Consider the following 112,791-nt stretch of genomic DNA (forward strand, 5'->3'; position numbering starts at 1 on the left):
GTTCCGGATGGATCGGCCTGGTTTCATGCCCCCTCATTCAGGACGGCTCTGCTGACTGGTCTGCTAACGCTATCCGCTCCCTTTATCGTGCTTCAGCCCGCGCTGGGTTTTGGCTTCGCGGCGTCGCGAACGCCCCGTCCCTGGCGAGCCCGACTGCTTAGCCTTCTTACGCATATAGCGTATGGATGCGGACTCTCAATCACAACCTTACTGACTTATTAGCGTCGGATGGAGGCTCTGCCTGAAACGCGCTGCATTTGATGCCACTGCATTCTCCTGACCGAAAACGGCGAGTGGCTCTTTAAGATTGCAGAAGAACAGAGCGCCCATTCATTCAACGATTCTCAGGGGAGCAGGTTCCGGATATATAACCGGAAGTTAAAGATTCTTTATTACCATTCCAGACGCAGCCAGTATCATAATGGATGCGGCCAGACGAAAAAGGCGTCGTTGCGCTTTTTCACTGGTGAGCAGATGGCGTATTCTGAGCGCGGCAAGAATAAAAACTGCGCCAACGCTTAAAAGGACCAATACGGTCACGGGCACCAGCATTCCTCCCCACATTTTTAATGACACATTATCCAGAGAAATGACAAGAGGCAGTATCGCCAGATAGAAAGCGATAGTTTTGGGATTCCCAAGCGTTATGGTCAGCCCTGAAAACCAGGCTGTTGCCAGTTCTTTGTTTGTCGTTTTCTGTGCAATATTTATCGCCTCCGGCTGACTGCACCAGAACTGCCATGACAGCAGACATAAATAGAGTGAAGCAGCATAGTTAATCAGGGTGAAGATAGTGTCATTAGTCTGCCCAATAACCCCCAGACCAAATATCGCCAGTGTTAAATAGATCAAATCCCCCAGAATAAGTCCTGCCAGCATAGCAAAAGCGGAAACAGCACCCCCACAGACACTACGTGCAACCAACGCCGTCATTCCGGGGCCGGGGATGGCAGCAGCCAGACCGAGAGCTGCAACATAAGAAATTACCTGAGCGATTCCAGACATCGTCATTCCTGTTTTTAATAGAAGAGAGAGGGACGGCGGATTAAAAGCGCCGCTAATTCATGTAGCAATAATCTTTAATGTTTTGGACACCACCAGAACGCTTCAGAGAAAATTAACGGAGCCAGGGAAATTAAAACTCTGACACCCGCTTTTAAATTGCATAGCGTAAAGCAGACTCTTATGCAGGTCATAATGAGAAGAGTCAGGTTTAAAACCCTCTTTTTTTGCCTTGAGCCAGAAAATAAATTCAGGTGATTGAGAAAGAGAAGAGTATGCATGACCTCTGAACAGGATCTTATCCTGCCTTATCTCTCCTGAACGGTGAATCAATTATGCCGTAAACAAAGAGGAAAGAGTCACCTATCTCATTTACCCGGCGCAGGTTTTCAGGTAGAAATAACCACTTATTGATTACATTAAGAAAGGAATTTCCCTAAATGGCACTCAGCCCGACAGATGTGAAGATTCTGGAAGTTCTGCAGAACGATGCGCGCGTCACCAATCAGGAACTGGCGGAGAAGATCAACGTTTCAGCTTCTCCCTGCTGGCGCAAAGTGCGCAGGCTTGAAGAAGATGAAGTGATCAAGGGTTACCGCGCTGTTCTGGATCGCAAAAAGATTGGTCTGGGCGTGATGGTTTTCATTCGGGTAGTCATTGACAGCCACAGTGAAGCGCAGGCCAGAAAGTTTGAAGAGGAAGTCACGGCGCTTGAGGACGTTGTGGCCTGTTATAGCATCGGTGGGGATGCCGACTTCCTTCTGCAGGTTGTCGCATCGGATCTGGATTCCTATGCCGATTTTGCCATGTCAGTGGTGCGCAGATTGCCGGGAATCAAAGAGATGCAGAGTATGTTTGTCCTTAAAGAGATCAAACCACTCGTTACTTATCCTGTAAATAAAGCGTCTGTGCAAGGATGACTACGATAGCACCTTAGCAAAGCATACCGCGTCTTCCCGGTTTATGTAGGGCCCATAATTTGCGATGCGGTTATATCCGCTGTTCTGATAAAAACGGACAGCCTTATGGTTCACAGCACGGGTTTCGAGCCAGATTTCCATATATCCCCTTCCCAGCGCCGACTCTTCGAGGAAAGTCAGTAATGCCCTGCCGATCCCGGCGTCACTGCGGTCTGAATACATTCTCTTCAGTTCGGCAACCGTCTCTGTAAGCGGTCGGATAGCGCCGCAGCCGACAGCCAGACCCTGATGATTTCTGGCCACCACCCAGAGCGCCCTCTCCTCATCCATAGCAGCCATTGCAAAGTGTCGCCTGCCATCATCGCCGGTTATCGCCGCGAGCTCGGCTGAAAGAGCATTTATCAGCCGTTGCGACTCCGGGGCGCAGGGATCGGCTTTTTCTACCCTAATCATGCCAGCCTCCGTTTTTCTTTTAACCGTCAGAATAAAACGAAACCCGGTCAGCGACATCCCCCTGGCACTCATGCACCGGATAAATAAGACTGGACCCGTCTCACAATGCCCGGATGAGGGCTCGTCGCGCATTCACGGCTAAGCCTCTACTTCGCATCTATAATTCAGTGATTCATCACCCTGCGCCCTTTTTAATCGTGGCAGCGAGAGGTCGCGGTTCCGCCTCACGCAGAGACTGGCGGCAAAAAACAGCTGAGTGCCCCAGCCTCTTACGGCGCAGCTCCCGCTGAGTGACGCACAGAACAGAACGGCCGGTCACAACATAAATTGACTCTTTACTGAATAAGGAAGCCTCATGAATCTATCTCTCAAAAATCAGGTTGCGCTGGTGACCGGTGCCAGTTCAGGCCTCGGCTATGCCTGTGCAGAAGCCCTCGCAAGGGAAGAGGCCGCTGTGGTCATTAACTATCACAGTCAGGCCGAGCCTGCCGAAGAGCTGGCAGAAAAAATCCGGGCCGGTGGCGGTCGTGCCATCGCGGTGAAAGGCGACGTGTCGAAAGAGGCAGATGTCGACAATCTCTTTGCGCAGACCCTTGCTGAGTTTGGCAGACTGGACATTCTGGTGGCTAACTCAGGCCTGCAGAAAGATGCCCCCTCAATCGATATGACACTGGAGGAGTGGAATACCGTTCTGGATGTAAACCTGACCGGGCAGTTTTTATGTGCGCGGGCTGCGCTGCGCCAGTTCCGCGATCAGGGACACAGTCCGGAGATCAGCAGAGCGGCAGGGAAGATTATTCATATGAGTTCGGTTCATCAGCTCATTCCCTGGGCCGGACACGTTAACTATGCCGCCTCCAAAGGCGGCGTAGACCTGCTGATGAAGACGCTGGCGCAGGAGGTGGGTGAGGCGCGTATCCGCGTTAACTCGGTTGCGCCTGGCGCTATCGCGACCGCCATTAATGAGGAGACCACTCAGGGTGAGGCGGGCAAAGCATTGTTAAAACTGATCCCCTATGGCCGCATCGGTGCGGCTGAAGATGTGGCGAGTGCGGTGGTCTGGCTTGCCAGCGATCTTTCCGATTACGTTCATGGCACGACGCTCTTTATAGATGGTGGCATGAGTCTTTATCCCGGATTCCGCGACAACGGCTGATTCCTCTGCCTCGCGCAGAGGATCAGGGCGGCAGGTCTTATCCGCCCCCCTGGCAGTGACCGGCGCCCGAAGCAGTGCATTCTCCGGGCGTTTGTCTCTGCGGTGACTGCCGCACAGCAGGTGATCCGCCCGCTGCGCCATGCGACAATCACGCCTTACACGGTTTTGTTCTGAGGTTTCCGACATGACGTCCTTTTATCAATTCACGGCCCCGCTTCTGAACGGTCAGATGGCCTCCATGGCAGACTACGCAGGCAGGACGGTGCTGGTGGTCAACACCGCCAGCCGTTGTGGGTTCACACCGCAGTATGCTGGCCTGGAAACCCTTTATCGCAGATATGCCTATCAGGGACTGGTGATACTGGGTTTCCCCTGCAATCAGTTCGGCAGGCAGGAGTCCGGCAGTGCTGACGATATCGCACAGACCTGCCACATCAATTACGGCGTAAGTTTCCCGATGTTCGGCAAAGTGGAGGTCAACGGAGCCGCGGCACACCCGCTGTTTCGTTATCTGAAAGAGGCGTTACCCGGCATTCCGGGTGGCCGAATCAAGTGGAACTTCACGAAATTCCTGATTGGATCCGACGGCACACCGCTAAAACGATTCGCCCCCATCACCGCCCCGGAGAAGATGGAGTCGGCCATTGTCGCTGCGCTGCCAGGGCGATGAGCGCGCCTTCTGAAGATCGAAGCCCGCCGACAGGTTTCTGCCCTGTTCTGAAGCGCCGCGATATCAGGCGCTAATGTCTGATAATGGTCTGAATAATCCACTCACGGAATATTTGCATCGACGGCGTCATTTTCCGGGCTCTTTGCCAGGTCAGCCAGTATCCGTCATTGCCGGAATAAATATCAAAAGGCCTGACGAGCAGTCCGCCTTTTATTTCCGGTTCAAACATGATTTCCGGTGCCAGCGCAACGCCCCCGGTAATCAATACGGCATCAATAATCAGACGCGATGAATCCAGAACAGGCCCGTTAATTCTGAAGGGGGGAATACCCGCCGCAGCAAACCAGTTCTCCCACTCTTCATGACGATAAGAGCGCAATAAATTTTCGCCCGTAATATCCTCAGGCCGGTTAAGTCTTTTCGCCGTATCTGGCCGGCATAATAGCGTCAGCGGAGCGTCAAACAACAGTTGATTATGTGATGCCGACCAGTTGCCAGAACCATATCTTATAGCAAAATCGACACCTTCTCCGGCGATGCTCACCACATTGTTATTGGTCTGAATACTCAGTTCGATAGCGGGATGGCGTTGCCGGAAATCGTCAATTTTCGGCAGAAGCCAGCCCAGTGCAAAAGTGCCGACACAGGAGAGCGTGAGCGCCTCCCTGACTTCTCCCCCCTCAAACTGACGATAGGCTTTCTCAATCCGATGAAAGGCATCAGAAATCTCAGAAAACAGCAATCGCGCCTCATCGGTCATTTCAAGACCACGCGAAAGCCTTCTGAATAATGTGATCCCTAACCTCTCTTCAAGCAGCCTGACCTGCTGGCTGACCGCCGCCTGCGAAACGAACAGTTCCATGCCTGCCCGGGTAAAGTTGAGGTGGCGGGCAGAGGATTCAAATGCACGCAGAGCGTTAAGCGGAATATCCCCTTTCACTATAGCCCCCAGAAAAAGTTATGACTGGCATCAATTTATACCGTTTTGACTCACCGGAAAACTGATTTATTTTGGAGCCCGTAATTAAGGGGAACGATATTCAGTCACGGCCTTGTGACAATTCAGATTTAATTAATTTTTGTATAGGGAACGTTTAATAATGAATAAATTTAAAAACCGCCTGGCCGGAATAGTGTTATTCGCCGCAGCAGGATGTTCAGCGTCAGCACATGCGGCTTTCGATCAGCAATCCCTGAACAATCAGTTTGAGAAACTTGAACGTCAATCCGGAGGCCGGCTCGGCCTGGCCGTCATTGATACGTCTGATAGTGCGCAATATTCCTGGCGCGGCAACGAAAGATTTCCACTATGCAGTACCAGTAAGGTGATGGCCGTTGCTGCGATATTAAAAAAGAGCGAAGGGTTAAAAAAAATAAAAATGCTGATACTTTACTTAATAAGAAAATTCATATAAGTCAGCACGATATGGTGAATTACAATCCTGTCACCATGAAGCATATCGGTTCGGCAATGAGCCTCGCGGAGCTGAGCGCGGCGGCCCTGCAATACAGCGATAACGCGGCGATGAACAAGCTGCTGGCGTATCTGGGCGGCCCGCAGCATGCCACGCAGTTTGCGCGAACCCTTGGTGATACGACGTTCCGGCTGGACAGAAATGAGCCAGGCCTCAACACCGCGATTCCGGGTGATCCTCGCGATACCACTACTCCTTCAGCGATGGCAGCGAGTCTTAACAAACTTGTTTTAGGTTCTGCGCTTAAAGACGATCAGAAAGCCACACTGACAGCCTGGATGAAGGGCAATACCACGGGGGCAGCCAGTATTAAAGCGGGCCTTCCGGCAGACTGGATAGTGGCCGATAAAACCGGCAGTGGCGACTACGGCACCACCAATGACATCGCCGTTATCTGGCCGAAAAATCATGCTCCCATCGTCCTGACCACCTACTTTACGCAGCACGATAAAAGCGCCGCCGCGCGTAAAGATGTGCTCGCCAGCGCAGCCAGAGTGATTGCGGACGCTGTCCAGCAATAAAGACGGACAGGTTCAGAGCTGTTCTGTGAGCAAAACCGGCCCTGGCCGGCCGGTTTACCGGTTTCAGCACAGGGCCGTCAGGCCGTCATGCCACCATCAATCACCAGTTCGCTGCCGCAGATGTAACGGCTTTCGTCCGAGACCAGGAACAGGGCCGCTGCAGCCACTTCATCCGGATCGCCCAGCCGCCCTGCCGGTATTCGCGCGCTCAGTGCCTGCCTTACCTCATCGCTGGCCTGGTCGAACATCGGCGTATCCGTCGGGCCCGGACTGAGTGTGTTGACCCTGATACCGCGCGGTGCCAGTTCGCTGTTCCAGGTACGGGCATAAGCGCGCACGGCGGCCTTACTGGCAGAATAGGTTCCATAACCCGGATTGGCGATTCCCCCCGCGATGGAACCGATCAGCAGAATGGCCCCTCCCTCCTCCATGAGCCTGACAGCATGCTGTACCGTCAGCACCATGGCACGAACGTTCAGGCCAAAAATAAGGTCAATATGTTCTGCTGAGGTCTCATCCAGGTTTGCCGGTACAGCCACACCTGAAGCATTAACCAGGATATCGAGGCGACCGGCTCTGGCCTGAATCGTCCCGAACAAACGTGCGAGATCGCTGGCATCCGTCAGGTCACCCGCTATCGCTTCAGCCTGACCGCCGGTAAGCGTAACCGCCTCTGCCAGCTGAGCTTCGCGTCGGGCGGTAATAAAAACCCGTGCGCCTTCCTGCACAAAACGGCGAGCGATGGCAAGACCGATACCGCTGCTGCCACCGGTCACCAGAACCACTTTTCCACTCAGTTTCATCATTGCCACTCCGTAAAGAGGTTGAACGCTGGATGATACATTTCGTATATTTAGTGTCAATTACGCACCTGATGTACACCAGATATCCTTGAGAAAACCGCATGGCCACCGATATCACCGCTCTGCTGGCAGAGATCAACAGTACCCGCCCGATCCTGGAACAGGTTGCCAACAAATGGTCGGTGTTAATCCTGACCGTGTTGTGCTCACAGCCGTCGCGATTTAATGCCATTAAGCGCAGGCTCGATCCCATTACCCACAAATCACTGACTGAGGCATTACGCCGTCTGGAGCGAAACGGACTGATAAGCCGGCACGTGATCGCCTCCTCACCTGTCGCGGTGGAGTATGCGATCACGCCTCTGGGCAGAACCCTGCAGGACCCGTTTGTCGCGCTGGTCAACTGGGCGAAGCAACATGGCGAAACCATGCAGCAGGCTCAGGAGGGGTATGATGAGCGTGAGCCGGGACAGCAGACGTGATCTTCAAGTGCGGGAGACAGGAGTGAGATGGCGCTAAGCGCAGCGGCTGACAGGATTCGTACAGCCAGCGATCAAAGGGCTGCCTGCTCAAAAAACTGATAGGAGCCATCGCGGCGGGCTTTAGCCTGATACATCGCTTTGTCGGCGCGCTCGAACAGCATTTTCGCCGTCGCCGTTCCGAAGCGGGCCAGGCTGATGCCAATCGCTGCACCGATGCGCACGTCCATGTTATCAATGACGAAGGGGGCCTCCAGACTGTCAATAATGCGCAGGGCGATGGCCGATGCCACCCCGCGATGACTGCACTTTGCGGCCACAATAAACTCATCGCCGCCCATCCGGGCCACCGAGTCGCCCGGGCGCATGCAGCGCTGCAGTCGTTCACCGACCTGCTGCAGTAAGGCATCCCCTGTCGCATGGCCCATAAGATCATTCACTGCCTTGAATCCATTGAGATCGATAAACATCACGGTGGTGAAAGCCGGGTCCTCTGTCTCCGCCAGCATTCGGCCAATCTGCTCGTTAATCCAGGCGCGATTAGGCAGCCCGGTTAGCGGGTCGCGGGTCGCCAGCTCTTCGAGATTGCGCATCCTTTCCTTATCACGCGTGATGTCACGCGAAACCAGCACGGCACCGATATTTTTGCCTGAAGAGGGATTGCTGACGCCACAGGCTTTAGTGCCCAGCGTGAGGTAGTGGCCGTCACGATGCCGTTTACGTACTTCAACCACATCCGGCAGCATTCCGCCGCTGAAGATATGTGCCAGCGCTGCCGAGGCAGATTCGCGATCGTCAGGATGCAGGAAATCGACCACCAACTGACCGACCACCTCTTCAGGTCTCCAGCCTATCATTTCGCTGTAGGAGGGCGAGATCGAGACGTATCTGCCATTCGCGTCACAATGGGCAATCAGATCGGTACTGTTCTCGATCAGCAGGCGATATTCCGCCGCCGTGCGGACCGCATCCTCCAGCGCTTTACGCTGCGCAGTCACATCCAGTATGAAGCCGTTGTACTTCTGGTGGGAGGTGCCAGGCAGACTGTCCGGCAGGCCGGAAACCACGACGCGGCGTGTTTCGCCGTCCAGACAGTGGATAGGCACTTCAAAGTAGAAAGGGGTCAGATATTCCAGCGCCGCGGTCAGCTGCAGCGCGATCTTTGCATCATCGTCAGCCTGCGCCAGTTCCAGCCAGGAACTCAGCGTCACCCCCTTCAGGGCAGGCATCAGGCCAGCCGGTGTTTCCTGACTGGCAACGCAGATACCCTGCGCGTCTGTAGACCAGACGGCTGTGAAAGAGGGTTTAATCATTAAGTTCATGGCGGCCGACTCCGATGTTGCTGACGATACTAAACAAGCTCAATACTCGTCGCTACAGACCTGATTATAACCGTAAATGTCCGTCTGACGCGGCAGGAGGCGACAGTCACTGGGTGAGCCTGAGGCGAAACCGGCCATCGCGCATGGCGGGCGCCCGGACCTGGCTGGCCGTTGTTTCTGAGGCCGCGATCCTTACAGGGATGTGCGCAGAACGTTTATGACAGGGTGCAGTCTCTGAGGTATCAGCTCCTGTTTATCGGCTCATCAGGCCGGAATCTTTAGCCCTGTCGCGTTAACTGCCCCACTTTCCGGCGCTTCATCTTTCCTTAAGAATACTCTTATAACATCCCTGCTCTGTTAGCTCATATTGGGCTTTTTCCGGAGCGTGACCCTATGCAAAATAACAACACAGCATCGCTTTCTCTGAGTAAAGTGCCTGCGGTAACCGCGGCATTCTGGTTAACCAAAATCGCGGCGACAACCCTGGGTGAAACCGGCGGCGATGCGGTAACTATGTCAATGAATCTGGGATATCTGACCGGTACGCTGATTTTCGCCATTATCTTTCTGGTCGCGGTGGTGGTGCAGATTAACCGTCCCGGTTTCAATAAATGGATTTACTGGTTCACCGTGGTGGCAACCACCACGGTGGGCACCACGCTGGCAGATTTTGCCGACCGCTCCCTGAATATTGGCTATCCGGGTGGCACTCTGCTGTTGATCACGCTGCTGACCCTCTCTCTGTTTCTCTGGAAAATGACCTGCGGCACGGTGGCGGTCAGTTCGGTGAACAATGGCGTCACTGAGACCTTCTACTGGGTGACCATCATGTTTTCCCAGACGCTGGGCACGGCATTAGGTGACTGGGCGGCAGACAGTGAAGGGCTGGGTTACGATGGCGGTATCCTGCTGTTTGCGGGTGCGCTGGCGGTAATCTGGGCGGCGAGTCGCTTTACCTCGCTTTCTAGCACTGCGCTGTTCTGGGCGGCCTTTATCCTCACGCGGCCTCTGGGTGCAGTGGTGGGCGATTTTCTGGATAAACCGCTTGCCTCGGGCGGGCTCGCGCTGAGTCGCTACGGTGCCTCGCTGACGCTGGGCCTGATCATCATCGCGTTGCTGGTGCTGCTGCCACAGCGCCCGGCTGCGAAAACCGCCACCGCGCATTAACCGCGCGACCGGGAAAACGGGCACACGCCTGCTTCAGTCCCTGGCAGAGCCGCCTGCACCGGCGGCTTCTTTAGCTGGTTGACAGGGATGACGCCCCCACTTAAACCGATCCCTCTTTCTCGATGACCAGCACGCGGGCAACGCCCTGGGGACGCGCGATATGCTCTGTTCCTTCACTGGCATAGAAAATATCGCCTGTATTCAGAACCCTGCTTTTAATCTCACCCTGTTCTTTATATTGCATTTCAACACACCCATCCATCACCGCAAAAACCTCCTGCCCATCGTTGATGTGCCACTTATAGGGCCGATCGGTCCAGTGAAGTTTCACGCTGGTATTGCCGAAGCTCGCGATGTGCTGAGCGTCCCAGGCCTTCAAACCGGTAAATTCTGTGCTGCGGTAAAAATTCATTTTATCTCCGGTAACAGACATACGTTTTCGTCATCGGCCTCATGAATAGCAGAGCAACAACATGGATTCCAGACTCATGCCCGCGCTTGTCCCGATCTGTCCCGATGTTGTCCGGTTAAGGCGGTATCAGGAGATCCGGTAGTCCCGATAAAGCCCGGTAAGTAGTGAGGTTTACCGCTTCCGGAATGATCACTGAATGAATCGCCTGGCCCGAACGCGATGGCAGGGATAATATTGACGTTGCGTCTCTGTTTCCCCCGACTGTCAGAAGGAGTGTCATGAATTCAGCAACCCTGCAAAACCTCTATCACGCTGCCAGTGAGAAAACGCTCGCGATGTGGGCGAAAAACGCGGGGATTGGGGAGATTAAGAAAGAGAGCTATTACGACCCGGTGAAGCTGGCCCTGGCAACCGGCATTCAGCCCGCCGTTCCCCCCGCGGTTTCACGGCTGCTGGATGAACTGAAACAGCTTACCAGGGATGACCCTCTGGCCGATACCTTGCCGGAGCAGGGTCTGCACTTTACCTTTTTACCTCTGACCCTGCCGCTCTATATTGAGCACGCACCTTTGCCGGAAAAAATGGCTGAACTCAGGGCGCTCTGGTCCGGTTTTCACGCGCAAAACATTGTTATCAGAGATCTTCGTTTAGTCGCGTTGCCGGGACAGCTGTTGCTGGCGGGCATCCCCGACGCGCCGGCAACAGACCTGCGTCACGCCTTCTGTGAAGAGGTTCTCAACTCCCGCTGGAAAGAAGAGTTGCTGATGCGTCACACCGGCAGCGCCCTGCCGGCCCCCTTCTGGCACTCGACCCTGCTGCGCTACGGCGCGGCTTATTTACCCGCGCCGCTGCGGCAGTTCTTTCTGGCCCGCCAGACCCTCGATTACGGGAAGGTGGAAGGCGAACTGATGCTGGCAGAGGTCAACTACAACTGGACAACCTGTTATCCTTTGCAGGATTAATCGCGCGATCATAATCAGCTCATTCAATCAGGAAAGAAGATGTCTCTGGCAAAGAAAGATTTCACCCACATCCCCTCTCATCCGTCAGTCAGACCATGAATCGTCAACTGTTTGTTTCTCTGGATGGCCCCAAAGGTGCCGGTAAAACGACCCTGCTGGAAGCGATCACGGCACGGTTAAGGGCAGACAACCGAAAGGTGGTCCGGCTTTGCGAGAAAAAAAGCGATCCTGACAGAGCGCAGACCATGGCGCTGGTTAACCGGCTCGCCAGAGATCCCTCTGTGGATCTGGAACGGGAAGTTTGTGAGCGCTTAGCGGCCAGCCGGGCGTGGATTTCCCGCAACGTGCTGACCCGCCAGCCGCCCGACAGCATTATCCTGATGGATCGCTGGTATCCCTCCGACGCGGCCTTTCGCCGGCGGATCCCGTTTGCAGAGATTTTGCAGATGAACCACGCGCAGGACGTGCGCATACCGGACCTGCATGTCGGCGTGGTCACCGCGCCTGAGATTTCATGGTCACGGGCCGCAGCACGCTCCCGGGGGCTGGGAAGCACGGTCCTTCACAGGCTGGAAGAGCATGCCGAATGCACGCGGGCGTTCGAGCGTGAAATTGCCCGCACCGGCTGGGTTTTATGCCGTAATGAAGGCACGCTGGATGAAGCCGCCATGCAGGTCACGGCTGAGATAATCCGGGTGATTTAATCTGAAATCCTTATCGCCTGCTGGCAAGGCGGTAAAGAGAATAGCGACCTCTGCCCGCGAAATTTGTCTGAAATCAATCTTCGTCAGGTTACCGCTGGCACTGCGATCCTGCTTTCCCTTATAAAATTCCTTTATTTTTCTATAGGGCACAGGGAATTGCGCTACGCATCACTACCTTTTAATCATAATGAACCGGGCTGGCCTGCGGGCGGGCACGCTTATGCGCCGCAGCCGGGTCTGCGAGGCGATATTAAAGCAGACTGGGTTATCGTCGGCGCGGGGTTCGCCGGTGTCGCTTTTGCGCGCCGCCTGGCAGAAATTAAACCCGAGCTGAAAATCGTTATCGTCGATGCCTTTACCACAAGGGAGAGCGCATCGGCGCGCAACTCAGGGTTTGTTATCGGACTGCCCCACAATATTGGCAGCTCCACGGCGGAGTTAAAAAAGGCGCATGCTTACCGGAATCTGCTCCAGGAAGGCATCCGGCAGCTGGAGCAGGTGATTTCGCAGCATAACCTTCAGTGCGACTGGGAGAAGGTGGGGAAATATCACTGTCAGGCGGAACGGGGCAACGATCGTATTTTAAATGAATACAGCCGCCATCTCGATCTCATGGATGAACCCTGGACGCTGGCTTACAGCGATGAGTTGTACCATAAACTCGGTACCCGCTTTTACAGCAAAGGGATCTTCACGCCGGGCTGTGTGCTGGTTAATCCGGCGCAGCTGATCGCCGGCCTGCACCATCATTTACCGGAAAATGTTCAGCGCTTCGAAAATACACCCGTACTGGGGATTCGTACCGGCAGTCTGGCGGAGGTGGTGACCCCTTTTGGCACAATCAGAACAGCTCAGCTCATGCTGGCGACCAACGCGTTATCGCCAGAACTGCGCCCTGGCCTGGTCCGTCAGGCCGCTATGGCCACCTTCGCCAGCATCACCGAACCGCTGACAGACGCGCAACTGGCGACGCTGCCCCCGATGCAGAGCTGGGGCGTCACGCCGGTGAATGCCATTGCCGGTGCCACCTTTCGTTTCACCTCCGACCGCCGTTTTCTGATTCGCCAGCATGTTATTCCCGCGCTTCGGGGACAGGTCACTGCGGCACAAACCCATCAGGCGACGCAACACCATCAGCGCCTGTTCAGCAAACTCTATCCCACCCTGAACAGCGTGAAGATCACTCACACCTGGTCCGGCACCCTGAGCGTGACACGCAACGGCGCGCCGCAATGGGGGGTGCTGAACAGATTTATCTGCACGGCGGGCGGCTGTAACGGCGCGGGCGTATCGAAACAGACCGTGGCGGGCTCGCTGCTGGCTGACTTCATGCTGAAGCAGGATAACCCGCACCTTGCGGATATGCTGTCGCTGGGCCAGGCCAGTTTCATGCCGCCCTCGCCCGTGCTGGATATCGGCATTGCCCTTACGCTGATGAAAGAGCGTTTCCTGGGACGTAAAGAGAACTGATCACAGCCCCGCTGAACGCCAGTGTCGCTGGCAGAGGATGGTGTGACGAGAACTTTCCGTTATCGGGGAATGCGGGCAATGACCTTGATCTCAAAATCGAACCCCGCCAGCCAGGTCACGCCGACAGCGGTCCAGTTGGGATAAGGCGGTTGCGGAAAGATGGACGCTTTGACCTGCATGATCGTCGCAAACTGATTTTCAGGATCGGTGTGAAATGTGGTGACGTCGATCAAATCATCAAAGGTGCATCCTGCCGCCGCCAGCGTCGCCGCCAGATTGTCAAATGCGAGGGCGACCTGGGCCGCGAAATCAGGTTCCGGCGTGCCGTCAGCCCGGCTGCCGACCTGGCCGGAGACAAACAACAGATCGCCTGAGCGGATTGCCGCGGAATAGCCATGCTGCTGATAAAGTGCGTGCCGGTGAGCGGGAAAAATGGGTTCGCGCGTGATCATCGTGTTTCCTCGGGTTACGGAATGAATGCAGGATGCGGCATAAACCGGAATGATTTAATATACGCCGCGTATGTCACATTAATAATACATACGCGCCGTATGTCAAATAATATACGCGGCGTATGTGAGCTGGAGGAGTTTATGGCAGCCAGTCGCGCTGAAACGATGGAAGCAAACCGTGCAAAATTGATCGCAGCAGCACGCAAAGCCTTTGCTGAAAAGGGCTTTGCCGGGGCCTCAATGGATGAACTGACGGCGAGCGTCGGGCTGACGCGCGGCGCGCTTTATCACAATTTTGGCGACAAAACAGGGCTGCTGGCAGCGGTGGTGGCGCAGGTCGATGGGGAAATGGCGCAGCGGGCTCAGGCGGCGGCCGCTTCGGTAACGGATGAGTGGGAAAGGCTGATCGCTGAAGGGATCGCCTACATTCGTCTGGCGATGGATGCCGAAGTCCAGCGCATCGTGTTGCGGGATGGCCCGGCTTTCCTGGGCGATCCTGCGCAGTGGCCCAGCCAGAACAGCTGCCTGGCGGCCACACGGGAACGTCTCGTCAGGCTGATTGAAAGCGGTGCGGTTAAACCGGTCGATGCCGACGCCGCCGCACATCTGCTTAACAGCAGTGCCCTCAATGCTGCACTCTGGGTTGCAGCCAGCAGCAACCCGGAAAAGGCGCTGCCAGAGATGCTTGAAGCCTTCACGCTACTGGCAGGCGGCCTGCGTCATCAGGCGGTTGAGACCTGAGCCGTTATCCATCGTGACGCGAATCCTGTTCAGCGGCTGCCGCCCGCCGCTGAACAACGCGTTCCGGCGGGGATATTCAGGCTTGCGTCGGCTGCGGAATCAGGCCGCTCTCCTCATAGGTCGCCATCAGATGATCGAACAGGGTAATATCCTGCCGCGTGCGGGCAATTAACTGCGCACCGGCAACCGCGGTATAGATGGCCAGCGCACGCTGCGCGTTTTTTTGTGCGTCATCGGGCGTCATTTCATTCAGCACCTGATGCAACCATGCCACGTTCGCGTCGACGAAACACTGCACCTCACGCTTCACTTCTTCAGGCAAATCATCATATTCGGCCGCCATGAAGCTGGATAAACAGAGCCTGTTGGCGTCAGCCAGAGAACGCCGGAAAATTTGCGGATAGTGCTTCAGGGCTTCAGCGGGAGAGGCACTTTGCTCCCGGATGGTCTGTAACGCCTGTGCAGTATCCTGCCAGTAGCGATTTGCCACAGCCGCGCCAAGGTCTGCCTTACTGGCGAAGTGATAATAGATACTGGCATTTTTGATGCCGACTTCGTCAGCAATAGTGCGGAAATTTATCCCGTTGTAACCATGATTCTGGGCAGCACGCTTTGCGGCTGCCAGGATGGCCTCACGCGCATTCAAGCTCATAACGCTGTTTTCCTCTGAAACGTGAGGAGGAAGTATAGGGAAAAAATTTTTACCTGCCAACTGGTAGACAGATGTTGACAGGCTAACTTTCCCTGGCCACAATCTACCTACCATTTGACAGGTAGGTAAATAAATCATGACTTCTTCAGACGCTGTATCACACGTTTCAACTCAACCTTCGATGAAAATCTACGACTGGTATGACGGCCCCTATCCTGCCCGGGTCAGAATAGCCCTGGCGGAAAAAGGTCTGCTTTCTCAGGTCGAATTTATTCCGGTCAATCTCTGGAAAGGGGAACATAAAAAGGCGGATTTTCTAGCCATCAACTACTCAGGCACACTGCCGGTGTTAGAACTGAGTGATGGGACGCTGATCGCGGAATGTACGGCAATCACGCAATATCTGGATCGGCAGGATCAGCATTCCCTTCTGACGGGTGTGACCCCGCTGGAACAGGGGGTGATTCATATGATGACTAAACGGGCCGAGATTGAATTTCTGGATGCGGTAAGCGTCTATTTCCATCATGCCACGGCAGGTCTGGGACCCGAGGTTGAGCTTTATCAGAATCCGGAATGGGGTGCGAAGATGGGCGAAAAAGCGCTCAGGGGCATGCACTACTTTGACCGCGTTTTACGCTCACAGCCCTATGTGGCGGGCAACACCTTCTCAATGGCGGATATCGCCGTCACCGGTGGAATGATATTCGCCGCCCTGGTGAATCTGGCTATTCCGGAGGAGTGTGAGGCGCTGAAAGCGTGGTACCTGAAGATCCAGCAGCGTCCCAGCTATCAGCAGTGGCAGGCCATGGTAGACGCAGGCCGTCCCGGCGCAGAAGCGTAGCCCCGGGTCAGATCGTGGCGGGAGCGGTTTTTCTGAATGAAACCTTCCCGTTCGCTGCTGTAACAATCCCCGGTTTTCGCCCGGGGATTGCTGACATTCTTAATGTGTCGTTCGCGCTGCGCGGCCCTGCCTGATTCAGCCTGCCTGGCCGGTATTACGCTCAAAGTGACTGTTCACAAAGGCGCGGCAGCGTGGCGAAATGGGATCGAGGAACACCTGTTCCGGCGAACCTGACTCCTCGATGATCCCCTGATGCAGAAACACCGCCTTGTTCGACACGTCTCGCGCAAAACCCATCTCATGCGTGACGATAATCATGGTGCGCCCCTCTTCCGCCAGGCCGCGGATCACCCGCAGGACTTCGCCCACCAGCTCCGGATCCAGTGCCGAGGTCGGCTCATCGAACAGAATCGCTTTCGGCTGCTGCGCCAGCGCCCGCGCAATGGCCACACGCTGCTGCTGTCCGCCGGAGAGCTGAGAGGGCCAGGCGTCGCGCTTTGCATACAGCCCAACCTTGTGCAGCAGCGCTTCCGCCTCTTCGACAGCCTCGCTGTGACTGCGCTTCTGCACATGAACCGGGGCTTCAATAATGTTCTGCATCACGGTTTTATGCGGCCACAGATTAAAGCTCTGAAACACAAAGCCGAGCTGCATGCGCATCAGCTTAATGCGCCGACGCTGCTCCCGGTTCAGTTTTTCATCGGCGTTATCCAGCGTGACGCTGACTTCGCCTACCGCTATCTCACCGGCCTGAGGCACTTCAAGAAACGGGATGCAGCGCAACAGCGTACTTTTGCCCGATCCACTGGCTCCAATCAGCGAAATCACGTCGCCATCCTGGGCAGTCAGACTGATGTCGTGCAGCACTTCGTGTCCCGCATAACTCTTTCTGAGATGGCTCAGCATAATCGTGGGGGCCGTCATGAGCGTGCTCCAAAGTAGTAAGGTGACAGGCGTCGTTCCAGCATTGATACGCCTTTGCTGACCAGCATGGTCAGTACCAGGTAGATCACCGCCGCGCTCAGGAATACCTCCAGCGCCCGGAACGTGGAAGAGACGATGGAATCCGCAATGCCGGTCATCTCCATCAGGCTGATGGTGCTGACCAGCGAGGTCGCTTTGATCATAGAGATGATTTCATTGCTGTAAGCCGGAAGCGCCTGACGGATCGCAATCGGCAGGGTGATGCGGGTAAAGATTTTGTACGACGACATGCCCGACACCCTGGCAGCTTCCAGTGACTGCGAGCTGACAGCCCGCAACCCGCCGCGCAGGATCTCCGAGGTATAGGCGGCATCATTGAGGATCAGCGCCAGCAAGCCGCACCAGTAAGGATCGCGCAGCAGCGGCCAGAACAGGCTCTCCCGCACCGCCGGTAAACTGCCGAGTCCGTAGTAGACCATAAAGATCTGGATCAGCAACGGCGTGCCGCGAAACAGCCAGACATAAAAGCGGCAGAACAGGCTGCCGACTCGCGTCATGCGCAGCAGGTTAAGCAGCAGCGCCAGTACGCCCCCTCCCAGCAGCGACAGCAGCGCCAGGTTAATGGTCAGCGGCAATCCCTTCAGCAGCGCCAGCAGCGTCTGCTGTAAAAAGTTGATATCCACGTGGACTCCCTAGCTTTTCACGCGCTGTTGACCGCGCATCGCAAATTTCTCCACGTAGCGGAACACCATATCGGAGCAGGTGGTGATGATCAGATAGATCACGGCACCCACGCTGTAGAAGAAAAAGGACATCTGGGTCGAGTTGGCCGCTGTTGAGACCTGATTCATGGTTTCAACCAGTCCGGTCACCGACACCAGCGCCGACTCTTTGATCACCGATTGCCACTGGTTGCCCATACCGGGTAGCGCCGTGCGCAGCGCCTGCGGGACGATAATGCGACGGAACATCATCAGTCGCCCCATCCCGGTGACGGTCGCTGCTTCCAGCGTTCCACCCGGAATAGCGTAGAAGGCCCCCCGGAATACGCCGCTCTGATAGGCACCCGAGATCAGCCCGATGGCAATCGCTCCCGCCACGAAACCGTTCACATCGAACGGCCCCTGCAGGCCCAGCGCGGTGCCGACGGCGGAAACCACCTGGCGTCCGCCGAAGTAGAACAGATAGATCACCAGCAGTTCCGGCACGCCACGAAACAGCGTGATGTAACCGGCTGCCAGCCGCTGCTGCCAGCGCGCGCCGGCGATCTGCATCCAGCAGAGGACGCTGCCGAGCAGCGCACCCAGCAGCCAGGCGCAGAGTGAAACGCTGACGGTGACGGCGGCAGCGTTAAGCAGCACGCCGCCCCAGCCCTCGTCCCCAAAACCCAGCATCTGCCAGTCAATATTCATCAGCATCCGCGGTTACGCTTTTGGCGCGACGTCTTCGCCAAACCATTTGATCGACAGTTTGCTCAGCGTGCCATCTTTGATCATCGACTCCAGCGCCTGATTCAGCACCTGCTGCAGCTCGCTGTTGCCTTTGCGCAGGCCAATCGCCGAGCCCGCGCCCAGTACGCCACCCGAGAAGCCGTAGCCGCTGCTGCTGATCGCATCCGCATGCTTTTTCACAAAGGCGTTGAGGTTGGTGCGGGACGCCATTACCGCGTCAACGCGCCCGTTCATCAGGTCAGCAAAGGTTTCAGGGCCCGCCTGATAGGTCCGGATGGTGGCCACATCGCCGAGGTATTTCTGCAGGAAATCGGCCTGAATGGTGGCGACCTGTACCGCGATGGTTTTGCCTTTGAAGGTGGTTTTCAGATCGTCGATCGCTTTTTTCATGCCCGCGTCATCATCGGCCGTGACCACCGTGCCACTGCCTGGCAGCGTGGCCAGCGGGCTGTTTTTAGCGGTGACAAAGCTGGAGACGCTGACGGTGTACTGATGGGTGAAGTCAATCGCCTCAGCCCGTTTCGGCGTCACGGTCACCGCATCGACCACCGCATCATATTTGCCGTCGATCAGGCCCGGGATCATGCCTGACCATTTCTGCGCAATGATTTCATATTTGAAACCTGCCCGCTTAGCCAGCTCCGCCACCATATCGGGCTCATAGCCGACGATTTTTCCGCTCGGGGTGGTCTGATTGAACGGCGGATAAGCCGCTTCGGTAGCAAACTTCAGGGTGCCAAAATCTTTTGCCTGGCTGAATGCAGACGTGGCAAGCAGGGCCACGGTCAGAGAAGCCGTGAACAGACGGTTACGCATCATCATAAAACCTCATTTATTATTCGGAGAGTAAATCAATGGCAAGGCGGGTCAGCGCCTGCGTCCCGGCGGCAATACTGCGTTCATCCGGCTGATAGTCGGAGTTATGCAGGTGATCGTCACGGCCCGGGGTTGCCGATCCGATATGGATCTGACATCCCGGTACCCGTTCCGTAAACAGTGAAAAATCTTCGGCGCCAAAGCTGGCGCTCGGCTGAGCGATGATGGCTTTACCGAACTGATGAGACAAAATCTCTTCCAGGGCGTCAATCAGGCGATCGTCATTCATCAGGGGCGGAACACCCCGCTGGAAATTCACCTCAACCCGCACATTCTGCGCCAGCGCCACGCCTTCACACATCCGTTTAAACGAGGCTTCCATCGCAGCACGCACCTCGGGAGATTTGGTCCGGATGGTGCCCTGGAACAGGCAGCTGTCAGGAATGATGTTGTGGGTAGTGCCGCCCTCAATGTGTCCGATGGTTAACACCGCAGAGTGCGCCGGATCGCGTTCACGCGAAATGATGCTCTGTAACTGGCTGATGAGATGCACGGTGGCGATGATCGGATCGGTGCCCATGTGCGGACGCGCCGCGTGGGTCGAAACGCCCTGCACCGTAACATCAAACTCGTCACTGGAGGCGGTGCTGGCGCCGCGGGTCAGCGCAATCTCACCCGCGGTCAGTTCAGGCTTGTTATGCAGGGTTATCGCCCAGTCGACGCCGTCTGCCGCGCCATCGGCGATCATCGCTGCGGCACCGCTCTCAGGCGTCTCTTCTGCGGGCTGGAAGATCAGCCGGACGCGGCCTTTCAGTTGCTGTCGATAGTGCGGCAGGAGTGTGGCCACACCCAGCATCGTCGCGGTGTGAATATCGTGACCACAGGCGTGCATCCTGCCGGGATAGCGGCTGGCAAACGGCAGACCCGTCTGCTCATGGATGGGCAGCGCATCCATGTCGGCGCGCAACAGCAGCGTCTTTCCAGGCTCTGCACCCACAATATCCACAACAACGCCGCTGCGGCCGACGCCGGTTTGCGGGTCCAGACCCTGAGCCCGCAGGTAGTCGGTCACCACCTGGGCAGTGCGCAGCGTATCAAATCCTAATTCCGGATGCGCATGGATATCACGGCGAATCGCAATCAACTGCGATTCAAGTTCATTGACTCTGGCTTTTATTTCCCCGGCCAGTCGTGCTTTTTCCTGATTCATAGCCGCCCCGGCAATAGCAGACCGGCATGCCTATGCCGGTCCTTATTTTTATTTCATCCTGATACAGGATGGTGATGACCGTTTATTTATTCACAGCACGTGACAGAAAGCAACGCGTAATGCGCCTTCAGGAATTAATATAAATCAATAAGATAGAACTATTTATTGGAAAGCCGTATGAGAGAGTCATGGATAAGTAATAATATTAATAATCCACTTCGCAACATTACTTTCCCTGATGTTAATTTATCCGTTCCGGCTTATCCGGATGCCGCATAAAAAAGAGTGAGAGTATTTCCGCTAATTTCTCCGGCTGTTCGTCCGGAATAAAGTGGCCACAGTTGAGAATATTTTCACTGTACACCTGCTGCGCCACCGCGCGTAACGGTGTGGCCATATCCGGTATCGACCCCTGATCGGCACTGACTGCCAGCAGCGGTATCTCCAGTTTCCCTTTTAGCGCGCGCTGGCGATTCTGCTCTGCAGAGCGCTCAAACGAACGGTAGAAAGCGAGTCCGGCGCGCAGCGCGCCGGGCTGCTGAAAGATGCGCAGATATTCACGACGCGCCGCCGCATTAATATGATGCGGATTCGCGGCCTTACGGTTAAAAAACCACTCCAGGTAGATCGCCTCTCTGCCCGCAATCAGCGCTTCCGGCAGATCATTCAGGCCATGAAAGGCGAAGTGCCAGATTTTAGCGGCGTTTTCACCCGTGACAGGGAGTGAATCCGGCAGGGTAACACCGGGTATGCCGCCATCCAGCAGTGCAAGAGAGCTCACCCTTTCCCTGAAGCCCGCGGCCAGCGCCCACGCGACCCAGGCACCAATATCATGCCCGACCAGATGAAAGCGTTGGATACCCAGCTGATCCAGCAGCGCCACGATATGCTGCGCCACGCTGTCGGTGTCATAGCCATCGGGCGGAAAGTCTGAATCCCCCTGGCCAGGCAGGTCAGGTGCAATCACCTGAAAACGGCTCGCCAGACGGGGGATCACCTCCCGCCAGGCGAAGCTGCTCTGCGGAAATCCGGCGAGCAGCACCACGGTTTCTGCCTGCGCATGGCCTGCGCTAAGGTAGTGCAGCCGCTGTGAATCTGTCCGGACAAAATGGTGCTGATAGGGAGCAAAAGCGTGCATAAAACCTCCTGATAATAAGGAAACGATCATTTCCTTAATGAGCAAAAAAATTCAGTCGACGATTTTCAGCGCCAGCGGAATGATGCTGGCATCGGGCCGGGTGGCCGCCACTTTGCCCGCCACCCGCATGCCCAGCACCAGACAGAGCAGCAGTGAGGCGGTGGAGTCACACTCCAGTGACGGGTTGACTGAGCCATCCTGCTGACCCAGACGGATAAGCTGCTGCAGATTTTGCTGATTGCGCAGCAGGGCGGCGCTGACCGCATCAGCCAGCTCCTCATCCAGGGTGTGCAGCTCAACGGCACTGACCGCGACCAGACAGCCGCGTTCACCTTCAACGTCGCGCACGGAATCAACATAAAAACGCAGCAGCGCCGCCAGCTTCTCCCGGCCCGTTTCACATTCGGCCAGCCGCGCGGCCAGACTGCTGTTGCGCAGTGAGAGATAGCGGGCAAAGACGGTTGCAAACAGCGTGCGCTTGTCGGTAAAGGCCTTATAGATGCTGCCGGTGGTCAGCTGCATCGCCTGCCCGAGATCGCCGACTGATGTCGCGTGATACCCCTTCTGCCGGAACAGCAGCATCGCCCTGTCCAGTGCGGCATCCGTATCGAATGCCCGGGGTCGTCCCCGCTCGTGATGGGTGTTGTTATTCATCGTCGATTCCATTAGGAAATGATCATTTCCTTTAAGATAGCCGTTTTAACCTGGCGGGCAAAGCTTTTTTAACACCCTTTCTCATCCGCCTGTGGAGGGCCTCTCACCCCTGACCTGACGCAAAGCAGTCAGGCTGGCGCCTCATCTATACTGCTGCTTCTGTTAGCTGAAGGAGCCCCATCATGGGACTACGCTGGTTCACTCCCGGGTCACCGCTGGCACGCGTGCTGTTTATGCTCGCCTGTCTGACCCTTATTCTGACAGGCCTCTATCTGGCCGCTCCGCTCATCAACCAGGTTCTGCTGGCGATGCTGCTGGCTATCATGCTTGACCCGTTGATTACCCGGCTGGATAAAAAGCGCATCCCCCGCATCGTCTCGTCACTGCTGGTGATCAGCCTGATGCTGTTTATCATGGTCATCACTACCCTGAAACTCTCGGTGCTGACACCGGATTTGATGCAGCTCAGTCGTCAGGCGCCGGTGCTGCTGGCCGCCCGACTGGATCAGCTGACGCTGGCCTTTGCCCGGCTGGATATTGCGGTCACCCCCGACAGATTACTGGCCTTTGTGGATGCGGGAGCGATAGTACGTATCGTCACCGCCTTTCTGACGCAGATCCCGGGGGTGATCTCCTGGTGGATTATGGTGTTCCTGATGCTGCTGTTTATGCTCTATGAGATGCCGCTGCTGAAAAAGGCGCTGCAACGGCGTATGCAGGGAGAACAGCGGGCCTTTTATCTGGCGTTACATGAGGGGATTCAGAGCGTCATTGTTTATGCCCGGGTGAAAACCCTGACCAGCATTCTGGGTGGGGTGATCGTGGGCGCCGGCGCACATCTGATCGGGCTGAAGTTTGCCTTTTTCTGGGGCGTGCTGATGTTCATTTTTAACTACGTGCCGGTGCTGGGTTCGTTTCTGGCGGCCATTCCGCCCGTGATCCAGAGCTATCTCCTGTTCGATCTGCAGGTCGCGCTGGCGGTAGCCCTCTTCTTTGTGGTGCTGAATCTCTGTCTGAGTTCGGTGATTGAACCGCTGCTGATTGGCAAGCGACTGAACCTGGCGCTGACCACGCAGCTGCTGGCCTTTCTGTTCTGGCAGTCGCTGCTGGGGATTACCGGCGGGATACTGGCCATTCCGTTGACCTTTCTGATCAAAAAAGTCCTGCTGGCGAGTTATCCCCGGCAGGACCCGATTTCTGAGTTAACGCAGTGATGGCGTTTTCACCCGCCAGCCGCGGGTGAGACGTTTCTCAATCTCTACCACGGCAAAGATGGCGATGCCGACCAGCAGCGAAATCAGCCAGTAGTTGATCGGTAGCGGGCGGGTACCAAACAGCGTGTTCATCAGGGGCACATAAATGATGATCGCCTGCAGGATAATCAGCACCAGCGTGACGAGCCAGAGGCCCCGGTTTTTCAGCAGACCGCGATCCAGCGAGAAGCCATCGGTGTTACGGCAGTTCAGCATATAGACCCACTGCGCCGTCACCAGCATCTGCAGCAGCACGGTGCGGATAAACTCCGGGGTATAGCCGCGCGGCTGCAGCCAGGCTTCCAGCACAAAGGCACTGACCGCGATCAGCAGGCTGACAAAGACCACGCGCCAGATGGCGTAGACATCCATAACGTGGGCTTTGACATTGCGCGGCGGCCGGCGCATCACGTTAGCTTCGGCAGGTTCAAACGCCAGACCAAACGACAGCGTGGCCGAGGTCGCCATGTTCATCCACAGAATCTGAACCGGCGTTAACGGCAGCAGATTGCCCATCAGAATCGCGATGATAATCAGCAGCCCCTGTGCCATACAGGTTGGCATGACAAACAGAATGGTCTTTTTCAGGTTGTCATAAACCCGACGCCCTTCTTTGATCGCCGCCGCGATGGTCGCGAAGTTATCGTCAGCCAGAATCATATCGGCCGCCTCTTTGGTGACCTCCGTGCCTTTGATGCCCATCGCAATGCCCACGTTAGCCTGTTTCAGGGCGGGGGCATCGTTCACGCCGTCACCGGTCATCCCGACGATCTCCCCACTCGCCTCCAGCGCTTTTACCAAGCGCAGCTTATGTTCCGGGCTGGTGCGGGCAAAAATGTCATAGGTTTTCGCGGCCGTGGCCAGTTCAGCGTCGCTCATATGCTCCAGCTCATAGCCGGTGATGGCGGCCTGGCTGTTACCGATCCCCAGCATCTGACCAATCGCCATCGCCGTTTCCTGATGGTCGCCGGTGATCATTTTGACGCGAATGCCTGCTTTCTGGCACTCATCAATGGCTGCGATTGCTTCCGGACGCGGCGGGTCCATCATGCAGGCCAGCCCCAGCAGAACCATCTCACTTTTCAGATCGGCGTGATCCAGCGACGTCACGGGAGCGGCGGTTTTCTTCCAGGCGGCAGCGACGGTGCGCAGCCCTTCGCTGGCGTAGGTGGTGATGGCCGCATCCCAGTATGCGCGATCAATCGGTTCCGGGCCGTCCGGGGTCTGCTGCTGCTGGCACAGCGTCAGCAGGACATCTGGCGCACCGGTCAGCAGCACCCAGGATTCGCCATTAACCACACAGCTGACGGACATATATTTGTAGAGGGAATCAAACGGCAGTTTGCTGACCACTTCCATCGGCTGCGGGGTCGTCAGGCCTTTGGCCGCCAGCACCTTGAGCGCCCCTTCGGTCGGGCCACCGACGATGGTCCAGTGTCCCTGACTGTCCTGACGCAGCTGGCTCTCGTTACAGATATCGACCGCCTGCAGGAAGTGCTGGAACAGGGGGTCCTGCGCCGCATTCACACTGCCCTGCTCCGCCACGATCTCACCTTTGGGTTCGTAGCTGTTGCCGCTGACGCGCCAGCGGCTCTTCGCCAGCACCACCGCTTTCACGGTCATCTCATTCATGGTCAGCGTGCCGGTTTTATCGGAGCAGATCACGGACATGGCGCCCAGCGTTTCCACGGTCGGCAATTTCCGGATAATCGCATTGGATCGCGCCATCGACTGGACACCCAGCGACAGGATGATTGAGATAATGGCGGGCAGACCTTCCGGCACGGTAGCAACGGCGAGGCTGATCACGGAGAGCAGCAGTTCGCCCAGCGGGATATCCCGCAGCAGATAGCCAAAGATAAACAGCACCACCATCATCGCCAGGATGATGAGAAAAATCGCCTTACCAAGTTTATCGATCTGCACCAGCAGCGGGGTTTTCGCCTCTCTGATGCCGCTGATCATCGCGTTGATATGACCCAGTTCGGTGTCGCCGCCGCTGGCAATGACCACGCCTGATGCGGTACCGGAACTGACGGTGGTGCCGGAGAAGGCCAGATTCAGTCGGTCGCCCAGCGATTTTTCGCCGCTGAGCGTATCGCTGTTTTTTGAGACCACGGTCGATTCGCCGGTAAGAATCGCTTCTTCAACCCGCAGGTTATTCACTTCATACAGTCTCAGGTCGGCCGGAATTTTATCGCCGGGCCGCAGCATGACCACGTCCCCCACCACGATTTCGCGCGTCGACACCGTGACCTGTTTGCCATCCCGAATCAGCATCGCTTCGCTGGCGAGCATATTCTGGATGCTTTTCAGTGATTTCTCGGCATTGTTCTCCTGAACAAAGCCGATGAGGGCGTTAATCACGGCCACGCCAATAATGACAAAGGTATCCACCCAGTGCCCCATCATCGCGGTGATCACCGCCGCCGCCAGCAGGATATAGATCAGCACATCTTTAAAATGGGCGATGAATTTGAGCAGCGCAGACTGGTCAGCCTTTTGCGGCAGCGCGTTCGGTCCCTGCTTCCGCAGACGTTCCTGGGCTTCGGCAGTCGATAATCCGGCGGGCGAGCTTTTCAGATCAGAAAATATCTCTGTCACACTGCGCTGATACCAGGGACGCTCAGATAAAGCTGATGCTTTATCCTGCTTATCATTATTTAGCATATATAAACCTCGTGCCATTTAGCGATGAATTAAAGGCGCAATTAAAGGCACGCATTTTGCGGGAAGTCTTGCACGTCGGTTATGACCGATATCATATTTAGGTAAGAAACGTCCGATGGATAACATAAACGGGCAAAATTAAATCTGACTTATATTATGAGAATGACAAGATGCTTTTCGTTTAACTACGGTTTAAGTCATCTGAGGCAGTGTGCTTCGGCTTATATTCAGCCTTGAAAAAGGAAACGCTGATGAAAAAACAGAGCATTATCATGCTTTGCGGTTTCGTTATTTTCGCGGTCACCGCCACGACGCTGACAGGCCTCCTGACCTGGCTTGTGGTGAGGCAGCTGGCGGCATAAAACGGATTCACAAACCTGTTGCCGTTGCGGCAGACGCAGACGCAGACAACGAATATTAAATTTTATTTTATCCCGGTTGCGAAAAGCATCAGGGCGAATTACGCCTTCATGTTTATCGTGCCGCCGTAAAATATCTGCAGCTAAGGCGAAGACAATGATTAAACGCAAAGTTATCTCTGTTTTTCTCTGCTGTTTTTTTATGACAGCGTGCGATGAAAAAAAAGAACCGGAAGCGCCGCCGCCCCGCGTCGTTAAAGTTTTTACGCTTGAATCGGACATGGCGCAAAATATCCGGGTCTTTCCTGCGCGTATTCAGGCCGGAGATAATACCGATCTCGCCTTTAAACGGCCTGGCCAGTTAATTCAGCTCGATATCCGGGATGGCATCGCGGTGAAAGCGGGACAGATTATTGCCACCCTGAATGATGCCGATGCGAAGCTGCGGGTGCGGGACCGGCAGACGGCGCTGCAACTGGCAGAGCGGCAGTTTCAGCGTTTCCGCACGCTGGAGCAGCGCAGCGCCGTGTCGAAGTCAGAGATGGACGTGCAGCGAGCGAACCGAGACACCGCCGCGACGGCCCTGAAAATCGCGCAGGAAGAGCTGCAGTTTCTTACCCTGCGCGCGCCGTTCGACGGGGTGATAGCAAAAGTGGAGGCGCGAAATCATCAGGTGGTGGCCGCCGGGCAACCCATTGCGCTGCTGACGCGATCCGATCTGCTGGACGTTATCTTTACCGTGCCGGAAACCCTCTTCTCCGCGCTGGACGTTCAGAACCTTCACTATCAGCCCGAAGTGCAGTTTCACGCCCTGCCGGGCCGCATTTTTACCGCGCAGTACAAAGAGCACACCAGCCAGACCAACGCCGCGACGCTGACCTGGCAGGTGGTGCTGACCATGCCGCGTCCGGCCGATCTGCCGGGCGTCAGCGGCTTCAGCGGCTCGGTTCGCGTCAGGCTGCATAATCTGCCGACTGCCGCCGCCCAGCCGCGGCTGGTGGTGCCGGTGGCCGCCGTGTTCAATCCAGACCGCAGCCCGACGAATCAACCGCACGTCTGGCTGGTCGACGAAGCGGACGACAGCTTGCGCGTCACTGACAGGCCGGTCACCACGGGCCGCCTCACCGCTCAGGGCATTGAGATCCTGAGCGGGCTGAAGCCGGGCGACCGTATTGTCGCCGCCGGTGTGGGGGAGCTGCGCCAGGGTGAAGCGGTGCGCATCTGGCAACGTGAGCGGGGGTTATAATGGGGATTCAGGCGCATTTTCTTGATAAGCCCGTCCGCATCTGGCTGGTCATTCTGCTGCTGGGCGTGGGCGGTCTCTATGCTCTGCTGAACATTGGCCGTCTCGAAGATCCACTGTTTACCATTAAGTCGGCGGTGATTGTCACCCACTATCCCGGCGCATCCGCGCAGCAGGTGGAGGAGGAAGTGACGCTGCCGCTGGAAAATGCGCTGCAACGCCTGCCTTATCTGGACAACGTCACCTCCATTTCAGGCAACGGCCTGTCGCAGATTACCGTGAATATTCACCCCCGCTATCTGGCCGATCAGCTGCCGCAAATCTGGGATGAGCTGCGCCGCCGGGTCGGCGATGCGGCCCGGCAGTTTCCCCCTGGCGTGCAGGTACCGCTGGTTAACGACGACTTTGGCGACGTCTATGGCTACTTCTTCGTCATCCACGGCAAAGACTTTACCAACAGTGAACTGCGCAACTATGCCGATCAGCTGCGCCGCGATCTTGTGCTGGTGCCCGGTGTGGCGAAAGTGGCGGTGGCAGGCGTTGAGCAGGAGGAGATCCGCATCGCGCTCTCCACCAGCAAAATGACCGCTTACGGCATAACGCCGCAGCGCGTGGCGGACCTGCTGAGCCGCAACAATGGCGTTGCCAGTGCCGGTGCGCTGCGGGTTGAGAGCGAGTCGATCCGCTTTCATCCCACCGGCGAGCTGGTGACGCCTGACGATCTGGCTGATCTGCCCCTTCTGCCCGCCGGCAGTCCGCAGAATCTCCATCTGCGTGATATCGCGACCCTGACACGCGGCGTGACCGATAATCCGGCCAACCTCTACTTTGCTGACGGGCAAGCGGCGCTGGCGATTGGCGTTTCGTTTGCGCCAGGCGTCAATGTGATCGACGTCGGCAATGCCCTCACCGCGAAGCTGGAGCAGGATCAGCAGGACACCCCCGTGGGGATTAGCCTGAAGGTTTTCTATAACCAGGCGCACGAAGTCAGGCAGTCGGTCGATGGCTTTATCCTCAACTTTCTGATGGCGCTGGCCATCGTGGTAGGCACGCTGCTGCTGTTTATGGGCCTGCGCAGCGGCATGGTGATTGCCGCCTCGCTGGCACTTAACGTGCTCGGTACGCTTCTGATCATGTTTCTTTTTAACCTGGAGCTACAGCGGGTGTCGCTGGGTGCGCTGATTATTTCACTCAGCATGCTGGTGGATAACGCCATCGTGGTGGTGGAAGGGATAAAGATCGATCATCAGCGCGGCCGCCCTCTGCAACAGGCCATTGCCCGCATGGTGCGTCGCAGTGCCCTGCCGCTGCTGGGTGCCACGGTCATCGCGATTCTTGCCTTTGCGCCGATTGGACTGTCGCAGGATTCCACAGGTGAATATTGCAAATCGCTGTTTCAGGTGCTGCTGATCTCCCTGATGCTGAGCTGGATAACCGCCCTCACCCTGACGCCGGCTTTTATCCACTGGAGTGAACGGCGGCGGGGTGCGATTCAGCCTGAGCAGAACGCCGCCTCTGCGCCTTATCAGGGGGTGGTTTTCCGGCTCTATCGCAAAGCGCTGGGTGGTCTGCTGCGTTTTCGACTGACGACGCTGACGGTGATGGTGGCACTGTTAGCCCTGTCGCTGTATGGCTTTACCCTGGTGAAGCAGAACTTCTTTCCTTCCTCCGGCACGCCGATCTTTTTTACCGATCTCTGGCTGCCCTACGGCACCGATATCCACTATACCGCCGATACGGCAGCGGATATTGCGCGTTTTATCAATCAGCAACCGGACGTCGCGGCGACGGTAACGACCGTCGGCCAGGGCGCGCTGCGCTTTACGCTTACCTATGACGCCGCACGTCAGTACAGCAACTTCGCCCAGATTATGGTGCGGGTGAAGGATGGCAGGCAGATGGAGGCGCTGTCGCTGAAAACCGAGAGGTTTATCCAGCAAAACTATCCGCAGGTCAGGCCACGCATTAAGCGCATTCAGTTTGGCAGCGCCAGCGACAGCGCGATTGCACTGCGGGTTATCGGCCCCGATCCTGAAGTCCTGCGTCATATCGGCAGCCAGCTGGATGCGATTTTCCTGGCTGGTGGCTCAGCCTTCCCGGCGCGTAACGACTGGCAGGAGCGCAGCAAGGTGCTCCGCCCGCTCTATTCGGCGCTGCGCGGGCAGGAGCTGGGCATTGATAAGCGGGATATTGACCAGGCGCTGAGGATGAATTTCAGCGGTGACGCGGTAGGCCTTTTCCGTGACGGTTCGCGGTTGATGCCGGTGATGCTCTACCCCGCCGATGAGGAGCGGCAGAACGTCGATCATATTGAGAATATCCAGCTCTGGAGCAGCGCTCTCCAGCACTTTGTGCCGATGAGCAATGTGATCGCTGACTTCCGGCTGGCGTGGGAAAATCCGCTGATTATGCGTCGCGATCGGACGCGCGTGCTGACCGTGCAGACCGATCCCGATCCGGCTTCGGGGCTGACCGCCGCGCAGGTGGTGGCCCGGGTTCAGCCACAGATCGATCAGCTCAGACTGCCCGCAGGCTACCGGCTGGAATGGGGTGGCGAGCTGGAGAGCTCACGTGAAGCGCAGAGCGGCCTGCTCAGTTCGCTGCCGGTGGGCTTCCTGGCGATGTTCATCATTACCGTGCTGATGTTCAACTCGCTGCGCGACGCCGTGGCTATCTGGATTACGGTGCCGCTGGCTTTGATTGGCGTGACCTGTGGCTTTCTTCTCACCGGCATTCCGTTTGGCTTTATGGCGCTGATTGGCCTGCTGAGTCTGTCGGGTATGCTGATCCGCAACGGGATCGTGCTGATTGAAGAGATCCGGCTGTTCCGCCAGGAGAAACCTTTGCAGCAGGCGATTACTGATGCCGCGACGTCACGTCTGCGCCCTATCCTGCTGACCGCCTTCACTACGGTGCTGGGTCTGCTGCCGCTGCTGCGCGACGTTTTTTTCCAGAGTATGGCGGTGGTGATTATCTTCGGCCTGGGGTTCGCCACCGTGCTGACGCTGCTGGTGCTGCCGGTATTGTATCGCTGCTTCCACGGTCGGGAGCAGGAGGCGCAGGGTGAATAAGAGCGGGCTGGCGATGCTGAAGATGCTGGCCTGCATCGCGGCGGTGTCGTTTTTTACGCTTTATCAGAGTTACGATCGTTACTACTACGATGTCAGCCTGACGCTCAACGTGCTGAGCTTCGTCTCCACCATCGCCACGCCGCTCTATTTTCTGCTCAGCGGCTATATGGATGCGGGTGAGCAGCCTACCCCTGCGTGGCAGCTCGGCAGGATTCACCGCATTCTGCTGATCTTTCTCTTCTGGTTCAGCTTTTTCTGGCTTGCCGGGATGCATCACAAGGGGTATCTGATTCAGCCGTGGTTTGTGATCGCGCTGATCGTGATTTATGTGTCGCATCCCCTGATCGACCGGCTGGTCCGGCGGCCGGGCGTCATGGCATCACTTATTTTTCTGCTGCTGATTTTCGCGTTTACCTATGACCTGCTTGCCAGTCTCTCTCCTGAGAGGCGCTTTTTATCGCTGCCGCCGCAGTATCGCATCTGGACATGGGTGCTCTACTACCTGTCGGGCCGGCTGATGGCCGCACCGGCGGTCATGCCCTTTTTCACTTCACCGCGGGTGATAAAAACCAGCCTGCTGCTGCTACCTGCGGTCTACCTGTTTACCTGGCTCTACGAGCGGTACTACTTTATTGCGCGTTTCCTGGCGACCAGCAACGAGGTGCTGCTGACCGGTTCACAGGTTTATCTGCTGGTGGTGCTGATTGTCATCAGCGTCAACGCCATCCGGCTGCCGGCGCGCGCCCGGTGGGTGACGCCGCTGCTGACCACGCTGGGAAAGACCATGACGGGTGTTTACATCCTGCACTATCTGATTTTTGGACTGCTGGCCACAGCAATCCGCATCGAGACGCTGGGCGATAAGCTGCTGGTTATCGCCCTGACCCTGATATTCAGCATGACAGTGTCACTGCTGCTGCTGCGTATCCCCGGCGTGCGCAAACTGATCAGCCTGTAGCCGCGCTGCTGCCGCTTCGGTGGCCGCACGGCGCGTGGCGATAAACGCTGCCATCTTCGCCCGGGCTGCTTCGACTTCCTGAGGGGGAGCACTCTGCGGAGAACCGCTGTTGTAGGGCGGAGCGGGATCGTATTCCATCTGCAGCTGAATCGCTCTGGCTGTCGCGTCATCTGCAATCTCCGCCACCAGCGTCAGGGCAAAATCGATGCCGGAGGTCACGCCTGCTCCGGTGATGCGATTGCGGTCCCGGACCACCCGCTCACTCACCGGCTGCGCACCCAGCAGAGCCAGCTGATCGAGGGAACTCCAGTGTGAGGTGGCCCGGTAGCCCTGTAACAACCCGGCGGCCCCCAGCACCAGCGAACCGGTGCAGACCGAGGTGACCCACTGCGCCTCACCGGCTCGCTGCCGGAGGAAGTCCAGCGTTTCCGTGTCCGACATCAACGCAATCTGGCCCGGCCCACCGGGCACAAAAATCACATCCAGTGGCGGGCAGGCTTCAAAGGTGGTGGTTGGTACAATCGCCAGGCCACGATCGGATCGCACCGGCTGAGTATCCTTCCAGATCAGATGGCACGCCACGCCGGGCGTGCGCGCAAAGACTTCCCAGGGACCGGTCAAATCAAGCTGGGTGAGTTCGGGGAACAGTAGCAGACCTATCTGTAACGGACGAGGCATGGAACACTTCCTGTCAGGAGGTAAAGGATCATCATGCCGCGATCCCAGCCCCGAATACAACGTCCCGCCCCTTTTTCGGTCTGAGGAGGCCCGCGTCGTCAGGGCACACCGAGAAACCGCAGCAGCGCCGTCATCGCCGCCGCTCCGAGAATAATCATAATCAGCGGTGCCCGACGCCAGGCCAGCAGCAGGGCAAAGCCGACTCCGGCTACCCGGGCCACCCCGGCAAAATGGTGACCTTCAAACAGCGTTGTGGTCGCCGCCACCGCCAGCAGCAGAATGGTCGCAGCATCGGAGAGCATCTGCTGTGAGCGCTCACTGATAGGAAGACGGTTGCCCAGCCTGACACCGGCAAACCGCATCAGCCAGGTGCCGGCGGCCAGCAGGGCGATGCCTGCGATGAGGGTTCCCTGATGCATCATTTGCGCGCTCTCCATGTCAGCAGGCCCAGCAGCGAAAACAGCACCGGCATGCCTGCCGGTACCAGCGGCGTCGCCACCAGTGACAGCAGCGCGCCAACGGTGGCGGGGATCCGGGTGCGTCGCTGCCGCAGCGCCGGGAAGATCAGAGCGATAAGAATCGCCGGAAACACCGCATCCAGCCCGATGACCGAGATATCGGGGATGAACTGACCAATCATCGCCCCGGTCATCACGGTGATCGGCCAGATCAGCCCGATACCGATGCCGCACAGCCAGAATGCGCAGCGCCGCTGAGCCAGCTGCGGCTGAGAGATGCCAAAGACCACGCTTTCATCGTTCATGATGTGACAGCCAAACCAGCCCCGTGGTCCCTGACCCACCAGATCCTTGACCGCGATGCCAAACGGCAGATGACGCGCGTTCACCAGCAGGCCCGCCGCGGCGGCGGTAAAGGGACTGCCTCCGCCGGCTACGATGCCGATGAACAGAAATTCTGACGCCCCCGCCAGCACCAGCGTTGAGAGGGCCAGCGGCACCCAGAGCGGGAATCCGTCGGCAGACGCCAGCGAGCCATAGGATAAACCGACAATACCGTCAGCGACGCAGACAAGAAAGATCGCTTTGATCACCCCCTTGTCCAGAACCTGCATGTGCGGAAAAAGCATCACTCTCTCTCATAATGAACATATAATCCGATATAATGAACACGTTATAATCGATTTACAAGTCGAACGTTTCGTTCGATATAAAAAACAGTGCATCTGTCAGGAGTGCAAGTGAATACCCCTATCAGCATTATCGCCAATGCATTAGTGCGGGAACGTCAGCGGGCAGGTCTGTCGCTGGCCGAAGTGGCACGCCGTGCCGGGATTGCCAAATCGACCCTGTCACAGCTGGAGGCCGGTGTGGGCAATCCCGGCATTGAAACGTTGTGGTCACTCTGCGTGACGCTGAACATCCCCTTTTCGCGCCTGATGGAGCCGGACACCCGTCAGCTGCAGGTGATCCGCCGTGGAGAAGGCCTGTCGGTGACCGCTGAGCTGGCCGATTATCAGGCCATTTTACTGGCTTCCTGTCCTCCCGGTGCCCGGCGTGATATCTACCTGCTGGAGGTTCAGCCTGGCAGCGAGCGCGTTTCACATCCGCATAATCCCAATACGGTCGAGCATATTATTATCGCCCGCGGCCGGGCGCTGGTCGGGCCGGTCGATACGGCGGTCGAACTGAACGTCGGGGATTACATTACCTATCCGGGTGACGAACCTCATCTTTTCCGCGCACTGGAAGCGGATACGCTGGCGATGATGATTATTGAGAATCACTGATCACCCTCCGGTCAGGAGAGGCTGACTCTGTTCGGGCGTCAGGTGGGTAATCAGCTGCACCTGACACGCCAGCGTGATGGCCGGATAGTGCTCACGCATCCCCGCCAGCAGCACCGCATCCGGCCACTCTGCCTCCTTTCCCAGTGCGGCGGCGACATCGGATAACCGCAGGGTATCTATCCGCGTCACCCACACCACCACCGAGTCCGCCGCATTCTGCTGATTGACCAGCCTCAGCGGACCGGTGACGATCCCGCCCTCCTGCCAGCGCACCGTCGAGGTTTTTTCGCCACGCCTGACTTCAGGCATCAGACGCGGAACGAGCGTGAGTTGTTGCATGACGTCTCCTTTTTTTGCGTCCCGGTTGAAAACAGCGCCATAAATGTTATGTTATAACATATCAATTGGTCACTCATTACAGGTAATACTATGCCACTTTCCACCCTGACATCAGAAGATCCGCGTCTCCCCGTTGCGGTTCTCTCCGGCTTTCTCGGTGCCGGTAAAACCACCCTGCTTAACCATATTCTCAACAACCGGGAAGGACGCCGCATCGCGGTCATCGTCAATGATATGTCTGAAGTGAATATTGACGCGGCCCTGGTGCGTAACGGCGGTGCGCAGCTGTCGCGCACCGATGAAAAACTGGTTGAAATGAGTAACGGCTGCATCTGCTGCACGCTGCGTGAAGATCTGCTGGTAGAGGTAAAAAGGATGGCTCAGGCGGGACGTTTTGACCATCTGGTGATTGAATCCACCGGTATTTCGGAGCCGCTGCCCGTGGCGGAAACCTTTACGTTTGAGGATGAAGAGGGTGAAAGCCTCTCCGCCTATGCCCGGCTGGACAGTATGATCACCGTAGTGGATGGCTTTAACTTCCTGCGCGACTACCGTTCGGTGGACGATCTGCAGTCGCGCGGCGAGTCGCTGGGCGCGCAGGATGAGCGCGCGGTGGTGGATTTGCTGGTGGATCAGATCGAGTTCTGTGATCTGCTGGTGCTGAACAAAACGGATCTGCTCAGCCCGGCGGAGCTGCATCAGCTGCAGGGCATGCTGCGGGCCCTCAATCCCCATGCCCGCATCGTAAACAGCGAATTCGGGCAGGTTCCGCTGGCGACGCTGCTCAGCACCGGCCGGTTCGATTTCGACCGGGCCGCGCAGGCTCCCGGCTGGCTGCAGACGCTGCGCGGTGAGCATCAGCCGGAATCAGAAGAGTATGGAATTCGCAGTTTTGCCTGGCGCGCCCGTCGTCCGTTTCATCCGGCGCGCTTCTGGCAGGTGGTCAATCACCAGCTGGAGGGCGTGATCCGCTCTAAAGGGTATTTCTGGCTCGCCAGCCGGCCGGGTTATGCGGCGCTCTGGTCACAGGCGGGCGCGGTAGCGCGCCAGGGTTACGCCGGACGCTGGTGGGCCAGCGTGCCACGATCCGACTGGCCACAGGATGCGGACACCCTTAACTTCATCGCTGAACAGTGGCAGGAAGGCGTCGGGGATGCACGTCAGGAGCTGGTCTTTATCGGTATTGAGATGGACGAGGCACATATACGGGACGCGCTGGAACAGGCGCTGCTGACCCCTGAGGAGATGGCGATGGGACCGGAGCAGTGGGTCACCCTGCCCGATCCGGTGCCCGCCTGGTTTGATGAGGTGACGGCCTGACAGGAGAGTTGACGGCACTTCCGGGCTCCGTAATAGTGAACTGACCCGGCGGGCGACCCTCGCCCGCCGATCTTCATTCCGGGGAAGCCAACTATGCCACAACATATTGCCGTTATCGGTGCCGGCGTGCTGGGTTTAGCCGTTGCGCAGTCGCTCTCCCGCCGCGGCGCGCAGGTGACGGTCTTTGATAAAAACCTTCCCGGCTGCGGCACCAGCCAGATCAGCTATGCCTGGGTTAACGCCAACGGCAAAGATCCCGCCCGTTACCATGAGCTTAATGCCGCTGCGATTGACGAACACAAGCGCTGGCAGGCTGCACACCCGTCATCGCCACAGTGGCTGCTGGAAACCGGTACGCTGGAGTGGGCGAGCGATGAAGCCACTCAGCGTCAGCTGGAGCAGCGAGCCGCGAAACTCTCCGCCCTGCACTATCCCGTCGAAACCCGCGATCGTGCCGCGCTGCTGAGCGCACTGCCGGAGCTTCGACTCGATCCCCGCGTTCAGCAGGGATGGTTTTTTCCTTCGGAATGCCTGCTCTATCCGAGCCTGTTTATCGCCTCTCTGATAGCCGACCTGCGGGCCAGTGGTGGCCAGCTGGTCTGCAACAATGAGGTGACCACGCTGACCGAATCAGACCGCGATGTTCAGCTGACCCTGGCCAGCGGTGAAACCTGGCAGGGGGATCAGCTGGTGCTGGCCTCCGGCCGCTGGGCCCCGGAACTGATGAGCCAGTGCGGGCTGCAACTGGCGATGACCGATGCGAACCGGGCCGATCCAGTTGCCTGCAGTTTTCTGGCACAGACGCAGCCGTTACCCGTCTCGCTCAACTGCAATCTGATTACGCCGGAACTGAATGTGCGCCCGGATGGCGCGGGTCGTCTGATGCTGCAGGCACTGGATCTGGATCAGCACGCCGATCCGGCCCGTCCGGCTTCTCCTGATGGGCTGATTGGAAAAGAGATGCTGCGACGCCTGCAGCGGCTTTTCAGGCAGTGCGAGGGCGCGAGGATTGAGCGGATAGCAACGGGACAGCGGTCGCGCCCGTCCGATGGACTGCCTGCGCTGGGGTATATCAGTGATGCTTCACGTGTCTACCTGATGGTCAGCCATAGCGGGATGACGCTTGCCCCGTTGCTGGGCAGGCTGGTGGCAGAGGCGATGCTGAGCGGAACAGCTTCACCGATGCTGAGTGCTTTTGCTCCGCATCGGCTGCTGCGTCCGCTCAGTGCGGGTTCCAGACCCGCACCTGCCTATCTTCCGGCTGCACAGTAACGCTTAGCGGCGATTCTTCCACACGGTCTGGACGTTACAGAACTCATGTACGCCGAAATGTGACAGTTCACGGCCGTAGCCGCTTTTTTTCACGCCGCCGATGGTGACACGCGGATCGGACGCGCCGTTGCCATTCACAAACACGGCCCCTACCTCCAGCTGCAGCGCCAGCTGATCGGCGATCGCTTCGTTGCCGCTCCAGACGGTGGCGCTGAGGCCAAAGTCGCTGTCGTTGGCGATCTCCAGTGCATGTTGTGGATCGCGTGCGACCGCAATGGCGGCGACGGGGCCGAACAGCTCCTCTCTGAAAGCGGTCATGGCAGGCGTAACATCGGCAAGAATAGTCGGAGCATAATAATTCCCCTCCCCTGCTACCTTCTCGCCGCCAAGTACCAGACGGGCGCCTTCACGCAGTGTCGCCTTAACCTGACCATCCAGTTCATCGCGCAGATCGGCGCGTGCCATCGGGCCCAGGAACGTCTTTTCGTCCAGTGGATCGCCCATGGTCAGGGCCTGCACGGCTGCGGTGAAGCGTTTTTCAAAGGCTTCTGCGATTGGCGCTTCCACAATAAAGCGCTTGGCAGCCATACAGACCTGTCCGGTGTTCTGGAAACGTCCGATGACGGCTGATTTCACGGCTTCATCAAGATCGGCGTCTGCCAGTACGATGAAGGGATCGGATCCGCCCAGTTCCAGCACGGTCTTTTTCAGTGCTGCGCCCGCCTGTGCGGCAATGGCGGCACCTGCCCGCACGCTGCCGGTCACCGCAACAGCGGCAATCCGGTCATCCCTGATGGCGACGGAGACTCCATCATTGTCGACGTTAATCAGGTTAAAGCCACCGGCAGGCAGATCGGTTGCCTCAAAGAGTTCAGCCATCAGCGTGGCGCTTCCCATGACGTTTGGCGCGTGTTTCAGCAGGTAGGTGTTCCCGGCCAGCAGCATGCTTACTGCACCGCGCAGAACCTGCCACAGCGGGAAATTCCACGGCATCACCGCCAGGATGACGCCCAGAGGACGAAACCGCTGCCAGGCATCAGCAACCTGCGTTGGCTGATCGGCCAGCATGGCCGGGCCATGTTCAGCATACCAGTCGCATAAGTTCGCGCATTTCAGAACCTCTGCGCGCGCCTGAGCAATCGGTTTGCCCATCTCCAGGGTAATGGTGCGGGAGAGATCGTTTTCCCGCAGTCGGATCTGTTCGCCCAGCTGACGCAGGACACGAACGCGATCGTCCATGCTGCTGCGCTGCCACAGGGCAAAGGCAGAGGCGCTTTTTGTCAGTGCCTGTTCAAGTTCTGCAGGGCTCTGAAGAGGATAACGAGCCAGAATTTCGCCGGTTGCCGGATTGCGTGAGAGTACATGTTCAGTCATGGTGCCCTTTCCTTATTCTTTCAGTGATGAAAAGACGATACGCGCTGAAGTTGATGATGAAAAATGAATAATAGTGAGGAAGTTGTTTATTTTTCGAGAATGCAGGTGGCAGGATTGCTGCGAACCGGCTTCCGGCGCGAAATGTGCAGAGAGACGAGATGCAGCCTGAACACTTCTGAAGCATAAGCGAATGAGGAAGTTATCCACTTATACAGTGACCCGATCCTAAAAAATGATCCTTAATAGATCATATAGAGATCCTAAGAGATCCCCGATCGTCGCAGGCCGCACCCACCAAGGGCTGAAAGGGTGATCGCGTTCACTATAATCAGTAAAGTGTTCACTGTAATCAGTACTTTATTCACTGTACCAGGTAGCATGTTCACTGTAAACAGTGCTAATGTTCACTGTAGTCAGAAAACGATCCCTTTCATCCACAGAATGAAGATCCTACGCCATGGCAGATAAAGACAATGAAAACAAAGCGTTGCTAGAACCTTTTCTGTCAGTGACCAAAAACAGTGGTGAAGTTATTCAGCTTCATCCCAACAAGAATAATACCGTTCAGCCGGTCGCCTTAATGCGTCTGGGACTGTTCGTGCCGACCCTGAAATCGACGGCACGTGGTAAATCCGGTGCGATGGCCTCAACGGATGCGACTAAAGAGCTGAAGAACCTGACGCTGGTGAAAGCCGAAGGTTACGAAAAGATTACCATTACCGGCGCGCGGCTGGATATGGATAACGATTTCAAAACCTGGGCAGGCATCATTCAGTCGTTCTCCCGCTATCCCACCAAAGGCGATACCGTCACACTCCCCTTTATCGACTTTGTGAAGATGTGCGGCATTCCCTCGGCAAACTCTTCAGCCGCACTGCGTAAGCGCCTGGACGCGTCGTTACGCCGTATCGCGACCAACACCCTCTCCTTTGAAGGCAATGGCAAGGCGTATCACACTCACCTTGTTCAGTCTGCTTATTACGATCGTGAAAAAGATATCGTGCGTATTCAGGCTGACCCAAAGCTGTTCGAACTCTATAACTTTGATCATAAAGTCCTGCTTCAGCTGCGTGCGATATCCCGTCTGAAGCGCAAGGAGTCTGCTCAGGCGCTCTATACCTTCCTGGAGAGTCTGCCCACCAATCCTGCCCCTATCTCACTGGCCCGCCTGCGCATGCGCCTGAATCTGGGCTCCAAGACCACGACGCAGAACCACGTGGTACGACGTGCGATGGAGCAGCTGAAAGAGATTGGCTATCTGGACTACTCAGAGGTAAAGCGTGGTCGCTCAGTCTTTTTCATTATCCACAGTCGTACGCCAAAGCTGGATGGCATCAGCAATCTGGAGAGTATCGACTCCCTGGATGACATCGAGTTTGATGACTAACGGCTCGCGTTCACTGTAATCAGCAGACCGCGTGGCAGTGTCACTTTCCCGCTGCCTGTGGGAAGCGAGCCTCTCCAGACCATTCACTGTAATCAGTCACCACCACCCATTCACTGTATTCAGCAACGTTCACTGTAATCAGTAGCCTTTTACCTCTCAGAACGATAACAGCGATAATCCTTTTCCTGCAGATTCCACCGTTTCAGGGCTTTAAACAAAAGTGTGTACTCACATACATTTCTCGTCATCTTCTCTGCGCTGACGTTTACTGATTACAGTGAACGTTCCGGGCCGTCCTCTTATCCCCTGTTGCTGATTACAGTGAATGCAGGAGTCTCTCCCTGCTTTAGAGAAGCGCGATGATGATGCACCGGATCAAGGCGCTGTGATCCTCTGCCGCCAGAGTCAGAACAGCGGGGTTGCGTGACTGATTACAGTGAACAGTTACAGGCTAAGGCTGCCGTTATACAGGGTTGCGGAACGCTGAGTGACCTCTACTGATTACAGTGAATGTTTCTGACGCCTGCCTGAAGCTTGCATGCTGATCAGGAGACGATCGGAAGCGTTGTACTGACTACAGTGAATGTAGTACTGATTACAGTGAATGCCTGGCCGTTAACGAACAATTGCTGCTCCTGTTTGCTGATTACAGTGAACGTTAGCAGGGAATCAGAGATACCCTGCAGAGACGTTGTCAGTTACCGCGTCAGGCAGGGCCCTGATTAATCCTTACAGCAGCCAAACCGGATCTGACATTTCTGCTGATTACAGTGAATGTCAGCCTGGACTTTGTTCAATTACCGACTACAGTGAATAGTAGCCCAAAGTGGGCCGGCTGATTACAGTGAACGTTACCAGCCACACGCAGTTAGCTATCCGCCGGTGAAGTGACAGTTTCACCTTTTATCTGCTGTTCCGCGCCATGTTTGCCCTCCGCGAAGAAGGTCAGCAGACTATTGCTGATTACAGTGAATGTTTACCCTTCCCTCTCTGCCTGAAATGGCCTATAACATCCCCCTGCTGATTACAGTGAACATCAGACAGGCTATCGTCAGCAAACTGAACGCTACTGATTACAGTGAACGTTTTGCTTTGTGCTGGCTGAGCCACGAAAGCGACTTCTTCCCGCTGAATGCAGATATCTGCAGGATGCACAATTCTGATCTGGCGCGCCATCCTGCCGATCGTTACCGGCATTGTGATTATGCTGCTGCTGATTACAGTGAATTTTTTCCGCTTATCTTCCTGTGCCTGCTGCTTTTCCCTCTTATCTGTCATTGCAATGATGCACTGCTTACCCTTAAGCGGCTCACTCATTACAGTGAACGTTGTGCTGATTACAGTGAATGTTTCCGGTTCTGAGCGCGCGATATCGTTCCGCTCTGCAGCAATAGTGTGATGAAGCTCACTATAACCCGTGCTGTTACATAAAAACGCAGATTGTGTTGAGAAGATAATTTATTGCCTCATGTGCAGGATTTCTGTATAAAGTCGTAAATCCTACATATCTGGAGCAACTATGGCTAACGACGACAAGCAGGTGATGAAAGTTGCACAGCGTTCAGAACGCATGCTGCTCAGCCTCACAGAGCAGATTCAGGCGCAGAAGCAGGAACTGCATGAAAATACCTATTATCAGGTCTACGCCAAGGCGGCGTTAGCCAAGTTGCCTAAACTGACCCGAGCCAGCGTCGATTATGCCGTCAATGAGATGGAAGAGAGTGGCTATCAGTTTGATAAACGCGCCGCAGGGACGTCTGTTAAGTACGCCATGTCGATCCAGAATATTATCGATATTTATCATCATCGTGGCGTGCCAAAGTATCGCGACCGTCATGGTGAAGCCTACACCCTCTTTGTTGGCAATCTGAAGGGCGGCGTTTCCAAAACCGTTTCTACCGTCTCCCTGGCGCACGCGCTGCGCGCCCACCCCCATCTGCTGTTTGAAGACTTGCGTATCCTGGTTATTGATCTCGATCCGCAGTCCTCAGCCACGATGTTTCTGAACCACGAGCGCTCAGTGGGGCTGGTGGAGGCGACTGCTGCACAGGCGATGCTGCAGAATGTCTCGCGGGATGAGTTGGTTAACGAATTTATCGTTCCTTCAATCATTCCCGGTGTTGATGTGCTGCCAGCCTCGATTGACGATGCCTTTATCGCTTCGCGCTGGGATGAGCTTTGCGCTGAGCATCTGCCACAGCAGAACGTTCATGCCGTGCTGTATGACAACGTTATCGCTAAGCTGAAAAAAGATTATGACTTCATCTTTGTCGACAGCGGGCCGCATCTGGATGCGTTTCTCAAGAACGCCATCGCGGCTTCTGATCTGCTGATGACGCCGGTTCCTCCGGCCCAGGTTGACTTTCACTCAACGCTTAAGTATCTGACTCGCCTGCCAGAACTGATCGCGATCATTGAAGATTCCGGCGCAACCTGCCGCTTACAGGGCAACATCGGCTTTATGTCCAAGCTCTCAAATAAAGCAGACCATAAACTCTGCCACAGCCTGGCAAAAGAGATTTTTGGTGGCGATATGCTTGATGCAGCCCTTCCCCGCCTGGATGGTTTTGAACGTTGTGGTGAATCCTTTGATACGGTCATTTCCGCGAACCCGTCGACCTACGTTGGCAGCAGCGAAGCCCTGAAAAATGCGCGCTCCGCCGCAGAGGATTTTGCAAAAGCCGTTTTCGACCGTATCGAATTTATTCGCCTGAACTGAGGTTTGTATGAGCGCAAAAAGAATCACGATTGGCAGAACCTTCAGCCAGACGCCACTGGAAAATGATGCACCTGACAACCAGCACAGCCAGACTTTCGTGCTGGCTACCGGCAAGCGTGCGCAGTTTCGTTTTGAACGCATTGCCGCAGGCGATGTTGAAAGCAAAACCTTTGTCACGATGGAAACCAACGGACGCGATCAGGCAGGACTGACACCTGATTCCCTGCGTGACATTATCCGCACCATCAAACTGCAGCAGTTTTTCCCTGCAATTGGTGTGATGCGTGACGGCCGCATTGAGATCCTTGACGGCTCACGTCGCCGTGCCGCTGCGCTTTACTGCAAGACCGGCTTAGATGTCCTGATAACCGAATCGCCTGTTACCGCCGATGAGGCGCGCAGACTGGCGCAGGATATTCAGACGGCCCGGGAGCATAACCTGCGTGAAGTGGGAATGCGGCTGCTGACGCTGAAGGATGGCGGATTATCACAAAAAGAGATTGCCGAAAATCAGGGGCTGTCTCAGGCAAAAGTCACGCGTGCGCTTCAGGCTGCCAGCGTGCCTGCCGATCTGATTTCGCTATTCCCTAATCAGGCTGAACTCACCTATCCGGACTATAAGGCGTTATTACAGGCAGCGGAGAAGCTGAACGAGTCAGGACAAAGCACAGAGGCGCTGATTGAAGCCATCTCGATGGAAATTGATGTGGTATGCGCCCGCGAAGGTCTGGCGGAGGATGAGATTAAAAATCACATTCTGCGACTGATTCGTCAGGGGAGCCAGACGCTGATCAAGGAACCGGAGAAAGATAAAACGCACTCAGTGGCGCTCTGGTCATTTGCAGACAAAGATCGCTTTGCCCGCAAAAAGGTGCGTGGCCGGATGTTCAGCTATGAGTTTAACCGGCAGTCGAAAGAGCTGCAGGAAGAACTGGATAAAGTCATCGCCGAGACGCTAAAAAAATATCTCAATCGCTGAGTTCATGCTTTTCTCATCAGCCAGCCTTCAGGGCTGGCTTTTTTATTACGGTTATCCCTGCATACGCCGTCTGACAGACGACTTAAAGCCGAATTTCAGGCTGAAATCGCCAAGATTTCAGCGTGTGGATAATGATTAACCTGTTGAATAGCATGTATTTATTCATGAATTATCTGCTTTCAACCGTCATGAAATCGCCACGTCATCAGCCCTTTTAACGCACGCTTCGTCGCCGCCCGGTTTACGCTGAGGGCATAACCTCGCCTTTCTCTGCTTTACCTTTTCATTGCTCCGGTTCGGACCGCCTGGTCAGCGTAACGGCATACTGCTGCCGCTAAGGTGCTTCATTAGTGACCAGCCCGGCCTGACTGATTTTAAGTCGTCGTGCCTTAGCTCAGAATTATTCAGCGCCGCCCGGCGGACTTTCAGTTAAAGTGCGCTTGTCTGCGTGGAGATTCTGACTTTAACCCGTTGTATTTAATCTTAATGTACTGAGAATTTCAGCCTGAAATCGCCATTTTCGCCACTACCCCGTCACCAGCGTGGTGTTTACAAATGAACAGAAAGGAGAAGAAACGAAGCCTGTCTGCTTCATAGCCGGGTGAAGCTCAGCCAGTATGAAAAGATACTCAGAAAATATCCCTCAGTTATCCACAGAAAAAGTGGATAACTTTTCTCTCCGGCAATAAGCCTGCTACTGTTTACAGTGAATCGGGAAGTCAACGGTTCCGGGTACTGCACCGACAGACTTTACGCCCTCCTTCCCACGGCTGGCCTTTTTCGCTTACCGCCACACTTCGCCCCTGAACACTGGCGTCGAGAAGGTAGCGCAATCATCCAATCTGTTCATAACCCGAGATATTCCACCTGCACTGTCCACTGCAATCAGTAAAAGGCCGTTCAGGTGTCATTCCGGGTTGTCAGGATAAGATCGGAAAATGCACATTTCTGCCAGCCAGCTGACGCGGTATCCGCCGGACAGCATCACCATGAGCGATGTCATCACACCGGCAGAGGATTAGTCAGTCAGCGCGACTATCACGCTGATTAACCTGTTTAAAAGTCACGCTTTATAAAAAGTGCTTTGCAAGAGCTAACTCCAGAATACCGTCTACACTTCTTTACACAATTGGTGCGAATGTTCCATTTCTGGTCCGTATGAAATTTAATCAGGCGGGCCGCTTAACTTTTATGACAGGGATATGATGAGTATTAATACTTCAGACTCGGGTGATACGGGCGACCACGCGCCAGCCGATACGGTTCGCCAGCGTATTTTTCTGGTGGTGCTGGTGGCGACGATGGGTGCGCTGGCTTTTGGTTACGACACCGGGATTATCTCAGGTGCATTACCTTATATGACGTCCCCGCCTGCTCAGGGCGGGCTGGGGCTCAACTCCTTCACTGAAGGACTGGTCGCCTCTTCGCTGGTGTTCGGGGCCGCGATCGGTTCTTTCCTCAGTGGTTTCTTCTCTGACCGTTTTGGTCGCCGTATTACGTTACGCTCACTGGCGGTCATCTTCGTGCTGGGTTCACTGGGTACGGCGCTGGCGCCTTCAGTCAACGTCATGGTGGCAATGCGCTTCCTGCTGGGTATCGCTGTCGGCGGTGGATCGTCGACTGTGCCGGTGTTTATTGCCGAGATTGCCGGGCCGCGCCTGCGTGCGCCACTGGTCAGCCGTAACGAGCTGATGATTGTTACCGGGCAGCTGGTCGCCTACGTTGCCAGTACGCTGCTGAGCTATCTGCTGCATGATGAGCACCTGTGGCGCTATATGCTGGCAATTGCGATGGTACCGGGGCTTCTGCTGTTTATCGGCACCTTCTTTGTGCCTGCATCACCACACTGGCTGGTGGCGGAAGGTCGACTGAAAGAGGCGAAAAAGATCCTGAAGTACCTGCGTGAGACGCCGCGTGAGGTGCGCCATGAGATGGCGCAGATGAAGAAGCAGGCGAGGGCAGCAGAGCGGGGTCCGGACGCGAAAACCCTGATCCGTGAGAAATGGGTCATCCGGCTGATGATCATCGGCGTCGGTCTGGGCTTCGTCGCGCAGTTTACCGGCGTCAACGGGTTTATGTACTACACGCCTATTATCCTGAAGTCGACCGGTCTGGGCACCAGTGCCTCGATCGCCGCTACCATCGGTAACGGCGTGGTATCGGTACTGGCCACCTTTGTCGGCATCTGGGCTATCAGTCGCTTCCCGCGTCGCACCATGCTGATCACCGGTCTTTGCCTGGTTGTCACCGCGCAGATTCTGCTGGGGAGCGTGCTGACCTTTATGAGCACCAGCCTGATGCAGAGTTATCTGGCGCTGGCCTGTATTCTGCTGTTCCTGTTCTGCATGCAGATGTGCATCTCGCCGGTCTACTGGCTGATGATGTCGGAGCTGTTCCCGATGCAGCTGCGCGGCGTCCTGACGGGCGGTGCAGTGTCACTTCAGTGGATTTTCAATGCGGTAGTCGCGTTTGGCTTCCCGCCGATCATGGAATATGCCGGCAGCACCACCTTCTTTATCTTTGCCGCGATTAACGTCGGATCGCTTATCTTCGTGATGGCGATGGTGCCGGAAACGCGCGGAAAGAGTCTGGAAGAGATCGAATCGCACATGAAAGAGAAGTTTGGCGAAAAGCAGAAAGCAGCTGAAGCCTGATAATCCCATCCCCGGATTCGGCACACGCGCCGAATCCGGTTTTCCTCTCCGCATTCCCCTCAATCTGCCTTTTTCTTCCTCCGGCTGATGCGTCATCAGAACAGACGTTCACTGTAATCAGCATAGAGGTGTGGTCTGTTTTTATACCGCTCTGGCGATTTCAGGCTGAAATCGCCAGAAAACAACGCATTACTCTCCCGGTAGCTATTACAGAACCGGCCAGTCAGATGAAGCATGACCGCAGACAAAGATTGCCTGAGGCGCTGCGCTATACTCCCTTGTCATCTGCTCTGCACACCAATCGTAAGGGGTTCACCGCGCGGAGGGCTCAGAAAACGCTGCTGTTCTGATGCGCTTTTATTCAGAGAGTCTCAGGCGCTGAACGGGCCGTTCACTCACACTCCCGGCCATACAGTAACGGCAATGTGCCGTTCGCAGGGTTCGCTGTACATTCTGATTTTTCTGGAAAGGAACTATGACCCGGAAGCTGAAAACTATTTCCCGCAGGCTATGGCATGTCATCCTGGTGGCTGGGGGGCTGATACTTCTGTTACTGATTTTTCGTATCTATGAAGCAGAACGCGGACCTGAGCTACAGCGCTGGCATACCTGGGTTCCGCATGAGCTGACCGTTGAAACACTCGATAAGGCGAGCTATGCCGACTATCTCAGGGCAGAGAACCGGCTGTTCGATGAGATGAAGCAGCAGGTCACTGACCAGCTCAGCGATGATGAGAAAACCCCGCTCAACCGCTACTCTGCCGACAGCATGATCTATCCGGGCCATTTTGCTCAGGACTGGAACCGCTCCTATATTCTGCACCCGACCGGCAAACCCCGTGGAAGCGTTGTCCTGTTGCATGGGCTGACCGACAGTCCCTATAGCCTGCGGCACGTTGCAGAAGTGTATCGTCAGCAGGGCTATGTGGCGGTCGCAATAAGGTTACCGGGTCACGGTACGGTGCCCGCAGGGCTGACCGATGTTGACTGGCAGGACTGGATGGCTGCGACACGTCTGGCGGTGAGAGAGGCGACGCGGCTGGCAGGCTCGCAGACGCCTCTGCATCTGGTGGGATTCTCAAACGGCGGGGCGCTGGCCGTAAAATATGCCCTCGACAGCCAGAATGATCCCACGCTGCGTCAGCCGCAGCAGCTGATTCTGTTATCGCCGATGATCGGCGTAACCCGTTTTGCCCGCTTCGCGGGCATGGCCGGTCTGCCCTCTGTGTTGCCGGCCTTTTCGAAAACGGCCTGGCTGAACATCGTGCCGGAGTTTAACCCGTTTAAATATAACTCCTTCCCGATACACGCAGCCCGCCAGACCTGGCTGCTGACGCAGGCGCTGCAGAAGGAGATTCAGCAGCATGCCCGTGACCAGCGATTGGCAGATTTCCCGCCGGTGCTGACCTTTCAGTCCGTGATGGACTCGACCGTGAGTACGCCTTCGGTCATCCGATCGCTCTATCACTACCTGCCGGAAAATGGCAGTCAGCTGGTGCTGTTTGATATCAATCAGGCGGTCAGCGTCAGTCCGTTATTCCGCCGCTCCTCCTACACCGCGGTCAGTCAGCTGTTGCCAGAGGCGCGTCGGGATTACGCCACGACTCTCATCACCAACGCATCACCCACCTCGCTCAAAATGGTGACCCGAAGCGTGCCTGCGGGAGAGACTAAGGAGAAGAGGGCGCCGCTGGCGATTGACTATCCTGCCGGCCTCTACTCTCTGTCACATGTCGCTATTCCGTTTCCGGCGGAGGATGGGCTTTATGGCAGTGCGCCTGAAAGGAAAAATGAATTCGGCATCAGTTTTGGCACGCTGTCGCTGCGCGGTGAGAGTGCCGTGCTGATCGTGGGGCTGGACTCGATTATGCGTGCGACCTCTAACCCGTTCTATCCCTACATGATCGCGCGCATCACGCATCACATTGACTGCAGTGACAGGCCCCCACTGGCAGCCTGCCTCAGTGACTTCTGAATGCAGCGTCACAGCCGCCCTGCATCGTGGGGGCCGGAATTTATAGCGTATTCAGTTTTGCCGTCGCCTCGTCTGACAGCACCAGGCTGCGGCTGGCGAGGTTCTCCTGCAGATGCGCGGGGGAGGAGGTGCCCGGTATCAGCAGAATATTGGGCGAACGTCGCAGCAGCCAGGCCAGGGCGACCTGCATAGGGGTGGCGTTCAGGGACGCAGCCACCTCATTAAGTTGCTCCGACTGCAGGGGAGAAAAACCGCCCAGCGGGAAGAAAGGCACCCAGGCGATGCCCTGCTGAGCAAGCTGATCCACCAGCTCATCATCCTGCCGATGCGCGAGGTTATACATGTTCTGTACGCAGACAATCGGCGTCATCGCCCTGGCCTCTGCGATCTGCGTAGCCGTGACATTACTCAGACCGATGTGGCGAATCAGCCCGCGTGCCTGCAACGCCAGCAGTGCCTCCAGTTGAGGGGCCAGAGAGCCCTCTTTGGGTTTAGCCGGATGCAGCATGCTGCGAAGATTCACCACCTCAAGAACGTCCAGGCCCAGGTGGCGGAGATTATCTTCTACGGCCTGAGTGAGCGCCTCCGGCTCCATCGCCGCCTGCCAGCCGCCTCTGGCATCACGACGTGCCCCCACTTTGGTGACAATACAGAGATCCTCCGGATAGGGATGGAGCGCCTTCCTGATTAATTTGTTGGTTTCGTGCGGACCGTAAAAATCGCTGGTGTCGATGTGGTTGACGCCAGCTTCAATGGCGTCACGTAAAACCTGTATCGCGCGCGCTTCATCTTTAACCGGGCCAAACACGCCAGGCCCGGCCAGTTGCATAGCGCCATAGCCAAGACGGTTAACTTCGCGATCGCCTAACTTGAAAGTCATGGTGATATCAGACATGAAAACCTCCTGCGTGGATGTCGATTAAGTGTAATGGTGATTTAGCGATCCGGCAGGTGTTCAGCTATACCAGCTGAGACCCTGCGGCACCCGCGAAAAACCGGCGTGGCGTAAAGCGTTAAGCAGGGGAGACTGGGTTACTGGTTTGCCATCTGCCCGCTCCAGCGTAAACATGGCGGAGTTTTCCCGTTGCAGCGCCGCACCCAGCGCCGCCACCGCCGCCTGTTGCCGTGCGGGATCGTCGGTAAAGGTCAGTAACTCTTTACCGCCGGGGGTCAGGTAGAGGAGCAGTGCGCCACCGGCAATCACCACGCGTCCGCCCGGACGACGGGTGGGGCGTGTAACGCTGCCATGAACCGGCCAGCTCAGCATCGCGCCAAACGGATTAGCCGGATCGGGTGCCGCCAGTACGACGGCGTCAGCCTCAGCGACCGGGTTCTCTGCCAGCTTACGCAGTCGTTCAATCGTCTGCTGATCGGCAAACTGTGCACCGCCCGCACCGTCGACAAAACGTCCGCGTAACAGCCGGCCGGCATCTTCCATACTGCGCAACACCGGCTGCAGAGCCGGAAACCCTCCCGGGACCTGTTCAGCGACCGCGCTGCCGCGGGTGATCACGCCATAGCGGTCAAGCAGGTTCTCCGCCAGCGACAGGGCCAGTCGGGCAGGCGCAACCGGCTGACGCGGGAGCCGCGACCAGCGTCCGGCCAGAGTGTTGACCGCCGGTCTGCGTGCCGTCAGCGCGCCAGGTGTAAAGCGCTGGCCAAAACGCGTGCGCAGGGTACGTGCCGGACGCGCACGGGATGCACCGGGTGTCGTGAGCAGGCCCCGCACCGCAATCCAGCTGTCTGCGGTGACATAACCCTGCCACACCAGTTGCCACAGCGCCTCACAGAGGCTGTCAGACGGCAACTCTGCCTCCCCCTGCTGCGCCATGATCTCATGAACAAACCAGGCGCCACCCCGGCTGAGTGCGTCAATAACCTGCTGCTGCAGCGGCGTGACAGGCTGGGTGGTGTCAATGACCGGCAGCGTCTCCGCGGCACATTCCGTCAGGTGCAGCGAGATCAGCCCATCGTTGTGGCCCAGCGCCTTATGACCACACCAGATCACCTCGCCACGGCTGAGCAGTTCATCAAGCATGGCGGGTTGATAGTCGGCCACTCTGGCGCGCAGGATCTGCGACTCCCAGAGCGAGGCGGGTAACGGCACGCCGGCGAGCTGCTCAATGACCCGCAACACGCCCTCGGCACCCTGCTGCTCCTGACGCCGTTCATTCAGCACGCCGTGGCGCTCCAGCAACAGAGTAACCCAGACAGCGGGCGGAACAGGGCGCGTGGCTTCACGTGCTGATTGCAGTGAACGCAGTCGCAGCCGCGAGAAGATGTCGGTGGAGACCCACGCCGGTTCCGACTCGCCAGCTGCCAATCCCATATTCAGCAGGCTGCCCTGCTGAAGCAGGGTCAGCAGTACCTCATTCACCACGGCGACACCCAGACCATAGCGGGCTGCCAGCGACCGGGCGGTGAACAGCGTATGGGTGCGTGCATACTGGCCGATCAGATCATGCAGCGGGGCGGCGGGTGGTAACAGAAACGTCGCTGGCAGGTCATCAGGTAACGCTACCGCCAGCGCATTGCGCAGCCGGGCAGCATCTTCAATGACGGCCCAGCGATCTTCACCCGCGATAATGACCGGAATAATACGCCGCGCAGCCGCAAACTGCGTTAACGCCCCGGTAACCTGCTGTGCATCCCCGCTGAACCGTGCCCGTACCTCCGTTACAGAGAGCGGACCGAGATCGCGCAGCAGATCGATAATGCCTTCGGCGTGCTGTGCCTGATAGCGGGGATCACGGCGCTGTAACGCCTGTTCAACCCCGGCGACGACAGCGGGTTCCAGCAGGTCACGCTTGCGGGTCTGGCCAAGCAGTTCACCCAGCAGGTTGCTGTCGAGTGACAGCAGAGAGGCACGACGTTCCGCCTGAGGGGCATCGCTGGCATAGATAAATTCAGCGACATAACCGAACAGCAGCGGAGCGGCGAAAGGGGAGGGCTGTCCGGTGGTGACTTCGCTGAACTGCACCTCGCCCTGCGCTATCTGCTCCATTAAATGGTGCAGGGCTGGCAGGTCATAAACATCCTGCAGACATTCGCGTGCGGTCTCGATCAGGATCGGAAAGTCATCATGCGCGCTGGCAACCGCCAGCAACTGACCGGCGCGCAGCCGCTGCTGCCAGAGCGGGGAACGCTTGCCCGGATTGCGCCTGGGCAGCAGCAGCGCGCGCGAGGCACACTCACGAAAGCGGGCGGCGAACAGCGCAGAGTGACCCACACTCTCGGTAACGATCTGCGTGAGCCTGTCACTCCCGAAGACAAAAAGTTCCGCGCCCGGAGGCTTTTGCTCGCTGGCGGGGAAGCGGGCGACGATGCCATCATCGCTGGCCGCCACAGAGGCATCCAGGCCCATCCGGTGCTCAATACGTGCGGCAATGGCCAGTGCCCAGGGAGCATTGACCCGCTTTCCCCACGGGGAATGGAGAATGACCCGCCAGTCACCCAGTTCATCACGGCAGCGTTCAATCAGCAGCGTACGGTCGTCCGGGATGACGCCGGTTGCGGTGCGTTGGTCCGCCAGCAGGGCCAGCAGATTGGTCACTGCATGGGGATTCAGGCCCAGCGACAGCAGCTGTTTCTCCGCCTCAGCCCGGGAGACGTTATTCAGCTGGCGCAGAAACAGCCCGAGGCTGGCTCCGGCATCGGCCGACCGGCCAACCCCTTCTCCCCGCCAGAAGGGCAAACGAGCCTGACGGCCCGGAGCAGGCACCACCACCACCTGGTCGTGTGTGATCTGCTGAATCCGCCAGGAGGAGGCGCCCAGGGTGATGATGTCATTGATGCGCGACTCATACACCATCTCTTCATCCAGCTCCCCGACGCGACGCGAGCCAGCCTGCTCTTCGCCTTCCGGCAGCATCACGCTGAACATGCCGCGATCGGGAATGGTGCCGCCACTGGTCACGGCCAGATGCTGAGCGCCGGGACGCGCGCTCAGCAGACCGCTCTCACGATCCCAGATCAGCTGTGGCCGTAGCTGCGCGAAACCCTCCGAGGGATATTTCCCGGCCAGCATATCCAGCGTGGCGTCAAACAGGCGGCGCGACAGCCCGCGAAACGGGTCGGCCCGACAGACGAGGCTGTACCATGCATCAACCTGAAGGGAGTCCATGGCAACGGCTGCCAGCGTCTGCTGCGCCAGAATATCCAGCGGATTAGAGGGAGGGCTAAGCGCATCGAGCTGGCCGGCACGCATCGACTGTAAGGTGACAGCGGCATCCAGCAGATCGTGTCGCGTCCGGGGAAACAGGATGCCGGTTGACATGCCGCCAACCTGATGTCCGGCTCGCCCCACGCGCTGCAGAGCGCTGGCGACCGACAGCGGAGCGCCTACCTGAATCACCAGATCCACCGGCCCCATATCGATACCAAGTTCAAGGCTGGAGGTGGCGACCACGCAGCGCAGGCTGCCCTGCTTGAGTGCCGATTCGATCCCGGCGCGCTGCTCTTTGGAAACGGAACCATGATGCGAGCGGGCGATAGGGTCAGCACGGCTGTCGCTGCTTGCGGTATCCGGATCTTCCGCCGCCTGCCTTTCAAAAAAACGCGCATTGAGACGGGCAGTGAGTTTTTCAGCCAGCCCTCGCGAATTAACAAACACCAGCGTGGCGCGATGGGCCATCACCTGCTGCAGAATGCGTGCTTCGATATGCGGCCAGATTGATCCGCTGGCTGACGGCGTTTCGCCGCTGAGGTCGCTGTCACTGGCGATGTCCGTCATATCCGGCACCGGCACCTCAATAGTCAGGTGCAGGGTGCGATCGGAGGAGGGGTTAACCACCTGGACGGGCTGGCTGCCTCCCAGGAATGCAGCAATGCGCTCAACCGGTCGCACCGTGGCGGAGAGCCCCACGCGCTGAGCGGGCCGCGGCAGCAGTGCATCCAGCCGCTCCAGACTCAGGGCAAGCTGAGAGCCGCGCTTCGAACCCGCTACAGCATGCACTTCATCAACAATAACCGTGGTGACACCCTGCAGCGTCGTGCGCGCTTTTGAGGTCAGCATCAGAAACAGCGATTCCGGGGTGGTGATCAGAATATCGGGTGGGCGGCGCAGCAGCCGGGCGCGCTCTGCAGTCGACGTATCGCCGGAACGCATTCCGACAGTCAGGGTGATCGCGGGCTCATCCAGCGCCTGCCGCTCAGCACAGACGCCGGCAAGCGGAAGCGTCAGATTGCGCTGCACATCCGCCGCCAGCGCTTTGACCGGCGAAATGTAGAGCACTCGGGTCGTGGTTTCACGTGAGGGGGCGGGCTGCTCTGCCCGGACCTGAAACAGCGCATCAATAGCGGTCAGAAAGGCGGCCAGCGTTTTTCCTGAGCCGGTAGGGGCAATCACCAGCGCATGCGCTCCGCTGGCGATGGCCTGCCATGCCGCCTGCTGTACCGGGGTCGGGGCTTTAAAGGCGGCAGAAAACCAGCGCCGGGTAGCAGGGGAAAAGCGGTCCAGGACCGGAACGGATTGGGATTTCGGCATCATTCTCACGGCATCGCACAGCAACTGCACCAGACATTAATGCGTTGAGTGTAAGTGAAAATCGCCGATTGTGGATGACGCGGCTGCTAACCGGCCGCGTCATCCAGGGATCAGGAACCGGCTGTGCCCGCCAGCGCACGGCCCCTTACTGCCAGCAGCGACACCATCGCCAGCACCAGGATGGTCATCCCGTAGCACCAGGCCGTCCGGGTCAGTCCGAGATGCGGCGCGACAATACCGGCGGCAATCGCGGGCAGGGCAAACGCGAGATAACTTTTGATCAGAAAGGCGGAGAAGAGGCCCGCGCGTTCATGACTTTCCGCTAACTGCATGATGATTTTCAGCACGTTAGCGAAAATAGAACCAAACCCCTGGCCCGCGAGGGCGGTGCCGATATAAAGCCAGGCCACACTATGCAGCGAAAGGCCGGTCAGCGTCACGCTCACGCCGGTCATCAGCATCAGCGTCCCGATGACCAGTGCGCGGGCGGGTGGGAGCGGACGAAAGAGAAAGACCGCTGCCGTTGCGCTCAGCATCAGCGTCGCAACAACCGATCCGCCGATGAAGGGCGAAGTAAGACCGGTGGCGTTTGCCACCATCGTGGGCATCAGAGAGAGGTAGAAACCGCCGAGCATCCAGGTGGCGATATTCACCGGTGCCACTTTTAACAACGGGCCGAGCGCACGGCGCGGTATGCTGACCTGAGGGCGCAGAGCGGCCAGCACGCCAGGCTGAGGCGAAATGGTTTCAGGGATAAGCGGCAGCAGTGTCATGGCAAACAGCATCAGTAACAACAGGAGTGCGTACAGCGTTACGGTAGGATAGGGGGCCAGACTCACCAGAATGCCGCCCGCGAGGGTGCCCAGCGTCATCCCCAGAAACGCGGTAAACGAGTTGAGCAGCGGCCCGCGTGTTTTACTGGCATCCAGCAGGCTGGCACCGAATGTCGGTAACGCAATTCCCGTGGCAAACCCCTGCACCAGGCGGGCTGCAATCAGGGTTGCCGCCGACCCGGCGGTCATAAAGATCACCAGGGCAATGGCGTTGAGCGCCAGCGCCAGCAACATCAGCGGACGTCGCCCGGTATAGTCGGACACTTTCCCTACCGTCAGCAGCGCCGCCAGCAGCGCGAAAGCATAGGCACCAAAAATCAGCGTCAGCATCGTCGGCGTCAGGTGAAAAAGTGTCCGGTAAAGGGGATAGAGCGGTGTGGGCGCACTGCTGGTGGCGGAGATCAGCGCGGCGCTGGTAAAGCTGAAGATCGTGGTGCGGGTTGCGGCCTGAGGCGTCAGAGCATGGGTCATGATAAGTCCCTTAATGCAAAATATTAGCTTTAAAAGAGGTATACGCCTGCTCAGGGCTTAATGCAATATTTTTGCTTTAACGAATCCTGCTGTCTGAATGACGTGTCTCTCCGGCGCGTTGATCATCTGACGCTGAGACGGCCAGAGGCGGGTGAAATGTCATTAAATCAGACTGAGTAAGAATCTAAGAAATGGGGTTTAAGGAGGCCTGAACATGAAAATAGCGGAGATCGATCATATCCATTTGTACGTTGAAGATATTGCACAGGCTGAGCAGTGGTATAACGCGGTGCTGGGCTTTTCACGCGATGTTTCGCTCGGTTTCTGGGCTGAACAGGGTGGGCCGCGGGTTATCAGGAACAACAGAGCATCACTCTCTCTCTTCCTCAGAACCACCCAGCCTCCCGGCCATACGGTCGCGTTCAGCGTGGCCGCCCCGGCATTCAGCACGCTGATTCCCGTCCTGAGAGAGAACAGCATCCCGTTCAGCATCAGTGACCATGAGGTGTCGATGTCGGTCTATTTCAACGACCCCAGCGAAAATAAGATTGAAGTCACCTCTTACGACTACAGCCAGGCAAAGAGCATTCTGGCGCGCTTCACCTGACGCTATCCCTTCCTGCTCTCAGCAATGAGCCTGCGGATCCCTGAAAAGCGATCGGCAGGCACGAAGGATCAATAGAGCGAGTTCTTCAGGCGCTCTGGCAGCGCTTTGTCATAAGCGTCACCATCAATTTCCGCAATCTGCCGGAGAATGGAGCCGGTGCTGGGCAGGCTCTGCCGCGGGATCTGCGTTGTCACATCCCAGAGTCCGGCGCGGAGAATCGCCCGGCTGCACTGAAAGAAAACAGTGTCGACGGCGATACGCAGCACCGTCTTTGGCAGCTGGTTGTTGACGGCAAAACGTTCCAGCAGCGCCGGATCGGTGCTGATTGCGGCTGTGCCGTTTACCCGCAGCGTCTCGCCAATACCGGGGACCAGAAACAGCAGCGCCACCCGATTGTCATACAGAATGTTGCGCAGACTGTCGATGCGGTTGTTGCCGCGCCGGTCTGGCAGCAGAAGTGTTCTGTCATCCTCAATGTCGATAAAGCCGGCCGGATCGCCGCGCGGTGACACATCCAGCCCGTCAGGTCCCGATGTGGCCAGGGCAACAAACGGCGAAGCGTCGATAAACGGACGATAGGCGGGGTGGATATGATCCGTCACCTTAGCGATCGACGGCCGGGCTACCGTGCCGTAAAGACGTTCTAGTTCAGTAAGTTCAGTGATGACGCTGCTCTGTTCCGTCATGTTGCTCCATCCTCCTCATCAGTCAGAATGTCCATGATGCCGTGGCGACACGCCAACGTCCGGGCGCGTCAGATGAAACAGAAATTTAACACTAATAACCGCAGCGTCAGAACAGCTATGTTGTCATTTGTGATACCGGCCCGTCTGTAAAGCGCTGAAGGCATTCCGCTGCTCTCTCCTGAGAGGAGGCTGACCTGCGCGGTGTTGGTTACCAAAGACATTGCTGATATAAAAGTAAGCCGCGGCGTATTCCGTCCCCACAAGGAGCAGAAAATGTATTGGGAATCAGAGCGGTTGCTCTACAGATTTACCCGCCAGGAAGATATTGACGACCTCTTCAGAATCTACAGCGACCCTGAAACACACAGATTTAATCCGCGCGGCCCGTGGCCCGACAGATCGTATGCTCTGCAGTCCATGGAGCGCATCCTGCAGGGGTACCGGGAACAGGGGTTTGGCGACTGGACGATATTTGAAAAAGCGAACCCGGAAAAAATTATCGGCTTTGGCGGCGTCTTCAGAAGCCAGTTCGATGGCCGTCAGACCAATAATCTCGGCTATCGTTTTGAGCCAGCCGCCTGGGGAAAAGGTTATGCCATCGAACTCTCCCGCCGGGCCATACGCTATGGCTTTGAAGAAGCTGAACTGAGCGTCATTACGGGTGTGGTGCGCGAAAATCATCTCGCTTCGCGGCGGGTGCTGGAGAAAGCCGGATTAACCTTCCTGAAAAAGGTCAACGATCTGGAGGGCTTCTCGCCGAGCCTGATGTTTACCCTGACCCGCAGCGACTGGCTCAGAGCAGGCAACGCGCCTTCCTCTCCCGGTAGCACGCTTTAACGCCTGTAAAATTTCAGATGCGGTACACTGCGATAATCCGTTAATGCAATTTCGTTGCTTTAATTTTACATCTGAAGCTGATGAGCCAGGAGGAAAAGATGGCGAGGGAGATGGTCCGACAGGGCGGGCGCAGTGCGCGTATTCAGGCGGAAGTGCACAACACCGTGAACCGGCTGCTTGAGACACTTGACCGCTCCGCGATTACGGTGCCGATGATAGCCGAACAGGCAGGCGTGACGCCCTCCACGATTTACCGGCGCTGGGGCGATCTGACGCAGCTGCTGGCCGACGTGGCGGTGGCGCGGATGCGGCCCATTGCTGAACCGGAAGATACCGGGTCGATGACCGGCGATCTTACCCTGTTTATCCAGCAGTATGCGGAAGAGATGTCGTCAAAAGTCGGCCGCGACATGCTGGCCGACGTGATGAACAGTCATGCGGAGGAGGCCAGCCAGAAATGTTGCGGGTTTACCTATCAGCATCTTGAAACCCTGCACAACCGTGCTGTCGCGCGTGGCGAAGCGGGCTTTGACATCGATCGCGTCATGGATGTGGTGGTGGCACCCGTCATGTACCATATTCTGTTCGGCGATCGTGACGTCTCTGCGGAGTACTGTGCTTCCCTGATTACGCGGGCATTCTGAAGGCGGGTCAGCGCTGAACAAACGGCAGAGCAGCTTCAGCGATCAGCTGCTGCAGCAGCGTGCGCGCCGGATCTTCGCCCCGATCTGCGCGGGCGAGCGCGATGCCCAGCGTGCCAGGCGGGGGCAGCCGCTGTGATTCCGTTACCAGCCTGTCGGGCATACCGGCGCGGGTGCGGAGCGTTACGCCGAGGCCTGCCTGCAACGCTGCCCAGATCCCGCTAAGACTGTGACTGGTAAACACCACCCGCCACGGAATAGCGGCTGCGTCCAGCGCGTCGATGGCACGCGAACGCATCACACACGGCGCATCAAACACCACCAGCGGCAAAGGCTCGCCGCGCTGTAACATGCCCGCCAGGTCAATGTCCGGATGGTAAATCCAGGCTAACGGACACTGACCGATCAGCGGCGTGCCAGCCTGCGGTTCCGCCTGCCAGAGCAGGGCAAGATCCAGTTCATGACGCGCCAGCGCCGTAAGCAGTGGCAGATTTCTGTCGACGCGGGCGGTCAGCATCACCTCCGGGTGCTGCCGGTTAAACGCGCCCAGAATCGCGGGCATCAGCGCCTCGCCAAAATCCTCCTGCATACCGATGCGTATTTCACCCTGCAATGCTTCGCCTCGCACAGCCCGTAAGGTTTCATCATTCAGTGACAGCAGGCGTCTGGCGTAGCTCATCAGCTGCTCACCGCTGCGGGTCAGCTGCAGGTGTCGCCCTTTTTTCATCACCAGTGCTGTTCCGCATTGCTGCTCCAGTTTTTTAAGCTGCGCGCTGATGGCGGACGTCGAACGGCACAGGTGCTGCGCCGCGGAGGCAAAACTGCCTGCGTCAATGCCCGCCACGAAACTGCGCAGCGCATCCATATCGAGACACTCGGGCACTTTATTCATGACTATCCTGTTAACGTGGATGGTAAGTGCGGATTAATTTGATTTTCAGGATGATATCCTCAGGCGACACTCTCGCTGACAACAAAGGAGAGCGCAATGAAAAATTCACTGGATCGGGAAACCCTGGCGCAGCGCGCGCCCAAACTGGCTGAACTGACGCAGCAGGTGCTGTTTGGGGATATCTGGCAGCGCGGCGTGCTGTCTCCGCGAGAGCGCAGCCTGCTGACGCTGGCCACGCTGACGGCGCTGGGACGTGTGCAGCAGTTGCCCTGGCACCTCAATTTCGCCCGGCAAAACGGGCTGTCGCAGGAGGAACTGATTGAGAGCTTCACGCATCTGGCCTTTTATGCCGGCTGGCCCGCCGCGGTTACCGCCCTGAGCTATCTGGAGGAGAATGCCTGATGCCATTTACCCGGATTACCTTAGGTGAAAGTTACAGCGACACCGCGCTGAAACAACTCTCCATCCTCCTTCAGCAGGCGCTGGTTGCAGAATTTGATGTGCCTGAACGTGACTGCTTTCAGGTGACAGAAAGACTACCGGCCAGTCAGCGGGTCTTTGACCGGCACTACCTGAGCGGCGGACGGAGTGACAGGTTTGTGCTGTTTCAGGTGTTGGCGGGCAGGCCACGCACCCGGCATCAGAAGCAGAGCTTTTATCGCGCGCTCTGCACGGCGCTTCAGGCGGAGATGGCCATCGACCCTGACGATGTGATGATCATTCTTCAGTTCAACAGCACCGAGGAGTGGAGCTTTAGCGGTGGCCGGATGCTGGAAGAGGAGGAGGCGCGATGATTGCGATGCACTACCGGTTTACCCTGCCAGCGGATTATGACATGACGATCATCAAAGAGCGCATCAGACAGAATGGCGCCCGGCTGGAGGGATTTCCGGGGCTGGTGGCAAAGGCGTTTCTTTACAGCTGTCAGAGTGAAGGCACGCTGCATGAAAATCGCTATGCACCGCTCTATTTCTGGCAGGAGGCCAGTGCGATGCAGCGCTTCCTGCAAAGTCCCGGTTTTGCCACTCTGGTCAGTGACTTTGGCTGGCCGATCATCGAAAGCTGGCTGGCGTTAGAGGGGCACGCTGTGGTCAGGCATCTGACTGACGCCCGGTTTATGACGCTGAAGCGCTGGACGATCGCTCCCCACTCCGACCTGGCGGCACTGCCGGTCAGGGAGGACTTCAATGCCTGGGACATCAGCCGCTGGCAGGGCGTGGAGATCTCGGCCAGCGTTCAGCCACCAGCAGACGGGCAGGAGAGCTATCGCATTGGCTATCTCGCACGCGGGGCTGCCGCGGCAGAGATGTTGCTTTAGCGAGAGAGAGGGCAGTCTCTACAGCGCGAAAATGGCTTCAATCTCAACCCGCAGGTCAGGCGAGAAAAGGCCGCTGACCTGCACCAGCGAGCTGGCGGGGAGATGCTCACCATAATGGCGATAGAGCACTTCCCGCAAGGCGGTGATCTCTTCGAAAGAGGTGATAAACAGGGTGACCTTGATTAGCGCGGCAAGCGACGTCTGCTCAGCGGCGGCTATCACCTTAAGCTGAGCGAATATGGCTTCCGCCTGTTCATCAATCGTTCCATTCTGAGCCGCTGTGCCGAATGCCGTCAGTCCTGACACGTAAAGTGTGGACGCATGCTTCACAGCATGCACATAGGGCGCTTTCACTTCGCCCAGCTGCGGATAATTTTTTCGTTCTGGCTGTGTCATCATCGATCCCTCGTTATCTGAATGATCTGATAATAACGCCCGCTATGGCTCAGCGCTTTAATAATTCCTGACAGGCCGCGCTGTCTTCTGCGGCGCGCTGTTTTGCATCAGGCGTCAGCTGCTGCCAGCGACCGATCACGCTGCTGCCCAGCGAGGTTTTATAACTGTTTTTCTGCAGCGCATAGTCAGAATTACTGCCCTCGATTACCTTTTGCATCTGCGGCGCCAGCTGCTGTTCATCATGATGACTGATGGCGCAGAACACGGCGATGTAATAGGCCGTCTCTTCATCACTCTCATGCGGCATCAGCCACCAGACCGCGGCGGCCAGAATCAGCAGGAGGGGAAGAATGAATTTGAGTTTTGTCATGTCAGTCACGCGTTGGGTGAAAATCAGTCTGCCGGATAGGGCAGGACGCAGGCCGCGTATCCTGCCACAGAATCTGCGCACGGGTCACGCCGTTCGGCTGAATTTATGCCTGCCTGCTGATTATGATTGCTGAACCCCGCCGATCTGGCATGCTGAGTTTTCATCCCTGAATCTGGAGAGCATCGTGAAAGTCATCGGTCTGTTAGGCGGTATGTCGTGGGAATCTACCGCGCTCTATTACCGCATACTCAATCAGCAGGTTAAAGAACGGCTGGGCGGCCTGCACTCGGCAGAGCTGGTGCTCTACAGCGTCGATTTTCAGCGCATTGAGCAGCTGCAGGCGGCGGGAGAATGGCAGCAGGCGGGTGAGATACTGGCCGACGCGGCGCGCAATCTGGAACGGGCCGGTGCGCAATTCATCGTACTCTGTACCAACACCATGCATAAAGTGGCCGCGCAAATCAGTGCGGCAACAACGATACCGCTGCTCCATATCGCCGACGCCACGGGACGCCGTATCCGGCAGGCGGGGTTGCGTAAGGTCGGTTTACTGGCGACACGATTCACCATGGAGCAGGCGTTCTATCGCGGGCGGCTTCAGGAACAATTCGATCTGACGGTGATCACGCCGGATGAAGAGGATCGTCACTTTGTACATGAGGTTATTTACCACGAGCTCTGTCTGGGCGAGATCAATCCCGCTTCGCGTCGCCGTTACAGAGAGATCATGGCGCGGCTGGTCGGGCAGGGGGCGGAGGCCATTATTCTGGGCTGTACCGAAATCACCCTGCTGGTGGATGCCACCGATGCCAGCGTCCCGCTGTTCGATACTACGCTCATCCACGCCGAAGAGGCGGTCATTCAGGCACTGGCCTGACGTCAGCGAGGCAAACAGATGAAAATTGAAAATCTGCCCTTTGGTCTGACGCAGTGGGATCAGATTGAAGAGACGATCCATCCCGGCGAGCAGGGGCATGCGACCTGGCGAACCGTGAGGTTCAACGATATCCGGGTGCGGATGGTGGACTATTCACCGGGCTATGTCGCCGATCACTGGTGCACCAAAGGCCATATCCTGCTCTGCCTGTCGGGTGAGCTGCACACCGAACTGGCCGATGGCCGCCGTTTCGTTCTGACGCCGGGTGTCAGTTATCAGGTGGCAGATGACGCTGAACCGCACCGTTCCTTTACGTCAGCTGGCGCGCAGCTCTTTATCGTAGACTGAGAATGCGCTCCGGTGTTTCATCGCGTCGTTGACACTTTTAAAAGTAAACTGAATCTGCTTTATAAAAATCAGCAAAATTAATGGCTTATTTCATCAGAGTTATCTGGTTCTGACAGGAATTATTCGTATCAGGCTGTATGCTTTAGGTTTTATGGATTTATTGCAATCACCTGATGTGGGGTAGCCTGTGCTGATAAAAAAGAAGAAAGTGCGTTCGCATACCGAAGATCGACTGCTGGCGCTGGTGCTTGCCACCACCGCCGGTATCCTTAATGCCATGGCGCTGGGGGCGTTTGGGTTTTTCCCCTCGCACATGAGCGGCAACACCTCGCAGATCTCTGCCGAAGTTACCACCAGCGATCTCCACACCATGCTGTTTCTGATGGCACTGATTATTGCCTTCGTTTTTGGCTGTACCGTTGCCCGACTGGCAGTGGTGGTGGGGCATAAATACCGGTTACGCACTATTTTCTGTCTGATCATTCTGGCGGAGGGGCTGGCACTGACGGCGGCCTCGATCTTCGAGCTGATGTACTATCGGCCCAGTTACAACGGAGAGATCCTGATTGTGCTGGGCTTCCTGATGGGGATTCATAACGCCACCTCGACGCAGCTCTCCAACGGACGTGTCAGATCGACCCACATCACCGGGACGCTGACCGATGCGGGTATTGCGCTGGGTTCATGGATTTTTGCTCACACTTCACATGCTGTACATCTTGAGACGGACGACCGTCGCTTTTTCCAGAAGGTGCTGCATACCCATCTGACCACGGTCTTCTCCTTCTTAAGCGGCTGTATCGCCGGACTGCTGCTCTTCAAGGCCTATGGATTTAATGCCATGGTTGGCCTTGGGGTTTTCCTGATGCTGGTAGCGCTGACGGCGATCGCCGTCACCGTACAGCGTACCCGCAGAGTACTCTACTGACAGAAAAAAGCGCCGGCCCGGTGTCCATCGTGCATCGGGCCGGTTGCTTACTGCCGGGTTCGGGTTGGCCGCACCACAATTTCGTTCACATCCACCTCTTCCGGCTGCTCAATCGCATAACGCACGGCGCGACCAATGGCGTCCGGCTGCAGCGCGATGGCGCGATACTGCTGCATCGCCTCCGCCGCTACCGGATCGGTGATTGTTGATGCCAGCTCACTTTCGACCACGCCGGGGTGAACACAGGTGACGCGCAGCTCGCTGTTCTCCTGCCGCAACCCATCGGAAATCGCCCGCACTGCAAACTTCGTGGCACAGTAGACTGCCGCGGTGGGCGACACCGCCAGCGCGCCGATGGATGCGATGTTAATGATGTGACCACACTGGCGGGTCAGCATGGACGGCAGTACCGCCGCAATGCCATACAGCACGCCTTTGATATTGACGTCGATCATCTGATCCCACTCTTCCACCCGCAGCGACGCCATCGGCGACAGCGGCATAATGCCGGCGTTGTTGATCATGACATCCACCCGGCCCCATTTTTCCAGCGCATAGTCAACGAACTGCGTGACGTCATCGCGGCGTGTCACATCCAGTGCTTTGATTGCCACCTCAGAACCATTAAAGCGCAGCTCTTCCGCCAGGGCAGCCAGACGACTTTCACGACGTGCACCCAGCAGTAGAATGGCATCGCTCTTCGCCAGTTCGCGTGCAATGCCAGCACCGATACCGCTTGATGCACCGGTAATTAAAATCACTTTCTGCGTCATCTTTTCTCTCCACTCAGGTTGTGAGTGGCGATCTTACGACGGGTCGATTATAAAGATAATCCATCAACCGCTTTACAGACTGGTAACTGAAACTAACCAATGAACAGTGATAAAAATGCGCTCGAAATTTTTGTTATCGTGGCACAGACGCGCAACTTCCGGCTGGCGGCAGAACAGCTGGGCGTGACGCGTCCGGCCATCAGTCAGAGTCTGCGGCGGCTGGAGGACCGGCTCAATATCACGCTGATGCAGCGCACGACGCGGTCAGTTCAGCTGACGGAAGCGGGACAGCGACTCTATGCCGAGGTGGCACCGGCCATCAGCGCGCTGAATCGCGCCGTTAACGACATTGCTGAACTGGCGGCAGAGCCACGAGGACAGCTGAGGCTGGCGATCTCCTCTATCGCGGAACGCATGCTGGGGGGCGAGCTACTGGCGAGCTTCATCACCGCCTATCCACACGTTGAGCTGGACATCACCGTGACCGATGAAGAGTTTGATATTGTCGGGCAGGGTTATGATGCGGGGGTGCGACTGGGGGAGGTGATTGCTCAGGATATGATTGCGGTGCCGGTCTCGGTTGCTCAGCGTCAGGTTGCCGTGGCGTCACCGCACTATCTGGCGCGTGCAGGGACGCCGCAACATCCGCAGGAGCTGGTGCATCATCGCTGCATCGGCTGGCGCAAGGAACCGGGCCTGGCCCCATACCGCTGGGAGTTTGCTGAGCAGGGGCGCGAGTTTGATGTTGCCGTCAATCCGCAACTGACGACCAATGATATGGGCGTGATGATCCGCACCGCCTGCGCTGGCGGCGGCATCAGTTTTGGGATGGAGGAAACTTTCCGGCCCTACATCGATCGGGGCGAGCTGGTGACGTTACTCGACGAATGGCTGCCCACGTTTGCCGGTTTTTATCTCTACTTTCCGAGCCGCAAAAATCTGGCTCCCAAGCTGCGGGCACTGATTGACCACGTCAGGCTGTCACCCCAGCCGGCCCCGGTTCAGCGCTGATTTTTTATCCGGGAGGAGGCTTTTCAGGCCGTCATGTTGTAACGGGTGATGATGTTGATTCTGGAGTAGGGCGCGGGTGGCTCAGATGCCGGCAGGAATCCATGAAACGCCAGCAGGGTTCTGAAGGCGTGCAGCGCATCGAGCTGTAAATTATGCTCGATCAGGGCATCGATTTTACCCTGATGCAGTAGCGCACAGTTCTCGCGATCGGGATCGTGCCCGATGAAGGCGTTCAGCGTGCGCTTCTCTCCGGCAAAAGCGCGCAGAATGCCGGGATTCCCGCCGCCCACGGTATAGACCGCATCTGCATCCGGATGCTGCTGCAAAAAGCGCGTCACCGACTGATGCATCCGGTCATCAATCCCATATCCGCCAGCGACCACGCTCACCTGATGCTGAGGAGCAAACTGCGCTATTGCACGCTGAAAACCGTCGATTCGCTCCCTTTCACCGATGAAGTCATGGCTGCCGGTCACTGCCAGGATGTGCGAACGGGTCACCCGCAGCCATTTTGACATCAGAAAGGCCGCCACTTTTCCGGCATCAAAATTATCCATACCGATGTAGCGCAGGCGCGCGCTGCCGGGCAGATCGCTCATCATGGTGACCACCGGCACTCGCTGTTTCAGCAGGGCTTCAAGGGTAGGGTAGAGCGCTTCAGCGCAGGCGGCTTTGAGAATGACCCCGTGACTGTGAAGCGCATTTTTATTCAGCAGCGCGTTAATCCCCTCTGTTGTGAGATTTGCCCCGAGGTGAAAACGCAGCTGAAGTTTAAACGCGGCAAAGCTGGCGATCTGGCTGCTGAGAGCCTCACGGATCAAAGGCTGGAACCGGTCAGGCGTATGCATGATGACGTCAAAATAGATCGTCCGCCCTCTGGCCAGTCCCGCTTTGTGCATCAGTTCCAGGTCGGCTATTGCCTGCTGAATACGGTGTTCTGTGCGGGCATGCACGTTGCCGCGCTGATGCAGCGCGCGATCGATGGTTGCCAGACTCAGTCCCGACTGGGCAGCGATCTGTTTCAGGGTGAATTTTGCCATGTGCCCGCCCGTTAGCCGGAGAATAAAGTCTGTTTTATCATACTGCATGATATTACCCGAATGGGTTATGTTGCAGTATGAGAGGTGGTGCAGGCTGGCAGGGAAATGAATAAGCCGGAAACGTGTAAATAAGCTGTTCAGCCAGGGCTTTATCGCCTGAATATAAGCAAAGCGCTAACCCTTGTGCCGCCTTTGCTATTCAAAACGCCGTTGTTATCTTAGCCGGAAATAATGCTCGAGAGGTTTCTGATGTTGGCTAAATAATAGACATTCTGCCGCTTCGCTTATATTTCCGCTGTAACGGCTTTTTTGTTTTTTAGTTCTCGCTAATGATAGACTGTACATTCATACACCGTTGGGAGGTCGTGTGAAGTACGACAACGATAGCGAGATCCGTGCACTGGTTGGCGCGGTAGTCAGTGATTTAATCAAGGCGGGAGAGCCGGTTAATTTTCACGACATCACGGACGCGCTGTTTCGCCTGAGCGAAGAGACGCGTGACAGCCGGCTGAAAGCACTGTGTCTGGAAGCAATAAGCTTCTTTACCCGCAAAATGCATTAAGGCTGATGGCACCAGTCAGGGGTGCCATCTCCAGCCTTATTTCTATTCTGACCCCGCCACCTTTACCTGGCCTGAAAATATCCGGCAAAGTATTCAGCGATTAATCTGAAAGGGCAGTCTGACCATTCTCGCCTGTTATTAGATATCTGATTATCACGCTGCGGTAACTTTTGCCGCAGAGAGGCTCTATTTCAGGCTACCTGTTCTCTGCATCATCATATTTGCAGCGCTCATAATCATTCATTCTGCCTTACCTGCTTCACAGGATAGGCAAAAGCGATACGATAATTAATATCAATTGTATTTTCATAAAGTCATCCGCTCTGACATGCCGTCAAAGGGAGTAATAATGAAAAGTCAGGAATAATCAATAATCAGCGATGGGGGAGAATGAGATACCCTGCGCTACCGATGCAGCGCAGGGCCGCCTGTCAGATGCCCGCATCGTCAGGTGTGCGGCCTACCACAATTTCCAGTGTCTTACGCAACACATCACCCCTGACTACGTCGGAAGTGCATTCCAGCTCTGCAATCAGATAGAGGATGATGGCTTTATTTGTTACGCGTCCCTGGTCAGCCACAATGTCGCGAATGATTGCGCCCAGCAGTTCAGTTTCCTGAGCAAGCAGATCGCCTTCACTACGGAAATACTCAATGATGGATGAATCTGTTGAAGAGTGTTGCATGGTTATTCTTTCTCTAAAGAAAAGGAGTCAGACGCAATGGTTGAAGTCAAAAACGAGTGTAGACGCTGTTTTCGTTTTGCCCAGCCGGCCTAAAATTTTTTAATGTGGCTGCCGCTTCGCTTAAAGTCAGCCGCGCACATCTAATACGCAACATTTTTCAATCAGTGTTTTTTGGAGCCGTCAGGCGGCCCGTCACTGTTCATACGATGTGCAGTATTTTCACGTTCGGTAACGTCACCCTTCACACGTTTGCGTGCTGCAACCATACCGTTACGGACTTCAATGATGGCTTTGCGAATAATCGAAACCTTCGCGGCATCATCATTGGCAGCAGCGGCCATCACTTCAAGCTGTGCGATCAGGGCATTGCTGGATACCGGTTTGTCTGACTTGAGTAATGTCAGAACGGCTTCACCGATCATGACATCTGTCAGTTTCTCGTCTTCACTTCTGTACATACTGGCTTCTCTGATTACGAATCAATGGCCATGCTGCGGGCCCGTATCCGTCAGGAGGTGCGATTGCGGGCACCTGATACGGGGAGGCAGTGCTGGGCTTCTTAACTAAACTGAATCTTCCTGAACGAGGGCTGAAAGCAGACGTCCTGAGTTACTCTGCGGGCCGTGGTAGGGCATTAATCTTCGCGGCGAAAAAGCATCGCGATCAATTCATGCAAATGATTCTCTTGTTCTGGTGTGGCGGCGAACTCGAGGCGACGCAGAAGCTTGCTACAGATCGCTTTGCGACTGAGACTTTGACCTGCGCGCAGAATTTCAACGACAACCGATCCTAGCGTCTCCTGTTGGGAAGGTGAGCTGGCCTGATTGAAGTAACGGGCAATATCGCTGATCGTTTCCGGGCTTTGACCGTTCTGACGCATGTTGATGTCCTCGAGTGATTAAAAATGCCACGCTCTGGATATGCAAATTATACACCTTTCCAAAACTTGTACAGGATTTTGAATTTTTAGCGTTAATTTTTTTGTGCAAAAAATGCTATCGCTTTTAAAACAGCATGTTACGAGGATGTCAGGCGAGGTAAAAATTGTACCAGAATTTTGTATCGATATCACCCCCGGACGCTCCGACCTGTACAAGCAGGTCGGCAGGGAGATAAGTACGATGCTCAGTGTTTAATGACGATGTCATCCGCCGGGGCGGGAATGGCTGACTCTTTACCGAACGATCGGGAAAGCCAGTTTGCCGGGGCATTGCCGCGCGAACCGATGGTTTTAAAGCCCATCAGCCACTGACGCGCACATTTCAGTTTTTCAAGGCGAATCTCATTAACTTCCGAGTTAGCCATGACCTGTAGCTCATTTATCAGCAGTTCAACGTTGACTTCCTGACCGGCAGTAAACAGGTTCATTGCAGCTTCGCCAATGATGACATTTGCTTTTTCATCGCTGGAAAAATACACAATATCCTCCTGGGTGATTGCGGTAAGTAACTTTAACTGTAGCAAAAAAAATTAAGAAACTTAATCAATTCAGCCTATCGATAAGATAATATTAATTGTCCATTTCCTGAACGGATAAAACGTTCTGACGCTCGTGTCATGACGGGCGATATCCGGCTGAATCGCCTTTTCCGAATCATCTTATTTTTGCCGATTCGCTTAACCCGCTCTCCATTTAAAGCGAAACGGCATAAACAGCCTGTTTTCTGCCAGCTTCATTCTCACTGACTGCCCCCGGGGTGCAGAAATAAAGCATTGTGTTTCATTATCTTAATCATGGTATTTACATAACTTCACATCTGACACCCGCCGCTGAAGAAACTTCACACAGGTGAGCTTTCGCACAGGTATAGCCTGTGCTATAAAAAATAGCTCAGGCTATTTGTGTTCTGTTTTTAACCACCTCCGGAGAGTGCCGTATGGCCCCATTCAAAAAAATCACCGCGATATTACTGAGTGCGCTGCTGACCACACTGATGGCCACCAGCAGTAATGCTGCAGAAAAATTTAAGGTCGTGACGACGTTCACTGTCATCGCGGATATGGCGAAGAACGTGGCGGGTGAGGCTGCGGAGGTGACCTCAATCACTAAACCGGGGGCTGAGATACATGAGTATCAGCCCACCCCGGGCGATATAAAACGCGCGCAGGGCGCACAGCTCATCATGGCGAACGGCCTCAATCTGGAGCGCTGGTTTGAGCGGTTTTATCAGCACCTGGAGGGGGTGCCGGAGGTGATTGTTTCTGCCGACATCACGCCAATCGGGATCGGCGAGGGGCCTTATAACGGCAAACCGAATCCACACGCCTGGATGTCACCGGACAATGCGCTGATTTACGTCGATAACATTCGCGATGCGCTGGTGAAATATGATCCAGCGAACGCGGAAACCTATCGCCAGAATGCCGCCGCCTATAAGCAGAAAATCAGTGCTGCGATCGCGCCTCTGCGCCAGCAGATAGCCGGGATCCCGGAGAACAAACGCTGGATGGTGACCAGCGAAGGGGCCTTTTCTTACCTGGCTCGCGATCTGGGGATGAAAGAGCTCTACCTGTGGCCGGTCAATTCTGACCAGCAGGGGACGCCGCAGCAGGTCAGAAAAGTGATCGATCAGGTCAGGAAGCAGGGCATCCCCGCAGTGTTCAGTGAGAGTACCGTCTCCGACAAGCCTGCCCGTCAGGTCGCCAGAGAAACCGGCGCACATTATGGTGGGGTGCTTTACGTTGACTCCCTGAGTCAGGCTAAGGGTCCGGTGCCAACCTATCTGGATCTGCTCAGCGTGACGACGGAGACGCTGGTGAAGGGCCTTAGAGCCGGGGAGTCCGCGCAATGAAAGAGACTATCGTGGTGTCCGATGTTACCGTCACCTGGCGCAACGGCCATACCGCGCTGCGGGATGCCAGCTTCAGCGTGCCGGGTGGATCGATTGCGGCGCTGGTGGGTGTGAATGGCTCGGGGAAATCCACCCTGTTTAAAGCGCTGATGGGATTTGTCCGGCTCGCCAGCGGCAGCATCTCGATTCTGGGCATGCCTACCCGCCAGGCGCTGCGTCAGAGTCTGGTGGCCTATGTGCCGCAGTCGGAAGAGGTGGACTGGTCTTTTCCGGTGCTGGTAGAGGATGTGGTGATGATGGGGCGTTACGGTCACATGGGCCTGCTGCGTCGCCCCAGAGCGCACGACCGGCAGAGTGTGACGGAGGCGCTGGCGCGGGTGGATATGCTCGAATACCGGCATCGCCAGATTGGTGAACTTTCCGGTGGCCAGAAGAAGCGGGTCTTTCTGGCGCGCGCTATTGCCCAGCAGGGCAGTGTGATCCTTCTGGACGAGCCTTTTACCGGCGTGGATGTTCAGACCGAGGCCAGAATCATCAGCCTGCTGGGCGAGCTGCGCGATGAGGGCAAGACCATGCTGGTTTCCACGCATAATCTGGGGTCGGTGACCGCATTCTGCGACTACACCGTGATGGTAAAAGGCACCATTCTGGCCAGCGGTCCGACGGAGACGACGTTCACGGCGGCTAACCTCGAACGCGCATTCAGCGGCGTGCTGCGTCACGTTATGGTGAAAGGGCTGGATGATCAGATCATCACCGACGATGAGCGTCCCTTTATTGCGCCGCGCGGTGCACACCAGGAGGGGCGCTGACCATGGAACTGTTGCTGGAGCCCTTCAGTTACCACTATATGCTCAATGCGATGTGGGTCTCCGCCATGGTCGGGGGACTCTGCGCTTTTCTCTCCTGTTATCTGATGCTGAAAGGCTGGTCGCTGATCGGTGATGCGCTGTCACACTCCATTGTTCCGGGTGTGGCGGGCGCCTATATGCTGGGCCTGCCTTTCGCACTGGGGGCGTTTCTCTCCGGTGGCCTGGCGGCGGGCAGCATGCTGTTGCTGAATCAGCGCACCCGCCTGAAGGAGGATGCGATCATCGGTCTGATCTTCTCCTCCTTTTTTGGTCTTGGCCTGTTTATGGTGTCGCTCAACCCGACAGCGGTAAACATTCAGACCATTGTGCTGGGCAATATTCTGGCCATTGCGCCTGCGGATATCCTGCAGCTGGCGCTGATTGGCGGCATCTCGATCGCGGTTCTGCTGGTTAAATGGAAGGATCTGATGGTGACCTTCTTTGATGAGCAGCACGCCCGGGCGATTGGTCTGCAGCCTGAACGGCTGAAAATCCTTTTCTTTATCCTGCTGGCGCTTTCAACCGTAGCGGCACTGCAGACGGTCGGCGCGTTTCTGGTGATCTGTCTGGTGGTGACGCCGGGGGCAACGGCCTGGCTGCTGACCGACCGCTTCCCGCGACTACTGGTCATTGCGGTGGCGATTGGCAGCCTCACCAGTTTTCTCGGCGCATGGGCGAGTTACTACCTGGATGGCGCGACGGGCGGCATTATTGTGGTCGCCCAGACGCTGCTCTTTCTGCTGGCATTCATTTTTGCACCGCGACATGGTCTGCTGGCTAACCGGCGTCGTGGCCGGCATCAGGCTAAAAAGGAGGCAGGCTGATGTGGGTAGCTGAACCTTTTCAGTTCGCATTTATGAACAATGCGCTGCTCATCGCGCTGGTGGTGTCCATACCCTGCGCGTTGCTGTCGGTGTTTCTGGTGCTGAAAGGCTGGGCGCTGATGGGCGATGCCATGAGTCATGCGGTCTTTCCCGGCATCGTGCTGGCCTGGATGGTGGGGGCACCGCTGGCGGCAGGCGCGTTTGTGGCGGGGCTGTTCTGTGCTGTCGCCAGCGGCTTTTTGCAGGATAACAGTCGTATAAAGCAGGATACGGTGCTGGGGATTGTGTTCTCAGGCATGTTTGCGGTGGGGCTGATTCTTTATGTCGCGGTGAAACCAGAGGTGCATCTCGACCATATTCTGTTCGGGGACATGCTCGGTATTAACGGAGCGGACCTCATTCAGACGCTGATTATCGCCGTGCTTATCGTGCTGGTGATTGTGGTGAAATGGCGTGATTTTATGCTGTTCAGCTTCGACCCGCAGCAGGCACAGGTAAGCGGTCTGCCCGCGCGCTGGCTCCATTACGGCTTACTGTGTATGGTCTCGCTGACCATCGTCGCTACCCTGAAAGCGGTGGGGATTATTCTGTCGATCTCGCTGTTGATTGCGCCCGGCGCGATCGCGATTCTGCTGACCCGGCGCTTTTCACATGCCCTGCTGGTGGCAACCGGGGTATCGGTGCTGGTGTCGCTGAGCGGGGTTTATCTCTCGTTCTTCATCGACAGCGCGCCCGCGCCGACCATTGTGGTGCTGTTTGCCGCGGTATTTATCGTGGCGATGGTCGTGACAGGCCGAAAAACACGGCAGCGCGAGCGTCTTAAAGGTCATCATCACGGCAGCGATGCGGAAACGGGCTGATGCTGAACCGGCCATCATCCGGGAGCGAATCTGTTGGGAGCGTTGTCGGTTGCAGACGGCAGCAGATCAGTGCAGGTGCCTGTAAACAAAAACGTCGCGCCCGGAGGGGACGCGACTTTTTTTTATTGCTGCTTACTGATTCCGGTTTTCAGGGGTGGGCTTTGTCGGTTCGGGCAACTCTTTACGTAGTTTTTCGACCTGTTCCGCTTTCACCGGTGGTGCCTGATTACCCCAGCTATTGCGGACAAACGTCACCAGGTCAGCCACCTCCTGGTCGCTGAGACGCCAGGCAAAATCTGGCATCGCCAGCCCGGTCACCGCATCCTTTGTAACCGCCATTTTGCCTCCTCGCAGCACAATGCTGATAACCGACGAAGGGTCATCACTCAGGACCGCAGAGTTACCGGCAAGGGAAGGGAAGGTTTTTGCATACCCCTTGCCATCGAGGCGGTGGCAACCAGAACAGTTATCCATATAGAGTCTGGAACCCAGCATGCTAACATCGCCCCTGATGAGTGCGGCGGTTGTCGCGTCTTTGCGGGGTGCAGGAGGCGTTTCGGACGCCGATGAGCCGATTGATTTCAGATAGGTTGCGACCGCATTGAGATCGGACTGGCTCCAGTATTGCGTACTGTGCTCAATCACGTCGGTCATCGAACCAAAAGCAGCCGAGGTGTTGGTGCGACCTGTTCTCAGGAATAGCGCGATATCCTCGTTCGACCAGCCGCCCAGTCCCGACTTAACATTTCCCGTCAGATCGGGCGCGTGCCAGCCTTCCAGTGTTCCGCCGGTCAGATAACTTTTTCCCTGCTGATCCAGCGCTTTCTCCTGAAAAGCAATGCCGCGCGGCGTATGGCAGGTGCCACAGTGACCCAATCCCTGGACAAGGTAGGCACCCCGGTTCCACGCGTCGCTTTTCGTGGTGTCAGGCGCGTAAACCTTATCGTCGTGAAAAACGCTGTTCCATATGGCCAGAGGCCAGCGCATATTCAGCGGCCAGGGAATGTCGCTTTTTATGTTCTGCTGGTGGACGGGTTGAACGCCATGCATCATATAGTCATATAACGCATGCATATCCTCATCATTGATTCTGGCATAGGCCGTGTAGGGCATCGCCGGATAAAGATGACGTCCATCTTTCGCAATGCCCTCGCGTAAGGCTTTGGCAAAATCGTCGTAGGAATAGTCACCGATGCCGGTCTCTTTATCGGGGGTGATATTGGTTGAGTAGATCGCGCCAATTGGCGTCGACATCTTCAGCCCCCCGGTAAAGCTCGCCCTGCCCGCAATGGAGTGACAGGCAACGCAGTCGCCCGCTGTAGCAATATATTTTCCCTTGCTGATGTTATCCGGCGCAGTCTCTTCCGCAGCAGAGGCGAAGCTAAACAATAAAGTTAAAAAGGGCAGTAACTTTACACAGGTTATCTTCATCGTCTTATTCCTTTAAGCCTGAACCATCGGGCCGGGGTTCTTCAGGTAAATCGTTTTTATGGCGTTCGCTGAAAAGAGCGTGGTCGCGCCGACGATTCCGGTTGGGTTATAGGCATGGTTTTGCGGGAAGCAGCTTGCGCCGGCCACGAACACGTTGGAAACGTCCCAGCACTGAAGATATTTATTCACCACGCTGGTCGCCGGGCTGTCTCCCATGATGGCGCCGCCTGTGGTGTGAGTGGACTGATAAGGGCGAACGTCGTAGTGCGCAGAGAGGGACTTGAACCCCATATCGTAAGCGTCAGGTCCGATCGCTTTGACGATATTTTCCGTTTTGCCCGCCATGAACTGGGTCATCCTGAGTTCATTCTGCTGCCAGTCAAAGGTCATCCTTAACAGCGGCAGTCCGTAACCATCTTTGTAGGTCGGATCGAGGTCGAGGTAGCACTGTTTATAGGGCATGACGGAGGAGCTGACGCCGATGCTCATGTTATGTAGATAGCTGTCCCGGATGGCCTTTTTCCAGCCCGTTCCCCATCTGGGCGCGCTCTTCGGTGTGACCGTCTGTTCAATCGGCCGGCCACCGGTCACATGGGCAGAGACGGTGCTGCCGCCGATAAAGCCCACTCCGGCGTGATCGAAGTTTTCACTGTTGTAATTGTCTATATAGGCCCCTGAGGCACCCGTAGCGGCAAAGTGGTTAAACCACGTCTTTTCATTGAAGAAGAGTTTGGCGCCACCCAGCATCTGATAGGCATAATTTTTTCCAACCACGCCTTCGCCGGTTTCCGGATTGTAGGGTTTGCCAATCTTAGAGAGCAAAAGCAGCCGGACGTTATGGAGCTGGAAGGCACTGAGAATGACAACGGACGCGGGCTGCTCGACTTCACGGCCATTTTCATCGATATAGGTGACGCCGGTGGCCAGTTTGCCCGAACTGTCTTTGTTGACGCGTAACACATGCGATTTACAGCGCAGCTCAAAGTTGTCGTACTGCCTGAGCGCCGGAATAATCGTGGTTTGCGGTGACGCTTTTGAATAGTTGTAGCAGCCAAATTTTTCACAAAAACCGCAATAGTTGCAGACGCCGAGTGCGACACCATAGGGGTTGGTGTAGGCTTCGGTGCATATCGCCGCCGGGCCGGGGAAGGGGTTATATCCCATCTCTTTCGCAGTTTTTTCAAACAGCATGGCGGAGTACTGATAAAGCAGCGGTTTAGTCGGGAAAGGATTCGCACGCTGCGCTTCGAACGGGTTACCGCCGTCAATGCGCTCTCCATTAAGATTTCCGGCCTGGCCTGAAGCCCCGCAGATCCGCTCAAACTTATCGAAATAGGGTTCCATTTCACTGTAGGTGAAAGGGTAATCCTGAAGGGTCATATCCCCCGGAATAAAGCTGGCACCATATTTCTCGGTGACGACCGTTTTCAGTCTGAGATCGGCTTCCAGAGGACGCCACAATAATCCATTCCAGTGAACGCCCGCTCCGCCGACACCATCGCCCGGCAGGAAAGAGCCCATACGGCGATAGGGCAGAGCCGTATCTTTAGTGGTGTGCCTGACCGTGACACTCTCTTTTGAGATGTTCTGAAAGAGTTTAAGTCTTACGCCGTAGGTTAATTCATCAACGATGCGCGGATAGGCGAAATCAGGATAAGTGTCCCGTTGCTCACCCCGTTCAAGCGCGACAATCTTCAATCCCGTTGACGCCAGTTCCATTGCCATCAGCGAGCCCGCCCAGCCAAAGCCAACAATGACTACATCAACCGGTTCTTTTTTAATCGTCATTTTAATGCACCATACTTACCAGAAATACTGACCGGACCTAAGGGATAAGGTTTGTCTGGATTCTCCATCACCTGAATAAAATCCGCGCGTGCGCCCGGAAAACCGATCAGTTTCCAGGATGCCATGGTCTGATTACCGCCATGTACGGGATCGGCTAAATAGCCCTCTTTCGTGTTTTGTAATAACTGAGAGAAAAAGAGTTTTCCGGAGAGAGCGTCGAGACTTAATTTGCCGGCATCCAGGTCATGTAAAATGGCTTCCTGTTTGTCTCTGGCTAAATCGGCAAAATTATGCTGGAGATTATCACGGCAATATTTATTCAGGCTGGCGATCCCTCTGCGGTAAATATCACGCGGCACCAGATTAGTCTGGTAGCCCATTTCCGGAATCGACTCCTGAAACGGGGGGCTCATATACCAGAGGTAGCCATGACCGTAGGGGAGTTCCATCTGTCTGTCGATGTAGACCGGAACACCTTCACTTACCGCACCGGGGCCGAACTCATCCTCAGGGATCAGCAGGTCGGTAGCCGCTAAAATGAACCGCCACTCGTCGTTATTAAAAAATACCGGGACGTAATGAAACGTTTCCCCTTTTTCTTTGGCCGATGCGACCGCGCTGACTGCTGTTGTTCCCGCGACCGCGGCAATGGGAATGAGTGAAAATGTTTTCCGAAGAAATGATCGTCTGGATGACTTCATCTGGCGCTCTTTTAAAATTTATACCGATTCTTCCTGAGCACAGAGATATTCCTTTCTGTACCCGTTTCCTTTGCTCGCCCTTATCTGAAAAAGGACATAATTAATAACGTTGCGTAATTTTTGTTGTGCAATCATCAACTTCAGATTGTGTCTGGGCCTTCCTGGCGGACATAAAAATGAATCCCTGCTGTTTCCATTGATTTTATCCAGTAAAACACCGTTTCGCCTAGTGAAACAGGTGAGTTTTGTTATACACAAGTTTAACAAAGATGTTTTTTTGTTATTAATGTTGTCATTTTGTTGCGGAGGCTTGACGGCAGGCGTGATTTTTCACAACACCACCAGCCGCCTGACAGCAAAAGGCCAGGGCAGTAAATCCACCCTGGCCTGCTGGATCAGATCAGTTAAGCGTACAGATTATGCTGAATGAGGAGATCAGCCAGCGAACCCTCATAGCTGGCAGAGGGGGTGTGATAAAGATCGTACTGATGGCCGTCAATGTTGCGCTGCCCATCCTCGCTCCAGACACCGCCTTCGGTGGTACTCAGCGTGACCGCATTGCCCTCTGCCTCTTTTATCGTCATCAACTCACGGGTATCGCCAGTCAGCGGTAACTGCTCTTTTTGCTCCAGCGTAACGCTGTTGCTGCTGAAGGCATTCAGGTCGATGACCCCGCTATTGCTGACTGACAGCCCGAGCGAGGTAAAGTCCAGCGCCTCGTGCGAGCCATTCGGCATCAGGGTGTCGTGACCGGCAACGCTGTCCAGATGGGTAAGCAGATTTAACAGAGAAGGCGAGGGCGTTTCACCGCTTTGTGTCTCTGGTGTGTCGCTATGGCCATCACTGTTGTGATGAAAGGAAGTGCTATCCATCGCGCGCGCAAGTGCTGGCTGTGGATCGGACGTATAAAGCTCGACGACGTGCGAAACGTGATTAACGTTACCTGCCGCATCGCGAATACTTGCGGTAAGCATATACTCGCCCGGTTCAGCGGTGTGCGCATTCAGCGCCTCAGGCTGAACGGCCCATTTGCCTTTGCTGGTAACGGTGGTTTGCCACTGGTGGTCACCCAGACTGACTGTGACGATATCGCCCGCTTCACCTGTGCCAGATATCCGCTGCTGCAGGCTGCCAGCATTAAGATCGATTTTCTGTCCTTCTGTCAGATGGGTAAAAGCGATTCTGGGGGCACAGGCATCTGCCTGATAGGTCGTGGTTATCGTAGCCGTGTGGCCTGTTGCGTCAGTCGCGGTCACGACAATGTCGTGCTGACCATGACCGAACCCTTTTTTCATTGTCTCCGGCGTCAGGGAGAGGTTCCAGTGGCCATCGTCACTGACCTCAGCAAGGTGATGTTTGCCGCCAGTCATCACGGTGACCGTCTGACCGCTACCGGTTACGCCAGTTGTGCCGGTCAGCGTCGCGCCCTCTTTTTTCTCTGCACGATTGAGCCAGCCGTCACCAAATGGGGTATCAATGACAGGGGCAGGCTCGCCGGGGTGATCCACCACAGGCGGGGTACTGCCGTCGTCGGTGGGATTATCGGGCACGGACGGCACCGGGTCGCCGCTGTTGTCACTGACCGGTGAAGTCAGGTCGACCGTGACGTAGCCACCCTGTTCAAACCAGTTTCCCGCGCCATCCAGCACGCCAAACGACAGGCTGTTGCCGCCCTGAGAGAGCTCTGACGCGCTGATTTCTGCCCGCCAGCTGCCATCAGGCTGGATCACCGCATAATTCCAGTGAAAGGTATCATCAACCTGTACCGCAAAGGTCTGGAGCGGCAGCGGCGCTTCAAGCGTGCCGCTGATGACGTACCAGGTCTCACCGTCATGCTCTGTCTGATTTGCCTGAGTGATGTCGTTGACCGTCACCTTTGGGTTGCTGCTGTTGTAATGCGTAATCAGCAGCAGATCCTGGCTGAGGCTGGTACTGTTACCATTCTGATCCGTTGCGCTGACGTTAATGAGGTAGTTCCCGTCCTGGATAGTCCTGACGTCGCTGTCAGAGAGCTGAACCTGCCACTTATCCTGATAGACGCTGCCCTGCCAGGTTCTGCCGTCCAGGATCAGTTCAACCGGGGTACCGGAGGGGAGATGGGCAGCCGTACCGGAGAAGATAATGCCGTACATCCCCTCCTGATAACTCACCGCATTGTCGCCGGTGACCGGATCCAGCGTCAGCTGCGGTAACGCATCAGACGCATAGATTTGCACGCCTGCTGAGGCAGAGCGGCTGTTACCCGCTTCATCGGTTGCTTTGGCCACGACAGAGTAACTGCCTTCCTCCATCCCCTGCAGCGTTTCTGCAGGCACCGGGAACTGCCATTGACCGTTCTGATCGACGATGGCACTCCAGTGCAGGGCGCCAAAGGTAACCTCAATCGTGCTGCCCGCTTCACTGCTTCCGGCGATCACCAGCGCGCTGTTGATTTCCTGACTGTCGATCACTCCATCCCCGGCCAGCGGATCAATCCTGACAAGCGGATCCTGCGTATCGGTAATAAAGGTTGCCTCACTGGTTCCAGACTGGCCCCAGCGATCGGTAGCGGTCACCGTGATGGTATGGTTCCCCTCTGCTAACTCTGCGTCTGCCAGCTGGAGGGCAGAAAGCGAGACTGACCAGTTGCCCAGGCTGTCCACGGTGCCCGCATAGTTAACCCCATCCACGTCCAGGGTGATCTTCTGGCCCGCCCCGGTCACGCCGGTAGAGCCGCTCAGCGTTATGGGCTCAAAGCGCTCACTGGCGTTCATCAGTCCATCGCCAAACGGCGTGTCGATGGTCGGCTGTGGCGGGGTTGCATCAGACGGCGGAACTGACGGCTCGACGGTGATCGCTTTGCTGGCGGTAGTCGTACCGCCAGCGCTGTTTTCAAAGGTGACGCTGATGCGGTTAGATCCGACCGGCAGTGCCTGCAGATCGGCAGCCGGCAGGATGACGCTCCAGCTGCCATCCGCAGCCAGGGTTGTTGTATAGGACTGACCATTCAGCATAATGGTCAGCGTGCTCTCTGCGGCAAGATTTTCTGTGGTGCCGCTGAACGTTTGTGATGTGAGTTTCTCTTCGGCGCTTAATACGCCGTCACCGGTAAAGCTGTTAATGGTTAAAGATGGCGGGGCACTGACGGGCGGAACCGGCGTGCCACCGTCGGCTGGTGGGGTATTGCCGCCATCCGCTGGATTGTCGTCGGTGATCGGCGGAACGCCACCCCCGCCCTCAACCGGCGTGGTGAGGTCGGCTGTGACATAACCACTCTGTTCAAACCAGTTTCCCGCACCATCCAGCACGCCAAACGACAGGCTGTTGCCACCCTGAGACAGCTCCGACGCGCTGATTTCCGCCCGCCAGCTGCCATCCGGCTGGATCACCGCATAATTCCAGTGAAAGGTATCATCAACCTGCACAGCAAAGTTTTTGAGCGGCAGCGATGTTTCCAGGGTGCCGCTAAGGAGATACCAGGTGTCTCCGTCATGCTGTACCGCATCCGCCAGAGTGATGTTATTAACGGTGACTTTTGGATTGCTGCCATTGTAGTGGGTGATCAGCAGCAGATTCTGACTCAGGCTGGTACTGTTACCCTCAGGGTCCGTTGCGCTGACGTTAATAAGGTGGTTGCCGTCCTGAATAGTCCTGACGTCGCTGTCAGAAAGCTGAACCTGCCACTTATCCTGATAGACACTGCCCTGCCAGGTTCTGCCGTCCAGCGTCAGTTCAATCGGAGTGCCGGAGGCAAGGTGCGCGGCGGTGCCGGTGAAGAGAATGCCGTAGATCCCCTCCTGGTAACTCACTGCATTGTCGCCGGTAACGGGATCCAGTGTCAGCGCCGGTAACGGAATAGCGGCAGGGGTTGCCTTCACGTCGTCAGACGCAGCGGGCGCGCTTAAAGTGGAAATTTCAGCAGCGGACGCCAGCGTTAAGGAGGCGTTTTTTTCGCTGCTGCTAACCCCCGGAGTGAAAGTTGCACCGTTTAACGCCGGATCTGTCGGAGCCAGGTAGAGGCTTTCTGTGGTTTCCACCGTTGATAAGGCGGGCTCAGGCTCTGCCACAGGCTGGGGCGGGAGGGGCGTTAAGGACTTCGCATGGTCAGAAGAATGCCACTCTGGCGTAAGCGTGGCGACACTCTGCGTATCGGCTGTGACATCCCGGCTGAACCGCGCCTGATGCAGTAAATTTCCCTCCTGAAAACGCAGCGTACTCTGCTGGCCTGCAAAATCAGTGAAGAAGTTCTGATAGCGAAGCGAGTCGCTTTCCTGCAGGTTGAGAATGAGATCCTGCCCCTGTTTCTGATAAGAGGAAACCTGAGACGGCGGGCCCTGAAGCGTAATAATCGCGGGTTCATTCAGAACAGAGTGTAATTTGTCTGAAGTAAACTGAGACAGTGTCTGACCGTTTGTCAGCGAAACAACTGTGACGCGGCCCGTGCCTGAAAATGCCATGGAAATCTCCGTATATACCAGGTTGTGAGTAGGCGATGCCTTTAAAATAAAGCGCGACTTTATTTATTTCAGGCACGCAACGGCCAGCGTCCAATAAAGTTATAGAGCCGGACCCGGTACTCAACGGATCAGACGTCATCCGCAGCAAGGATAAGGGTTAAAATCAGAGCCAGATTAACTATTCCGTTTGGAAGAGAGAATTTATCTGCTGGCAAGATAAAATAGCACCACTCATTGCAAGAGGTCGGGCGTCGGCTCATTTAAGCTTTATAGACTTTAACGACTTTTCGTCATTAAAAACGTGAACGGTTGACGCTGGGTAGAGATAAACTAATCCCCGTCTGCATGCGTGGCTATTAGGGAAAATCTGGAATTTTCCCTTTTTGCGTTAATGCTTCAGGGTGATTTAAATATTCTTTGAAAATTAGCCGGAAGCTTTTCATTTCACGGCTGAATTTCCCGGACGTTAAAACCATAAAATTTTATCCGTCCTGTGACTATTCTTCCGCTGCAGGGTTATCTTTTTCAGGAGAATAGTGCTGATAAACGCATGCCAGCTTATGTCCGTCAGGATCGCGCAGATAGGCAACATAGAAATCGGGTCCGTACGCGGTTCGTGTTCCTGGCTCGCCTTCATTCTTTCCTCCCGCAAGGAGGCCAGCGGCATGAAACCGTCTGACAATGTCGGCGTTATCGGCGCTGAAAGCGAACATTGTTCCGTTTCCCGCCGTTGCGGGATGACCGTCAAAGGGAGGACAGAGGCAGAAGCTGAATCCTTCATCCGGATGATTTCCTTTCCCCCACATTGCCCAGCCTTCTGTCCAGGCAGGCTGCCGTTCATAGCCCAGGACGTCGAACAGAGCGTTATAAAAGTCAACGGAGCGCTGAAAGTTATTGGTTCCTGTCGTGATATAAGCCAGCATTTTCTTGCCTCCTGTTACCGATTATGAGCAGACCTTTTACCTTTCAGAGTAGCAACCAATAATTTCCCCTGATATGCCTGTTAACGGTTTGGAGTGAGGGCTGCCCTGATATCAGCAGTAATGTCGGCTTTCTGTTATCTGCTTTGCGCATTCCCTTACATTGCTCTCAGATAAAGAATCTTTCCCTTATAAGATGGCGAATAAAACCTTTCTTTAACATTTGTATTGCACGATATGTGAAATAATTTTATTACTATTTAATCACTTATGCGCTGCTGCGCGCGGGATGCATTCATAAAACAGAATAAGGAGATTTATGACAACTAAACCCGTCGCAGAGGAGGGCACGGCGGCAGGATTAATCCAGACGCTGAAATCTTTTCCGGCAACAGTTCATGCGCTGCTGTTTTTTATGCTGGTCATCCGCTTCAGCTATTTCATGGCCTGGCCTTTTATCTCCGTGATCATGGCACAGCATTATCATATGTCACCGATTGCGATTGGCGTGGCGATGACCAGCAGCGCACTGTTTTCAGTGGTGCTGGGTATGTATGGCGGGCAGATCTCAGACAGGCTGGGTCGACGCGTCATTCTCCTCATGGGCTGTGGTTTTTCTGCGCTGGGCTATATCATTCTTGCTCAGGCCGCAGGCATCGGACTGTTTTTCATTGGCCTGATGATCATCGGCATTTCCTTTGCCTGGGTTGACCCTCCTCTGCGTGCACTCATGAGTGATTTGCTGGTGGACCGCCGCCGCAGAGCGCTTGCCCTGCAAATGCGCTACTACCTTATCAACGTCGCCGCGGTATTTGGTCCGCTGACCGGAATTGCGTTCGGGCTTACCTCTCAGAAGGGCACATTCCTGATTACGGGTTTGTCGTATATTCCTTTTTTCGTTTACGTCCTGCTATTTGTGCCCGCGGGTAAATTGCTGAAAGCGTCACAGGCTGGCAGTGAGGTTTCGTTAAAACTGCATCAGGTTGTACGTATTATTGCCAGGGACAAAATCTATATTGCCGCGCTGCTGTGCAGCATTTTGTGCAGTATTGTATTCATCCACTACGAAGCCATCCTGCCCCAGTACCTCCTTATACTGGATGGGGATGCCGCCATAAAACTGGTTACTCTGATACTGGTGACGAATGCCTGCACCGTTCTGGTCTTTCAGACGTTTATCATGCGGTTTCTGGCACCCGTTTCCCTGCCAAAACGCATTCTTCTGGGCGGGTTAATTTTCGCACTTTCGCAAATCTGCTTTTTTTGTACGCGTTCGACAGATATCGGGCTCTGGCTTACGGTAACCAGTTTGTTCAGTATCGGAGAAGCGATCCTGATGCCGAACCTGAACATCCTGCTTGATCAACTGGCACCGGCAGCGCATCGGGGGGCTTATCTGGGTGCCTCAATGCTGTCGTCTCTGGGAATTTCTGTCGGACCGTTAATCGGTGGGGTAATGCTGGCGACAACCGGCGCGGGTGTCTTTATCTGCACGGCTTTGCTTAGCCTGCTGATATGCGCGATTATTTATACTTACAGAGGCAAAATGCTGGCGCGTCTGACGGAGTGATCTCAACAGGCGTCGGTGCCTCGCGCGGCCCCCGGGTTCTGCAAAAGCGCAGTGGGGCTGTATCTTCTGATGAGAGTGAAATAACCGGCCACGTTCGGCATCGGGTGAGGTTTTTTATTGCTGAAAGGCGCGGTCACAGGCGGGGTGGTGCGGTAAATAAATTCCCCGCCAGAGGTTATTCTTAGTGGAGGTTTTCTTTCACTTCGGCACAGGCCGGGGGACGCTGAGAATAGAGGTACTCGTATAAGAGCAGCATTCCTACCGGGTTATCATCCAGATTTTCGAAATCCACATGAAGCTTATCCAGAAGATACTTCCTCAGATCGTCCGGGGTCATGTTTTTATGGGCAGCCAGTGCCCGGCACAACTGGGTCACGATCTCGCACTTCACTGGGTACGGCACATCAGGATTATAAATTTCCGGAACGGAGTGGGTCTGATTCATTTCGATACCCCCTATAAACGCATGGTCTGACTGAGAGGACAGGGTGCCCGCTGATTTGAGATAAGATATAGCAAGGATAAGACCTGGTGTAAATTGAGAACCCTATTGCGGTTATGCACGGGGATTCGGGTTCAGGCAGGCTGCAGAGGAGATGCCATTTTAGCTGCGGTGAAACGCATATCGGATAGATATATTAGCGGTTTGACATGTATGTGCTTTAGTTCTCTGGGCAGAGACGTTTATATAGCAGGTGAATTATTTATACCTGACATATGAACGTCTGGCTGACTTTTTAGTGGGAATGAAAGTGGCATTTCAAAAGGTTGTCTGGAGGCCCGACTTACAGCGTCATGGACATTTCATGCCATGCCATGCCGCCATGTTCTGAATCAGAAGGCTTAATGTAGTCGAAGCCAAATTTAGCATAAAATTCAATATGATGCGTTTTACACATAAGGTGAATTGTTTTTTTATCTTTTTTCCTCATCAGGTTAATAAATTCGCGCATCATCTGACCGGCATAACCTCTGCCCTGACAGACAGGATCAACCACAACGGACATGATCACTACGTTTGGCGCATCGGCATTATGACCAATCAGCTCCTTGAATTCCTCATCAGACATGACAACCTCCCAGGCACACCCACAGTTGATGAAGCCGATAAGCTTTCCATTTAGCTCTGCGCATAAAAATCCCTCCGGATAGCGTTTAATACGAGTGGCAATCTTTTCTCGTGTAGCGGCTTCGTCACCCTCATAAGCTTCGCTTTCGATGGCATAACATCCATCCAGATCTGAAATGGCAACTTCACGGAAAACTGGACTGGTCATTTTATCTCCTCAATGGCTTATTCTGGACCTCGTTATTTTACTCACATATTATGATGAACCTACTGCATTATCCTCAGGATGAAAATGAACACTATGCATCAGGAATTGAGGTCTATCGATATGAACCTGCTGCTGGTTTTTGACTCCATTTATCGCCATCGCAGGATAACCCTGGCCGCGGGAGAGCTGGCACTGAGCCCGTCGGCGCTGAGCCATGCACTATCCAGGCTTAGAATTGCTCTGAATGATTCGCTCTTTATCAGGCAAGGGAGCGAAATGCAGCCTACTGCGCGGGCTCACGCCATTGCATCAGGTTTATCTGCCGCACTTAACGCTATGTCAGACAGCCTCAGAACTGCAGACGTGTTCAAGCCTGAAACCAGTAACCAGACATTCCGTTTTGCCGTCACAGACTATACTGCGGCCGTTTTTTTCCCTGCGCTTATTACTCTCCTGCAGAAGAAAGCGCCAGGTGTCTCGGTTAAAACTTTTTATTCAACACACCATGATTCTCTGAACGAACTTCTTGCCGGTAAAGTTGATTTCGCTATTGGATTTCAGGCTCCTGGTATGCGCCATCACAGCCAGACTGGCGTCATTGAAGGCTTCACGGATGATTATGTCGTTGCGGTGAATAGTAAACACCCGCGCATAAAGAGCAGGCTGACACTCGAACATTTTCTGGCGGAAGGGCATATTGTTGTTAATCCGTGGAATGAAGTTCGCGGAGTTATCGATCAGGAACTGGCAAAAATGAACATAAAGCGACGCATAGTTGTTGAATTACCCAGTCTTTTGTCAGCACCGGCAATCGTCACACACTCAGAACTGATCACTACCTTGCCTGAGAGAGCGATAAAAACACTTTTCTGTTCGCAGTCCTTTAACTGCTTTCCTGTGCCGTTTTCTGTGTCCCCTTACAGACTGAACGCCTATTTTCATCATGGCCGCAGTGTCACTCCCGGCCATCACTGGATGAAAGATGTCATTTACGAAGTGATGAACGATTTAGCCAGACAGCAGCTGAATGAATCGCTGCCTCTGGTTCAGGCTAAGAAAAATTGAAATAATCTCGAAATTAAAATTTCGCATAATGGAATTTTTCTGGTACTGGCGGATAATTAAGCCCAGAGTGGATTTTTTTAACTCACCCGGTAATAAATATTTGCGTTTATCATCATCGACAGCGGCTGCACCTGGCTTTTTTGCTATCTGTAAAATCTTATAATGAAGGCCTCTTCGGGTTATCAGGTATCAATTCGATCATTGTATGCCGCTTATTCAGGTTGCACAGAGACGAGTCATAAGTCGCTGATGCCTGACTGCATTAAAGCCTGAGAAGTCAGCCGGCGCTGGCCGGCTGATTCGCCCTTTTACAACGCATGAATCACGGCGTTTACTTAAGATGTTCCTTCAGCTCTGCTGACGCCTGGCTAATCGCCGTTCGCACCGTTGGCTCTTTACTCAGGGCATTCAGCAAACCAAAGTCATGGATCATGCCGTTATAGCGCGTGACGGTTACCGGCACACCAGCAGCATCCAGTTTTCGGCCAAATGCTTCCCCTTCATCACGCAGTACATCCAGCTCGGCAGTCTGAATCAGCGTTGGCGGTAACCCCGCCAGCTCGGCTTTGGTTGCGCGCAGCGGCGAGGCCAGAATGTTACTCCTCTCCTTTTCTGAGGTGGTGTAGTTGTCCCAGAACCACTTCATCATGTTTCGCGTCAGAAAATAGCCATTGGCAAATTGCTGGTAAGAGGCATCATCAAAATGAGCATCGGTAACAGGCCACAGCATCACGTCATAGCGTATTGCCGGTGTTTTATGTTGTTTAGCCTGTAACGCGACGGCAGCAACCATGTTTCCGCCCACGCTGTTCCCCACCAGTGCCAGACGCTTACCGTCCACGCCAATTTCACTGCCATATTCGGCCACCCATTTTGTTGCCTCATAAGCCTGGATAATCGCAACCGGATAATGGGCTTCAGGTGAAGGTGTGTAGTTCACAAATACCGCCGCAGCACCGGACTCATTAACGAGATCGCGAACCAGACGCTCGTGTGTAGGAAAGTCACCCAGTATCCAGCCACCGCCGTGGAAAAACATGAACACCGGTAACTCGCCAGAGGCACTGGCAGGTTTCACTATCGTCAGCGTCAGCAGTTTGCCCATTACCGTGATGGTTTTTTCAGCGATCCGGGCGGGCGGCAGTGGGGCACCTTTCTGCGCTCCGGTCAGTACTGCGCGGGCCTCTTCAGGGGATAAGGTCTCCATGGGCTTTCCGCCACTGCTGTTCAGTGCGTTAAGGAACGTCGCCACGCCAGCGGTAGGTTGCGGCACGTTTTCAGCAGAATCAGCCCAGGCTGACGTCATCTGACTGGCTAACAATAAAGCACCTGCGGTAATTTTTATTTTCATGACGGCTTTCCTTATGTTTGCTATTAAGTAGTGTGCTATTTAGTTTGGTTACACTGACATCAAATGACCTTGTTGTAAACTATTAAATAGCGAGCGATGTAAATGGCGATGTTATCGCGACAGAAGGAACACTTCGGACTGATTCCCGTCCGGACAAGACAGGAGAGGGGGGCGACCAGACGTGCGAACCGATTTAACATTATGGCTCAGCTAAGTCGTTGATGAAGGATACGATGTGTCCTTAGATCTGCCTCTTCGCGCAATTTCTTCCAATACGAATTACCGATCGGCTGCTTAACTGGTCGGGTAAACGGGGATGTTAAGACGATTAGAGGCTTTAAATTATGATCGAGTTTTCGAATGGCTTCTTACTGAGCCTTTCATTGTGTCTTGATATCGGGATTGCCAATATTGCGATGATCACCCTTGCCATGCAACGCGGATATTTTCATGGTTTCTGGCTGGGAATGGGGACGTGTGTGAGTGATCTGGCATATGCACTACTGGCGCTGGCGGGCATGGCCGTACTGCTTCAGTATGAAGTCGTTCGCTGGATATTGTGGATCGGGGGTGGTGCGATGCTTATCTGGTTCGCAGGCAAAATGCTGATAGCTGCTTTCAGAAACGCTTCGGAGCCTGACGTGAGCGAAACGCATCACTCCCGTCCGCTCATACGTGAATTCGGGCGTGGTGTAGTGCTCGCCATGTCGTCTCCCTCGGCCATTCTCTGGTTTGCGACCGTGGGCGGTGCGCTGATCTCCCGGATGGGTCCGCACAATGTTGCCGCTACCTCCTGGTTTCTGGGAGGATTTTTCATTGCGGGCATGTTCTGGACGTGTGTCCTGTGCCTGGTGGGAAGTTTTGGCGGCAAACTGCTGGGTCAACGCCTGCTTAAATATTCCTTTATCGCCTCGGCGATCATATTCAGCTATTTTGCGCTTTACGTGATTGTCTCAGGCTACCGGGAATTTATAGTGGCCTGATCTGACCTGCGAAGCATAGTGTTGGGGGGTAATTCCCATCACTTTGCGAAACGCATTAATGAAATGACTCTGATCGTAAAATCCCAGCATGAGTGCCGCATCAAGCGGATGCACATTTCTGCGAAGCAGGTCGCGGGCATGGTGCAGACGTAGCTGCATGTGATATTGCAGAGGCGGCATACCTGTGTGCCGGGTGAAGACGCGAACAAGATGATATTTACTCATCCCTGCCAACTGAGCGAGCATCTCCAGCTGTGGTCGTACGCTAAGGTGCTCCCGCAGGCAGGCAATAACAAGGTTGATTTTCTGCTCGTCCCCCTGCTGAAGAAGAGCTGGCGACTCAAGCAGTTCACCACAAAGTAAAATCAGTTCCTGCTCCTCATCCATGCCCCGATCAAGCCGGGCCGATGATGCAAAACGGGTCAGCGCGTCAAACAGGCGGGTGTTATTGATTATGCCTTCGCGCAGAACCGGGGCTTGGTGAGCGCTATTGAGATTCTCCTCCTCAGCCAGCTTTTTTATCAGAGCCTGAGGTATGTGTACGCTGATAAATTCAACTGCGTGAGTATCAAAACGTGAAGCCTGAATCGTTCCCGGATTGTATAAGGTAACCTGCCCGCTTTTGACATAAGCGGTTTTTCCCGCCAGCCAGATTTCCTCTACCCCCGTCAGGTTTGCACTGATGACATATTCATTGTGGAGATGTTTCGGAAAGCCAGAGTTACGGGCTCTGACCCGTGAACACTCTATGCCATTCCGGCTAAACCACTCTGCGGATTCTAATGACAATGCTTATGGCCTTATTCAGCATTCATGAATAGTTATTGATAAAACCATTTACTGAGTGCCTTATCAATAGATGTAATTCCTTCAGGCACGGTCCACTGGTGTCAGGAGATTGCCAGCTCTGGACGACTGCCCAGAATTAGATACGTCTGTCGATAGTCAGTCCGGGATGGGAGAATGTTTAATGCATCGTCGATGCGGTCACATCATGAAGAAGGTCTCATTCGTCCTTTTTTGTCGATCTTTTGCCACGCTTTTACCACCTGACCAGACTGCGCATCCCGGTAACGTTGTGATGCGATTCCGGCGCATCATCAGGCAGGGGTAAATCAGAGGGATTCAGGATGCCCATGCCGTCAGCAGACGACCGGCTTACTCTGCGGCATAGCTGAGCCATAAAAGATCAGGATTGATGGTGGCTCCCGCTTCAGCAATGCGCTGATCAAAGCATCCAGGGTCAGGGCTGAAAATTGTTCCATTTTGTTCTGCGGAGGAATTGGGTGGTTTTAAACTCAACACATATGAACTAACATATGTGTTTTCGATGCGCGGAGTGGAAAATGCTACAGCCTGTTCAGCTTTTTAAAATCCTGTCAGATGAAACACGGCTCGCCATCGTGATGCTTCTGCGGGAATCCGGAGAACTGTGCGTGTGCGATATCTGTGCAGCCACGGCCGAATCACAGCCCAAAATATCACGCCATATGGCGCTTCTTCGCGAGGCGAAGCTTGTGCTTGATCGTCGGGAAGGTAAGTGGGTCCACTATCGTCTGTCACCGCATATACCGGCGTGGGCCGCTGAGACAATCACGACGTCCTGGCAGTGCCTGCGGGAGGAGGTGCGAGAATGGCTGGCAAAATCGGCCTGCACCTCCTGCTGAGGCTGGAAACATATTTACGTAATCATATGTAATGGAGTCTGAAATGTTACTGGCTGGAGGGATATTTCTACTGACGCTGATATTGGTGATCTGGCAACCCAGAGGGCTGAGTATTGGCTGGAGCGCAAGTATCGGAGCTGCGCTGGCGCTCGGAACCGGCGTCATCCATATCGCTGATATTCCCGTTGTCTGGAATATCGTCTGGAATGCGACAGCGGCATTCATTGCGGTCATCATCATCAGCCTGCTGCTCGATGAGTCCGGCTTCTTTGAATGGGCCGCTCTGCATGTCTCCCGCTGGGGTAACGGACGTGGCCGCCTTTTATTTACCTGGATAGTCCTGCTGGGTGCCGCTGTTGCTGCATTGTTTGCCAATGACGGTGCCGCGCTGATCCTGACGCCAATTGTCATTGCGATGCTGCTCGCGCTGGGATTCAGCCAGGGCACAACACTGGCCTTTATCATGGCGGCAGGATTTATTGCAGATACGGCCAGTCTGCCGCTCATTGTTTCTAACCTGGTCAATATTGTCTCGGCAGACTTCTTTGACCTGGGCTTTACGCAGTACGCCTCCGTTATGGTGCCCGTGAATCTGGCAGCGATTGTGGCCACGCTGGTGATGCTGCATCTCTTCTTCCGCAGGGATATTCCGGCGACCTATGACGTTTCGCTGCTGAAGACGCCAGCCAGTGCGATAAAAGATCTGGCAACCTTCAGGGCGGGCTGGATTGTCCTGTTATTGCTGCTTGTCGGTTTCTTTGTTCTGGAACCGCTGGGCATCCCGGTCAGTGCGATAGCAGCGGCTGGCGCAGCAGTGCTGTTTGTGGGGGCGAAAAGAGGCCATGCCATTAACACCGGGAAAGTCCTGCGTGGTGCACCCTGGCAGATCGTTATTTTCTCGCTTGGCATGTATCTGGTCGTCTATGGCCTGCGCAATGCAGGGCTTACGGAGACCCTGTCTGGCGTGCTGGATCTGCTGGCAGACAAGGGTTTATGGACAGCGGCGTTCGGTACCGGCTTCCTGACGGCGTTTCTCTCATCAGTGATGAACAATATGCCGACAGTTCTGATTGGCGCGCTGTCGATTGACAGCAGCACGGCGACCGGTGTCGTCAAAGAGGCAATGATTTATGCCAACGTGATTGGCTGCGATTTAGGGCCGAAAATCACCCCGATTGGCAGTCTGGCTACCCTGCTGTGGCTGCACGTGCTTGCCCGGAAAAATATCACGATTACCTGGGGTTATTACGTGCGAACCGGCATTGTCATGACTGTGCCCGTTCTGTTTGTCACTCTGGCGGCGCTGGCGTGGCGGCTCTCTGTCACTTTGTAATGAGATACTGATATGAGCAACATAACCATCTATCACAACCCGGCCTGTGGCACCTCACGCAACACGCTGGAAATGATCCGCAACAGCGGCAACGAACCTGCAATAATTTATTATCTCGACACGCCCCCGACCCGTGATGAGCTGATCAAACTTATTGCAGATATGAGGATTACGGTGCGCGCCTTGCTGCGTAAAAACGTTGAGCCTTATGAACGTCTGGGTCTTGATGAAGAGACATTCAGTGATGAGCAGTTGATTGATTTCATGCTTCAATATCCGATTCTGATTAATCGACCGATAGTGGTTTCGCCGCTGGGCACTCGTCTTTGCCGCCCTTCAGAGATCGTGCTGGATATTCTGCCGGAAGGTCAGAAAGGCGCGTTTACAAAAGAGGATGGCGAGAAGGTTATTGACGAAACGGGGAAGCGGGTAAAGTAATCCGTCCACTTCAGGTGAACGGACGCCTGGTGACGCTATAGGGTGTCCGCTTTTCGCTCAAGGCTAAGCTCACTTATATATGGGGCCAAAGAGTCAAGGTTTGTGGTTGGGCTAAACCCCGGCTCGACTATGACATTTTTTCAGTGACAGGGAGTAAACATGGAAGTAACAGTAGAAATATGTCCGCCAGATGAATGGGAATCCATGGTGAAAATTTTTACCGAGATGGAAGAGCACTACTATGGTAAGGGCATTATTCAGGAAACACTGATGAAGCATTATCTCAGTAACCGACTCTTCAGTCCGCTCTCCGCTACGCTGGTGCTCAGGGCGCGTCGCGATGCTGAAATCACTGGGCTGGCGTGTTGCACTATTCTCTATCCCTCGCCGCGGTACAGTGGCGAAATGCACATTAAAGAGCTGTATGTCTCCCGGCGTGAGAGAGGTAAGGGCACGGGTAAATCCCTCATGCGTTTTATGGCGAAACTCGCTCTCAAGAATGAGTGTCGTAGCCTCAGCTGGAATGCCGAGAAATCAAACGCTGAAGCAAACCGTTTTTATCAGTCATTAGGGGGCAAAATAAATAGCGATATCGTGAATTATCATCTTCATGGTCACCTCCTCAGTGAACTGGCTTCCGGCAGTCCGGCACTGTCTGGCGACTCTGCCGGTCAGGCTGTCGCACCGATTTGGCCTGCGAGCAGGGCAGAGGGAACTGCGGAATAGTGATGCCAGGTCCGGAGTGCCAGAAGCGGGCCAGTCACCTGTACGCTGCCTGAGTAAGCATTCACGGCCAGGGGCGTGTATGTATGCTGGCTGAGAAAATCGTGAAGTCAGAAAAGGGCTTCTTTAATGCTGATTTCCTCTACCCGGAGGATTGAGGACATGTCAAAACCTTTCATGTCAGACCTGAAGGCCTCGCTGGTCATATACTCCTGATTTATAGCCTGTATGTCGGCTCCCTCCTGATAGGTCACGGTGGCAATGACCTGACACTCATCACTCAGATAGACATGATTGACATATATATTAAAAGCGGGAAGAGAAATCATATGCCGGGGCCAGTGTGTACGGAAATAAACTTCTGCTGACTGTCTGTCTTTGAGTGTGTAAATCCTGACCTGTTTCATCTCATCCATCCTCTTGTAGTAGTTTTCATTAAAACGACCCGCCAAAGCATACTCACTTTATTTTTTAGTAAATTAGCAAAAGACCACTTTTCGCCAGGATATGACATTTATAGCGAGGATTTTTTTAAAATCGCGGATACGTTTCTTCTCTGAGCACCTCTGAAATAACACTCAGTACGAATTTAAGATGCTGACAAGGCCGGCGTAAATGATGGAGTGAGGCGAAGGGGCCGAAGGCAGAATGTTTTATCTGTTGCACATCAGTGCAGACACCTCTGCAAGGTGTCTGCACTTTTCAGACGTTATGCGTCGCCATCTCCGCAACCCACACCCAGTGACGGATCGTCACAGCTCTTGTTAATCTCCAGATGGTGATGCCAGGCGGCCAGTTTTACCGCGCTTGCATCAACAGAAGCCCCTGGTTTTTTTACAGACACGCTTCCGGCTGAAGCTGAATCAGGGGTTATCTGAGAAGGCTGCTCTTTGGCAAACGAAGCGCCCTGTAAACCGGCCATGACGACTGCTGCTAAAGCTGTCGTTTTAAGCGCGTTTTTAATCACAGATGCCGACATAATAAATCCTCTTGGCTTGAGTAATGGGACGCTGTCAGCTCTGAGTTGAGCGCAGCGCGTGGGAAAAACAATCATAAATCTGAGCGCAGAACACGCGATATAAGCCATAGCAGGCAGGCCTCTGTTAATAAGCATTTCTGCCTGAAACTTATATGAGCAAATTTACGCTGCACGGTTATCAAGCCGGTTATTCCGGATATCTTACCGGCACAGCAAGATTTTTCTTTATTTCTTACAATATCGAAGCGGATGCTTTGCGCAATTTTCTCATGAGGTCAGCTTGCTATTTCAGAACCCCGCTAGCCCGGCGATTCGTCCCGACCTGCAGTCCCACCCGGGCCACCATTACCACCGTTGCCTCCAGTGCCCGCATTGCCGTCAGCACCGTTTTTTCCGGGTCTGTTATCCCTGTCGCCTCCATTTTCACCATCACTGCCGTTACCGCCGTTTTTACCGCCATCGCCGCCCCGGCCCCCCGGCGTGTTATTTCCGCTTCCGCCATTACCGCCGTTCCCGCCATTGGCATCCCCGCTGCTGCTCGCAGTATGGTTATCATGATGGCGATGGCGGTGATGCTTATTGGCGTGACCGTTGTTATTTTTGCTGGCATGGGCACTGGCAGAGATAAAGGCACTCAGCGCAAAGGTAAGGAAAACAGTTTTAAGACAGTTCATTTTTCTCATGGCGACCTCAGCATAACAGGGCTTGTATCACTGGCCTCTGACAAATAATTCAAATCAGGCAGCGTCACTGCCGTCCGAAGTAAACGCAAGAAAAAACATGACGTATTTAATCTGAAATTATGAAATCTTAATCTTTCAGAATAATCCTGAGTGCATTAATAAAATCGGAAAAGCAGGTATTAAGTCGTTGTGACTTAAACTACCGTAAGTCACGTCTGGAAATATACTCACAAAAGCTGAGTTTGATGTTTCATTCGTTTTTATAGCGTGTAGCGTTATTTCCAGGTGTTACATAAAACATAACCATGATACTTAAATGACAGCCAGCAACTCAATCAGCGGTAAAAAATAAAGTCTCATATCAATAATCTGATAATAATTAGCTGCTTAATCTTTAAAAAAGATATTCTCCATGCGGCATTTATAATTCATCATGTACAAACAACCGCGAAGCTGTCACATAAGCTCATTCTGGTTTCAGGGGCCAACCCGTGAAGAGCTGAAAAACGTTGCCCATAAAAGCGGTTAAAAGCCTGCTCTGCTTCTATTCCGGCGACAGGCGTTGATGCATACAGGCGCATCATCCCGGACGTGGAGATAGCGCTGATTCAGTACCTCGCCCGGCTGCTGCTCAGGCGTGGAAAAACCGTTGGTGGCGGCAGTGACGCCGGTTCATCCGGCACGTTAATCAGCATGCGCAGAAAGGACCCGGCCCAGGCATGGCTGTTGTGTATATGCAGGATGTTCATCAGACGGGCATGCAGATTTCGCCGTTCGCGTAACGGCATCTGCAATGCAGTATGTACCGCACTGGCCATGCCGTCAGGATCGTATGGGTTAACGGTGATGGCACCCTCCAGCTGCTCGGCTGCACCGGCAAACTGGGAGAGGATCAGCACGCCGGGATTATTCGGGTCCTGCAGAGCGACATACATTTTGGCCATCAGGCTCATGCCCGCCATTAATGGCGTCACCAGCGCCACGCGTGAGGCACGATAGATCCCGGCCTGTTCCTCGCGGCTGTAAGCCTGCGTCAGATAGTTCACCGGATACCAGTTCATGGCGCCATGTACCCCGTTAAACTCTCCGCAGCGCGCCTCCAGTGCCTGGCCCACTGCGGAGGCATCATGTTCGTGTCCGGCTGCCGGTGAGGCCAGTTGCAGCAGCGTAATGTTTTTCTGATAGCAGTCATGTCTGCGCAGCAACACTTCAAGAGTGCTGATTCGGTAAGGCAGGCCTGAACTCTCATCAAGATGGCCGCCGCTGAGCACCCTGTTTTCCGGCAGGCTGTCGCGGCACTGCATCTCCATAAAGGCACAGCTGTTGCTCTCGCGCAGAGCCTGGACATCATCCAGGTCAATCCCCACCGGAAATACGCCTACCCTGATAATCCGGCCGTGAACACGAAAACAGTGCGACTCCAGGCGTTCAGTCCGGAATTCCCCCTCCAGCCAGACGATAAAGTTATTCATATCCTGCACGGTCTGAAAGCCAATCAGATCGCAACACAACAGCGACTCCGTCAGCCAGCGCCATTCAGGAATGGTTTCAAATATTCTGCCCGCAGGGAAAGGCTGATGCAGGAAAAAACCCACGGGCTGGGTCAGTCCCTCTTCACGGAGAAAAGCGGCACAGCCAAGCAGGTGATAATCCTGAATCCAGATAACATCATCGGGCGTGATGTTTTCACAAATCGCGCGCGCAAAGGCTTTATTAAGGCTTTTATACGCCTGGAAGCCGCTGGCGGAAAACCGGGCCATGTCGGGGCGCTGATGAAAAACGGGCCAGAGCCCTTTGTGAATATAATGGCGATACCCCTCATTCAGCTCGCCCGGCGTCATCGGGAAGGTAACGGTTTCATACTGGCCTGTCTGCTGTACGGCGCAGGGTCTTGGTGCATCGTCAGGGATGACGCTGCTTTTGCCATCCCAGCTAATCCAGAGTCCTCCCTGTCGGGAGAGAATGCCGTCATAGATAGCTGTAAGCGTCGAACGTTGACACTGATTATGAGAAACAAGGATCAGGCCTGACATGATGTATTCCTTAAGGGCCGGCTGCAGGCAGGCAAAAGCGCCGCGCAGCCTGTCGCTGTTAATCGGAGGTCGGAGAATAAACTGAAGAAAACCGCTCATGCGTGTGCGCCCCGACGGCTTAATGCCTGCTGGCGCTGTTTGTGCAAACCGGGGTGTGATTCCCGTCATGCAGCGTCGTCACGTAGACGCCGGGTAATGGTGGAAAAGCCATAAATCCGTTGCGTTCGAAAAAGTCCGGAACGGGCTCGCCCATGGCGATGATATTACGGCAGCCTCTGGCGCCGGGATGCGACAGGCAACAGTGCAGCAGCCATGAGCCGAGCCCGACGAAACGATACTCGGGTGAAATGAACAGATTCCTGATCACCCAGGTCTCCACCATGTCGGTCACGACCCGGGCAAAACCGATTTGCCGGCCATTGCGGTAAAGACCAAAACAGAGGCTGCTGTTCAGCGCCAGCGTCAGTGAGCGGGCATCCGGGAGGGTTGCGCCCAGCCACTGCGCAATCAGGCGCGTGTTCAGCAGCGTCGGATCCGTATTGACCTCAATGGCATCTCTGAACCATTTGCGGGGTGAGATAAGACGCAGGCGCTGTTGTTCAGCAAGCTCAGCCACGGCAGTATCGCTGCCTCCCGCTATGGAATAGGGCTTAGTAAAACATTTCATCCACGACTTCCCTGAACATGGGCGCAGAGGCGCCCGGAGTCGCTAATTAAAACGTTCAGCCCGTAAAAAAGGCGTAAAAAGAAACGGATGAAGTGTAAAAACGCTGCAAATCAGTTACCAGACTTAAGGAATCGAAAATCGGGCGTGCAGCAGCGACCTCTGATCCTGGCCTTATCACCTCATGCGCCTGGCGATGAAGGCCGCGTGACCTTGCCCTGGAAAATGACCGGTCCGGACGGTCCGCTTAACGTTGATCCTCCAACCGGTTCCAGGCTTATCGCCAGGACCGTCTGATGATCTAACGTACCAGGAAGAAGCGGGAAAACGTTATGGTCAGGGTGCGTAATGAGGCCCAGCGATCGCGGCGGGGCACTGCCTCTGATCAGCCACAGCTGCAGGTTCTTGTTTTGCGGCAGCGTAATGTTAAGCGCAGAAAGCTGAAGGTGTGAAGCGGCCCTGTCCAGCGTCACCACAAATTGTGCATCGGGCTGCGTGCCACTGAGAACCGCAATCGGCTGCTGCGTCTCGGGGATCTCCGGCTTGTCCAGGTAAGTAAAAAGGAGCAGACCCGAGAGTGCCGCAGCAAGGCCCCAGCCCAGCCAGACGCCGGGATGGCGGAGCGGCAGTTTTGTGGTGGCAGCGTTCCGGTTAAGATCCCGCTCAATCTGCCGCCAGACAGCCGCGCGAGGTGTGGCCTCCGGGGTGATCAGATCGATACCGCTGAACGCTTTCTGCCAGTGCAGCACCTCCGCGGCAAAGGCGTCATCTTCAGTCAGGCGTTTATCCAGCCTGAGACGGGTTTCCGGGTCGCTGAGTCCCAGGACATATTCTGCCGCCATCAGATCGTCGTGTTCGGGACCATTCATAGGCCTATGCACTCCCGAAGGTGAGTTAACGCGCGCCGGATCCAGCTTTTTACCGTTCCTTCAGGCTGCCTCATGGAGAGGGCAATCTCACTCTGGGACAGGCCACGGTAGTAGGCGAGCGAGAGGCTTTGTCGCTCTTCAGCAGGTAAGTGTGCCATACAGTGCTGAAGCCGCCGCGCCTCTGCTTGACTCTCATCGGCGGGAAGAGATATCTGAAAACCCGCTTCCGCTTCGCCAATCTCTTCCATAGAGCAGCACCGGTTCTCATGTTTACGCAGGAAATCGATCGCCCGATTACGGGCAATGTGACTCAGCCAGATCTGCGGTTCACTGCGCCGCTCATCGTAATAGGTTGCTGACTGCCAGATTTGAATAAAGGTATCGTGCAGGATCTCTTCTGCCCAGTCCCGCCGTCTGACCATCCGCAGAATAATGCCGTAAAGTCGGGGCGAGAGGACGCGGTAAAGCTGCGCGAGTGCCGCTTTGTCGCCGCAGGCTATCCGGTTCATTAAGTCGGCCTGAATCGGGGGCACATTTTTTGTCATCGGCTTCCCTGTGAAAGGTGTGACCACCGTGCTGGTGGCCACACACAGTATAGGTAATGCGTTATGGCATCAGCACGGTGTCGATGACATCAATAACGCCGTTACTCTGGTTGACATCATACGTTGTAATGCTGGCAATATTGCCCTGCGCATCTTTGAGCTGGATATTATGCGGGCCATTTGCCATCACCCACAGCGACGCACCATTCACCGTTTTCAGCTCGGCCTTGCCGCCACCCGCTTTGATCTTCTTCTCCAGTGCTTGCATATCCAGTTTTCCTGAGACCACATGGTAGGTCAGGATGCTGGTGAGTTTCTCTTTGTTCTCTGGTTTCAGCAGAGAGTCGACCGTGCCCTGCGGCAGTTTTTCAAACGCCTCATTGGTGGGTGCAAAAACAGTGAATGGGCCTTTGCCTTCGAGCGTCGGAACCAGCCCGGCGGCTTTAACGGCGGCCACCAGCGTGGTGTGGTCCTTTGAGTTAATGGCATTCTGTACGATATTTTTCGACGGGTACATGGCGGCACCGCCGACCATCACCGTGTCGCTGCTCATGCTCGCCGCGTAAGTGGCACTGCTGAAAACTAAAGCTGAAAAAATCAGAGTTGGCAGGAATGCTTTCATTTTCACTTCCCTCATTGAGTTTGCAGACAGGGCCAGAGTGCCCCTGTCTGTTAATACGAATGAGCGAGGAAAACGGATGAAAGAAATTTAAAATATTTTTCTGTCATCCCATCTGCCTGAACCCAAAGCCAGCCCCACACAGACAGATTGTCCGGGTGGGATGTAACGTCGCTTTGCAGCCTGCCACTACACCTGAAAATCGCCGCGTGCTAGATGTTACTGAAAAATCTTAGCGAAAAAGTCATACAGGCCGCCGTTAGGGTTGTATTCAAAAGACGTCCTGATAAAAACCTATAAATCAATTATTTATAGGTTTTTAAGCCACGCGGCTATGCCCGTTTCGGCCGCTCAGCGCTTCGGATAACGCTGACTTTCCCCAATCCTTCCGCCAGATTGCGAAAAAGCTGCTAAACCTTAAGTCAGAGATACGCGCGTAAAGATTAGGGTTATCACGCTATTCCCCGATTCAGATCCCGTCAGCAGTAAGCCAATAAAAACTATATCTTTCAGCCCGCCAACAATGGGAAGCAGACAATGTCGGAAAAAATATCGCTAACAATGCAGGTCAATGGCCAGCCGCAACAGATGCAGGTCGACCCGCGGGTCACGCTGCTCGACGCACTGCGCGAGCATCTTAATCTGACCGGTACGAAAAAAGGGTGCGACCAGGGACAGTGCGGAGCCTGCACGGTGCTGATAAATGGTGAAAGGGTGCTGAGTTGTCTGACCCTGGCGGTTCAGGCGAACAACGCGCAGGTGACCAGCATCGAAGGGCTGGCCTCCGCCGAAGGTGAACTGCACCCGGTGCAGCGCTGCTTTATGGAAAATGATGCCTTTCAGTGTGGCTACTGCACGCCGGGCCAGATTATGTCTGCCGTCGCCTGTATTAAAGAGGGCCATGCCGGGTCAGAGGATGAGATCCGTGAATATATGAGCGGCAACCTCTGCCGCTGCGGCGCCTATCCCCACATCGTGGATGCGATTAAACAGGCCGCCGCCGAAATGGCGAAGGAGTCGGCATGAATGAATTCAGCTGGAAAGTAGCGCAGTCGCCTGAAGACGCCGCCGCACTGAAACAGCAGGCTGGTGGCCAGTTGCTGGCGGGGGGCACCACGCAGCTCGATCTGATGAAGTGTGGGGTTTTCACGCCACCGCAGCTAATTGGCATTACCGGACTGACCACACTTAAAACCCTGCAGTTTGATGAAAACCGCATCACGGCGGGTGCGCTGGTCACCATGAGCCAGCTGGCCGATCATCCCGAGTGTCAGCAGAGGGCACCAGCCATCTACGGCAGCCTCTGGCAGGCCGCATCGCCGCAGATCCGCAACATGGCGACGCTGGGAGGCAACCTGCGTCAGCGCACCCGCTGCGCCTACTACCGCGACCCGGCGACCTTCTCTGCCTGTAATAAGCGCAACCCCGGCTCCGGCTGTGCCGCACGGGATGGCGTCAACAGCAACCACGCTATTCTGGGTGCCAGTGACAGCTGTATTGCCGTCTATCCGGGCGATCTGGCGGTCGCGCTGGTGGCGTTTGACGCCATTGTGGTGGTGCAGAATCAGCAGGGTGAGACCCGCCGCATCGCGATTGATGACTTCTTCCTGCTGCCCGGTGATTCGCCCGATCGTGAGCACGACCTGCGCGAGGATGAGATCATTGTGGCGATCGAAGTGCCGCAGACCACGTCCCTTCGTCACTCACATTACCTGAAAGTCCGGGATCGCAGCTCCTACGAATTTGCCGCCGCCAGTGCCGCCGCGGGCTTTACGCTGGAGAACGGGGTCATGCGCCAGGTGCATATTGCGCTGGGTGGCGTGGCGACCAAACCCTGGCGGGTCAGGTCGGTTGAGCAGGCGCTGGAGGGACAGCCGTTCAATGAAGAGACGGTGTTCCAGGCCGCAGAGCTGATCACGCAGGAGACGCAGGCGCTGGCTCACAACGCCTATAAAGTAAAACTGGCGCCGCGGGTCATCGCCCGCGCGCTGATGGCAGCAGGAGAAACCGCATGAGTGACGTGAATGACAAGGTGCGTCGGGATTTATTAAAGGCCACGGCGGCGATCTCAGCGGCGGGCAGCCTGGGGCTGCACATGCAGAGTGTCAGCGCCAGCGACAGCGCCACGGCTATGCCAGAAACGGCCAGTCCGGTTCAGGGATTAGGCGCAGCACGCTCCCGGGGTGACGGCAAAGTGAAAGTCACCGGTGAAGCGCGCTACGCGGTCGAGCATCAGCCGGAAAATCCGCTGTATGGTGTGGTCATCCAGTCCACCGTCGCCAGCGGTCGTATCAGCCGGATGTCCGTGGAAAAAGCGCAGCAGGCCACAGGCGTGCTGGCGGTCTACACCCACCTGAACCCGCTGAAGATTAACAAGCCCACCGCCATCGCAGACGGTGGCGCAGCGCAGTCAACCTATACCCCGATTCAGGACGACAAGATCATCCACAATGGTCAGAACATCGGGCTGGTGGTGGCAGAAACCTTTGAACAGGCTACCTGGGCCGCCTCGCTGGTTGAGATTGAGTATGAAACGTCCAGAGGCCTGATTTTCGCCACCGATGAGGGCGTGGAGCCGAAACCGGTGTCGAAGCAGGATATCGATATGGGTGACGCAGAGCAGGCGATGCAGCAGGCCGACGTGCGTCTGAGCGAGCGTTACACCACCCCGCGCGAATACAACATGCCGATGGAGCCGCACGCCTGCGTGGCACACTGGCAGGAGGGCAGGATCACCGTCTGGGAGCCCAGTCAGTGGGTGGCGGGCGCGCAGGTGGAGATCGCCGAGTGGATGGGCATTGAAACCGAAGCCGTGCGGATTATCTCGCCTTACGTCGGCGGCGGCTTTGGTTCAAAACCGGTGCCTTACACCCACGTTGCACTGGCGTGCGTGGCGTCACGCGCGCTGAAGCGCCCGATCAAAGTGTCGCTGACCCGCCCGCAGACCTTTACCGGCCTGGGCGGTCGTCCGGCTACCTCGCAGCAGCTGGAGCTGGGCGCGTCGCGTGACGGTAAAATTCAGGCGATTATCCAGCGCAGCTTCAGTGAAACGTCACTGATTGACGTCTTCGCCGAGAACTGCAGCAAGGTGACCGCCCGCATGTATGCGGTGGAGAACGTCTCCGCTCAGCATCAGGTGCGCCCGATCAACACCGTTACGCCTGGCTGGATGCGCGCGCCGGGTGAAAATCCCAGCGCCTTTGGCCTTGAAGTAGCCATGGATGAGATGGCCTATGCCCTGAACATCGACCCGCTGGAACTGCGGCTGCGCAACTGGGCCGATAAAGATTACCAGCTGGATCTCCCCTGGAGTTCGCGCCGTCTGAAAGAGGCGTATCAGAAAGGAGCAGAGGCGTTTGGCTGGGACAGGCGGATTATGACGCCGCGCTCAATGCGGGAAGGACGCGAACTGATTGGCTGGGGCATGGCCTCCGGCACCTATCCGGTCAACAAACTGCCGGCGGAGGCGAAAATCATCCTGACGCCGCAGGGCCGGTTTGTGGTGCAGTGTGCAGGCGCAGATATCGGTACCGGCACCTACACAATTCTGGCGCAGACCGCCGCCGACATTCTGGGCGTCGACTCCACCACCATTGAGGTTGAGCTGGGTGACACCCGCTTACCGCGCGCCGGCGTCGCGGGCGGTTCGCAGCTGGCAGGTAACGTCACCGCCGCAGTGAACGACACCGCTAAAAGAATGCGCGCGCAGCTTCTGAAGCTGGCCAGCGAGCTGTCACAGTCACCGCTCAATGGCACCCCCGCCTCTCAGCTCACGCTGAAAGGCGACGCCGTGCAGCACACTCTGCGCAGCGGGCTGGCGGTTTCACTGGCACAGCTGGCGACGCTGGCACCGGCAGAGAGCCTCACGGTCACTGGCGGCACCTTCCCGGATGATATGTCGCAAAGCGAGCGCGACAAAATGGTGCGCAACCTGAACGACATGAGCCGTCCCGAAGCGTTTTCGGCGCACAGCTGGAGCGCGCAGTTTGTGGAAGTGCGGGTTGATGAGGATTTCGGCACCATCCGGGTAAAACGCATGGTGGCCGCGCTCGACAGTGGCCGACTCTACAATCCGAAACTGGCACGCAGCCAGTGGATTGGCGGGATGATCATGGGGGTCGGTCAGGCGCTGATGGAAGAGGGCATTATCGATCCGCGTAATGGCCGGGTGATCAATAACAACCTGGCGGACTACCTGGTGCCGGTCAACGGCGACATTCCGAGCATTACCACGATCAACGTGGGGGAGCCCGATTTTGAGGCGACCACGATGGGCGGGAAAGCCGTCGGTGAGCTGGGGATTGTCGGCGTGGCGGCGGCGATCAGTAATGCCGTGTTCCACGCGACCGGCAAGCGCGTCCGCGATCTGCCGATTACGCTCGACAAGATCATCTGAGACGGTTCCTGACCTGCTCCGGCAGGCCGGACAGAGGTCAGGCGGGCGCAGGCTGAGGGCTGCGCCCGTTTTTACGCTGCAGGGAGAGAGTGTGAAGATAGCGTTAATTGTGCTGGCTGCCGGACTGAGCCGCCGTTTTCGTCAGCAGGCGGGCGAGCATAAGTTACTGGCCCGCCTTGATGGCAAACCGGTGCTTCAACATACGCTGGAGCAGGCCGCGGCCAGTGGACTTGACTTGTTCGTGGTGACGCGTTCCGACGCCGCTGCGCTTCAGGCGCTCTGCACCTCCGCGACGCTGGTATTGTGTGACAGCGGCGGACTGGGGGAGTCGATCGCGGCAGGCGTTAACGCCACGCGCGACTATGACGGCTGGCTGATTGCGCTGGGAGATATGCCGTTTGTGTCAGCCGCGAGTTACCGCGCCGTTAGCACGGCGCTGGCAGACGCGCCTGTCGTCCGGCCTTGGGTGGCGGGCAGGCCGGGGCATCCGGTGGGCTTTCAGCGTCACTGTTATCCGGTCCTGAGCAGCCTGCAGGGCGACAGCGGACCGCAGGCGCTGGTGAACGCGTCTGCCGTCCGCCTGCCGCTGCACGATCGCGGCTGTCTGTGTGACATCGATTTTCCTGCCGATCTGCAGTTAATAAAGGAATTCTCATGATAACGCTGGATCAACGTGTCATTAATGCCGCCCTCAGCCATTCTCAGGCGGGGCGGGCAGTGTGGCTCTGCACGGTGCTGCGCACCTACGGCTCCTCCCCGCGCGCACCGGGGACACTCATGACGGTCAGTGAGACCGGAGAGAGTTGCGGCTCGCTGTCGGGCGGCTGTATCGAAGAGGATTTTCTGGCGCAGCTGGCTACCGGGGCTTACCGCGACAGCAGTCAGCGGGTGCGTTACGGCGAAGGCGGGATGCGGCCTGATGTCAGCCTGCCCTGTGGCGGCAGTCTGGAGATCGTTATTGAGTTTCTGCCGCCCGATGAGGCCACGCTGGCCCTGCTGACGGCGATGCAGCGGGCGCTGAGCGGTCAGCAGCCGCTGGTAAAAATGATACGCCCCGGTGAACGGGCGCAGTGGGAGGCGATCGCCGCCAGTCGGGTGTTGCCCGCACTGGATGCCAGCGAGCAGCAGATCGTGCTGCCGGTGGGGGCGATCCCGGAACTGCTGGTCGCGGGCTATTCCAGCGTGGCCTATGAGTGCATCCGGCTCGGCCAGATTCTGGGTTTCCATGTGCGGGTCTGTGAGCACCGTCCGGAGATGCTGACGGAGCTGGAGAGCCATTTCGGCGGCGCGGACAACGTGACGCTGGTGTCACAGCATCCGGCGCGCTGGCTGGAACTGAACGGGGCGCATGCGGCGGTGGCGATTGTGGCGCTGACCCACGATCCGCGCATCGACGATTTGACCATGATGGAGGCGATCGCCACCCCTGCCTTCTACATCGGCATCATGGGCTCAGCCAAAAACAGTGAGAAGCGGCGGGCGCGTCTGCAACAGATCGGCGGTATGGATCGTGCCGAACTGGATCGCATCCATGCGCCCATCGGTCTGCCTATCGGCAGCAAAACCCCGGCAGAGATTGCGCTGTCGGTAATGGCCGATATTGTCCGCATCAAAAACGGCGGCCAGTCAGCCGCCTGACCGCGCCGTGTCCGGTGCCAGCCGGTAGAGGTAAGTGCCGGAGAAGGGGATCGGCAGAAATCGCTGAAACAGTTCACGCAACGTCTGCTCCGGGTCAACATCGCTGAACAGCTGCGGATAGAGCGTGGTGGCAAAGAACTCGGTTGCCACCACGTGCCACGGACTGAGGTAGAAGTTGTGCCAGATCGCCCCGGTGTGGCCGTCCCGCAGTGCGGTCAGCTGCTTCAGGGCGTGCTGCTGACCGGTCAGTGCCAGCAGGCTCTGCCGGGTCTGCGCGGCAGAGACGTCGGGTCCGAGTTGAAGTGCCCCAGCCTCATCCGCGCTGCCGGTGCCGGTGGCAAAGTAGAAGTCGGGCCGGGCGGCGATGACGCTCTCCTCGCTCAGTCGCCCGAACACCCCTTTGACCTGCTGGCTGGCGATGTTATCCCCGCCGGCAAAGCGCAGCAGGTCGCCCAGATTACCCTTTACCGAGGTCACGCAGCATTCATTTCGTCGGCCAAGATGCAGCTGCAACAGCACGCGGGGCCGGGGGCCAGGGTAATCAGCCAGCCGCGTTTCAATGCGCTGCATATGGGTGCGGTAAAAATGATTAAACTCAGCAGCCCGCTGAGGCTGATTCAGCACGTCCCCCAGCAGCGTCATGCTGCGTTCCGTATTGTTCAGCAGGTCAACCCGCAGGTCGATCTTAACCACCGGGATATGCGCCGCGCTGAGCATCTTCTCCAGCAGGGCGCCGTTTTCACCGTCACGCGCCAGCTGCGGCAGGATAACCACGTCGGGTCTGAGTGCAATTACCTGTTCAGGGTTCATGTCATTGACCCCATCCAGCCCCAGTGGCGTAATCTCGCGCATCTGCGGAAACTGGCGGGCAAAAGCCTGCCAGGTCTGAGGATCATACTTTTTCAGGTCGAGCGGCCACCCCACGATATGCTGCAGCGGATTGCCTGGGGTCAGCAGCGCGACGCTGTAGAGCATCCGGCTTTCACCCAGCACGATGCGTTGCGGATGATCGGGAATTGTCACCTGGCGACCGGTGATGTCGGTCAGCGTCCGCGCGCCTGCGCCGGTGCTGATGCAGAGCAGGCCAAGCAGCAGCCCGGTACGCAGCGATTTAAAATTCCACACGGGCCTGTACCATCAGGTTACGGGTTTCACCTTCACGGACGCGCAGATTGCCGCCGCTTGAACTGTAGTAGTGCTGGTTGAACAGGTTATTCAGATTCAGACGCAGCTGGGTTTTTTCACCAAACAGGCGATTGTTCCACGCCACAAAGGTATCTGCCACCACATAGTCGGGCAGGGTAAAGCTGTTATCAGGATCGCCTGCACGGGTGCCGACATAGCGGGCACCGCCGCCGAGTCGCAGTGAGCCTGGCAACCCGCTGACCTGCATCTCATGACTCAGATAGAGCGCACCGGACTGGCGCGGCGCATTCTGCAGCCGGTTGCCGTTGTTGTCGGGATTGACCCGGTCGCTGACAATCTCCGCCTGGTCATAGCTGTAGCTGGCGCTGAGATCCCAGCCGGGAGAAATCTCGCCGTTCAGCTCAAACTCCGCGCCGGTGGATCGCGCCTTATCAATCGCCCGCGTGCTGCCATTGATATTCAGCGACATCGCCTTTTCATCAATGCGATAGAGGGCCACGGTCGCCAGGAGTGTCGGTGACAGCTGCCATTTACTGCCGACCTCCCAGCTGGTGCCCTGTTCCGGCTTGCCGACGTTGCCATTGTCATCCACGTCGGTGGAAGGGGTAAACGACTTGCTCACGCTGGTGTAGAACGAGAGATCGGGCGTCAGTTTATAGATCACCCCTGCCTGCGGCAGAAATTTATTTCCCTCATCGTTCAGGGTTTCCACCTGAGGATTCACACCGCGAGAGGCCCGCTGTTCGTAGTGCTGATAGCGGCCGCCCAGCACCACAATCCAGTCGGGCGAGAGCGAAATGCTGTCCTTGAGGTAGAGTGAACGGCTGTGAATGCGGTTCAGGTTATTGGCCGCGGTTCTGTTTTCCGTGCTGGCATCGGTCACCGGAGAGAGCAGGTCATAGTCGGGACTGAAGTAGTTGAACTGACGGTTGACCCTGCCCTGATACTGATGCGCGCGGTAGGTCTGGTTCATCTCATAGTCTGTCCCCGCCACCAGCGCGTGCGACATACCGAAGATTTCTGGATTCCCCAGCAGATCCCAGCTGACATATTTGGTTTTATGGTTAAAACCACGATTGGCATCGGCACGGCGCGTGACCACGCCGCTGCTGGCATTCACCGCCGTCACCCGCACTTCATTATTGTCATAGCGCCGCTGGTTCCAGCCCAGGGTCAGACGGGTGGTCCACTCGTCGTTAAACTGCCAGTCGTAGTGCGCGTTCAGGGTTTTGTTATGTCCCCAGGCGTGATTGGCTTTGTCATCCAGACGATCTTTATAGCCGATATCAATCGGCCGGCCATTGATAAAGGCGGTGCCGCGATCGTAGGGGATATCATAACGGTAGTCGGCATAGCTGATCAGAAAGCTGGCCTGCTCACCGAACCATTGCAGTGAGGGGGCCACCAGCGTGTGCTCCTCACGGCCGAAGTTGCGCCAGTAATCCTGATTCTGTTTCTCGGCAATCAGCCGGAAGGCGAAACCCTTGCCCAGCGGCCCGGTGACGTCCAGCGTACCTGCTCCGCCGCCTTCGCTGGCGTAGCGTCCGCTGACGCTGGAGTGCCAGTTGTACTGCGGCTTTTTGCTGACCACATTGATGATGCCGCCCGGATTCTGAATGCCATAGAGCAGGGAGGAGGAGCCTTTCAGCACCTCCACCCGCTCCGTGGTGGCATCGACGTTAAGGCCCTGACTGCTGCGGATCCCATCACGGTAGATCGACCCGTCGGCATTGCTGCCGAAGCCGCGTCGCACAAAGCCATCCTCGGTTCCGGCCAGGGTGTTCGCTTCGCTCACCCCGCTGACAAAACGCATCGCTTCTGCCAGCGAGCTGACCTGATAATCCTCCAACTGCTGCTGTGTCACCACGCTGACCGACTGCGCTTCATCAAGCCGGGCAGTGGGCATTTTGCTGGCAACGCTGCTCTGGCTGGCGCTGTAATTTCCCTCCGGATTCGCCTCTGCGGTGACGGTGATATCCGGTGCGCTGTCGGTTGCTGCTTCAGCCTGCGGCAGCAGGATGCTGCCGCAGATCGCCACGACCAGAGCAGAGTGCCGGGCCGGATAACGGGAGTCTGAACTGTTTTTCATTTTTCTTTTCGTTTCTGAAGCTGAGGTCAATATCGCCCGGCATGACCTTCTGTCGGTCACACAGGGCTTCCCTGGAGGTCTTCTGCAACATGCAGTGTGTTAAACAGCGAAGCGTTAAGCCGGAAGGGGGAAAGAACCTCTCACCGCCCCGACGACAATGCTTCTCATCTGTAATTGAGAATCATTCAATCATCAGCCGGTGTAGTAGTAAATATAATTTAATCGTAAAATACTACATTTCGCCTGAGGCAAATTTTCAGCGGAAGGCTAAGCGAAGCTGTGTTTATCTATCTGTAATATAATTAAATTATTTATTTTTAGCCTGAATGGTGACGCTTAATCCACAGCGTTATCAGGTGAATAATCAGACACCCCGACTCTTTCACTACATCTTTTTCGCCGATCGAGTCGTGAAAATGAGAGCGTAATTGAGAGACGAAAAATTTTACCCCCCCCAATCAGGTGAAGCATGAAATCGATCCGGACAGTAAAGAACAGAACCGATGTGCTGGCAGAGCGCCTGCGCGCCAGGGAAAAGCAGCTCTCGCCGCGTCTGCTTGCCGTAGCCCGTTACCTTGATCAACAGCGCGAAACGGTGCTGGAGAGCACGGCGATGGAGATCGCCCTGGCAAATCAGACCTCAGATGCCACCGTCATCCGCGCGATTCAGGCCCTGGGTTTTAGCGGCCTGCGCGACCTGAAAGAGACGCTGAAAGTCTGGTTCGGGCCGGCGCTGACCTCCGAAGATAAGATGGTGACGACCGTCAGTGAGGTGACCAGCGACGTGAGCAGCGCCATCGACTTTGTGCTGTCGGGCCACCGCCACGCCTGTGAGGTGCTCTCTCAGCCGCAGAACCGCGTGGCGGTCGCGGATGCGGTCACATTGCTGAGCGAAGCGCGCGCCGTCGCGATTTTTGGCATCAACGCATCGGGCATTCTGGCGGACTATAGCGTGCGGCTGCTTAACCGCATCGGCCTGCCAGCCTTTTCACTGAACCGTTCTGGTGTGGCGCTGGCTGAACAGATGCTGGCGATGCAGCGGGGCGATGTGCTGGTGATGATGGCGCAGCAGTCGGCGCACCGGGAGGGGACAACGGTCGTGCGTGAGGCGAAACGGCTCGGCATTCCGCTTGTGCTGCTGACCAACGCCACCGACTCCTTTTTTGCCCGCGAAGCCGATGTGGTGATCAACGTGCCTCGCGGCGGTGAAAAAGGGCGCATTCCGCTGCATGGCACCATCATGGTCTGTCTGGAGATGCTGATCCTGTCGGTGGCTTCTGCGATGCCGCAGCGCACGGTCAAAACCATGAAACGTCTGCAGGATTTCTATCGTGGCCTGAAGCCCGCCACTAAAAAGTAGCCGTGCTGACTCCGCTGTGGCTGGTGCGGCCGCAGACCGCTTTCACGCCAGATTTTTCCCGCTTTGCGAGCCAGATCTCGCCTTTTTCTCAGCCTCTTTCGCCGGACGACTACGCTTACTGCTAACCGTGCCATCGGGTGCGGTTCATCCTCTTTACCCCTGTGCGGAGCTGCTGATGAAACCCCTTCACGCGCAAACCCTTTTCTGCTGTGCGATCCTGAGTCTGCTGTCACCGTTGCCCGCCGCGGCATGGAGCCACCTCACCGTCTTTGGCGACAGCCTGAGCGATGGGGGGAACGTAGGGCGCTTTACCTATGATGGCGCAACCCACCCGCTCTATGACGAGATCGTCGCGCAGTCGCTGGGCGATACCTTACGTCCTTCATCGCAGGGCGGAAACAACTATGCCGAGGGCGGCGCCGTCGCGGTACCGGCGATCAATCCCCTGTTTAATACCCAGGATCAGCTGCAAAGTTATCTGGCATCCCGCGGCGGGCGGGCCGATCCCGATGGCCTCTATATCCACTGGATCGGCGGCAATGACTTAGCGGCGGCGGCGCTCTCCCCCCTGATTGCCCGGCAGCTGGTCGATAACAGCGCCGGTGCGGCGGCCTTACAGGTTGGCCGGTTGCTGGATGCCGGCGCCGGAACGGTGATTGTGCCGACGGTGCCCAACGTGGGGGCCACCCCCGCGCTGTTGCAGGCGATTCTGCAGACGCTCGGACCCGCCGCACAACCGGCCACGGCGGCGCTGTTTCAGTCGCTGAGCACCCGCACCACGCCAGACCGGGCCGCGCGCGAGCAGGCGATTGAAACGGCCCTGGGTGAGGCGGCGGGGCAGCTTTCTGCGATTCCGCCGATCCGTGAGGCGCTCGCGCAGCAGCTGATTGCTGCCTGGCGGTTGCTGAGTGAGGCCGCCTCGGCGCTGACCGACCGTTACAATCAGGCCGAAGAGGAGGGGCTGCTGGCGGCCCGCGGCAACATCGCCCGGGTAGATATCAATGGCCTGTTTAATGAGGTGATCGATAATCCGTTCCGCTATGGACTCACCAACACCGCCGGCATGGCCTGCCCGCCCGGCGTGTCGTCGATGGACTGCACTGCTTCCACGCCGGGATTTTCATCCTCGCAGCAGTATCTGTTTGCCGACCGGCTGCATCCCAGCCCGGCAGTCCATGCGCTGATCGCCGATTACATTCAGTCAGTGCTGAACGCACCGCTGCAGGTGGCGGCGCTGAGCCGTGCCCCCTCAATGCTGGTGGGCGATGCGCAGAATACGCTGGATGGGCATCTGCAGCAGCAGCGTCAGCAGCCCGCAGAGGCGGGCACGTTAACCGTTTTTGGCGGTTACGCCGGGCAGCAGCGGGATTTTCGTGGCGACAGTCTGCTGGATGGGGATGCCACCAGCGCCACCGGCACCGTGGGGGTCGGCTATCAGCTGACCGATGCGTGGCAGGCCGGCGCGATGCTCTCCACCACCTCGCAGCGCCAGCAGCCCTCGTCGCGCTTCGATTACCGCTTGCGCGGTAATCTGGTGGCGATCTGGAGCCAGCTGAACTACCTCGACCACGGCTGGATAAACGCGGACGCCCACTATGCCGACCTTGATTTCGACGATATTAAACGCCAGGTGAAACTGGGGCCTGCGACCCGTACCGAACAGGGTAACAGTGGCGGGAAAGTGCTGGGGATGCGGGTGCAGACCGGCTGGGATCTTCCCGTTAGCCGTTACGTCACGACCGGGCCGGTGGCGAGCTATGCGCTCGACTACACGCGGGTCGGCGGCTATCAGGAAGAGGGCAACAGCAGCACCTCTATGCGCTTTGGCGACCAGACGCTGCACGCCCAGGTCGGCTCCCTGGGCTGGCGTATCGACAGCAAAGATTTGCCGGTCAATCCCTGGGCGCAGATCAGTTACAACCATCAGTTTGGTAACAGTGATTCCGCGGTAACGGCCGGACTGAAATCGACCCGTACCGCCTTTACCCGCAGCAGTGATGGCACAGATGACAACTGGATCAACATGGCCGTGGGAGCCAGCGTGCCGCTGGGTGCCGCAGTGAATGCCTTTGCTGGCGTTTCAGCCGTGGCGGGTAACAGTGAGACGCATCAGGTGACGTGGAACGTGGGAGTGAATGCCCGTTTTTAACCGGGCAGATCAACGGCGCTGACGTCCTGAACCTGCCGCCCTCCAGCGCGGAGCGGCAGGTAACCTGCAGCAGAGCCAGCAAAAAAAGGCGGCAGCTATGCGCGGACCAGTGCTTCCTGCGCCTCCAGCTCACGCACCCGGGGTATGACCTCGCGTCCGAAGAATTCCACTTCTTCATGAAAGTGCAGAAACGCCAGCAGCAGCAGATCCACACCAGCCCGCTTCAGCGCGATAATCCGTTCGGCAATCTGCTGCGGTGTACCGATCAGGTTGGTTTTAAAGCCATCGTTATACTGCACCAGATCCTCAAACGACGATTTCGCCCAGTTTCCCTCGCCCTCCGGTGATGCGCTGCCCGCATTTCTGACCTCATGCTGAAAGCCTTTGACCGCATCCGGGTTAGCTTTGCGGATGATCTCCTGCAGCACCGCCTGCGCCTCCTGTTCACTGTCACGGGCAATCACAAAACCGTTCAGGCCGATCCGCACTTTGTGCTGGTTGACGCTGGCTTTCGCCCTGATGTCGGCCACCTGCTGACGCACCCCCTCCGGGGTATTGCCGTTGGTGAAGTACCAGTCTGACACCCGGGCGGCCATATCCCGCGCCGCCCGTGAACTGCCGCCCTGAAAAATTTCCGGCAGCGGTGACAGCGGTTTCGGTTTCATGGCGTAGTCGCGAAAGCGATAAAAATCCCCGGCAAAGGTAAAGCTCTCTTCGCGCCAGATGCCGCGCAGGCAGCGGATAAACTCTTCCGAGCGCAGGTAACGCTCTTCATGATCGAGCCAGGGTTCGCCGATCGCCTTAAATTCGCCCCGGAACCAGCCGCTGACAATATTCACGGCGATGCGCGGCCCATAGAGATGACTGATGGTGGCGATCTGCTTCGCCGCGAGCACCGGATTCCACGGGCCGGGCAGCAGAGCCGCAATTACTTTCAATCGCGACGTCTGGCTGAGCAGATCCTGAGAAAAGGTGACCGACTCATGCTGATTATCCGCGCCGTAACCGGCGGTAAAACGAATCTGCGTCAGTGCGTAGTCAAAGCCCGCCTCTTCGGCAATCTGTGCCAGTTTCCGGTTGTATCCGGCATCCCAGCGGGTACGCTGCTCTATCTGACTGATCACCAGTCCGCCTGAGACATTCGGCACCCAGTAGGCGAACTGCAGGGGTTGAGTTTCTGACATTGTGCTCTCCTGATATAGCTGAATCACTGGTAACGTAAGTTTGTCCAAACTTTCAGATATAAAAGAAAAGGCTAAGCAGTAACCATGCCAGTCAGTAAGCCGCTGTTTTAACAACAGTGAATCCGGATTGACGCCGCCGGTGCTGTTGCAGATGCAGCAGGATGAAAACAGCCGGTTTGCCAATGCAACAGCCCTGTTTTGCAGGTAGCCGAGTGCGCCACAACGTGGTGTGATAGCGAACCGGGGATTCAGCAAAAGGAGGGCAGTATG

General features: G+C 56.1%; 108 protein-coding genes and 1 pseudogene. 55 read left to right on the forward strand and 54 right to left on the reverse strand.

The window, feature by feature from the left end; all coding sequences use genetic code 11:
* On the forward strand, positions 1 to 222 hold a 222-nt coding region (locus S7A_RS20995; protein ID WP_141629838.1), incomplete at its 5' end, for a DUF2938 family protein.
* A gap of 156 nt (positions 223 to 378) precedes the next feature.
* On the opposite strand, the gene S7A_RS17800 is transcribed toward S7A_RS20995, so the two are convergent.
* Positions 379 to 1,005, reverse strand: coding sequence for a LysE family translocator (locus S7A_RS17800; RefSeq protein WP_009092703.1), 627 nt, complete (start codon positions 1,003 to 1,005; stop codon positions 379 to 381).
* 437 nt (positions 1,006 to 1,442) lie between these two features.
* On the opposite strand from S7A_RS17800, the gene S7A_RS17805 reads away from it, so the two are divergent.
* Entirely contained in the window at positions 1,443 to 1,922 is a 480-nt protein-coding gene (locus tag S7A_RS17805; protein ID WP_009092704.1) for an Lrp/AsnC family transcriptional regulator, read from the forward strand.
* Here S7A_RS17805 and S7A_RS17810 read toward each other — a convergent pair whose 3' ends face one another.
* Positions 1,923 to 2,432: a GNAT family N-acetyltransferase gene (locus S7A_RS17810; protein WP_009092705.1), complete on the reverse strand. Its 510-nt coding sequence runs from the start codon at positions 2,430 to 2,432 to the stop codon at positions 1,923 to 1,925.
* A gap of 298 nt (positions 2,433 to 2,730) precedes the next feature.
* On the opposite strand from S7A_RS17810, the gene S7A_RS17815 reads away from it, so the two are divergent.
* Both S7A_RS17815 and S7A_RS17820 read left to right on the forward strand, forming a co-directional pair.
* Complete coding sequence (locus S7A_RS17815; RefSeq protein ID WP_009092706.1) at positions 2,731 to 3,531, forward strand: SDR family oxidoreductase; 801 nt, start codon at positions 2,731 to 2,733, stop codon at positions 3,529 to 3,531.
* A 184-nt stretch (positions 3,532 to 3,715) separates the two neighbouring features.
* Positions 3,716 to 4,201, forward strand: a complete 486-nt coding sequence (locus S7A_RS17820) for a glutathione peroxidase (RefSeq protein ID WP_009092707.1) — start codon at positions 3,716 to 3,718, stop codon at positions 4,199 to 4,201.
* 70 nt (positions 4,202 to 4,271) lie between these two features.
* Here the strand turns inward: S7A_RS17820 and S7A_RS17825 are convergent, their stop codons facing one another.
* Positions 4,272 to 5,141 (reverse strand): LysR substrate-binding domain-containing protein, encoded by an 870-nt coding sequence (locus S7A_RS17825; protein ID WP_033736728.1) that lies wholly within the window; start codon positions 5,139 to 5,141, stop codon positions 4,272 to 4,274.
* A gap of 160 nt (positions 5,142 to 5,301) precedes the next feature.
* On the opposite strand from S7A_RS17825, the pseudogene bla reads away from it, so the two are divergent.
* Positions 5,302 to 6,197 (forward strand): annotated as a pseudogene (bla, locus tag S7A_RS17830) (class A beta-lactamase).
* A 77-nt stretch (positions 6,198 to 6,274) separates the two neighbouring features.
* Here the strand turns inward: bla and S7A_RS17835 are convergent.
* Positions 6,275 to 7,003, reverse strand: coding sequence for an SDR family NAD(P)-dependent oxidoreductase (locus S7A_RS17835; RefSeq protein ID WP_009092711.1), 729 nt, complete (start codon positions 7,001 to 7,003; stop codon positions 6,275 to 6,277).
* A gap of 98 nt (positions 7,004 to 7,101) precedes the next feature.
* Here S7A_RS17835 and S7A_RS17840 point away from each other — a divergent pair, with 98 nt between their 5' ends.
* Positions 7,102 to 7,482: a helix-turn-helix domain-containing protein gene (locus S7A_RS17840; protein ID WP_009092712.1), complete on the forward strand. Its 381-nt coding sequence runs from the start codon at positions 7,102 to 7,104 to the stop codon at positions 7,480 to 7,482.
* Positions 7,483 to 7,553: 71 nt separating this feature from the next.
* Here the strand turns inward: S7A_RS17840 and S7A_RS17845 are convergent, their stop codons facing one another.
* Entirely contained in the window at positions 7,554 to 8,801 is a 1,248-nt protein-coding gene (locus S7A_RS17845; protein WP_009092713.1) for a sensor domain-containing diguanylate cyclase, read from the reverse strand.
* 393 nt (positions 8,802 to 9,194) lie between these two features.
* On the opposite strand from S7A_RS17845, the gene S7A_RS17850 reads away from it, so the two are divergent.
* Entirely contained in the window at positions 9,195 to 9,968 is a 774-nt protein-coding gene (locus S7A_RS17850) for a membrane protein (protein ID WP_009092714.1), read from the forward strand.
* A 100-nt stretch (positions 9,969 to 10,068) separates the two neighbouring features.
* Here S7A_RS17850 and S7A_RS17855 read toward each other — a convergent pair whose 3' ends face one another.
* On the reverse strand, positions 10,069 to 10,380 hold the full coding sequence (locus S7A_RS17855) for a cupin (protein WP_009092715.1): 312 nt from the start codon (positions 10,378 to 10,380) through the stop codon (positions 10,069 to 10,071).
* Positions 10,381 to 10,658: 278 nt separating this feature from the next.
* On the opposite strand from S7A_RS17855, the gene S7A_RS17860 reads away from it, so the two are divergent.
* The 3 genes from S7A_RS17860 (at position 10,659) to S7A_RS17870 (ending at position 13,516) form a co-directional block, all read left to right on the forward strand.
* Positions 10,659 to 11,342 carry a hypothetical protein gene (locus S7A_RS17860; protein ID WP_009092716.1) on the forward strand — a complete coding sequence of 228 codons (684 nt, stop codon included), beginning with the start codon at positions 10,659 to 10,661 and terminating at the stop codon, positions 11,340 to 11,342.
* Positions 11,343 to 11,368: 26 nt separating this feature from the next.
* Positions 11,369 to 12,046: a dTMP kinase gene (locus S7A_RS17865; protein WP_369750603.1), complete on the forward strand. Its 678-nt coding sequence runs from the start codon at positions 11,369 to 11,371 to the stop codon at positions 12,044 to 12,046.
* 156 nt (positions 12,047 to 12,202) lie between these two features.
* The gene (locus S7A_RS17870) at positions 12,203 to 13,516 is read left to right on the forward strand and encodes an FAD-binding oxidoreductase (RefSeq protein ID WP_009092718.1); all 1,314 of its coding nucleotides are present in this window, start codon (positions 12,203 to 12,205) and stop codon (positions 13,514 to 13,516) included.
* A 59-nt stretch (positions 13,517 to 13,575) separates the two neighbouring features.
* Here S7A_RS17870 and S7A_RS17875 read toward each other — a convergent pair whose 3' ends face one another.
* Positions 13,576 to 13,968, reverse strand: coding sequence for a RidA family protein (locus tag S7A_RS17875; RefSeq protein WP_009092719.1), 393 nt, complete (start codon positions 13,966 to 13,968; stop codon positions 13,576 to 13,578).
* A gap of 141 nt (positions 13,969 to 14,109) precedes the next feature.
* Between S7A_RS17875 and S7A_RS17880 the strand changes: the two genes are divergently transcribed.
* Positions 14,110 to 14,709 (forward strand): TetR/AcrR family transcriptional regulator, encoded by a 600-nt coding sequence (locus S7A_RS17880; protein WP_009092720.1) that lies wholly within the window; start codon positions 14,110 to 14,112, stop codon positions 14,707 to 14,709.
* A gap of 76 nt (positions 14,710 to 14,785) precedes the next feature.
* On the opposite strand, the gene S7A_RS17885 is transcribed toward S7A_RS17880, so the two are convergent.
* Positions 14,786 to 15,361 (reverse strand): TetR/AcrR family transcriptional regulator, encoded by a 576-nt coding sequence (locus S7A_RS17885; RefSeq protein ID WP_009092721.1) that lies wholly within the window; start codon positions 15,359 to 15,361, stop codon positions 14,786 to 14,788.
* 181 nt (positions 15,362 to 15,542) lie between these two features.
* On the opposite strand from S7A_RS17885, the gene S7A_RS17890 reads away from it, so the two are divergent.
* Positions 15,543 to 16,205, forward strand: a complete 663-nt coding sequence (locus tag S7A_RS17890; protein ID WP_009092722.1) for a glutathione S-transferase — start codon at positions 15,543 to 15,545, stop codon at positions 16,203 to 16,205.
* A gap of 135 nt (positions 16,206 to 16,340) precedes the next feature.
* On the opposite strand, the gene S7A_RS17895 is transcribed toward S7A_RS17890, so the two are convergent.
* The 7 genes from S7A_RS17895 to S7A_RS17925 form a co-directional block, all read right to left on the reverse strand.
* Positions 16,341 to 17,129, reverse strand: coding sequence for an ABC transporter ATP-binding protein (locus S7A_RS17895; protein ID WP_009092723.1), 789 nt, complete (start codon positions 17,127 to 17,129; stop codon positions 16,341 to 16,343).
* Positions 17,126 to 17,812 carry an ABC transporter permease gene (locus tag S7A_RS17900; RefSeq protein WP_009092724.1) on the reverse strand — a complete coding sequence of 229 codons (687 nt, stop codon included), beginning with the start codon at positions 17,810 to 17,812 and terminating at the stop codon, positions 17,126 to 17,128. The genes S7A_RS17895 and S7A_RS17900 overlap by 4 nt, the downstream gene beginning before the upstream one ends.
* Before the next feature lie 9 nt (positions 17,813 to 17,821).
* Positions 17,822 to 18,547: an ABC transporter permease gene (locus S7A_RS17905; RefSeq protein ID WP_009092725.1), complete on the reverse strand. Its 726-nt coding sequence runs from the start codon at positions 18,545 to 18,547 to the stop codon at positions 17,822 to 17,824.
* Between the two features lie 6 nt (positions 18,548 to 18,553).
* Complete coding sequence (locus tag S7A_RS17910; protein ID WP_009092726.1) at positions 18,554 to 19,402, reverse strand: transporter substrate-binding domain-containing protein; 849 nt, start codon at positions 19,400 to 19,402, stop codon at positions 18,554 to 18,556.
* A 13-nt stretch (positions 19,403 to 19,415) separates the two neighbouring features.
* Positions 19,416 to 20,606 carry a M20 family metallopeptidase gene (locus tag S7A_RS17915; protein WP_009092727.1) on the reverse strand — a complete coding sequence of 397 codons (1,191 nt, stop codon included), beginning with the start codon at positions 20,604 to 20,606 and terminating at the stop codon, positions 19,416 to 19,418.
* Positions 20,607 to 20,847: 241 nt separating this feature from the next.
* Positions 20,848 to 21,744, reverse strand: a complete 897-nt coding sequence (locus S7A_RS17920) for an alpha/beta fold hydrolase (protein WP_009092728.1) — start codon at positions 21,742 to 21,744, stop codon at positions 20,848 to 20,850.
* A 51-nt stretch (positions 21,745 to 21,795) separates the two neighbouring features.
* Entirely contained in the window at positions 21,796 to 22,410 is a 615-nt protein-coding gene (locus S7A_RS17925; protein ID WP_009092729.1) for a TetR/AcrR family transcriptional regulator, read from the reverse strand.
* Positions 22,411 to 22,580: 170 nt separating this feature from the next.
* Between S7A_RS17925 and S7A_RS17930 the strand changes: the two genes are divergently transcribed.
* On the forward strand, positions 22,581 to 23,612 hold the full coding sequence (locus tag S7A_RS17930) for an AI-2E family transporter (protein WP_009092730.1): 1,032 nt from the start codon (positions 22,581 to 22,583) through the stop codon (positions 23,610 to 23,612).
* On the opposite strand, the gene S7A_RS17935 is transcribed toward S7A_RS17930, so the two are convergent.
* Positions 23,601 to 26,321, reverse strand: a complete 2,721-nt coding sequence (locus tag S7A_RS17935; protein WP_009092731.1) for a cation-transporting P-type ATPase — start codon at positions 26,319 to 26,321, stop codon at positions 23,601 to 23,603. The two genes, S7A_RS17930 and S7A_RS17935, sit on opposite strands and share 12 nt — an antisense overlap.
* Before the next feature lie 227 nt (positions 26,322 to 26,548).
* A complete protein-coding gene (locus tag S7A_RS21425; protein WP_237712330.1) occupies positions 26,549 to 26,962 on the reverse strand; it encodes a hypothetical protein in 414 nt (137 codons plus the stop codon).
* Here S7A_RS21425 and S7A_RS17940 point away from each other — a divergent pair.
* The 3 genes from S7A_RS17940 to S7A_RS17950 are packed head-to-tail and all read left to right on the forward strand — an operon-like array spanning position 26,883 to position 31,952.
* Positions 26,883 to 27,926 carry an efflux RND transporter periplasmic adaptor subunit gene (locus tag S7A_RS17940; RefSeq protein ID WP_237712324.1) on the forward strand — a complete coding sequence of 348 codons (1,044 nt, stop codon included), beginning with the start codon at positions 26,883 to 26,885 and terminating at the stop codon, positions 27,924 to 27,926. The two genes, S7A_RS21425 and S7A_RS17940, sit on opposite strands and share 80 nt — an antisense overlap.
* Complete coding sequence (locus S7A_RS17945; protein ID WP_009092734.1) at positions 27,926 to 30,994, forward strand: efflux RND transporter permease subunit; 3,069 nt, start codon at positions 27,926 to 27,928, stop codon at positions 30,992 to 30,994. The genes S7A_RS17940 and S7A_RS17945 overlap by 1 nt, the downstream gene beginning before the upstream one ends.
* Entirely contained in the window at positions 30,987 to 31,952 is a 966-nt protein-coding gene (locus tag S7A_RS17950) for an acyltransferase family protein (protein ID WP_009092735.1), read from the forward strand. The genes S7A_RS17945 and S7A_RS17950 overlap by 8 nt, the downstream gene beginning before the upstream one ends.
* Here S7A_RS17950 and S7A_RS17955 read toward each other — a convergent pair.
* The 3 genes from S7A_RS17955 to S7A_RS17965 all read right to left on the reverse strand — a co-directional run bounded on the left by S7A_RS17955 (position 31,902) and on the right by S7A_RS17965 (position 33,717).
* Positions 31,902 to 32,630 (reverse strand): DJ-1/PfpI family protein, encoded by a 729-nt coding sequence (locus S7A_RS17955; protein WP_009092736.1) that lies wholly within the window; start codon positions 32,628 to 32,630, stop codon positions 31,902 to 31,904. The genes S7A_RS17950 and S7A_RS17955 overlap by 51 nt on opposite strands.
* A 98-nt stretch (positions 32,631 to 32,728) precedes the next feature.
* The gene (locus S7A_RS17960; RefSeq protein ID WP_009092737.1) at positions 32,729 to 33,052 is read right to left on the reverse strand and encodes an AzlD domain-containing protein; all 324 of its coding nucleotides are present in this window, start codon (positions 33,050 to 33,052) and stop codon (positions 32,729 to 32,731) included.
* A complete protein-coding gene (locus S7A_RS17965; RefSeq protein ID WP_009092738.1) occupies positions 33,049 to 33,717 on the reverse strand; it encodes an AzlC family ABC transporter permease in 669 nt (222 codons plus the stop codon). The genes S7A_RS17960 and S7A_RS17965 overlap by 4 nt, the downstream gene beginning before the upstream one ends.
* A gap of 111 nt (positions 33,718 to 33,828) precedes the next feature.
* Between S7A_RS17965 and S7A_RS17970 the strand changes: the two genes are divergently transcribed.
* Positions 33,829 to 34,377, forward strand: coding sequence for a helix-turn-helix domain-containing protein (locus S7A_RS17970; protein ID WP_009092739.1), 549 nt, complete (start codon positions 33,829 to 33,831; stop codon positions 34,375 to 34,377).
* On the opposite strand, the gene S7A_RS17975 is transcribed toward S7A_RS17970, so the two are convergent.
* Positions 34,378 to 34,716, reverse strand: coding sequence for a hypothetical protein (locus S7A_RS17975; protein ID WP_009092740.1), 339 nt, complete (start codon positions 34,714 to 34,716; stop codon positions 34,378 to 34,380). It lies immediately after the preceding gene.
* A gap of 90 nt (positions 34,717 to 34,806) precedes the next feature.
* On the opposite strand from S7A_RS17975, the gene zigA reads away from it, so the two are divergent.
* Positions 34,807 to 36,036 carry a zinc metallochaperone GTPase ZigA gene (gene zigA / locus S7A_RS17980; RefSeq protein WP_009092741.1) on the forward strand — a complete coding sequence of 410 codons (1,230 nt, stop codon included), beginning with the start codon at positions 34,807 to 34,809 and terminating at the stop codon, positions 36,034 to 36,036.
* Between the two features lie 93 nt (positions 36,037 to 36,129).
* Positions 36,130 to 37,308, forward strand: coding sequence for an FAD-binding oxidoreductase (locus tag S7A_RS17985; protein WP_009092742.1), 1,179 nt, complete (start codon positions 36,130 to 36,132; stop codon positions 37,306 to 37,308).
* A 3-nt stretch (positions 37,309 to 37,311) separates the two neighbouring features.
* Here S7A_RS17985 and S7A_RS17990 read toward each other — a convergent pair whose 3' ends face one another.
* The gene (locus tag S7A_RS17990; RefSeq protein WP_009092743.1) at positions 37,312 to 38,682 is read right to left on the reverse strand and encodes an aldehyde dehydrogenase family protein; all 1,371 of its coding nucleotides are present in this window, start codon (positions 38,680 to 38,682) and stop codon (positions 37,312 to 37,314) included.
* A gap of 457 nt (positions 38,683 to 39,139) precedes the next feature.
* Here S7A_RS17990 and S7A_RS17995 point away from each other — a divergent pair, with 457 nt between their 5' ends.
* From S7A_RS17995 to S7A_RS18020, 6 genes are all read left to right on the forward strand, one after another.
* Complete coding sequence (locus S7A_RS17995; RefSeq protein WP_009092744.1) at positions 39,140 to 40,069, forward strand: RepB family plasmid replication initiator protein; 930 nt, start codon at positions 39,140 to 39,142, stop codon at positions 40,067 to 40,069.
* A gap of 972 nt (positions 40,070 to 41,041) precedes the next feature.
* A complete protein-coding gene (locus S7A_RS21340; protein ID WP_141629839.1) occupies positions 41,042 to 41,431 on the forward strand; it encodes a hypothetical protein in 390 nt (129 codons plus the stop codon).
* 157 nt (positions 41,432 to 41,588) lie between these two features.
* Positions 41,589 to 42,788, forward strand: coding sequence for an AAA family ATPase (locus S7A_RS18005; RefSeq protein WP_009092746.1), 1,200 nt, complete (start codon positions 41,589 to 41,591; stop codon positions 42,786 to 42,788).
* Positions 42,789 to 42,795: 7 nt separating this feature from the next.
* Complete coding sequence (locus S7A_RS18010) at positions 42,796 to 43,767, forward strand: ParB family protein (protein ID WP_009092747.1); 972 nt, start codon at positions 42,796 to 42,798, stop codon at positions 43,765 to 43,767.
* A 1,205-nt stretch (positions 43,768 to 44,972) separates the two neighbouring features.
* Positions 44,973 to 46,421: a sugar porter family MFS transporter gene (locus S7A_RS18015; protein WP_009092748.1), complete on the forward strand. Its 1,449-nt coding sequence runs from the start codon at positions 44,973 to 44,975 to the stop codon at positions 46,419 to 46,421.
* Positions 46,422 to 46,896: 475 nt separating this feature from the next.
* Positions 46,897 to 48,396, forward strand: coding sequence for a carboxylesterase (locus tag S7A_RS18020; protein ID WP_009092749.1), 1,500 nt, complete (start codon positions 46,897 to 46,899; stop codon positions 48,394 to 48,396).
* Positions 48,397 to 48,436: 40 nt separating this feature from the next.
* On the opposite strand, the gene S7A_RS18025 is transcribed toward S7A_RS18020, so the two are convergent.
* The 3 genes from S7A_RS18025 to S7A_RS18035 form a co-directional block, all read right to left on the reverse strand.
* Complete coding sequence (locus tag S7A_RS18025; protein WP_009092750.1) at positions 48,437 to 49,291, reverse strand: aldo/keto reductase family oxidoreductase; 855 nt, start codon at positions 49,289 to 49,291, stop codon at positions 48,437 to 48,439.
* A gap of 60 nt (positions 49,292 to 49,351) precedes the next feature.
* Positions 49,352 to 53,881: an ATP-dependent helicase gene (locus tag S7A_RS18030; RefSeq protein ID WP_009092751.1), complete on the reverse strand. Its 4,530-nt coding sequence runs from the start codon at positions 53,879 to 53,881 to the stop codon at positions 49,352 to 49,354.
* 110 nt (positions 53,882 to 53,991) lie between these two features.
* The gene (locus S7A_RS18035) at positions 53,992 to 55,185 is read right to left on the reverse strand and encodes an MFS transporter (RefSeq protein ID WP_009092752.1); all 1,194 of its coding nucleotides are present in this window, start codon (positions 55,183 to 55,185) and stop codon (positions 53,992 to 53,994) included.
* 214 nt (positions 55,186 to 55,399) lie between these two features.
* Here S7A_RS18035 and S7A_RS18040 point away from each other — a divergent pair, with 214 nt between their 5' ends.
* Entirely contained in the window at positions 55,400 to 55,792 is a 393-nt protein-coding gene (locus S7A_RS18040; protein ID WP_009092753.1) for a VOC family protein, read from the forward strand.
* Positions 55,793 to 55,860: 68 nt separating this feature from the next.
* Here the strand turns inward: S7A_RS18040 and S7A_RS18045 are convergent, their stop codons facing one another.
* Entirely contained in the window at positions 55,861 to 56,478 is a 618-nt protein-coding gene (locus tag S7A_RS18045) for a pyridoxamine 5'-phosphate oxidase family protein (RefSeq protein WP_009092754.1), read from the reverse strand.
* 273 nt (positions 56,479 to 56,751) lie between these two features.
* Between S7A_RS18045 and S7A_RS18050 the strand changes: the two genes are divergently transcribed.
* On the forward strand, positions 56,752 to 57,315 hold the full coding sequence (locus tag S7A_RS18050) for a GNAT family N-acetyltransferase (RefSeq protein ID WP_009092755.1): 564 nt from the start codon (positions 56,752 to 56,754) through the stop codon (positions 57,313 to 57,315).
* Positions 57,316 to 57,413: 98 nt separating this feature from the next.
* The gene (locus S7A_RS18055; RefSeq protein WP_009092756.1) at positions 57,414 to 57,959 is read left to right on the forward strand and encodes a TetR/AcrR family transcriptional regulator; all 546 of its coding nucleotides are present in this window, start codon (positions 57,414 to 57,416) and stop codon (positions 57,957 to 57,959) included.
* Positions 57,960 to 57,966: 7 nt separating this feature from the next.
* On the opposite strand, the gene S7A_RS18060 is transcribed toward S7A_RS18055, so the two are convergent.
* Complete coding sequence (locus S7A_RS18060) at positions 57,967 to 58,848, reverse strand: LysR substrate-binding domain-containing protein (protein WP_009092757.1); 882 nt, start codon at positions 58,846 to 58,848, stop codon at positions 57,967 to 57,969.
* A gap of 96 nt (positions 58,849 to 58,944) precedes the next feature.
* Between S7A_RS18060 and S7A_RS18065 the strand changes: the two genes are divergently transcribed.
* The 3 genes from S7A_RS18065 to S7A_RS18075 are packed head-to-tail and all read left to right on the forward strand — an operon-like array spanning position 58,945 to position 60,166.
* Positions 58,945 to 59,250 (forward strand): carboxymuconolactone decarboxylase family protein, encoded by a 306-nt coding sequence (locus tag S7A_RS18065; RefSeq protein ID WP_009092758.1) that lies wholly within the window; start codon positions 58,945 to 58,947, stop codon positions 59,248 to 59,250.
* Positions 59,250 to 59,642 (forward strand): tautomerase family protein, encoded by a 393-nt coding sequence (locus S7A_RS18070; protein WP_009092759.1) that lies wholly within the window; start codon positions 59,250 to 59,252, stop codon positions 59,640 to 59,642. Before S7A_RS18065 ends, S7A_RS18070 begins: the two co-directional genes overlap by 1 nt.
* Complete coding sequence (locus S7A_RS18075; protein ID WP_009092760.1) at positions 59,639 to 60,166, forward strand: DUF4865 family protein; 528 nt, start codon at positions 59,639 to 59,641, stop codon at positions 60,164 to 60,166. The genes S7A_RS18070 and S7A_RS18075 overlap by 4 nt, the downstream gene beginning before the upstream one ends.
* A gap of 18 nt (positions 60,167 to 60,184) precedes the next feature.
* On the opposite strand, the gene S7A_RS18080 is transcribed toward S7A_RS18075, so the two are convergent.
* Both S7A_RS18080 and S7A_RS18085 read right to left on the reverse strand, forming a co-directional pair.
* Positions 60,185 to 60,562, reverse strand: coding sequence for a RidA family protein (locus S7A_RS18080; RefSeq protein ID WP_009092761.1), 378 nt, complete (start codon positions 60,560 to 60,562; stop codon positions 60,185 to 60,187).
* Positions 60,563 to 60,611: 49 nt separating this feature from the next.
* On the reverse strand, positions 60,612 to 60,932 hold the full coding sequence (locus tag S7A_RS18085) for a hypothetical protein (protein WP_009092762.1): 321 nt from the start codon (positions 60,930 to 60,932) through the stop codon (positions 60,612 to 60,614).
* Positions 60,933 to 61,116: 184 nt separating this feature from the next.
* Between S7A_RS18085 and S7A_RS18090 the strand changes: the two genes are divergently transcribed.
* The 3 genes from S7A_RS18090 (at position 61,117) to S7A_RS18100 (ending at position 63,085) form a co-directional block, all read left to right on the forward strand.
* On the forward strand, positions 61,117 to 61,809 hold the full coding sequence (locus S7A_RS18090) for an aspartate/glutamate racemase family protein (protein WP_009092763.1): 693 nt from the start codon (positions 61,117 to 61,119) through the stop codon (positions 61,807 to 61,809).
* An 18-nt stretch (positions 61,810 to 61,827) separates the two neighbouring features.
* Positions 61,828 to 62,157, forward strand: a complete 330-nt coding sequence (locus S7A_RS18095) for a DHCW motif cupin fold protein (RefSeq protein ID WP_009092764.1) — start codon at positions 61,828 to 61,830, stop codon at positions 62,155 to 62,157.
* Positions 62,158 to 62,344: 187 nt separating this feature from the next.
* Positions 62,345 to 63,085: a YoaK family protein gene (locus S7A_RS18100; RefSeq protein ID WP_009092765.1), complete on the forward strand. Its 741-nt coding sequence runs from the start codon at positions 62,345 to 62,347 to the stop codon at positions 63,083 to 63,085.
* A 47-nt stretch (positions 63,086 to 63,132) separates the two neighbouring features.
* On the opposite strand, the gene S7A_RS18105 is transcribed toward S7A_RS18100, so the two are convergent.
* The gene (locus tag S7A_RS18105; protein WP_009092766.1) at positions 63,133 to 63,858 is read right to left on the reverse strand and encodes an SDR family oxidoreductase; all 726 of its coding nucleotides are present in this window, start codon (positions 63,856 to 63,858) and stop codon (positions 63,133 to 63,135) included.
* 99 nt (positions 63,859 to 63,957) lie between these two features.
* On the opposite strand from S7A_RS18105, the gene S7A_RS18110 reads away from it, so the two are divergent.
* Positions 63,958 to 64,869, forward strand: a complete 912-nt coding sequence (locus tag S7A_RS18110) for a LysR family transcriptional regulator (RefSeq protein ID WP_009092767.1) — start codon at positions 63,958 to 63,960, stop codon at positions 64,867 to 64,869.
* Positions 64,870 to 64,892: 23 nt separating this feature from the next.
* Here S7A_RS18110 and S7A_RS18115 read toward each other — a convergent pair whose 3' ends face one another.
* On the reverse strand, positions 64,893 to 65,909 hold the full coding sequence (locus S7A_RS18115; RefSeq protein ID WP_033736792.1) for a substrate-binding domain-containing protein: 1,017 nt from the start codon (positions 65,907 to 65,909) through the stop codon (positions 64,893 to 64,895).
* Positions 65,910 to 66,276: 367 nt separating this feature from the next.
* Between S7A_RS18115 and S7A_RS18120 the strand changes: the two genes are divergently transcribed.
* Positions 66,277 to 66,471 carry a hypothetical protein gene (locus S7A_RS18120; protein ID WP_009092769.1) on the forward strand — a complete coding sequence of 65 codons (195 nt, stop codon included), beginning with the start codon at positions 66,277 to 66,279 and terminating at the stop codon, positions 66,469 to 66,471.
* Between the two features lie 431 nt (positions 66,472 to 66,902).
* Here S7A_RS18120 and S7A_RS21000 read toward each other — a convergent pair whose 3' ends face one another.
* The 4 genes from S7A_RS21000 to S7A_RS18140 form a co-directional block, all read right to left on the reverse strand.
* The gene (locus S7A_RS21000; protein ID WP_009092770.1) at positions 66,903 to 67,157 is read right to left on the reverse strand and encodes a biofilm/acid-resistance regulator YmgB/AriR; all 255 of its coding nucleotides are present in this window, start codon (positions 67,155 to 67,157) and stop codon (positions 66,903 to 66,905) included.
* A 161-nt stretch (positions 67,158 to 67,318) separates the two neighbouring features.
* Positions 67,319 to 67,615 (reverse strand): hypothetical protein, encoded by a 297-nt coding sequence (locus tag S7A_RS18130; RefSeq protein ID WP_009092771.1) that lies wholly within the window; start codon positions 67,613 to 67,615, stop codon positions 67,319 to 67,321.
* A gap of 176 nt (positions 67,616 to 67,791) precedes the next feature.
* The gene (gene ycgZ, locus S7A_RS21005; protein WP_009092772.1) at positions 67,792 to 68,037 is read right to left on the reverse strand and encodes a regulatory protein YcgZ; all 246 of its coding nucleotides are present in this window, start codon (positions 68,035 to 68,037) and stop codon (positions 67,792 to 67,794) included.
* A gap of 245 nt (positions 68,038 to 68,282) precedes the next feature.
* Complete coding sequence (locus S7A_RS18140; protein ID WP_009092773.1) at positions 68,283 to 68,576, reverse strand: hypothetical protein; 294 nt, start codon at positions 68,574 to 68,576, stop codon at positions 68,283 to 68,285.
* Positions 68,577 to 69,034: 458 nt separating this feature from the next.
* Here S7A_RS18140 and S7A_RS18145 point away from each other — a divergent pair, with 458 nt between their 5' ends.
* The 4 genes from S7A_RS18145 to S7A_RS18160 are packed head-to-tail and all read left to right on the forward strand — an operon-like array spanning position 69,035 to position 72,484.
* The gene (locus tag S7A_RS18145) at positions 69,035 to 69,949 is read left to right on the forward strand and encodes a metal ABC transporter substrate-binding protein (protein ID WP_009092774.1); all 915 of its coding nucleotides are present in this window, start codon (positions 69,035 to 69,037) and stop codon (positions 69,947 to 69,949) included.
* Positions 69,946 to 70,761 carry a manganese/iron ABC transporter ATP-binding protein gene (locus tag S7A_RS18150; RefSeq protein WP_009092775.1) on the forward strand — a complete coding sequence of 272 codons (816 nt, stop codon included), beginning with the start codon at positions 69,946 to 69,948 and terminating at the stop codon, positions 70,759 to 70,761. Before S7A_RS18145 ends, S7A_RS18150 begins: the two co-directional genes overlap by 4 nt.
* Positions 70,762 to 70,763: 2 nt before the next feature.
* Positions 70,764 to 71,624, forward strand: coding sequence for an iron/manganese ABC transporter permease subunit SitC (gene sitC / locus S7A_RS18155; protein WP_009092776.1), 861 nt, complete (start codon positions 70,764 to 70,766; stop codon positions 71,622 to 71,624).
* On the forward strand, positions 71,624 to 72,484 hold the full coding sequence (locus tag S7A_RS18160) for a metal ABC transporter permease (RefSeq protein WP_009092777.1): 861 nt from the start codon (positions 71,624 to 71,626) through the stop codon (positions 72,482 to 72,484). Before sitC ends, S7A_RS18160 begins: the two co-directional genes overlap by 1 nt.
* A gap of 132 nt (positions 72,485 to 72,616) precedes the next feature.
* Here S7A_RS18160 and S7A_RS18165 read toward each other — a convergent pair whose 3' ends face one another.
* The 5 genes from S7A_RS18165 to S7A_RS18185 all read right to left on the reverse strand — a co-directional run bounded on the left by S7A_RS18165 (position 72,617) and on the right by S7A_RS18185 (position 81,763).
* Positions 72,617 to 73,915, reverse strand: a complete 1,299-nt coding sequence (locus S7A_RS18165; protein ID WP_009092778.1) for a cytochrome c — start codon at positions 73,913 to 73,915, stop codon at positions 72,617 to 72,619.
* A gap of 12 nt (positions 73,916 to 73,927) precedes the next feature.
* Positions 73,928 to 75,703: a GMC family oxidoreductase gene (locus tag S7A_RS18170; protein WP_009092779.1), complete on the reverse strand. Its 1,776-nt coding sequence runs from the start codon at positions 75,701 to 75,703 to the stop codon at positions 73,928 to 73,930.
* The gene (locus tag S7A_RS18175; RefSeq protein ID WP_009092780.1) at positions 75,700 to 76,404 is read right to left on the reverse strand and encodes a gluconate 2-dehydrogenase subunit 3 family protein; all 705 of its coding nucleotides are present in this window, start codon (positions 76,402 to 76,404) and stop codon (positions 75,700 to 75,702) included. The genes S7A_RS18170 and S7A_RS18175 overlap by 4 nt, the downstream gene beginning before the upstream one ends.
* Before the next feature lie 404 nt (positions 76,405 to 76,808).
* A complete protein-coding gene (locus S7A_RS18180; protein WP_009092781.1) occupies positions 76,809 to 80,840 on the reverse strand; it encodes an Ig-like domain-containing protein in 4,032 nt (1,343 codons plus the stop codon).
* 497 nt (positions 80,841 to 81,337) lie between these two features.
* Positions 81,338 to 81,763: a VOC family protein gene (locus tag S7A_RS18185; protein ID WP_009092782.1), complete on the reverse strand. Its 426-nt coding sequence runs from the start codon at positions 81,761 to 81,763 to the stop codon at positions 81,338 to 81,340.
* Positions 81,764 to 82,175: 412 nt separating this feature from the next.
* On the opposite strand from S7A_RS18185, the gene S7A_RS18190 reads away from it, so the two are divergent.
* Positions 82,176 to 83,330 (forward strand): MFS transporter, encoded by a 1,155-nt coding sequence (locus S7A_RS18190; RefSeq protein ID WP_237712325.1) that lies wholly within the window; start codon positions 82,176 to 82,178, stop codon positions 83,328 to 83,330.
* Positions 83,331 to 83,511: 181 nt separating this feature from the next.
* On the opposite strand, the gene S7A_RS21430 is transcribed toward S7A_RS18190, so the two are convergent.
* Positions 83,512 to 83,775, reverse strand: a complete 264-nt coding sequence (locus S7A_RS21430) for a hypothetical protein (RefSeq protein ID WP_009092784.1) — start codon at positions 83,773 to 83,775, stop codon at positions 83,512 to 83,514.
* Between the two features lie 340 nt (positions 83,776 to 84,115).
* Positions 84,116 to 84,607: a GNAT family N-acetyltransferase gene (locus S7A_RS18200; RefSeq protein ID WP_009092785.1), complete on the reverse strand. Its 492-nt coding sequence runs from the start codon at positions 84,605 to 84,607 to the stop codon at positions 84,116 to 84,118.
* Between the two features lie 84 nt (positions 84,608 to 84,691).
* On the opposite strand from S7A_RS18200, the gene S7A_RS18205 reads away from it, so the two are divergent.
* On the forward strand, positions 84,692 to 85,672 hold the full coding sequence (locus S7A_RS18205) for a LysR family transcriptional regulator (RefSeq protein ID WP_009092786.1): 981 nt from the start codon (positions 84,692 to 84,694) through the stop codon (positions 85,670 to 85,672).
* Between the two features lie 331 nt (positions 85,673 to 86,003).
* On the opposite strand, the gene S7A_RS18210 is transcribed toward S7A_RS18205, so the two are convergent.
* Positions 86,004 to 87,023, reverse strand: a complete 1,020-nt coding sequence (locus tag S7A_RS18210; protein ID WP_009092787.1) for an alpha/beta hydrolase — start codon at positions 87,021 to 87,023, stop codon at positions 86,004 to 86,006.
* A gap of 344 nt (positions 87,024 to 87,367) precedes the next feature.
* Here S7A_RS18210 and S7A_RS18215 point away from each other — a divergent pair, with 344 nt between their 5' ends.
* Positions 87,368 to 88,006: a LysE family transporter gene (locus S7A_RS18215; RefSeq protein WP_009092789.1), complete on the forward strand. Its 639-nt coding sequence runs from the start codon at positions 87,368 to 87,370 to the stop codon at positions 88,004 to 88,006.
* Here the strand turns inward: S7A_RS18215 and S7A_RS18220 are convergent.
* On the reverse strand, positions 87,977 to 88,795 hold the full coding sequence (locus S7A_RS18220; RefSeq protein ID WP_009092790.1) for an AraC family transcriptional regulator: 819 nt from the start codon (positions 88,793 to 88,795) through the stop codon (positions 87,977 to 87,979). The two genes, S7A_RS18215 and S7A_RS18220, sit on opposite strands and share 30 nt — an antisense overlap.
* Before the next feature lie 557 nt (positions 88,796 to 89,352).
* Between S7A_RS18220 and S7A_RS18225 the strand changes: the two genes are divergently transcribed.
* The 4 genes from S7A_RS18225 (at position 89,353) to S7A_RS18240 (ending at position 92,170) form a co-directional block, all read left to right on the forward strand.
* Positions 89,353 to 89,673, forward strand: coding sequence for a transcriptional regulator (locus S7A_RS18225; RefSeq protein WP_009092791.1), 321 nt, complete (start codon positions 89,353 to 89,355; stop codon positions 89,671 to 89,673).
* Positions 89,674 to 89,716: 43 nt separating this feature from the next.
* A complete protein-coding gene (locus S7A_RS18230) occupies positions 89,717 to 91,006 on the forward strand; it encodes an arsenic transporter (protein ID WP_009092792.1) in 1,290 nt (429 codons plus the stop codon).
* A 12-nt stretch (positions 91,007 to 91,018) separates the two neighbouring features.
* The gene (gene arsC, locus S7A_RS18235; RefSeq protein WP_009092793.1) at positions 91,019 to 91,444 is read left to right on the forward strand and encodes a glutaredoxin-dependent arsenate reductase; all 426 of its coding nucleotides are present in this window, start codon (positions 91,019 to 91,021) and stop codon (positions 91,442 to 91,444) included.
* Between the two features lie 159 nt (positions 91,445 to 91,603).
* Positions 91,604 to 92,170 (forward strand): N-acetyltransferase, encoded by a 567-nt coding sequence (locus tag S7A_RS18240; RefSeq protein WP_009092794.1) that lies wholly within the window; start codon positions 91,604 to 91,606, stop codon positions 92,168 to 92,170.
* A 107-nt stretch (positions 92,171 to 92,277) separates the two neighbouring features.
* On the opposite strand, the gene S7A_RS18245 is transcribed toward S7A_RS18240, so the two are convergent.
* Both S7A_RS18245 and S7A_RS18250 read right to left on the reverse strand, forming a co-directional pair.
* Complete coding sequence (locus S7A_RS18245; RefSeq protein WP_009092795.1) at positions 92,278 to 92,574, reverse strand: hypothetical protein; 297 nt, start codon at positions 92,572 to 92,574, stop codon at positions 92,278 to 92,280.
* Positions 92,575 to 92,876: 302 nt separating this feature from the next.
* Positions 92,877 to 93,146, reverse strand: coding sequence for a hypothetical protein (locus S7A_RS18250; RefSeq protein ID WP_009092796.1), 270 nt, complete (start codon positions 93,144 to 93,146; stop codon positions 92,877 to 92,879).
* A gap of 152 nt (positions 93,147 to 93,298) precedes the next feature.
* On the opposite strand from S7A_RS18250, the gene S7A_RS21770 reads away from it, so the two are divergent.
* Positions 93,299 to 93,877 carry a hypothetical protein gene (locus S7A_RS21770; protein ID WP_158000258.1) on the forward strand — a complete coding sequence of 193 codons (579 nt, stop codon included), beginning with the start codon at positions 93,299 to 93,301 and terminating at the stop codon, positions 93,875 to 93,877.
* A gap of 560 nt (positions 93,878 to 94,437) precedes the next feature.
* Here the strand turns inward: S7A_RS21770 and S7A_RS18265 are convergent.
* The 5 genes from S7A_RS18265 to S7A_RS18285 all read right to left on the reverse strand — a co-directional run bounded on the left by S7A_RS18265 (position 94,438) and on the right by S7A_RS18285 (position 98,562).
* Positions 94,438 to 95,862, reverse strand: coding sequence for a trehalose-6-phosphate synthase (locus tag S7A_RS18265; RefSeq protein WP_033736798.1), 1,425 nt, complete (start codon positions 95,860 to 95,862; stop codon positions 94,438 to 94,440).
* Positions 95,863 to 95,980: 118 nt separating this feature from the next.
* Positions 95,981 to 96,529 carry a GNAT family N-acetyltransferase gene (locus S7A_RS18270; protein ID WP_009092799.1) on the reverse strand — a complete coding sequence of 183 codons (549 nt, stop codon included), beginning with the start codon at positions 96,527 to 96,529 and terminating at the stop codon, positions 95,981 to 95,983.
* Between the two features lie 179 nt (positions 96,530 to 96,708).
* Positions 96,709 to 97,395: an anti-sigma factor domain-containing protein gene (locus tag S7A_RS18275; protein ID WP_009092800.1), complete on the reverse strand. Its 687-nt coding sequence runs from the start codon at positions 97,393 to 97,395 to the stop codon at positions 96,709 to 96,711.
* Positions 97,392 to 97,940 carry a sigma-70 family RNA polymerase sigma factor gene (locus tag S7A_RS18280; protein WP_009092801.1) on the reverse strand — a complete coding sequence of 183 codons (549 nt, stop codon included), beginning with the start codon at positions 97,938 to 97,940 and terminating at the stop codon, positions 97,392 to 97,394. The genes S7A_RS18275 and S7A_RS18280 overlap by 4 nt, the downstream gene beginning before the upstream one ends.
* A 61-nt stretch (positions 97,941 to 98,001) precedes the next feature.
* Positions 98,002 to 98,562 carry a fasciclin domain-containing protein gene (locus S7A_RS18285; protein WP_009092802.1) on the reverse strand — a complete coding sequence of 187 codons (561 nt, stop codon included), beginning with the start codon at positions 98,560 to 98,562 and terminating at the stop codon, positions 98,002 to 98,004.
* A gap of 558 nt (positions 98,563 to 99,120) precedes the next feature.
* Here S7A_RS18285 and S7A_RS18290 point away from each other — a divergent pair.
* From S7A_RS18290 to S7A_RS18310, 5 genes are all read left to right on the forward strand, one after another.
* Positions 99,121 to 99,585 carry a (2Fe-2S)-binding protein gene (locus S7A_RS18290; protein ID WP_009092803.1) on the forward strand — a complete coding sequence of 155 codons (465 nt, stop codon included), beginning with the start codon at positions 99,121 to 99,123 and terminating at the stop codon, positions 99,583 to 99,585.
* A complete protein-coding gene (locus S7A_RS18295) occupies positions 99,582 to 100,574 on the forward strand; it encodes a xanthine dehydrogenase family protein subunit M (protein WP_009092805.1) in 993 nt (330 codons plus the stop codon). Before S7A_RS18290 ends, S7A_RS18295 begins: the two co-directional genes overlap by 4 nt.
* Complete coding sequence (locus S7A_RS18300) at positions 100,571 to 102,955, forward strand: xanthine dehydrogenase family protein molybdopterin-binding subunit (RefSeq protein WP_009092806.1); 2,385 nt, start codon at positions 100,571 to 100,573, stop codon at positions 102,953 to 102,955. Before S7A_RS18295 ends, S7A_RS18300 begins: the two co-directional genes overlap by 4 nt.
* A gap of 91 nt (positions 102,956 to 103,046) precedes the next feature.
* A complete protein-coding gene (locus S7A_RS18305) occupies positions 103,047 to 103,613 on the forward strand; it encodes an NTP transferase domain-containing protein (RefSeq protein ID WP_009092807.1) in 567 nt (188 codons plus the stop codon).
* On the forward strand, positions 103,610 to 104,593 hold the full coding sequence (locus S7A_RS18310; protein WP_009092808.1) for an XdhC family protein: 984 nt from the start codon (positions 103,610 to 103,612) through the stop codon (positions 104,591 to 104,593). Before S7A_RS18305 ends, S7A_RS18310 begins: the two co-directional genes overlap by 4 nt.
* On the opposite strand, the gene S7A_RS18315 is transcribed toward S7A_RS18310, so the two are convergent.
* Both S7A_RS18315 and S7A_RS18320 read right to left on the reverse strand, forming a co-directional pair.
* The gene (locus tag S7A_RS18315) at positions 104,582 to 105,718 is read right to left on the reverse strand and encodes an ABC transporter substrate-binding protein (protein WP_009092809.1); all 1,137 of its coding nucleotides are present in this window, start codon (positions 105,716 to 105,718) and stop codon (positions 104,582 to 104,584) included. The genes S7A_RS18310 and S7A_RS18315 overlap by 12 nt on opposite strands.
* Positions 105,705 to 107,828, reverse strand: a complete 2,124-nt coding sequence (locus S7A_RS18320; protein WP_009092810.1) for a TonB-dependent siderophore receptor — start codon at positions 107,826 to 107,828, stop codon at positions 105,705 to 105,707. Before S7A_RS18320 ends, S7A_RS18315 begins: the two co-directional genes overlap by 14 nt.
* 469 nt (positions 107,829 to 108,297) lie before the next feature.
* Between S7A_RS18320 and S7A_RS18325 the strand changes: the two genes are divergently transcribed.
* Both S7A_RS18325 and S7A_RS18330 read left to right on the forward strand, forming a co-directional pair.
* Positions 108,298 to 109,188 carry a MurR/RpiR family transcriptional regulator gene (locus tag S7A_RS18325; protein ID WP_009092811.1) on the forward strand — a complete coding sequence of 297 codons (891 nt, stop codon included), beginning with the start codon at positions 108,298 to 108,300 and terminating at the stop codon, positions 109,186 to 109,188.
* Between the two features lie 175 nt (positions 109,189 to 109,363).
* Complete coding sequence (locus S7A_RS18330) at positions 109,364 to 111,337, forward strand: autotransporter domain-containing esterase (protein ID WP_009092812.1); 1,974 nt, start codon at positions 109,364 to 109,366, stop codon at positions 111,335 to 111,337.
* Positions 111,338 to 111,432: 95 nt separating this feature from the next.
* Here the strand turns inward: S7A_RS18330 and sfnG are convergent, their stop codons facing one another.
* Positions 111,433 to 112,521 carry a dimethylsulfone monooxygenase SfnG gene (gene sfnG / locus S7A_RS18335; RefSeq protein ID WP_009092813.1) on the reverse strand — a complete coding sequence of 363 codons (1,089 nt, stop codon included), beginning with the start codon at positions 112,519 to 112,521 and terminating at the stop codon, positions 111,433 to 111,435.
* Between the last annotated feature and the right edge of the window lie 270 nt (positions 112,522 to 112,791).

Origin of the sequence: Pantoea sp. Sc1, assembly GCF_000255315.1 — a bacterium.
Taxonomy (GTDB): domain Bacteria; phylum Pseudomonadota; class Gammaproteobacteria; order Enterobacterales; family Enterobacteriaceae; genus Pantoea; species Pantoea anthophila.

What these genes read in the sequence shown, in the direction of transcription:
- S7A_RS18180 (WP_009092781.1), bottom strand. Translation starts at nt 80,840, where the DNA reads ATGGCATTTTCAGGCACGGGCCGCGTCACAGTTGTTTCGCTGACAAAC.
- S7A_RS18025 (WP_009092750.1), bottom strand. Translation starts at nt 49,291, where the DNA reads ATGTCTGATATCACCATGACTTTCAAGTTAGGCGATCGCGAAGTTAAC.
- S7A_RS17920 (WP_009092728.1), bottom strand. Translation starts at nt 21,744, where the DNA reads ATGCACGCTTTTGCTCCCTATCAGCACCATTTTGTCCGGACAGATTCA.
- S7A_RS21425 (WP_237712330.1), bottom strand. Translation starts at nt 26,962, where the DNA reads ATGTCCGATTCAAGCGTAAAAACTTTAACGACGCGGGGCGGCGGCGCT.
- S7A_RS17995 (WP_009092744.1), top strand. Translation starts at nt 39,140, where the DNA reads ATGGCAGATAAAGACAATGAAAACAAAGCGTTGCTAGAACCTTTTCTG.
- S7A_RS18005 (WP_009092746.1), top strand. Translation starts at nt 41,589, where the DNA reads ATGGCTAACGACGACAAGCAGGTGATGAAAGTTGCACAGCGTTCAGAA.
- S7A_RS18310 (WP_009092808.1), top strand. Translation starts at nt 103,610, where the DNA reads ATGATAACGCTGGATCAACGTGTCATTAATGCCGCCCTCAGCCATTCT.
- S7A_RS17940 (WP_237712324.1), top strand. Translation starts at nt 26,883, where the DNA reads ATGACAGCGTGCGATGAAAAAAAAGAACCGGAAGCGCCGCCGCCCCGC.
- S7A_RS21340 (WP_141629839.1), top strand. Translation starts at nt 41,042, where the DNA reads ATGTTTACCCTTCCCTCTCTGCCTGAAATGGCCTATAACATCCCCCTG.
- S7A_RS17960 (WP_009092737.1), bottom strand. Translation starts at nt 33,052, where the DNA reads ATGATGCATCAGGGAACCCTCATCGCAGGCATCGCCCTGCTGGCCGCC.
- S7A_RS18295 (WP_009092805.1), top strand. Translation starts at nt 99,582, where the DNA reads ATGAATGAATTCAGCTGGAAAGTAGCGCAGTCGCCTGAAGACGCCGCC.
- S7A_RS18200 (WP_009092785.1), bottom strand. Translation starts at nt 84,607, where the DNA reads ATGACCAGTCCAGTTTTCCGTGAAGTTGCCATTTCAGATCTGGATGGA.
- S7A_RS17985 (WP_009092742.1), top strand. Translation starts at nt 36,130, where the DNA reads ATGCCACAACATATTGCCGTTATCGGTGCCGGCGTGCTGGGTTTAGCC.
- S7A_RS21000 (WP_009092770.1), bottom strand. Translation starts at nt 67,157, where the DNA reads ATGCAACACTCTTCAACAGATTCATCCATCATTGAGTATTTCCGTAGT.
- S7A_RS17910 (WP_009092726.1), bottom strand. Translation starts at nt 19,402, where the DNA reads ATGATGATGCGTAACCGTCTGTTCACGGCTTCTCTGACCGTGGCCCTG.
- S7A_RS17930 (WP_009092730.1), top strand. Translation starts at nt 22,581, where the DNA reads ATGGGACTACGCTGGTTCACTCCCGGGTCACCGCTGGCACGCGTGCTG.
- S7A_RS17845 (WP_009092713.1), bottom strand. Translation starts at nt 8,801, where the DNA reads ATGAACTTAATGATTAAACCCTCTTTCACAGCCGTCTGGTCTACAGAC.
- S7A_RS18060 (WP_009092757.1), bottom strand. Translation starts at nt 58,848, where the DNA reads ATGAATAAAGTGCCCGAGTGTCTCGATATGGATGCGCTGCGCAGTTTC.
- S7A_RS17915 (WP_009092727.1), bottom strand. Translation starts at nt 20,606, where the DNA reads ATGAATCAGGAAAAAGCACGACTGGCCGGGGAAATAAAAGCCAGAGTC.
- S7A_RS17935 (WP_009092731.1), bottom strand. Translation starts at nt 26,321, where the DNA reads ATGCTAAATAATGATAAGCAGGATAAAGCATCAGCTTTATCTGAGCGT.
- S7A_RS18210 (WP_009092787.1), bottom strand. Translation starts at nt 87,023, where the DNA reads ATGAAAATAAAAATTACCGCAGGTGCTTTATTGTTAGCCAGTCAGATG.
- zigA (WP_009092741.1), top strand. Translation starts at nt 34,807, where the DNA reads ATGCCACTTTCCACCCTGACATCAGAAGATCCGCGTCTCCCCGTTGCG.
- S7A_RS18250 (WP_009092796.1), bottom strand. Translation starts at nt 93,146, where the DNA reads ATGTCGGCATCTGTGATTAAAAACGCGCTTAAAACGACAGCTTTAGCA.
- S7A_RS17815 (WP_009092706.1), top strand. Translation starts at nt 2,731, where the DNA reads ATGAATCTATCTCTCAAAAATCAGGTTGCGCTGGTGACCGGTGCCAGT.
- S7A_RS18265 (WP_033736798.1), bottom strand. Translation starts at nt 95,862, where the DNA reads ATGTCAGGCCTGATCCTTGTTTCTCATAATCAGTGTCAACGTTCGACG.
- S7A_RS17840 (WP_009092712.1), top strand. Translation starts at nt 7,102, where the DNA reads ATGGCCACCGATATCACCGCTCTGCTGGCAGAGATCAACAGTACCCGC.
- S7A_RS18150 (WP_009092775.1), top strand. Translation starts at nt 69,946, where the DNA reads ATGAAAGAGACTATCGTGGTGTCCGATGTTACCGTCACCTGGCGCAAC.
- S7A_RS18130 (WP_009092771.1), bottom strand. Translation starts at nt 67,615, where the DNA reads ATGTACAGAAGTGAAGACGAGAAACTGACAGATGTCATGATCGGTGAA.
- S7A_RS18280 (WP_009092801.1), bottom strand. Translation starts at nt 97,940, where the DNA reads ATGACAAAAAATGTGCCCCCGATTCAGGCCGACTTAATGAACCGGATA.
- S7A_RS17805 (WP_009092704.1), top strand. Translation starts at nt 1,443, where the DNA reads ATGGCACTCAGCCCGACAGATGTGAAGATTCTGGAAGTTCTGCAGAAC.
- S7A_RS17885 (WP_009092721.1), bottom strand. Translation starts at nt 15,361, where the DNA reads ATGAGCTTGAATGCGCGTGAGGCCATCCTGGCAGCCGCAAAGCGTGCT.
- S7A_RS18245 (WP_009092795.1), bottom strand. Translation starts at nt 92,574, where the DNA reads ATGAAACAGGTCAGGATTTACACACTCAAAGACAGACAGTCAGCAGAA.
- S7A_RS17855 (WP_009092715.1), bottom strand. Translation starts at nt 10,380, where the DNA reads ATGAATTTTTACCGCAGCACAGAATTTACCGGTTTGAAGGCCTGGGAC.
- S7A_RS21430 (WP_009092784.1), bottom strand. Translation starts at nt 83,775, where the DNA reads ATGAATCAGACCCACTCCGTTCCGGAAATTTATAATCCTGATGTGCCG.
- S7A_RS18115 (WP_033736792.1), bottom strand. Translation starts at nt 65,909, where the DNA reads ATGGCAAAATTCACCCTGAAACAGATCGCTGCCCAGTCGGGACTGAGT.
- S7A_RS21770 (WP_158000258.1), top strand. Translation starts at nt 93,299, where the DNA reads ATGAGCAAATTTACGCTGCACGGTTATCAAGCCGGTTATTCCGGATAT.
- S7A_RS18040 (WP_009092753.1), top strand. Translation starts at nt 55,400, where the DNA reads ATGAAAATAGCGGAGATCGATCATATCCATTTGTACGTTGAAGATATT.
- S7A_RS17965 (WP_009092738.1), bottom strand. Translation starts at nt 33,717, where the DNA reads ATGCTTTTTCCGCACATGCAGGTTCTGGACAAGGGGGTGATCAAAGCG.
- S7A_RS18215 (WP_009092789.1), top strand. Translation starts at nt 87,368, where the DNA reads ATGATCGAGTTTTCGAATGGCTTCTTACTGAGCCTTTCATTGTGTCTT.
- S7A_RS17820 (WP_009092707.1), top strand. Translation starts at nt 3,716, where the DNA reads ATGACGTCCTTTTATCAATTCACGGCCCCGCTTCTGAACGGTCAGATG.
- S7A_RS18145 (WP_009092774.1), top strand. Translation starts at nt 69,035, where the DNA reads ATGGCCCCATTCAAAAAAATCACCGCGATATTACTGAGTGCGCTGCTG.
- S7A_RS18095 (WP_009092764.1), top strand. Translation starts at nt 61,828, where the DNA reads ATGAAAATTGAAAATCTGCCCTTTGGTCTGACGCAGTGGGATCAGATT.
- S7A_RS18185 (WP_009092782.1), bottom strand. Translation starts at nt 81,763, where the DNA reads ATGCTGGCTTATATCACGACAGGAACCAATAACTTTCAGCGCTCCGTT.
- S7A_RS17955 (WP_009092736.1), bottom strand. Translation starts at nt 32,630, where the DNA reads ATGCCTCGTCCGTTACAGATAGGTCTGCTACTGTTCCCCGAACTCACC.
- S7A_RS17975 (WP_009092740.1), bottom strand. Translation starts at nt 34,716, where the DNA reads ATGCAACAACTCACGCTCGTTCCGCGTCTGATGCCTGAAGTCAGGCGT.
- S7A_RS18045 (WP_009092754.1), bottom strand. Translation starts at nt 56,478, where the DNA reads ATGACGGAACAGAGCAGCGTCATCACTGAACTTACTGAACTAGAACGT.
- S7A_RS18030 (WP_009092751.1), bottom strand. Translation starts at nt 53,881, where the DNA reads ATGCCGAAATCCCAATCCGTTCCGGTCCTGGACCGCTTTTCCCCTGCT.
- S7A_RS18055 (WP_009092756.1), top strand. Translation starts at nt 57,414, where the DNA reads ATGGCGAGGGAGATGGTCCGACAGGGCGGGCGCAGTGCGCGTATTCAG.
- S7A_RS18290 (WP_009092803.1), top strand. Translation starts at nt 99,121, where the DNA reads ATGCAGGTCAATGGCCAGCCGCAACAGATGCAGGTCGACCCGCGGGTC.
- arsC (WP_009092793.1), top strand. Translation starts at nt 91,019, where the DNA reads ATGAGCAACATAACCATCTATCACAACCCGGCCTGTGGCACCTCACGC.
- S7A_RS18035 (WP_009092752.1), bottom strand. Translation starts at nt 55,185, where the DNA reads ATGACCCATGCTCTGACGCCTCAGGCCGCAACCCGCACCACGATCTTC.
- S7A_RS18285 (WP_009092802.1), bottom strand. Translation starts at nt 98,562, where the DNA reads ATGAAAGCATTCCTGCCAACTCTGATTTTTTCAGCTTTAGTTTTCAGC.
- S7A_RS18020 (WP_009092749.1), top strand. Translation starts at nt 46,897, where the DNA reads ATGACCCGGAAGCTGAAAACTATTTCCCGCAGGCTATGGCATGTCATC.
- S7A_RS17895 (WP_009092723.1), bottom strand. Translation starts at nt 17,129, where the DNA reads ATGACGGCCCCCACGATTATGCTGAGCCATCTCAGAAAGAGTTATGCG.
- S7A_RS17945 (WP_009092734.1), top strand. Translation starts at nt 27,926, where the DNA reads ATGGGGATTCAGGCGCATTTTCTTGATAAGCCCGTCCGCATCTGGCTG.
- S7A_RS18065 (WP_009092758.1), top strand. Translation starts at nt 58,945, where the DNA reads ATGAAAAATTCACTGGATCGGGAAACCCTGGCGCAGCGCGCGCCCAAA.
- S7A_RS18225 (WP_009092791.1), top strand. Translation starts at nt 89,353, where the DNA reads ATGCTACAGCCTGTTCAGCTTTTTAAAATCCTGTCAGATGAAACACGG.
- S7A_RS18165 (WP_009092778.1), bottom strand. Translation starts at nt 73,915, where the DNA reads ATGAAGATAACCTGTGTAAAGTTACTGCCCTTTTTAACTTTATTGTTT.
- S7A_RS18240 (WP_009092794.1), top strand. Translation starts at nt 91,604, where the DNA reads ATGGAAGTAACAGTAGAAATATGTCCGCCAGATGAATGGGAATCCATG.
- S7A_RS18105 (WP_009092766.1), bottom strand. Translation starts at nt 63,858, where the DNA reads ATGACGCAGAAAGTGATTTTAATTACCGGTGCATCAAGCGGTATCGGT.
- S7A_RS17875 (WP_009092719.1), bottom strand. Translation starts at nt 13,968, where the DNA reads ATGATCACGCGCGAACCCATTTTTCCCGCTCACCGGCACGCACTTTAT.
- S7A_RS18300 (WP_009092806.1), top strand. Translation starts at nt 100,571, where the DNA reads ATGAGTGACGTGAATGACAAGGTGCGTCGGGATTTATTAAAGGCCACG.
- S7A_RS18320 (WP_009092810.1), bottom strand. Translation starts at nt 107,828, where the DNA reads ATGAAAAACAGTTCAGACTCCCGTTATCCGGCCCGGCACTCTGCTCTG.
- S7A_RS17860 (WP_009092716.1), top strand. Translation starts at nt 10,659, where the DNA reads ATGAATTCAGCAACCCTGCAAAACCTCTATCACGCTGCCAGTGAGAAA.
- sfnG (WP_009092813.1), bottom strand. Translation starts at nt 112,521, where the DNA reads ATGTCAGAAACTCAACCCCTGCAGTTCGCCTACTGGGTGCCGAATGTC.
- sitC (WP_009092776.1), top strand. Translation starts at nt 70,764, where the DNA reads ATGGAACTGTTGCTGGAGCCCTTCAGTTACCACTATATGCTCAATGCG.
- S7A_RS18015 (WP_009092748.1), top strand. Translation starts at nt 44,973, where the DNA reads ATGAGTATTAATACTTCAGACTCGGGTGATACGGGCGACCACGCGCCA.
- S7A_RS17905 (WP_009092725.1), bottom strand. Translation starts at nt 18,547, where the DNA reads ATGCTGATGAATATTGACTGGCAGATGCTGGGTTTTGGGGACGAGGGC.
- S7A_RS18075 (WP_009092760.1), top strand. Translation starts at nt 59,639, where the DNA reads ATGATTGCGATGCACTACCGGTTTACCCTGCCAGCGGATTATGACATG.
- S7A_RS18010 (WP_009092747.1), top strand. Translation starts at nt 42,796, where the DNA reads ATGAGCGCAAAAAGAATCACGATTGGCAGAACCTTCAGCCAGACGCCA.
- S7A_RS18230 (WP_009092792.1), top strand. Translation starts at nt 89,717, where the DNA reads ATGTTACTGGCTGGAGGGATATTTCTACTGACGCTGATATTGGTGATC.
- S7A_RS17890 (WP_009092722.1), top strand. Translation starts at nt 15,543, where the DNA reads ATGAAAATCTACGACTGGTATGACGGCCCCTATCCTGCCCGGGTCAGA.
- S7A_RS18205 (WP_009092786.1), top strand. Translation starts at nt 84,692, where the DNA reads ATGAACACTATGCATCAGGAATTGAGGTCTATCGATATGAACCTGCTG.
- S7A_RS18190 (WP_237712325.1), top strand. Translation starts at nt 82,176, where the DNA reads ATGCTGGTCATCCGCTTCAGCTATTTCATGGCCTGGCCTTTTATCTCC.
- S7A_RS17800 (WP_009092703.1), bottom strand. Translation starts at nt 1,005, where the DNA reads ATGTCTGGAATCGCTCAGGTAATTTCTTATGTTGCAGCTCTCGGTCTG.
- S7A_RS18175 (WP_009092780.1), bottom strand. Translation starts at nt 76,404, where the DNA reads ATGAAGTCATCCAGACGATCATTTCTTCGGAAAACATTTTCACTCATT.
- S7A_RS17835 (WP_009092711.1), bottom strand. Translation starts at nt 7,003, where the DNA reads ATGATGAAACTGAGTGGAAAAGTGGTTCTGGTGACCGGTGGCAGCAGC.
- S7A_RS17810 (WP_009092705.1), bottom strand. Translation starts at nt 2,432, where the DNA reads ATGTCGCTGACCGGGTTTCGTTTTATTCTGACGGTTAAAAGAAAAACG.
- S7A_RS17925 (WP_009092729.1), bottom strand. Translation starts at nt 22,410, where the DNA reads ATGGAATCGACGATGAATAACAACACCCATCACGAGCGGGGACGACCC.
- S7A_RS18325 (WP_009092811.1), top strand. Translation starts at nt 108,298, where the DNA reads ATGAAATCGATCCGGACAGTAAAGAACAGAACCGATGTGCTGGCAGAG.
- S7A_RS17990 (WP_009092743.1), bottom strand. Translation starts at nt 38,682, where the DNA reads ATGACTGAACATGTACTCTCACGCAATCCGGCAACCGGCGAAATTCTG.
- S7A_RS18270 (WP_009092799.1), bottom strand. Translation starts at nt 96,529, where the DNA reads ATGAAATGTTTTACTAAGCCCTATTCCATAGCGGGAGGCAGCGATACT.
- ycgZ (WP_009092772.1), bottom strand. Translation starts at nt 68,037, where the DNA reads ATGCGTCAGAACGGTCAAAGCCCGGAAACGATCAGCGATATTGCCCGT.
- S7A_RS17850 (WP_009092714.1), top strand. Translation starts at nt 9,195, where the DNA reads ATGCAAAATAACAACACAGCATCGCTTTCTCTGAGTAAAGTGCCTGCG.
- S7A_RS18070 (WP_009092759.1), top strand. Translation starts at nt 59,250, where the DNA reads ATGCCATTTACCCGGATTACCTTAGGTGAAAGTTACAGCGACACCGCG.
- S7A_RS18110 (WP_009092767.1), top strand. Translation starts at nt 63,958, where the DNA reads ATGAACAGTGATAAAAATGCGCTCGAAATTTTTGTTATCGTGGCACAG.
- S7A_RS18275 (WP_009092800.1), bottom strand. Translation starts at nt 97,395, where the DNA reads ATGAATGGTCCCGAACACGACGATCTGATGGCGGCAGAATATGTCCTG.
- S7A_RS18080 (WP_009092761.1), bottom strand. Translation starts at nt 60,562, where the DNA reads ATGACACAGCCAGAACGAAAAAATTATCCGCAGCTGGGCGAAGTGAAA.
- S7A_RS18330 (WP_009092812.1), top strand. Translation starts at nt 109,364, where the DNA reads ATGAAACCCCTTCACGCGCAAACCCTTTTCTGCTGTGCGATCCTGAGT.
- S7A_RS18085 (WP_009092762.1), bottom strand. Translation starts at nt 60,932, where the DNA reads ATGACAAAACTCAAATTCATTCTTCCCCTCCTGCTGATTCTGGCCGCC.
- S7A_RS18170 (WP_009092779.1), bottom strand. Translation starts at nt 75,703, where the DNA reads ATGACGATTAAAAAAGAACCGGTTGATGTAGTCATTGTTGGCTTTGGC.
- S7A_RS18050 (WP_009092755.1), top strand. Translation starts at nt 56,752, where the DNA reads ATGTATTGGGAATCAGAGCGGTTGCTCTACAGATTTACCCGCCAGGAA.
- S7A_RS18160 (WP_009092777.1), top strand. Translation starts at nt 71,624, where the DNA reads ATGTGGGTAGCTGAACCTTTTCAGTTCGCATTTATGAACAATGCGCTG.
- S7A_RS17880 (WP_009092720.1), top strand. Translation starts at nt 14,110, where the DNA reads ATGGCAGCCAGTCGCGCTGAAACGATGGAAGCAAACCGTGCAAAATTG.